Source organism: Chitinophaga sp. 10T418 (assembly GCF_056394125.1).
Genome location: NZ_JBFTHG010000001.1, coordinates 806,040 through 921,382 on the forward strand (window position 1 = coordinate 806,040; position 115,343 = coordinate 921,382).

Consider the following 115,343-nt stretch of genomic DNA (forward strand, 5'->3'; position numbering starts at 1 on the left):
ACCGGAGATTGAAACCTCATTAACATTTGAACAGGTTTTTAAAACACATTTTAAAGGCTTGCATTCCTATGCCTGTACCTTGTTAAAAGACGAAATAATGGGGGAGGAAATGGTGCAGAACGTCTTTTGTAAACTGTGGGAGAAATCCGGCGATATAAAAATAAAGCAATCCATTTCAGGATACCTTTACCGGGCAGTATACCATGAATGCATAAACTACCTGCGACATCAAAAAGTAAAAGCTACCCACCAGGCACATACTAAATACCAGATGAACAACGATCAAAGCGCCGGAAACGCTTCCGGTAAAGTAATGTTACGGGAGCTGGAAGAGAAGCTGGAACTGGCTTTACAGGCATTGCCAGAGAAGTGCCGTACTGTTTTTCAGTTGAGCCGGTTTGAAGAATTAAAATACCAGGAAATAGCAGATCGCCTGGATATCTCTATAAAAACTGTGGAAAACCAGATGGGCAAAGCTTTGCGCTTATTACGACTCAACCTGGTAGATTTTCTACCCTTGTTATTAATTTTGCTCCACCTGTAAAAGTGCATAAGTGAAAAAACAATCCGATCATATAAACGATGACCTCCTGGTAAAATATCTGCTGGATATTACCACTCCTATGGAGAAAGCAGCAGTGGCTGAATGGCTGACGGAAAAAGAGGAGCACCAACGTTATTTTGAACATTTCCGCCTCATATGGACGGAAAGTAAGAAACTTGCTGCCGTTAGTACGGTCAATGAAAATGATGCCTGGAGCCGCTTTCAGCAACGGGTAGGCACCAACGAAAATACTGCACGTATTGTACAACTGGATACCAGCGTAAACTGGAAACCGTTACTGCGTATTGCTGCCGTACTTATTGTACTTCTGGGCGCCGCAGGATTCTGGTACCTGTCTAAAACAAATGGGCAACCCATGATCGTGAGCTCTGGTCAACAAATAAAAAGTGAAACCTTGCCCGATGGTTCACAGGTAACACTTAACAAACAGTCTACCATTGAGTATGCCGCTTCCTTTAAAAAAGAACGGAGTGTAAAGCTGGAAGGAGAAGCATTTTTTAATGTGGCACAGGATCCCGGAAAACCATTCATATTAAAGGTAAACGATGTAACCGTAAGAGTATTGGGTACTTCTTTCAATGTAAAAAGTGTAAATGGTAAAACAGAAGTGATCGTAGAAACGGGCGCCGTGGAAGTAAGCAAAAACAGCAACAGCGTGCAGCTGAAACAACATGAGAAAGCAGTTGTAACCAGCGACCAGTCGGCCCCCAGCAAACAAAGTAATAACGATGAGCTGTATAGCTATTACCGCACACAAACCTTTGTATGTAATAATACACCGTTGTGGAAACTGGTAGAGATCCTGAATGAAGCATATGGTGTGAACATTGTTATTGCGGATAATAATAAACGTGATTTGCAGATTAATTCTACCTTTACGAACAGTTCGCTGGATAGTACTTTACAAGTAATCGGGCTTACTTATGAGATTGAAGTGGAGAAAAAAGGATCACAAATCATATTGAAATAATAGCCTTCGTACTGTATGTTACTATCTAAGCAATTGCTGACCTTATTTTTAGGATGTATTTTCTCCATGTCTGTTGCCGCACAAAATCTGTTGAACAAAACAGTGAGCATAGAAGCAAGGCAGCGGCCACTTTCAGAGGTGCTTACTTCGATCAGCAAACAAGGCGGTTTTTATTTCTCCTATTTAACTACGATGCTTCCGCAAGATAGTCTGGTAAGCATCTCGCAAAAGAATAAAAGTGTAAAACAGATACTGGATATGTTGCTCTCCGATTACCAGTATAAAGAATCGGGGAATTATATTATTCTGCTAAAAAAATCTTCAGGACAATCGCAGGTATATTATCTGATCAGCGGGGTCGTCACGGATAAAAAAACAGGGCAGCGGCTACCCAATGCCAGTGTCTATGAACGACAGCAACTCATTTCTACATTAACAAACAACGACGGTTATTTCAGGCTGCGGTTAAAGGATAAATATCCTACCGCAGCCATCAGCGTTAGTAAGGACCTGTATGCAGATACTTCTTTGTTCCTTACTACGGGCTATGATCAGGAAGTAGCGGTGAGTATTTCACCTACTACCTATCAGTTGAAAACGGTAGATATTACCGGGCATTCACGGGTAGAAAAAACATGGTTTGCTAAAATATTCTTATCCTCCCGTCAGAAATTAACCAGCTTGAATATTGGGGCCTTCCTGGCAGATAAGCCGTACCAGGTATCGCTTACACCTGGATTAGGTACGCATGGCCGTATGAGTGGACAGGTAGTGAATAAATTTTCCGTGAACGTGTTGGGTGGTTATACTGCCGGTGTGGATGGAGTGGAAATAGGTACCGCATTCAACATTGTGAAAAATGATATGAAGGATGTGCAGATAGCAGGTTTGGTGAATGTGGTAGGTGGAAAAACAAGAGGTGTACAATTAGCGGGTTTCCATAACAATGTGCTGGATTCCATGATTGGTTTGCAGGTATCCGGTTTCAGTAATATAACAGAAGGCAGTCTGCAGGGCGTGCAGATTACCGGTGCTGTTGGCCAGGTGTATGGTAACATGAATGGTGCGCAAATACAGGGCCTGGCAGGTGTTACACGTGGTAATACTATTGGCTGGCAGGTGTCTGGTGCATTAAATTATACGAAGGGTAATGTCGACGGACTGCAACTGAGTGGTATTGCCAATTACAGCCAAAAAGATGCGAACGGGGTGCAGTTGGCAGGCGCCGGCAATATTAGCCGGGGCACCATGAAAGGCGTGCAGATATCCGGCATTTTTAATTATGCGCGGCAGATGGATGGGGTGCAGATAGGCCTGGTGAATATTGCGGATAGCGTGAATGGTTATAGCATCGGCATCATTAACATTGTACGCCGGGGATATAAAAAAGTGGTATTGTTTACCACAGACGTGTTGCCTTACAATATCGCCTGGAAGGCTGGCCGTAGTGAGTTATACAGTATTTTGCTGGGAGGTTTTGGTACCGGTGAAAACAATAATGCCTGGTCTATCGGATATGGTATTGGAAAAAATATTCCTCTAAATAAAGTACTTTCTCTTGCAACGGAAGCCACTGCACAAAACACCTGGCAGGGTAGCTGGAATCATAATACCCAGATATACCGGCTGCAACCTTCACTGAATGTAAAGCTCAGCAAACGCATTTCTTTATTTGCGGGACCTGCACTGTCTATTGCTGTAGCCGACGACGAGAATAAAATAGATCCCACACGTCACTACATTAATTTCGGTGAACATTATCCTTCTTTTAATATGGGAGGTTCCGCCAAGGGCTGGCTGGGCTGGCAGGCAGGTATCAGTCTTTTTTAATTTTTCATTTATTGCATAGGGGTAGATGTTCCTCAACGTGTCGTTATACTATACGAAATAATTACACAACATGAGAACATTTAACTTCAGCAACCGGATCGTTATAATTGTAGCTTCAATTTTATCCCTCGCCAGCACTGCGTTTGCGCAGACACCACTTACAAGTCCCGCACATATAGGATTCGTTTATCCGTTGAGCAGTAATGGTAAAAATGCGGCGGCTTATACGAACCATTTTTCATTAAATATTATTGCAGGTTTATCCAAAGCAGAAACTGGTGCGGCGATTGCCGGTATCTCCAATATCATCAAAGACAGCGCTACCGGCGTGCAGATCGCAGGCTTCTCTAATCATATTGGCCGCACTTCCCGCAGTGTACAGCTGGCAGGATTTATGAACCAGGTAAAGCATGATGCCAATGGAGCGCAGGTAGCCGCATTCCTGAATCTGGATGGTAGCCTGAAAGGCTTTCAGGCAGCCGGTTTTGCGAATATTGTATCCAAAGATGTGGACGGCACACAGTTAGGCGGTTTCATGAATATGGCCCGCAATAACTCAGAGGCGCAGATCTCTGGTTTCACGAATATTACCAACAAAGGAAATATACAGGTAACTGGTTTTATGAATAAAGCAGATGATGTACATGTACAGGTAGCCGGGTTCCTGAACGTAGCTAAGAAAGTAAAAGGTGTGCAGGTGGGTTTCATCAATATTGCAGATAGCAACGAGTGTCCTATCGGGGCAATTAACATTATAAAAGGCGGAGAAAAACAGGTGAGTGTGAGCATAGATGAAACGACGACTATCATGGCGGCTTTTAAGTCTGGTGGCCGGATCTTGTATGGCATCCTGGGTGCCGGGTATAATGCTAAAAACAGTACTTCTTTATATGCTCTGCAGGCAGGTATTGGTGCACATCTGCCTTTGCTCTCACATTTCAGAATTAATACGGAAGCTACCGCTACGTTCATGACAGCTTTTAAAGGAGGTGAGTTTCATCGTCAAACATTAGGGATTTATCCAGCTTATCGTTTTGGCAGCAGAGTGGAAGTATTTGCGGGGCCTACGTTTAACTATGTTGAAAGTAAACACGGACTGGGAGTAGACCTGGTGAATCATTATATCTGGTCTGAAGATGTTAGGAATAACCGTTTTAACGGTGCTTACATCGGTGCAGCAGGTGGTGTACAGGTAAGGTTATAAGCGGATATTGTCTTTGGGCAGGATTAATATAATCCTGCCCAAAGACAAAAAAACCGTCCAACTATTTAGTGATTTTATATTTCAGAATATTTCCTTCCAACATCGCCGGTGTAATTACATCTCCCTTATTATCTACTATAAAGTCGGCCGGGCCGGCAATCAATACCTGGTTTGATGTGTTTACTTTTCCACTTGCCAGATCCAACTCCAGCAGCACTCCTTTCTTTTCAAATGCTACCCAATCGGATATGATCAGTTTCGTGTTATGCTGCGTGAGGGCAATGCCATCATAGTAACCCAGGCGGTTTGTCAATGGCACAAACACTTTCGTTGTTGCTGCCATATCAATATAACCGATTTGTCCGTCTGGTTTTCCCGCGTCACCAAATCCACATACGTATAACCGTTTCCGTTTGCTATCATATACAAGCCCGTTAGTGCCTCTTACCGGCGTTGTATAAAGCAGTTCTTCCGCACGGGGATGATTGTCCAGGTGTACGAGGAAAAGCTTGTTTACATCTGTTGCAGAAGCGATCAGCGTTGAATCATTGATCGCTACTATGTCATTTAAAAAGTTGGTAGCCGGCGCCACATCTATATTAAAACGTAGCGTACCATCTTTGAGGTCATAGCCTTTTATTTTGTCTATATCTGCTACAAAGAGTTGGTGGTGCAACAGGAAGGCTCCTTTGGGAGCATCCAGTCCCTTGGCAAAGATACTGCTGTGGCCTTGCTGATCCATTTTAAAGATACTGCCGTTTCCATCTTTTCTGGTAGGGTCGCCGCCTTCGCCAACATCCGCGATATAAAAGCTTTTGCCATCTGTAGCCACGCTTTCAGGAGCATGCATAAATGAGGTACTGTTGAGTTGTTGTTGTGCAAAGGTGTGGCCGCCTGTAAGTAAGGCGGCAGCTATCAGCCCTGCCATGGTGATACTTTTCATAGTTTGATTTTATTTTAGCAAAGGTATAGGCAGCAGGGGCAGGCGGGTAACAGGAATCGTTCAAAAAATAGCACTTTTGGTTCGTTGTGCATTTTTAGGGGTGGTACCGTATAGTAGCCTGTATTGTTTGATAAAGTAAGACACATTTTCAAAGCCGCACTCGTCCGCAATTTCATTGACATTTTTTCGGGTCTGCAACAACAGTTGCCGGGCATGTTTCAATCGTTCCTCATTTATCCACTTTTTGGGTGGTGCATTATACAACCTGGAGAACTCCCGTTTAAAGCCGGAGAGACTTAATCCGCACATTTTTGCATATTCTTCCAGGGTAAAGGGTTGCAACAGGTTGTGGCGAATGGTGAGGATAATGCTTTCTGCACTGCTGTCGAACATATGAAACAGGAAGGACAACACGCTCTGCTGATGTGCCCCTGATAGCAGTAATAATAATACTTCACGGATCTTCAGTTCCAGCAGTTTGTCGGTATTGTTATTGGGGTGCTGGAGGTAATCCAGTATGCTATTGCGTACCTGCAGTACTTCCGGGGAGCAGTGGATAACCATGGGGGCGGAGGGAATGCGGTGACGTACATGGTCGGCAGCATTGAATCCTGCATCTTCACTGATAAAGGAGCGCAGCAGTGCGTCATCCGTACAAAGCATGAGCGACTGGTAGTCGCTGTCATCTGTAGTGAAATCGGTCATGAAATAGGCGCCCCGTTTCAGGAGAATAAGGTCGCCCGAATGGGCCACGATATCTTCTTCGCCGAGGTGAATATGTTTCACTCCTTTGAGCAAAAATACCAGGGTGTTTTCTGTGAGGAAGCCTTCTTCTTTGTCGTGTTTGTCCATAAGCCTGAACCAGGCCACCACGGACCTGCCGGCGTGGTGTAACCTTACAGTGGGAATGCCTTCAAATGCCTTCGGGTAACGTTGTAACATACCGTGAAATTACGGATTACGGTTCAGTTTTCTTTTATGGCATTGTATTTGGTTATTTCTGAGAAAAGAGTCTCATATGAAAACATGGTTTTACCTTCCGCTGCTACTGTTGGTGTTCGTTTTTTCGGGGTGCACCAAAACAACAAATGAGGTAGTGATTCCGAATAAAACAATATTACAACCAGTAAATCCCAATGACTGGGGATTTGATGCTGTTAACCAGCTTTACTTTTATTCAGTGCCGGTTCCGGAGCTCAATAACGTAAATCAGTCAGATGGGGTAATCGTATCTATAGGCAGATATGCAGCCAACAGCAGTGCCGACCCGCAATCATTTGAGTTGTTACCACAGGTATACGGTGGTCAGTCTTACTTCGTGATTCACAATGGAAATGCTGTAGAAGTAGATATCAAGGGTGTTAACGGTGCTGCCAGTCAGAAACCAACTACCAAAGTATGGATTAAAATTGTATTGGTACCTTCAGAAATACAGCCATAGGCTTTACCATTTCTCAACATATATATACAAGGCCTCCGTGAAAACGGGGGCCTTTTTTTATTTATGTTTGCATCAAATGCTCATTTATGAGCAAAGAACCTGCGTACAACCAGGACTTTTTTTAAAAGGCTTTTTTCCGGCAGCCGTAACAATAACATAACTACCACTCCTCACAGTTAGTTGTGAGTAGCTGTAGATTTTTATTATTTTCCGCCTTTCACGTGAATCCCATTTATCAGTGTAGATGAAAAAATTAATCATTAATGGATAACAGAAGAGATTTTATTAAAAAGGCAGCGTTGCTATCCGGGGCTGCCGGAGTATTCAGTGCCCTGCCAGCTTCCATTCAGCGGGCTATGGCCATAGATCCCAAGCCTGGTACTACCTTCCTGGATGCGGAGCACATTGTGATCCTGATGCAGGAAAACCGTTCTTTTGACCACTGTTATGGCTCTTTGCGGGGCGTGCGTGGTTACAATGATCCACGTGCGATTCAACTGCCCAACAAAAACCTGGTCTGGCTGCAAAGCAACGCCAAAGGCGAAACGTATGCACCTTTCCGTTTGAATCTGAAAGATACCAAAGCCACCTGGATGAGCAGTTTGCCGCATTCCTGGGGCAACCAGGTAGATGCCCGTAACCATGGTAAATATGATAAATGGCTGCTGGTGAAACAATCCGGTAACAAGGATTGGTCGCCTATGCCACTCACGCTGGGGTATTACAACCGGGAAGATATTCCTTTCTATTATTCACTGGCAGATGCTTTCACCGTATGTGACCAGAATTTCTGTTCTTCCCTGACAGGTACCACGCCTAACCGGCTTTATCTGTGGACGGGTACCTTGCGGGACGAACAAAAGGCTTCCTCCAAAGCCAACGTATGGAATGAAGATGTGGACTACGGACGGGAAGCCCATTGGACCAGTTTCCCTGAGCGATTGGAAGATAACGGCGTTTCCTGGAAAATATACCAGAATGAAATCAGTGCAGCCGGATTAGAAGGCGAGAAAGATGGGATGCTGGCCAACTTCACCGATAACCCGATAGAATGGTTTGCAGCCTTTAACGTACGTTTTGCTGCAGGGCATATTGGCTACCTGCAAAGGAGAATCAAAGAACTCCCTGCGGAAATAACTGACCTGGAAGCAGTATTGGCAGCCACTTCCACCGCCAACGAAAAAACAAAGGTGCAAAAGAAGCTGGAGCAGCGTAAAGCAGAGCTGGAGAAAACCAAAAGTGATGCAGAAAAGTTCACGGCCGCTAATTTTGCGAAACTGCCACAGCGTGCGCAGAACCTCCACAAAAAAGCATTTACCACTAATATAAGCGACCCTGATTATCATGAGCTGGAAACGCTGACCTACAAAGACGGGGATACCGAAAGAACAGTGCAGGTGCCTAAAGGTGATATCCTGCATCAGTTCAGAACAGATGTAAATGAGGGCAAACTGCCTACTGTATCCTGGCTGGTGGCGCCGGGAGAGTTTTCAGACCACCCGGGTTCGCCGTGGTATGGCGCCTGGTATGTATCTGAAGTACTGGACATATTAACCCGTAAGGAAGAGGTATGGAAGAACACTATTTTCATTCTTTGTTATGATGAAAATGATGGTTACTTCGACCACGTGCCTCCGTTTACGGCACCACATAAACCAGGTACAGGAAAGGTTTCCGAAGGAATTGATACTGGTCTTGAATACGTAACGAAGGAAGAAGAACAGGCGAAGCCATACCTGGGTGCGGATGAAATCCGTGAAAGCCCGATAGGATTGGGATACCGGGTACCGCTGGTGATAGCATCTCCGTGGAGCAGAGGTGGGTATGTGAACTCACAGGTATGTGATCATACTTCCATTATACGGTTGATGGAAAATTTCCTGCGGCATAAAACGGGTAAGGATATTAAGGAAACGAATATCTCTGAGTGGCGTCGTACGGTATGCAGTGATTTAACCTCTGTATTCCGGCCGTTTAACGGAGAAAAAGTGACGGTACCTTTCCCGGAAAGGAACGAGTTTATAGAAATGGTGTACAACGCAAAATTCAAGAAGCTGCCGGATGGATTTAAGCTGCTGACAGCGGATGAAATTGCGAAGATCAATACAGATCCTGCCGGATCAGAATGGATGGCTCACCAGGAGAAAGGGGTGCGTATTTCGAATGCACTACCCTATGAGTTGTATGTAGGCGGTAAGCTGAGTGCAGATAAAAAATCCTTTGAGATCAGTTTTGAGGCAGGTAACAAAGTATTTGGTAAACAGGCGGCGGGTGCACCTTTTAACGTGTATGCTCCCGGTAAATATCTGCAGGAAGATACACAGGCGCTGGAACCGGTAAGAACCTGGTCCTATGCGGTGAAGCCGGCAGATAAGCTGAAAGATACCTGGCCTTTGGCTTCCTTTGAAGATGCGCATTATCACTTAAGGGTATATGGTCCTAACGGATTTTACCGTGAATTTGCCGGAGATGCCAATGATCCTCAGATAGAGGTACAGTGCAGCTATCAGGGTAGTTTGACCAATAGGAGGAAGCTCACCGGCAACGTGGAACTGAAGCTGATCAATCATGGTAGCGGGACGGCCAATATCGCTATCAATGATCTGGGTTACCATAAAGGGGAGTTGAAAAAAGCAGTGGCTGCCCGCACTACTGCCACACTGGTGATAGATTTATCTAAAAGCCATGGTTGGTACGACTTTTCAGTGAAGGTGGCAGGTAGCGGTTCTTTTGAACAGCGGTATGCCGGAAGAGTAGAAACAGGCAAAGAAAGTTTCAGTGACCCGGTAATGGGAAGAGTTTAATACCAGAAGAATTGAGAATAGAAAGCCGCTCTCCATTAGGGGGAGCGGCTTTTTTATGAATAGATGTTTGAACTAAATTATCGCTTTTTTGTTATTTGTTTTTTTGTATATTGACTATTGGGTTAATGATCCCGTTTGCCTCGTATTACCTCAACCAATTAATCATATTTAAATCATCCAAAATCGGTCCTTTATGAAACGTATTCACTGTCACCTGCCTTACCTTTTCTTATTAGCTGCTATTCTGGCTTTTGCCGCATGTTCTAAAGATGGTTCCGCCGGTCCTGCCGGACCTGCTGGCCCTGCTGGTCCCGCTGGTCCTGGTGGCCCTGCCGGAGGGAAAGGCGATCCCGGTACCGCCAATGTTATTTATTCCGATTGGCTGGATGTTGCTTTTGATACGCTGAAAGATAATTCCGGTGCGGTTGTTGGATTCGGAGGAGATATTGATGCGCCAAAGGTTACTGCAGATATTATATCAAAGGGACTCGTGTATGTGTATGTAAATCTTAGTACACTGGCAGATCCCACAGTAGTGTCTATCCCCTATGTGGACGGGCAGGTATACCTTAATTATGCGCTGCTGACCGGGGATATTTCTATCAATTCAAATCTCAAATTATCTACCAGGCTTAATGCTGCCAACGCAAAGGTTTTTCAATACCGTTATATCCTGATTCCAGGCGGAGTGGCTGCACGTAGCAGCAGTGTGGTAGACTGGAAGAACTATAAATCTGTACAAAAATACCTGGGTCTGAAAGATTAATACCATAATATCACAACGATGGAAAAGTCCTCCTGCCGGTGGCCGGGGGACTTTTTGTTGCAGTATATGCACAGTTTGTTCCCGGGCAGCCACGTACTACAGGCGCTACAACTGCCATCAGAGGGGCTATAGCAACCGGCTTTCCTTTTGATATATACATCATATGAAAAGGCTACTACTGGTTGCATTGTTTGCATACATTATCCTGAATGGTTGCGGCTCCCCCTCCGCTCCGGTCAACTCCAATAGCAAAAGCGATATAAGTCCCCGCAATACCGGGATTACGCGGGAGAATGCGTACAACGACCTGTTCCTTGATAGTGCTGCGGTAGAGAAATTTATTGCAGCGCAAAAGCTGGATGATACTATTGCTACGCGGTTGCGTAGTTTTTATAATGCCCGCAATTTTGAATTTGCCTGGCTCGACAGCCGGGGACCAGTAGAACAGGCGGCGGCTTTCCGTAGCTTATATAATTATAGTAAAGACAGTACCAGCAACAAAGCCCTGGACAGGCGCCTGGATGCCTTAATGGACGAGGATAGCCTGGAAGTCAGCGCTACCGATCCCCAGATGGTCAATACTGAATTGCAGCTTACCTGGCGACTGATTAATTACTTCCAGGAAAGGAAAGGCAGTATTGCGCAGCTGGAGCACATGGTGCCGGTACAACGTTATCCAGTAATGGTATTGGCTGATTCCATGCTGCAAACCAACGACAAAATGTTTCCAGCTGTAGCTGTTATGAAAGGGCCGCTCAAAGCCTATAGGGAGTATGTCAGCAAAGGCGGCTGGCAGCCAGTGCCCGCTGTGAAAAAGGGATTAAAGACAGGCCAGTCTTCTCCCGAAATAATACCCATAAAGAAACGACTTTTCATCACCGGAGAGCTTAAAAATAATGATAGCAGCGAGGTATTTACTCCCGAGCTGGAAGCTGCCGTAAACAGCTTTCGCAGCAGTAATGGCTATACGCAAAATGGTGTGTTGAATGATACTGTGACGAATGCACTGAACATACCGGCAGAAGAGCGTTTGCAGCAGTTGCTGGTAAATATGGAACGCATGAAATGGATGCCGGAAACACCTGCCGGAAAGTTAATACTGGTGAATATACCGGCTTTTGTACTGCATGCAACAGACGGCTCAAAGCACCTGTTTGATATGGATATTGTGGTAGGAAAAGAAGGGCATAGCACTACTATGTTTTCGGGCGTGCTGAACCAGGTGGTATTTAGTCCTTACTGGAATATTCCCCGCAGCATAGTGAGAAAGGAAATACTGCCTGCTATCGGGCGGAATAAGAGATACCTGGCTTCCAAACATATGGAGGTGACCGGAACGGCGAACGGGCTACCCGTAATACGGCAATTACCCGGGGCACATAATGCGCTTGGAAAGGTAAAATTCCTGTTCCCCAACAGTTATAACATTTACTTCCACGATACGCCCGAAAAGGGCCTTTTTAACCGGGATAACCGTGCTTACAGCCATGGCTGTATAAGATTGAAAGCTCCGGTGAAAATGGCGCAGTTTGTACTGGAGAACTCACCTCAATGGACCAACGAAAAAATTGATAGCGCCATGAATAGTGGTAAGGAGAAATTTGTGGCGGTAAAAGATCCGGTGCCCGTGATCATTACTTACTTTACCGCCTGGAGTGATAATGGGATGTTACATTTCGCATCCGATGTATATGGACACGATATTATTTTCAGAAAGAAATTGTTTCAATAAATCAGGAGGCGGTACTGTCTCTGCCCAGGATTTTTGTGTGGGCGGAATAGTATTTATCCGGACTGTATAAAAACAGGCAGGTGCCGTTTCTGATGCGTTCAATTACTTTACGGTGAACGTTTTCCGGAATGGCGGGGCATCCCAGGCTGCGGCCTATGTAGCCCTGGATTTTTCCGAGGCTTTCATTTACATAGTTCGCACTGTGCATAACAATACCTCTGCTGAGCGCGTTGTCGTTGATGCCGGCTTCTTCTCCTTCCAAACGGAGGGAGTAACCATGTTCGCCGGTATAGGTATCGCCGGTGATATAAAAGCCCAGACTGCTTTTGAAGCTGTTCATCTGGTTAGAAAAAGTACTGGCAATGTCTTTACCGGAATTTCTGCCATGAGATACCAGGGTGTTGAAAAGTAATAGCTTGTTTTTGAGATCTATTACGAATAAACGCTTTTTGGTACTGGGCAGGGAAAAGTCGATAATGGAAATCACGTCCGGATTTTTTATCCGTCCGGTTTCTTCCAGGTGCTGATACCCTCTTAATGCCTTTTCAAAAGCCTCCCTTGACAGACCTGCAGAATCCAGTCTCATATTATCGTATAGACTTTCCTGTTTGGAAGAATCTGTCTTGATAACAGCAACAGCCGGTTCATGAGCTGCGGTGGTATTTTCTGCTGTAGTAAGGGTAGTAATCAGAAATGCAAATAGGCCAATGGTAAGAGTAAAAATTAACGGTTTAACTAATCGCTTCAATTTCATGTTCACGCCGTAGTATTTTAGTTGGTTATAAAAATGGCATAGGCAGCGAAGATAACGATTATTGCAGTGAAAAAGGGTGCTGAATGCCCGTCAGAGGCCGCTGTAGGAGTATTTTTAACAGGTTGTTCACATACATGGAAAATGTATATAAGTGGCAAACATCTGTTAATGAATGGACAATTTCGGCATAACACGCTACGCTGGGGGATTTATCTTTGAAGTATTGTTTCGTAAGAAGAGAAAACTGCCATAAAAAAAGGGGTCGGTTTCCGTTACCGGCCCTTTATTATTTGCCCCAATATCTTTAATTTTTCATAAAAATTAAGTCATGCCTGAATTACCCGACTTGCAGGCTTTTCGCCATAACCTGGAAAAAGCGTTGCTGCATAAAAAATTAAAGTCACTGACGGTTAAGAATGCAAAGAAATTGCACACCACACCGGAAGCACTGCAATCGGCCCTGGAAGGTCAAACGCTGGAGCATATACTCAGGGTGGGAAAAGAATTACATTTTGTATTTAAGAATGGTCATGTATTAGGTATGCATTTAATGCTCCATGGCAAATTATATCTCTTCCAGAAGAAAAATGAAGAGAAATACACCATTGTAGAATTATTATTTGGAGATGGCACAGGCCTGGCCCTGACGGATTTCCAGGGCGCCGCCAACGTTTTCCTTGATCCGGAAGCGAAGACCGCGCCGGATGCGTTAGCCAAAGAGTTTAACGAAAGCTACCTGGAAACACAGTTAGGGAAGAAAAAAATCACCATAAAGAAATACCTGCTGGATCAGCACAATGTATTGGGTATAGGTAATGCTTATGCGGATGATATTTTGTGGGACGCAAAGATTTCTCCTTTTTCTGTTTGCAATAAAATTCCTGCTGCACAGATAAAGGTATTGCTGAAATCTATTAAGAAAATTCTGCAGGAAGCGKAAAAGAAAATATTGAAGAGTAAGCCTGATATCATTAACGGAGAAGTGAGGGATTTTATGCTGGTGCATAATTCCAAACTAACTGAGAGCCCCGGTGGTGCAGAGATTAAGAAGGATATTGGTGGTGGCCGGAAAACGTATTATACGGATGAACAGGTGTTGTTTGAATAAACCTGTAAGTAAGCATAGGAAACCCGGCATCGTTCGAGACGATGCCGGGTTTTTCTTAAAGACAGGCGATGTGGTTTTATGTTGTCAACACTACTTCAGTAGTGTTTTTTTCTTTAGGTTCGTATATACCTGCTGCGATTTTTTCCACAAATGCTTTCGGGAAAAATTTAGGCAGCCAGGCATTCAGTTTGTTGGTGAAGCCGGGGATGATTTCTGCTTTTCCTTTAAAAAGCCCATCTACCGCAATTTTAGCTACGCTCTCCGGCGTCATGTTAAACCTGTTGGCTACGTTGCGGGTATAGTCGCCCATACGGGCTCTGTTCACAAAATCGGTATCAGTACTGCCAGGGCTCAGGGCGCTGACAGAGATAGGGGAATGCCTTAATTCATGCCTTAATCCACGTGTAAACGAGAGCGCAAAAGCTTTCGTGGCCGCATAGATATTCAGGTAAGGCACCGTTTGATAAGCAGTGGTACTGACAAGATTCAGCAGGTATGCTTTCGGAAATTTCCGCAGTACCGGTATATAGGCGTACGATAAACCCACCTGCGCTTTGATGTTTACATCAATAATATTGAATTGTTCTGCCAGGGACAGTTCTTCAAATGCTCCATTGATGCCATAACCGGCGTTGTTCACTACTACAGAAAGTACATCATGATAGGTACTGCTCCAGGTGGTCACCTTCAGTAATGCATCGGGTTGTGATAAATCCTGATGCAACGTATGTGCGTGTACGTGATACTGAGCAGATAATTCTTCTGCAGTGGTGGCCAGTGTTTCAGCGTCTATATCTACCAGCAGCAAATGATAATTTCTTTCTGCGAGTTGTGCAGCAATGGCTTTTCCTATTCCTTTGGCTGCGCCGGTTATTAATGCGTATGACATACTTGTTATTTTTTTAGAGAGATGGTGAGTTTACTTCAGCGAGACTTTCTGTTCTGGCTTTTACATTCACCCACTGCGGTCTGCCACCGTAGAGGTGTTGTTTGAGATGTGCCAGCTTATGATAGAAAGGAGTAGGGCTATTGGCCGTTTTAGGCTGATAGGCGCCGGTAATGATCGGAATATACATCACTCTTCTGCGGCTCTTTTCGCCGGTGTAGGGTGATTGTTGTACGCGGTGCCAGAGGCGGCCATCATGTACGGTCAGATCTCCTGCTTCAATGTCAAAGCCTACTTCTTTTTCATCAGGATTGTTGTCTATGAAATATTTTTTTCTGAATAATAGTTTCAGTAATCCCTGCTCATGTGTGCCGGGGAGTACGCGCAGACCGCCGTTGTTGAGCGGGCAATCATCGAGGTGAATGCCCACATTCAGCATCGGGAGAATGCGTGATCCGAGGAACAGATCCCGTGGACTGTCTGTATGCCAGCCCAGTTGCTTAAACTGGCTCTCTGCGGCATTTACATAATGGTTGATGACCAAACCATCTTTTTCATTTTCACCAATCCTGCCGGCATAGGAGCCCAGTAAAGTGGTGAGTGATTGCAGCCTTTTGTCTTTTAATAATTCGCGTAAAGCGTTGCTGTAGTGCGATGCAAAGGCAATACGTTGTATAAGGGGGCTGCCATCCACATCAGTACCGAATTTCAAAGGTATACCATTGACTTTCTGGATGTTGTTGCGGATCAGTAATTCCTGTACCTGTTGGACTTCCGTATGGATATGCGTTAAGGCAGATTTGTCCAGGAAGTTTTTAAACTGGATGATGCCATATTTTTGGAAGTATGCGAGATGCGCATCTGTTACCCCCTCGTCGAGGCGGAATAATGGTTGGTTGTTCGTTTTCATGACGAAGTACTTTTTGCTGACAGTGATAAAACAGTTGTTGAAATAGAAAATGCTATAGCGGCAATTGGTGGGGTGACCGCAGGCAGGAGTGGGGAATTAACAACAACAATAGGAAGCTGCTACATTTTGATGTTTGGCTGTTGCACGTATCTGGTGCGGATGTCGATATTGATGATCTGTGTTCATGGTGAATATGAGTTTTTATTAGTCTACCATTCTTGTAGACAAATATAGGGATATCATTTTATTTACAAAAAATATTTTTTCCTGTCCGGTAGCATACGGATGTTAATAGTTTGATAACCTGCTGACAAACAGGTGGGAAAGTCTCTTTGAGATGGAGAATGGATACGGGATTTCCGGTAATTTATATTTTGGTCAGTAGTTGTTCATAATCGCCATTGGTGTCAATGTCCACTGCACCTTGTGGAAAATCGATGGCAGCCACTTGTTCGGGATGTTGCAGTAATATTTTTTTGGCGCCTTCCTGTCCGTTCAATGCGAGGAGCTGGGGGAAAAGTGATTTATCGAACAGGGCAGGGGTGCCAATGGTATTACCGTAAGAGCAGGCTACTATAGCTTTGCCGGAAGTAGTTTTCAGTGCATACATTTCTTCCAGGAGTGGCGTGGTAATGAATGGCTGATCGCAGAGCAGTAATAAAGCGCTGTTCACATCTGGTGAAAGGTGGAGCAGATGCTGCAGGCCTGTTTTGATGGAGCCGCCCATACCGGTGGGCCAGCCTGGGTTTACCACTGTGTTTACTTTTTCATCGATCAGTTGTTGTTTGATCTGTGTGGCGAAAGCGCCGAGTACTACTACCACGGGCATATTGCCTGATTGTCTGGCAGTGTGTACTACATTTTGTAACAGGCTTTTATTCTGAAAGGGCAATTGTTGTTTGGGAGTACCCAGTCTTTTTGAGGCGCCTGCGGCCAGGATGATGATACCGGTTGTTTCCATTATAGTTGTTGTTGAAGGATGATTTGTTGTTCACGTGGGTGGATGGTGGTTGTTTTTTCCCGCAGTGAGGTGGCTGCTGCTGCGGACAATACGGATTTTATTTCGCTGATAACAGATAATGCTATTTCTTCGGCTGTTTCTGCGCCGAGGTCAAGTCCTGCAGGTCCGTGTATGCGTGCACGTTGTTGCCTGGAAATAGGAATACCATTTTCAGACAGTTCCTCCAGCATGCGTTGTAATTTCTTAGCGGGCCCTAATACGCCGATATATGGTAATGGCAATGGCAGTAGTTGTGCCAGCAGTGCCAGATCGTAATTGTAGTTATGCGTCATAAGTACTACGGCGGTATGCTGGTCGGTAGCTACCTGTGCAAGAGCCTGTGCCGGTTTGGCCGTAAGTAGTTGTGTAGCCTCCGGGAAGCGGGTGGCAGTGGCGTATCCCGGGCGTCCGTCCACAACAATGGTATGCCATCCCAGCAGGCTGGCCATTTTCACGAGTGGGATTACATCATTGCCGGCGCCGGCTATCAGTAATTGAGGTGCCGGTGGCAGGTAGGCGGTATGTGCCGTATAGTCGTTGCCGGTAGAGAGGTATGTTTTTGTGAAAGTGGTTTGTGTCTGGAGTGCCAGGTGTGCATCGGCGGTGATGGCATTTTGCAGGTGGCAGTCCGGGATGTGGTGCTGCATTTGTCCGCTGGCCGTGAGTACCAGGCAGGTACCGGGTTGTGGCGCTTTGCGGTTATGCAGGGTAAAAATGGTGACAAGTACTGCGGGTGTACGATGACTGGTTACTTCCTGTAACAGCGCTACCGGGTTACGTGGATCGTTGGTGTTCACGGGTTCCAGGAGTATATGTATGATGCCATTGCATCCCAGCCCTACGCCCAGCTTAGCATCGTCTTCATCATTGGTATCGTAGGTCACCAGCATGGGTTGTTGCTGTAGCATGACCAGTTGTGCCTTACGCAGGGCATCTCCTTCCAGGCATCCACCGCTGATGGCGCCGGTGAGGAGACCGTTTTCCGTTACCAGCATGCGTGCGCCGGGTTGCCGGTAGGCAGAGCCTTCCACATGCACTACCGTGGCCAGTGCTGTTTTGAGTCCCTGCCGACAGGCAGTATGGTACGCTTTCACAATATCTTCCAGTTCTTTCATGTAGTCAATTTAATGCACTAAACAGATGCTGCTGTATTCAATACCTTATCAGGTGTAATGGGCAAATCGCGTACGCGTTTACCGGTAGCATTGAATACAGCATTGGAAACGGCGGCGGCAAAGCCTATCAGCGCTATTTCGCCCATGCCTTTGGAGCCCATGGGATTAATGTAAGGATCTTTTTTATTGATGAAATATACATCTGTGGGTGGCGTGTCTGCATTGACGGCTACGTGGTAATCTGCAAAGTTATTGTTTACAAATCTTCCGAAGCGGTGATCGAGTATAGCCTCTTCCGTTAGTGCCATTCCTATGCCGCCAACAACGCCGCCAATCATCTGGCTGCGTGCGGTTTTGGCATTAACGATGGTGCCTGCATCGGCTACGCTTACAATGTGTTGAATACGTACTACGCCGGTATCCGGATGTACATGTACTTTGGCGAAGTGTACAGAAAAAGAATACATGGAGTATTTTTTTCTTTCCGGACCTCCCTGTGAGGTCGTCATTACTTTTACTTCGGGTAGCTGCTGTTGTTGTAAGAGTGCTCCGTAACTGATTTTTGTTTCCTGGTTGGGAGTCATCAGTTGTCCATCTTCATAAATAACCGTTTCCGGTGTAGCTGTTTTAAAAGCGGGTATATTACTGATGGCGATGGTAGCCAGTTGCTGCTGTAACGCTTTACAGGCATCTGATACCGCACTGCCTACAGTAGATACGGTAGAAGAACCTCCTTGTTCAGGTGCAAAAGGATAGATCGACTCTCCCAGCATGAACTTTATTTTTTCCGGTGCAATACCGGTAACATCTGCGGCAATTTGTACCATGGCAGTGGCGGTGCCAGGGCCAATATCGCTGGCGGCGCTTTGCAATATCAGGGAGCCATCTGCTTTCAGTGTAGCCGACACCGTGGCCTTACCACGGTAGGCACCGAAGGTGCCGCTGCTCATGCCATAGCCTACCAGCATCCCATTTTCTTCCATGCTGCGGGGCTGTGGGTTCCTGGCGGACCATCCTATTTTTTCTGCACCCAGTGCATATGCTTCTTTCAAATACTTACTGGAAAACGGAAGATTTCTTTCCGGATCGGTATCTGCGTGGTTGAGGATTCTCAGTTGCAGTGGATCCATTTTCAGTTTATATGCCAGTTCATCGATACCCGATTCCAGGGCAAAGGCGCCTGTAGCTTCACCGGGGCCGCGCATCCATACCGGCGTGCTCATATTGAGTGCTACCAGCTGGTATTTCGTATTCACGTTCGGACAGGCGTACATGAATTTGCTCATGGATACAATGCCTTCTGTGAAGTCTTCGTAGGGAGAGGTGATGGCTACTGCTTCGTGTGTGATGCCGGTCAGTTTACCTTCGGCGGTAGCGCCCAGACTTAATTTCTGGGTAGCATTAGGGCGGTAGCCTACCAGCGTAAACATCTGGTCGCGGGTGATCACCAGTTTTACCGGCTTACGTATTTTTTTAGCGGCGAGTATGGTAGCTACTTCCAGTGGCCATATGCGGAGGGCCATTCCAAAACCGCCGCCTACAAATTGCGAATGCACTGTGATGTTTTGTTCCGGTATCTGGAACAGGTCTTTGATGGTTTCCTGAACACTTTTTACGCCCTGTGTTTTGGCGTAGAGTGTCAGCGTGTCTGGTGTTGTCCAGTGAGCAATGATGCCTGCCAGCTCCATTGGATTATGTACTTCCAGTGGAATGGTATATTCAGCGCTGTGTGTGACTGCTGCTTTTTCCCAGGCATTGGCTTCTCCGCGGAGATAGTCTTTCATATGACTGTTCTGAAAGGCTTTGCCGATGCTGGCATTCATGTCGGTATAATGTGTTTCCTGGTTGTATTGTACGTCTACCAGTGTGGCTGCATATACGGCACGTTCCAGGGTATTGGCCACTATAATGGCTACAGGTTGTCCATTGGAGTAGATACGATCGTCTTTGAATATCTGCAGCCCATTTTTTTCGCCGGGTTTGGATTGCTGATAGCCTGCTACTCTGGGAGCATTGAGGTGAGATACAACATCCGCCACACCGGGAGCGCGCAGGGCTTTGGTGGTGTTAATACTTCTGATGGTACCGTGACTGATAGGGCTGCATACCAGTGCAGCGTACAGCAAATCATCGACGTGATAGTCTGCGAAATATTTTGCACCGCCGGTTACTTTCAGGCGGCCATCTACACGGTCCATGGACTGTCCTGTTTGTTGTTTTTTCATACGGTGGCTGCTTTTTGTAATGCGGTTTGAATGCTGTTGAGTGCCAGTGCTGGTTTAAACATATTATGTTTATACGCTTTGGCGGATTGCATAGCGATGTTGGCGGCTATACGAAAATTTTCTGCGGTAGGTGCTTTGCCGGTGAGTGCTTTTTCTGCATCGGGCAAGCGCCAGGGTTTATGTGCCACACCACCCATTGCGAGACGGGCGCCCTGAATAACACCATCGCGGATATCCAGTGCAGCAGCTACAGATACCAGTGCAAATGCGTAGGAAGCGCGGTCGCGTACTTTCAGGTAGTATATATTTTTAGTGAATGCATTAGGTGGAATTTCTATGGCGGTAATCAGTTCTCCTTTATCGAGATTATTATCCAGTTGTGGCGTATTGCCGGGCAGCCGGTGGAAGTCGGCGAACGGAATGCGGCGGTTGCCTTTAGGGCCGGTTACCAGCACCGTTGCATCCAGTGCGGCCAGGGCCACACACATATCGCTGGGGTGTACAGCGATACAACTGTCGCTTGCGCCAAAGATGGCGTGCATGCGGTTGATGCCGCCAATAGCGCCGCAGCCGCTGTTAGGACTACGTTTGTTGCAGGGCATGGTGGTATCGTAGAAATAGGAACAGCGGGTACGCTGCATCATATTACCACCCACGGTAGCCATATTGCGGAGCTGCTGTGAGGCACCTGCCAGCAGGGCCTGGGATAGCAGCGGATGGTGCATTTTTACGAGTTCATGCGCGGCCAGATCGCTGTTGAGCACCAGGGAGCCTATATGCAGGGTACCTTCATTTAGTTGAATATCTTTTAGTGGCAGGCGGTTAATGTCTACCAGTTTATCCGGTATGACTACACCGCTTTTCATCAGGTCCAGCAGGTTGGTACCGCCGGCAATGAAGCGGGCGTTGTCTTTGGCAACAGCGTCAATAGCGGCTTTCAGGTTGGCGGGCCTTACATAGGAGAATTGGTTCATACTGTTTTCCCTCCTTTTTTTACATCGGTGATGGCATTTACAATATTGTCGTATGCGCCACAGCGGCAGATATTGCCACTCATGAATTCACGTATTTCTTCCGGGGAGCCTGCATGCCCTTCACGTATACAGGCTACTGCCGACATGATCTGACCGGGTGTACAATAACCGCATTGGAAGCCGTCGTGTTTAATGAAAGCTTCCTGTACGGGATGCAGCTGATCGCCATTGGCCAGTCCTTCGATAGTGGTGATTTGTTTTCCTTCCTGCATTACTGCAAGGGTAAGGCAGGCGTTAATGCGGTGGCCGTTTACATGTACCGTACAGGCGCCACATTGTCCGTGATCACAGCCTTTTTTGGTACCGGTCATCCCCAGTTGTTCCCGCAGAAGGTCCAGCAAGGTGGTGCGGGGTTCCACAGACAGCTGCATTTTTTTTCCATTTATTTCCATACTCACGGGCATCTTTTCAAAGATACCTGCAATGGTTTCATCGTGTTGAGCCGCTTTCATCACCAATGGTGGAGTGAGCGCCAATGCCATCATTGCGGAGGACTGCTTCAGAAAGTCACGGCGTGCTTCCTGTTTATCCTTTTTGTGAGAGGAGGGTTGTTGGTCGTTTTCAGCAGACATTTTGCATCAGTATTTTTCACTAATAAGGTAGGGAAAAATATTGGTATTTTGATATAGCGGGATTGTTTTAATTAATCCTGTTTTATCCCGGATGAGCACCATTACCGGCAGCAGTGGTTGCTTATTTTTGTAAACAGCAACTAACTATTTATGCGAACTATCTTATTACTGGCGGTACTCTGGATGAGCAGTCCGGCATGCGCCCAAAAAAAAGAAGTTACCATGGCCGAAAATAATATTTTAAAAGCAGCGGCAGACAATGATACTGCTGCTATTCAACGGGCATTATCCAACCCGGCATTACTGGAAACGAGAGATGCAGAAGGACGCACACCGTTGATGGTGGCGACTTATCAGCATCATGCGGCGGCTGCACAGGTAATGATTACAGCAGGAGCAAATGTAAATGCGCAGGATAAAATGCTGAATTCTCCTTTCCTGTATGCTGGTGCAGAAGGATATGCGGATATTTTGAAAATGTATATGTCTGCCGGCGCGGATTACAAAGTGTATAATCGTTACGGCGGTTCTGCATTGATACCCGCATGTGAGCGTGGCCATATTGAGGTGATTGCACTTTTACTGGCAGATAAAAATTTCCCGGTGAATCATATTAACCGCCTGGGCTGGACTGCATTGCTGGAAGCGGTGATATTAGGTTCCGGAGGAGCAACACATCAGCAGGTGGTGAAGATGCTGATAGCTGCCGGCGCAGATCTGAACGTTGGAGATAAGGACGGTGTTACGGCACTACAGCATGCAAAGAGCAGGGGGTATAAAGCCATTGTGGATATGTTGGTGCAGGCTGGTGCGAAGTAAGGTGCGATTTATTTATACCCGGTACTTTTTGCCGGCATGCTGTATTTCAAAATCTTTTATCTGTTGTTGTAAAACACGTTTTTGTGTAAGATATGTTTTGAGATCCATTCCGGTTACTTTCGCTTTTTCCAGTTGCGTGAGGGCGCGATGCATCTCCTGGTAAGCTGTTCTCAACTGATAGGTTTCAGACGCACGGAATGCCAGCACATCCGGTGCTTCGCGGATAACTTCCAATGGGTATCCTTTTTGTGACCAGGTAGAAAAGCTGTTGCCTATAACTTTCATACTACCGGTATCCAGTGCTCCGTAGCCGGTGAGGTATACTTTTTCATCGCTGTCATTGCAGTGCAGGAGAATGGCTTGTCCGCCACTGTCATCGCCAATACTGATATATGCAGGGAGGTAATGTTGTACCTGGTAGGTAATGTTACGTTCTAACAGGCTGTCGGTGCCGTAAAGTGCCAGGAGGTCATTTATAAGGAGATCTCCCGGCAGCTGTTCCTGTAACAGGAAATTACGATAAGCACCCGGTAATATTATGCCGAGTGCTTCTTCTATATCTCTGATATTATTGTTCATTACCTTTCAGATGAGCGAGCCATTGCTGTGCAAATTCGTTGCCCGGATCCAGCTGGAGCAGTTTTTCGAAGGACGCGATGGATGCAGGGACTTGTTCCATATGATAAAAGAGTACTGCACGGTTCAAATGTACATACGGATTTTCAGGTGCAATAGCGAGCGCCTGATCATACGTCGCGAGGGCCAGGTCGTATTGTTCGAGCAACATCAGGATAGAGCCTTTATTCATCAGCAGACCCGGCTCGCCAGGCGACTGTTCCAGTCCTTTGTCAGCGTATTGTAGTCCAAGTTGGAGGCGGTTGAAAATGTGTTGTCGGGTAGCTTCATCCGCGCCTTGTTCTTCTATCTGACTGATGGCTTCATTGGCTTCCTGCAGAATTTGTACAACCTGTTGTTCATACCAGGCAGCGCTTTTTTCTACATTTTCTGTAAATGGAATGGCTTCGAGATCGATGGCTTCTTCCGGTTCAGCGGTTGCTTTCATTTTGTCGGCCGCCGGCGCATACCACCACTGGCAGAATTTACCCAATTCACCGCCTACAGGCAGTTCATCGGCTGGAGGCAGGCCTTCTTCTTTGATGGCATCATTGGCGATGATTAAATCCTGGATGGCTTCCAATGCTTTGTAGTGAATGGTTTCGCCTTCCTGTTCCGCCTGCATTACCATGTATGGAATGAGCTGATACCAGAGGGCGAGCAGGTCTTTGTCTTTTTGCTCGCCGGCAATTTCCGCAATTTCATGCGCCATAGAAAAGGTATCCATGGCAACAGGAGCTTCCGCATCTTCGCCGGTAATGGTGCCATTGGCTACCAGGTTGGCCCAGAGTGCAGATCCTGCATCACAATATAAAATATACGTTTTGGAGGGGAAGTCATAATTGGCGTAGCCGGTAACCGGGTTGCTTTCTTCGTCCCATACTTCCGTTGGCTGCTGGTAGATAAAGCTGAATTTCTGGCTGGCGGCCAGTGCATCAAACCATGCCTGATGGGCCGTATATGCCGGATGGGCGCTAACAGGAAAGGTGTATACGAAATGATGTTTGATTAACAGATCCATTACCCTGAAATGGGTAAAGCCAGTGTCAAACTGGTTTTGTAATTTATACAGATTGTAAAAGAGGCTCCTGCGATCCAGTCCTTCTTCCTGACTTTTGTCCAGACAATAAACGGATAGCTCCACCAGTGATTCTACTTCATGCATCGCCATATGTAACTMGCTTTTTTGCGAAATTACGAATTAGGAATTACGAATTACGGATTTGTGGGTAGATCAGGGTGTTTACTATATCCCCACAAATCCGTAATCCGTAATTCTTTACTTCAGCAATACATTTTTCACATACTTATAACTGGTCGTTACACTCTGGAATGGATCGATGGTAATTTTATCCTGTTCTACAAACAGGTGTTTCACGCCGGCGAGTTTCGCCTGGGCAAATATTTTGCGGAAGTCGATGCTGCCGGTACCTACTTCAGCAAAGGTGACACCGGAGAGTAGTTCCATGGAAGTTTTGTTTTCTGTGCCGGTGGCAGTAAGACTGGCAGTATTGTTTTTATCCATGTCTTTTACGTGCCATGCTACAAATCTGCCGGGTGCTTCTTTAAAAAGTGTGATAGGATCGCGGCCTGATTTCACGGCCCAGAAAAGGTCGAGTTCAAAGGAAACGAGGGCCGGATCAGTTTCTTTCAACATAATATCGTAGCCGGTGCTGTCTGTATCTGCCAGTTTTTTAAACTCCCAGTAGTGGTTGTGATAACCGATATGCAGGTTTGATTTTTTACATATTTCACCGGCTTTATTCAGTTGTGCTGCCATGAATTTGTAATCATCTGCCACCAGTTTTTTATCCCAGAGGGAGAGGGGCAATACCGGTACGATGAAGTATTGCTGACCGAGTGCTGCTGCCAGTTCTATTTGCGGCTGCAGTGCGTCCGCGTTGCCATTGCCGCGGGTCAGGTAATCGTTTAGCTGATAGTGTCCGCTGGGCGTATTGAGGTGGTATTGTTTTAAGAGGGCACTGAGTGCTTTGGGTTTTAATCCCCAGAATTCGCCTTTGTCGCCCGCGCCCTGGTAACCATAAAAAGTTTCTACTTCATTGTAGCCGATGCCGGCTACTTTGGCGAGCGTGCCTTTGACGTCTTTGCCCAGCTCCTCACGGAGGGTATATAGTTGTAAGCCTATTTTTTTGGGAAGGGCTTTATTGCCTGTCATGGCAAAGATGCTGCCGGGTAACATCATGCCAGCTGCCATGAGACCTGTTTGCTGAATGAATGAACGTCTTGAAGTATGCATGCGGGTGTTGTTTTTTAACGTGGATAAAATGTATAACTACTGAAGTAGTTATGCACAGCAATTTAATAAAACGATTTTAACTTGTTGACATTTTTTAAAAAGAGAATGCCGTGCTACTACTTTTTTGCAAAAAACGGCTGGAATAGCATCATCTTTCTAACGTAACCGCGTATACGTGTATAACCATTATTTTATCTGTATGCTTTATCAGTGGCGGTTTTTGTAACATATGTACTGCGTCATGACAGCAGCCTTTTTCGTTTATATAAATTTTGAAAAGATGTGGGTTTAATTAATTAAATTGTTAGTAGTTACTTATCCAAAACCGCGTCCAAATGAGTTTTTTTTTCAGCAATGTAAGTCAGGCAGAAGAAGGCGCCAGGAAGAAATCTAAAGTAAGGGAATGGATAGAGGCAGCTCTTTTTGCGGTGGTTGCTGCTACTCTCATCCGCACTTTCATTTTCGAAGCTTTTGTGATCCCCAGTGCTTCGATGGAGAAAACCCTGCTGGTGAATGACTTTATTTTTGTCAGCAAAATCAGTTATGGTCCAAGAATCCCTAATACGCCGCTGGCATGGCCATTTACGCACCATACGCTTCCGTTTACGAAAAATATACAACCTTTTACCACAGCTATAGAATGGCCATACAAAAGACTGCCTGGTTTCAGCAGTGTAAAGCGGAATGATGTGATTGTATTCAATTACCCCTGCGGTGATAGTGTGCTGAAGAACCTGGCGGGGGAAGATGAGGATTACTATTCCATGTACCGGTCGCTCGGAGATGAATATATCCGCAAAAATTATCCGCCGATAATTACCCGGCCTGTGGATAAACGAGAGAACTGGATTAAACGATGTGTGGCTATCAGTGGCGATAGCTTGCAGATCATTGATGGCATCGTATATATMAATGGTCAGCCGGGTAAAGTACCTCTTCATTTTGAGGCCCGGTATTTTGTAACAATGCCTGATCATAAGCCTATAGACAGTCAACTGTTGGATCAGCTGGAATCAGATCATATTTCCAGGCCTACGGTAGATTCTACCATGTTTATTTATAATCTTAGTAGTGCTAATGTAGATACACTTCGTGCCAGGGGGGCTATTGTGAAACGTAAAACGTACGATGCATTCGGTGACTCCAGGGTATTTCCTTTTGATGTGAAACATTATGAATGGAACGAAGATTGTTTTGGCCCGCTATACATTCCCCAAAAAGGAGCAACAGTAAAACTGGATACCCTTACACTACCTTTCTATCAGCGTATTATTGATACCTATGAGCATAATACCCTGAGAAGAGATGGGGACAAAATTTATATCAATGGGCAGGAAACCACTACCTATACTTTTAAGATGAATTATTACTGGATGATGGGAGATAACAGGAATGAATCTACGGATTCCCGCTTCTGGGGCTTTGTTCCGGAAGATCATATAGTAGGAAAAGCATGGATTATCTGGTTAAGCTATCATAAGAACCGTATCAGGTGGGGGCGGTTGTTTTCTTCGATAAAGTAAAGCGGCATTTTTCTTACTCTCTGCTCCGGGGAATAAGAAAAATGCCGCAGTGTATTATTTAGTGTTTGCTGTCTTTTCTCTTACTTCCTGCAGTAGCTGATCCAGTGCCGCTCTGTCCAGCAGTTTACCTTTTACTACAAGTGCATTAATTTTCTGTGTGTTGTGGATATCCGCTACCGGGTTGGCATCCAGCAACAGGATATCTGCTTTTTTACCAGCGGCAATAGCGCCGTAATTGGTTTTGTGCAGGTAAGCCGGTGAATTGATGACAGATGCCTGTAATGCCTGCAATGGTGTAAGACCAAATTTTACCATCAGCGCTAATTCCTGGTGTAAGCCGATGCCCGGGAAATCAAATGAATTGAGGTATCCGGCATCTGTTCCCGCCATTATTTTCACACCTGCTTTTTGTAACAGGGGAAGAATAGAAGAAGATGTTTCGTAGATCATTTTGCGGCGTACAATAGCAGCGCTATCGTCTGATGTGGCTCTTTTTACACGCCATTGGTAGGTACGTTGCAATCCTTTACCGATGTATTGCAGATATGGATCGCTTGCGTGGTTGTCCTGATCAAAATAAGCCATTACATTTCCCAGGGTGAGTGTGGGAGTAAGGTACATACCCTTTTCCGCCATATAGCGATACGTTTTCATCGCAGCAGCGGTGTCGAAATGCTGCAGGATGTACTTATTGATATCTGCGCCTTTTATTTCGCCGCTGGCGATGCCGCGGGATAAAGCTGCGTCGTCTTTTACACCAGATTTCCATGCATAAGTGAGGTGTTCTACAGAGCTGAGGCCGGCGTCAGCTACCTGTTTCATGGTGAGTACATACGGAACATGACCGGAGATCGCCATGCCTCTTTTTCTGGCTTCGCGTAATGCTTCCAGGTAGATCTCCGGTTTAATCGTGTTCTCTGTAATTTTTATGAAATCTACTTTCAGTTTTTGGAGGGAATCGAGGGCCTGTTGTAGCTCTGTGGAAGTGCCTATTTCCAGGTCGCCCAGCCATATGGACTTATAGCCTTCCAGTTTTGGGCCGGAAGTAAAGATGGTAGGACCTTGTAGCTGTCCTTTGTTTATCTGATCGCGCCATTGTAATACATCCGGGCTGATGTCTGCAGCACAGTCGCGGATGGTAGTAATGCCGTTAGCGAGATACAAAGGCAGGAAGTTTTTATTTTCTTCGCTCAGGGTGTCGCCGCCGCCGAAGTGCATGTGCATATCCCATAATCCGGGCATGGCGTATTTTCCGCTGCCGTCCACTGTTTGGGTGGCTTTGTATTGTTTCGCCAGTTGGTTATCCATCACTTGTATGATGCTGTCGTTGCGCACTGCGATGGCCTGGTTGGCAGTGATTTTGCCAGTTTTTATATCAATGATGCGAACGGACTTAATCAGCAGGTCCGCCTTTTTTTGCTGGCTGAATGTAGTGATACCACAGAGAATCGCCAGAGAAGAGAGCCAGATTTTTTTCATCTCCTAAAGGTACCCCGTCCTCCTGGCGGGAAATGGTACTGATTATAAGAAAGCGGGTACTTTTTATAACTGACGGCGAAAATCCAATGGCGTGAGTGTGGTATATTTTTTAAAGAAGCGGGAGAAGTAAGAGGTGTCATTAAAGCCCAGGGCGTAGGCCGCTTCCTTTACATCCATATCAGTGAGTGTGAGCATCCGTTTGGCTTCCAGCAGCAGGCGTTCACGAATATATTCCCCGGCGGTTTTGCCGGATTCTTTTTTGCATACCTGGTTCAGGTAGCTGGCAGTGACGTGCAGCTGGGCGGCATAGTAGCTTACTTCATGATATTGTGCATAATGTTTTTCCAGCAGGAGGAGAAAGCGGTTGATGAGATGATTGGAGGCAGCCGCTACTTCTTCCGGGTGTGTGGCAGCATACCAGCGTTGCAGCAACAGTAACACAATCTGCAGCCGGTGCTGTATGATATTGGCCGCGGTTTCTTTTTCCATGAGTTGTAACTCATGGATCAGCTGTTCGTATTGTCCGGTATCCAGTTTGAGTACCGGCACGGCAGCAGGGGTAAAGAATGGCCACAGCGGACCTTTTTGTAACATGAATGCGGCAGAAAACATCACCTGGTAGCCGGCCGTGTTTTTGGACATATGCCATTGGTGTGCCTGGCCGGGGGCGAGAAAGAAAACAGTCCGGTTGCTGACCTTATAATCTTCAAAATCAATCGTATGTGTGCCGCTGCCCTGGCTGATCATCATCAACATAAAAAAATCATGTTTATGTGCCTCGGGTATGACAGGCATATTTAAAGGCGCATGATGTACGATTTTGAAGTCTTCCTTTTTGTAGGGAAGATTAAAGATTTTTTCAATACCGAAGGTGGGCAGCGACATGTGGCGAAATTACGAATTAAGGGATATGAATTCGTAATTTTGCGCCATGCCGGTGTTACACAACTCAGATTATAAAGCGCCTTTTTTATTACAGAATCGTCATATGCTGACGATTTATCCTTCGTTGTTTCGTAGTGTTAAACCCGCTGCTTATCGCCGGGAGCGGATTGTTACGCCTGATAATGACTTCCTGGATCTGGATTTCAGTGAGCGGGGAAATAAAAGCATTGTGGTGATTTTGCATGGCCTCGAAGGGAATTCCACCCGCAAGTATGTGTTTGGGATGGTACATATTTTCAATAACGCCGGATTTGATACCGTGTCCATGAATTTCCGGGGCTGCAGCGGAGAGCCTAACAGGAATCTTCGTTTTTATCATAGTGGAGAAACGGATGATCTCCATGCTGTGATCACCTACCTGGTATCGCTGAAAAAATATACGGCCATACACCTGGTAGGTTTTTCACTTGGAGGGAATGTTACGTTGAAGTACCTGGGAGAGCAGGGAGAGGATGCGGTGGGGGTGATTAAGTCGGCGGTAGCTATATCGGTGCCCTGTGATCTGAAGAGTGGGTCTGCTGAGCTGGAGAAAAAGCATAACATCATATATATGCAACGGTTTATCCGGGACCTGGGTCATAAGTTGCGGTTAAAAGAGCAGCAATTCCCGGGCAGCATCAGCCTTGACCGCTATGGGGAGGTGAAGTCCTTCCGGCAGTTTGATGATCGCTATACGGCGCCTATGCATGGCTTTAAAGATGCGTTGACCTATTGGGAGCAATGCAGCTCCCGTTCTTACCTGCATAACATTCGTATTCCTGCCCTGGTCATCAATGCGCAGGATGACCCATTTCTGGGCAAAGAATGCTATCCATACGAGATAGCTGCTGATAGTCAGTATGTTTACCTGGAAACGCCACATCAGGGTGGACATGTAGGTTTTGTAAGATTCGGGGAGGACTTTTACTGGTCTGAGAAAAGAGCGTTGGCGTTTATGCAGGAAGCGTAGCAGGGACCTTTAATCTCCTGCTATAGTGTTATTGGTATTATTCCTGCTTTTTTATAATTTACATCCGAACGGTGTGCATCATTTAAAAATTGTTATACTCAATGGAGCGAATGCCATCAGAAGAGGAAGTGTTGTTGAGGATGATAGGAGGCGATGAATTGGCTTTTTCCAGTATTTACCGGCACTACCATTCTTCACTCTATATCTACCTGTTACGCTTTTGCAAAGTGCCTTCCCTGGCGGAGGACCTTGTTCATGATGTATTTCTGAAGGTTTGGGAAATCAGGGCACGTATTAACCCACAGCTCTCTTTCAGTGGTTATCTTTACCGGATTGCCCGCAACCATGTTTTCAAAACCATTGCCAAATTATCAACTGATGAGCAGATGCGGGAGCAATTGTTTCTGCAGCTGGTGCATCAGGATGCTGGATTAACAGACCTGGCTGTGAGAGCGCGGGAATACGACCGTCTTTTCCAGGAAGCATTGAGTCAGATGACCAGTCAGCGTTTGAATGTATTCCGTCTTTGCCGGCAGGAAGGTAAAACATATGATGAAGCCGCTGCCATATTGGGTATCTCCCGTGATACTGTCAAAAAACATATGGTGCTCAGTATGCGGTTTATACAGGATTATATTTTCCGTCATGGGGATATCCTGGTGGCGGTATTGCTGATCACTACCGTTATTTAAAAAAATATTTTTCCCCAGGGGTACCCTCTTTCTTTATTTCCGGATATTATATACAGGACTTGTGTTTAAATGGTCCTGCATCATTATAATGAATCAACCGGAAGACTACCAGGAAGCATTACTGAAAAAATATCTTGACGGGCAATGCAGCCCGGAGGAGATGGCCACTTTGTATAGCTGGCTGCTTTCTTCGGATACGCATAAGCCGCTGCTGGCAGTGATGCAACAGGATTTCGAACGTATCATGAAAGCGCAGCCTGCAGTGCCGGAGGAATTAAGTAACCGCATTGAAGCCAGGTTACTGGAATCTATCGGTCGGGAAAAGGTAGTTCAGATGAAAGTTTCCCAGCGGTGGAAATGGGGTGTTGCTGCTGCTGTTGCGGTATTACTCGTAACGGGAGTTACTGTGTTTTATAATTTACCCAAGGCTGTAAAGGCGCCGGTATTGGCCTTAAAAGTAGCCGATGTGCAACCGGGTACCAACAAGGCGGTGCTTACATTGGCAGATGGATCAGTAGTAACATTAGACAGTGCAGGTAACCAGGTAATACAACAGGGAGGAACCAAGGTGGAACAGAAGAATGGAGAGCTGCAATATGCAACAGCCGGCAATAATGCTTCCATTGGCTATAACATGCTGAAAGTGCCACGTGGTGGTCAGTTTACCATTGTGTTGCCAGATGGTACACAGGTATGGCTGAATTCAGCTTCGAGCTTACGCTATCCCACTGCTTTTACCGGTAATAACCGTACAGTGGAAATGCAGGGGCAGGGTTATTTTGAAGTGAAGAAAAATGCCAAACAGCCTTTTGTCGTAAAAGTGAATAGCATGGAAGTGCAGGTATTAGGTACGGGCTTCGATATTATGGCGTATGATGATGAAGAGGAATTGAGAACAACGCTGGTGAGTGGCGCGGTAAAAGTGAAACAGGGGGCAGTGGAAAAATACCTGAAGCCCGGACAGCAAGCGGCTATTGATAACAGCACCGGTGTAATGTCTGTCCGTAATGCAGATGTACAGGAAGTGGTGGCATGGAAAACCGGATTTTTTGAATTCGATAATGCCAATATAAATGTCATTTTGCGGCAGTTAGCCCGTTGGTATGATATAGACGTAGATACTAAAATAGTGGATAAACGATTGTTTGGAGGTAGGATCAACAGGAATCTGCCATTGTCAGAAATGCTGTCATTGCTGGAGAGCAGTGGCGCCAGGTTTAATCTGGAAGGAAGAAAATTAACCGTTATAAGATAATTGCTTGAAAATTGCTGCTTCCACGTTGCGGCAACCACGTATAAAAAGTAGAAACTGATAAATTTTTAAACAAGATGGCAACAACCGAGACAAGCTAGTCAGGGAACGTATGCCCAAAAAAAACCGGAAGTGCTCGCAACACTGCCGGTATGAGTCTGGGCATCCCTTGAAAATCAATCCCTTAATCGAAGAACTATTTTACAAGAATTCCCAAACACTACAAAAGTATGCAATTAAACTTATGTGGTATAATTTCCTGTACCCGGAAATTACTATCAACCAAAATGTTCTGCGTTATGAAAATGACCGCCTTTTTGCTACTCACAGCTTGCCTGCATATCAGCGCAAAAGGATTGTCGCAGCAGATCACCCTCTCGGAAAAGAATGCACCACTAAAGAAAGTGCTGAAAGAAGTAGCCCGACAGGCGGGTGTTTCCGTGGTGTATGATGAGGCTTTACTGTCTTCTTTCGCTAATGTCAATGTAGACGTTACCAATGTATCCGTAAAGGAGGCGTTGGAYATCTGTTTGAGGAATAAGCCATTGGCTTATGTGGTGGAAGGAAACCGTATTACCCTGGTGAATGTATTCCCGGAGAAGGGCGCGGCAGATTCCAGCATCACGGTTACCGGAAGAATCGTAAACGAAGCAGGTGATCCCATTCCGGGAGCAACCATACGGATACAAAATTCCGGTAGTGGTACCGCGGCAGATGGGGAAGGAAAATTTAGTCTGAGAGTACCTAACAGCAGGGTGTTCCTGCTGATATCCTTTATTGGCTACGACAGTAAAACGGTGGCTGTTGCTACCGGTCCAATGCGGATACAATTAAAACCGGCTAACACGGCGCTTACAGAAACCGTAGTAGTAGGTTATGGTATCCAGAAAAAGAGTGTGGTGACCGGCGCTATTTCCAGTGTGCGCGCTGCGGACATCGAGTCGCAGCCAGTTACCCGTATTGAGCAGGTATTACAGGGCCGTACATCCGGTTTAACGGTAGCTGCCAGCTCCGGACAACCAGGATCTGCTTCTTCTGTACGTGTGAGGGGGATTACCTCTTTCAATAATAACAATCCATTGTGGGTAATAGATGGAGTAGTGGTAGACAATGGTGGCATCAGTTACCTGAACCAATATGACATAGAATCTGTAGAAGTATTGAAAGATGCCGCTTCCCAGGCTATTTATGGTGCACGTGCTGCCGCGGGTGTCATCCTGGTGACTACCAAAAAAGGGAAGGCAGGTAAAATATCTGTTAGCTATAACGGTTATTTAGGTACTTCCGCTCCTGCACGCAAACTGAAACTACTGGATGCTACCCAATATGCTACTTTAAGAAATGAAACAGCAGCCAATGATGGTAAACCTTTACCATTTGCCAACCCTTCTTCTTATGGAAAGGGCACCGACTGGCAGGCGGAAATCTTCAACAACAATGCGATCCGTCAGAACCACGAACTGAGCATCAGCGGAGGCAGTGATAAATCCACTTTTTATACCTCTTTCGGATACCTGAAACAGAATGGTGTGATTGCCTCCGAGATCTCCAAATACGAACGCGTTAACTTCCGTTTGAATTCTATACATAAAATTACACCATGGCTTACCTGGGGTGAAAACGTAGGTTATTCTTACGAGAAAAATATCGGCATTGGTAACACCAATAATGAGTTTGGCGGTCCGCTGAGTTCTGCTATCAACCTGGATCCGATCACCAAGGCGGTGATTACTGATCCCGCGGAATCATCCACTGGTGAATACCTGCAGAAGGGCGCCCGCAAAAATGCGGCAGGCCAGTTTTATGGTATTTCCAGCTCTGTAACACAGGAGATTGCAAATCCACTGGCATATATCAGTACACACCTGGGCAATTATAACTGGTCACATAACGTGGTAGGTAATACTTTCCTGGAAATGGAACCTGTTAAAGGACTAAAATTCCGTTCCACACTTGGGGCCAAAATTTCTTTCTGGGGTGATGAAACGTTTACGCCGATTTACTATTACAACAGCGTCTCTAAAGGCACACGTACTTCCTTTAACCGTGGTCAGCACCAAAGCTATGCATGGAACCTGGAAAATACAGTATCCTATACACGTAGTTTCAATAAGCATAATATTACTTTACTGGCTGGTCAGGGTGCTTATATGGATAATCGTTTGAAAGAAACCAACGTATTATTCTATGATATTCCTGCGGAAACTTTTGAGCAGGCATCGCTTAATTTCAAATCAGCTGCCGCCAATCGTATCTCTGATGGTAAGGAAAATGTGGATCACAAAGTATCTTCCCTTTTCGGACGTATCAACTATAACTATGGAGAAAAATACCTGGTAGAAGGTATTCTGCGCCGGGATGGTTCTACCCGTTTTGGACCGAATCATAAATATGGTATTTTCCCTTCCTATTCATTGGGATGGGTAGCTTCAAAAGAAAGCTTCTGGCCTGAAAATAAAGTAGTGGAATTCCTGAAATTCCGCGGTGGCCATGGTACCGTAGGGAGTGATGATATTGATGATGGAGCTTATGAATCCACTATCGGTAGCGGCAGAAACTATAATTTCGGATTAAACAATTTCAATGTAGGGTACAGTCCTAATGCACCCGCCAACCCTAACCTGAAATGGGAATCTACCACTCAGACGAACGTTGGTTTTGAAGCAACCTTGTTACGCAATTTTACTATCGCCTTCGACTGGTACAGCAAGAAAACAAAAGACATCCTGATGAAGCCCCGTCTTCCTTTATTTACCGGTGCTATTGCCAACTCTGCTGCCAATGTGGGAAGTATGACTAATAATGGTGTTGAGCTGGAACTGGGTTATCATGCCAAAATTGGTGAGGTAGAGTTTTCTGCCAATGGTAATGCATCTTATATGAAAAATAAGGTGACTTTCCTGGGTGACGGTGTAGAAAAGTTAGATGGTAAAGATGTGAATTTCCAGAACATGCCTGGTATTGTAAGAACGCAGGTAGGACAAGCCTTTAACTCATTCTATGGTTTTGAGTCACTGGGTATTTTCCAGGATCAGAAATCAATAGATGAGTACACTAACAAGGCTGGTCAGAAAATACAGCCAAATGCGAAACCCGGAGATTTTCAGTGGGCTGATCGTGATGGAGATGGATTGATCAGTGACAATGACCGCACTTTTATTGGTAATCCAACGCCAAGCTGGACGTATGGTTTGACCATCAGCGCTGCCTACAAGGGCTTTGATATAGTAGCATTCGGTCAGGGCGCTTCTGGTAATAAAATCTTCCAGGGATTACGCCGCCTGGACATTCCAAATGCCAACTGGTCTACCAAAGCGCTGGAGCGCTGGACACCAGAGAATCACTCTACTACTTATCCAAGGCTGACACAAACAGATGCTAACAACAACTACAACAGGTTATCTTCTTTCTACCTGGAAGATGGTGGTTACTTCAGACTTAAAACGATACAGATAGGATATTCTCTGCCATCTACCGTAGTTAAAAGAATTGGTTTACAGAAAATACGTGTATACATAATGAGTGAAAACCTGTTGACGATCACCAAGTATACCGGTTACGATCCTGAAATTGGTGGCACCGATGCGTTGAGTGTTGACCGTGGTGTATACCCACAGGCACGTTCCTTTATGGGTGGTTTGAATGTTACTTTCTGATAACTTTAAAGCTGATTAAAAATGAAAAGAAAAAACTTAAAATATATAGTAGCTATTACAGCAGGTTTGCAGTTGATGGGTGGCTGTAGTGATAAATTTGTAACCGTTGCTCCGAAAGGTAATTTCCTGGAGAGCAGCTACTATCAGAACCAGCAGGAAGCCTTTAATGGACTGGTAGCCATCTACGATATGGTAGGATACCAGGCCGGCAACTATACCAATAAAACAGGCGCCATGGATGCCGCTTCTGATGATCACTGGACAGGTGGTGGCGGTCCGGCCGATATCAATGTATTCCAGGTAATGACCCGCTTAAGCATGTTAACACCTCTTACAGGACCGCAGGAAGAGCTGTGGAAAAAAGGCTTTTCCGGCGTTAACCGTGCAAATGTGTTATTAGCCAAGTTGCCTAATGTGCCGATGGATGATAACCTGAAGAAGAGATATGCAGCGGAAGCGAAAGTATTGCGGGCACATTTCTATTTCGACCTGGTTCGTTTATTCAAGAGTGTACCGCTGATGACGAAACCGCTTACACCGGAAGAAGTAAAAACCGTTACCCAGGCAACTCCTGAAGATGTGTATAAACAAATTGAACAGGATTTGAAAGATGGTATTGCTGAAACCAACCTGCCGGATGTTCCCCCACGCGTTTCAGAAGGTGGGCGCATGGGTAAAGGTATTGCACATGCTTTGCTGGGTAAGGTGTATTTATATGAAAAGAAATGGACAGAAGCGGCTGCTGAATTTAAAGAAGTGAATGGAGAAACACCCGGACAGCCCAGCGGTAAATATGGCTATAACCTGGTAGCGAATTTTGCCGACCTCTGGAAGTCAGACGATGCCTTCAAATTTAACACGGAATCTATCTTCGAAGTATCTTATACTTCTACTTCCGGTGGTAACTGGACAGACGGCGTGGCGAAGACCGATGGTAACATGCTGAATATTCTTTGTGGTCCACGTAGTCTTACACCTACACCCGCCACTAATGAAGTATCCCAGTATGTAGCTGGTTGGGGCTTTTTGATCGTCTCCAAAGAACTGGAGGCAGTGATGAAAGGTGATCCGCGCTATGCCGCTACTATCTTAAATATGAAAGAGCTGGTGGATGCAAAAAAAGCTACGTATTCTCCCAGCTTTGATGACACCGGTTTCTTCCTGAATAAATTTGTTGGCCGTACTGCCAATATTTCAAAAGGTGGTGGTAACATGGAGTTGAACTTTCCTCAGAATCTGTATGAGATCCGTTTGGCGGATACTTACCTGATGGAAGCAGAAGCCCGCGTGAAAGCTGGAGAAGGCAGCGGTGCCGGTACACGTGCTTACCAGTTGCTGAATGCCGTGCGTGCCCGTGTAGGTCTGACTGCTATAGATGCCACTTATGATAATATTTTTAAAGAAAGACGCCTGGAACTGGCAGGAGAAGGACACCGTTTCTTTGACCTCGTGAGAAGCGGTCAGGCAGCAGCAGTGCTGAATGCTATTCCTAACAGAACCTTTAAGGCAGGAAAAAATGAAATATTGCCTATTCCTTACCTGGAACTGGAAAATACAAAACTGAAGCAAACTCCTGAGTGGGGCGGACAATAACCCCGCCGGTATTCCCGGATTTTGAGAATTCCTGTTGTAGTTATTTTATTTCTTGCCAGACAAAATAACAACAACAGGAATTTTCGGAATTCGGGATTACTTTTGTCCATTAACAATTCCTTTTTGCTATGAAGAGAACCAGTCAGCTTTTGTGTTGCCTCGCCCTGGCGGCAGGCATTTCCACCACTGTTAAAAGCCAGCAGAAAAAATCAAATGAGATCAGTTACTGGTTAACTTCTCCCGAAAAATCAATAGCCCTGCAGCAACAACCCAATACGCTGCCCTTTACCGCTACAGACAAAGGTATTGCTACCATTGTAGTAGAAGAAGCAAAAAAATTTCAGCAGATAGATGGTTTTGGTTTTACCCTCACCGGCGGCAGCGCTACCCTGATTAACCAACTGCCGGCAGCACAGCAAAAAGCATTGTTGCAGGAACTCTTCCTGACAAAAGGTAATGGCATTGGTATCAGCTATCTCCGCCTCAGCATCGGCGCCTCCGACCTGAGTGCTTCTGTATTTACCTATGATGATATGCCTGACGGGGAAACAGATCCGGAACTACAGCATTTCAATCTCAACGAAGAAAAAAAAGACCTGATCCCGGTGTTACAAAAAATTGTGGCATTGAATCCGGCTATTAAAATATTAGGTTCTCCCTGGACGCCTCCGGCCTGGATGAAAACCAATAACTCCTTTATCGGCGGTAGTTTGAAGCCGGAGTGTTATGCTGCCTATGCGCAGTATTTTGTGAAGTATGTAAGGGAGATGAAAGCTGCTGGTATCACCATTGATGCCATCACCATTCAGAATGAACCGCTGCATCCAAAAAATAATCCCAGCATGCTGATGCTGGCGCCAGAGCAGGCCGTATTTATTAAAGACCATCTGGGACCCGCTTTTAAAAAGGGAGGTATAAAAACAAAGATCATACTGTATGATCATAACTGCGATAAACCGGAGTACCCTATCAGTATATTAAAAGATCCTGCTGCTTATCCTTTTATAGATGGCGCAGCCTTTCATTTGTATGGTGGCACCATTGACGCACTGAGCACGGTGCATGAGCAATTTCCTGCAAAGAACCTGTACTTCACGGAGCAATGGTCGGACGGCAAAGGCAGCTATGCCAATGAACTGAAAAATAATACGGGTAAACTCATTATCGGTGCTACCCGCAACTGGAGTCGTAATGTACTGCAGTGGAATCTGGCAGCGGATGCCCAGTGGAATCCTCATACAGATAAAGGTGGTTGTTCCCAGTGCCTGGGAGGTATCACCATTGATGGCAATGCGGTGTCGCGTAATTCCTCCTACTATGTAATAGGCCATGCGTCTAAGTTTGTGCCGGCAGGTGCAGTAAGGATTGCTTCCAATATTCCCGGTAAACTGGATAATGTGGCGTTTAGAACGCCTGCAGGTAAGAAAGTACTGATTGTTGTCAACAACGAAACAACGCCACAAACTTTCCAGATTAAAGTAAATAATAAACTGGCCACCGCTTCTCTGAATAGTGGAGAGGTAGCGACTTATGTTTGGTAAAAGACAGTAAAATAATTTATGAAGAAGATATTTTTAACAGGCGCCTGCCTGCTTGCCATAGCCGGCAGCGGATACAGTCAGCAGAAAAAAGTAACGGTGATTACCACCGCAGAAAATACTGACCTTCGGCTAACGCAAACGGCTACACTTGAATTTACCAACATGCCGCAGCCGCTGGAAACAGAGCCCTGCGTGTTTGTAGATGCCAGGAAAAGCTTTCAGACTTTTATCGGTATTGGCGGCGCCCTCACGGATGCTTCGGCGGAAACATATGCCAAGCTGTCTAAAGCAAAACAGCAGGAGTTGCTGAAAGCATATTATGATATTCACAACGGTATCGGATATACGTTTTCAAGAACAAATATACAGAGTTGTGATTTTTCCAGCAGTACCTATAGCTATACTGCAGAAAACGATTCGGCATTGAAAACCTTCAATGTAGACCACGACAAACAATACCGCATTCCTTTTATCAAGGCAGCCATCGCCGCCGCCGGCGGGAAGCTCCCGTTATTTGTAAGCCCCTGGAGTCCTCCTGCATGGATGAAAGACAATAACAATGTATTGCAGGGAGGCCATTTGTTAAAATCATTTTACCAGGCATGGGCCAATCACTATGTGAAGTTTATCAAAGCATACGAAGCATTGGGTATCCCGGTATGGGGACTTTCTGTACAGAATGAACCAATGGCCAAACAGAAATGGGAGTCCTGTATTTATACCGCAGAAGAAGAGCGTGATTTCATCAAAGGTTACCTGGGACCCACCTTAAAAAAGGCGGGTATGGGCAACAAAAAGCTCATCGCCTGGGATCATAATCGCGACCTGATGTATCAACGTGCCAGTACACTGTTGCATGATCCTGCAGCTGCCAAATATATCTGGGGCATCGGTTACCATTGGTATGAAACCTGGACGGGGAGTGAAATGCAATTCCAGAATGAGCGCCTGGTACACGAAGCTTTTCCTGACAAACCCCTGGTGTTTACAGAGGGCTGTATAGAAAAATTTGACATGGCCAAAGTGCATGATTGGTTTATAGGAGAGAAATATGGCGCTTCGCTGATAGGAGATTTTAACGCCGGCACCGTAGCCTGGACAGACTGGAACATCCTCCTGGATGAACATGGGGGCCCTAATCACGTGGGTAATTTCTGCTTTGCACCCGTGCATGCCGACACCCAAAAAGGAGAATTGATTTATACCAACGCATATTATTACCTCGGACATTTTTCTAAATTCATTCGTCCGGGTGCTAAGCGGGTGGCGAGTTCTTCCAGCCGTTCCATGCTGCAAACCACCGCTTTTGTGAATACAGATGGCAAACTGGCGGTAGTGGTGATGAATACTACCGATAAAGAAATTCCTTTCCATTTGTGGATAGCAGGGAAGGCGGCAGCTACCAAGAGCTTACCGCATTCCATCAGCACATTGATCGTACAATAAATCATATTTTTAGCGGAAGACGGCGGCATCCTGGTGGAGGATGTCGCCTTTTTTTTATGCGGTAATGATTTTTTCACATATCATGACACTGGTTTAACATGCAGGTACAACGTTCCTAAAGGTTGTATATATTGCCTTACACGCTCGTTATGATCAGCACCTGGCAGGAGAATATGGCATTGAACAATGATAGTAATGCTTCCGAGGCATTATGCCTGCATTTGATGCCCGGCTTGTCTAAATTCGCCTACTCCTTTTTAAAAGATTCCCTGCCCCGGATAAAAATAAAAATCTCACACAAACGGTTTCATGGAAATAAACGATTTCATTTATGGGTATTGAAAGGAGAAAGTTTTTAAGAAATATTGGATTAACCATGGCTGGTGCACTGGCCGTGCGTCTGCCGGTAGTAGGCAACGCCATATGGGCTAATCCTCATTACCTGCTCACTACCCGTCAGCCAGATGCAGCGTGGATCGCTTCTTTGTATGAACGCGGCACCGTTACCACTTATCTCAAAAGCAAAAATGAACTGCAATATATTGGGATGCCTGTAGGCGGTATTATGTGCGGTACCCTGTACCTGGGTGGTGACGGGCGTTTGTGGCTATGGGATATTTTCAATAAAAACCAGGAAGGCATAGAACCTAAGGTGGTAGACTATGGCGTGAATGTATTGGATGGTGGAAAAAAAGTTCGTTCCCGTGATGGCGCCTGTTATATTGCGCCTTCAAAAAATATCCGTCCGCTGGATCAGGGATTTGCGTTGCAGCTGACGGACGATCATAAAACCATTATCCGGAAATTTGACGAGGAGAGCTGGCCGGAGATCAGCTTTGAAGCTACCTACCCGATGGCCACTATCCGGTATACAGATCCTGCGCTTCCTGTGGAAATAGTGTTGGAAGCCTTTTCTCCTTTTATTCCGCTGAATGAAGATGATTCCGGTTTACCGGTCACCATCTTATCTTACAAAATTATCAACAAGGGTACTACGCCGGTAACTGCTACCATACTTGGTTGGCTGGAAAATAAAGCGGCCATTTACAGCGCGGGTGATGCACATGAGCGGGTAAATACTGTCGTAAATCAGCCGGGCTGGCAGGGGGTGCATGCCACGGTGCGGGTGAAAACGGGGAGCAATGAGGAGTTCAGCAAAAAGTATGATTATGGTAATCTTTGCCTGGCCGCTTTTGGTACACAGGTAATGGTGAATCCCATGATACAGGCCGGTGAATTATCAGCTGCTGATTTTAGGCTCATGTCTGCCAAACAGGCGATAAAACCAGTATCAGACAAGCTAACCGGCGGTATTGCTGTTCAGAATAAAATACTACCTGGTAAGACTATACGAAATGATTTTGCCATTAGCTGGTATACACCTAACCTGTATTTTAATGGTATACAGGGAGAAGGCCGATATTATACCAACCAGTTTACCGATGCCGTAGCAGTGATGAACTATGTGCAGAAAAATTATGCGCGCTTAAGCCGTGAAAGCCGCTTGTGGAAAGATACCTGGTATGATGCCACCTTACCGTGGTGGTTTATGGAGCGTACTTTTCTGAACATCTCCACGTTGGCCACTACCACCGCTCATCGTTTCCGCTCCGGCCGTTTTTATGCCTGGGAAGGAGTAGGGACCTGTGAAGGTACCTGCACACACGTATGGCAGTATGCGCAGGCAGTAGGCCGTATTTTCCCGGCGTTGGAAAGAGATACCCGGCACCGTGTAGATCTGGGCATCGGGCAAATGCCGGATGGAGGCATTCTTTTCAGAGGAGAAGCAGAGAAGCGCCCGGCTATTGATGGACAGGCAGGTGCGGTGTTACGGATTTACCGGGAGCATCAGATGAGTAAAGACAATAGCTTCCTGCAACATAACTGGACCAATATTAAAAAGGCGACGCTGTTCATTATTCACCAGGACCGCAATGGTGATGGTATGGAGGATACGCCGATGGAAAATACACTGGATGCCGTTTGGGATGGAGAAATTGCCTGGATAGTAGGATTGTGTATTGCTGCTGTAAAAGCCGCTGCACTGATGGCTGCCGAAGTAAATGATACTGCCTTTGCAACTATCTGTAACGACTATACGGAAAAGGGGCGAAGGAATATGGAAACGCAGTTGTTCAACGGCGAATACTTTATCCATCAGCCGGATAAGGTGAAGGGGCGTTCTGTGATTGGATCTTACAATACCTGTCACATAGACCAGGTATATGGCCAGAGCTGGGCATTCCAGGTAGGCATGGACCGGGTGATAGATAAAGAGAAAACATTGTCGGCTTTAAAGGCTTTGTATAAATATAATTACAAGCAGGATGTAGGGCCATATATCGTAGCACATCCGGGCGGCAGGCCTTATGCATTGGCCGGAGAAGGAGGCATGATCCTGAATACCAATCCCCGTAATGAACAATATCCTTTCGGTGTGAAAGATGCGTGGCAGCTCGGATATTTCAATGAATGTATGACAGGATTTGAACACCAGGTAGCTTCGCATATGATGGCAGAAGGTATGACCGACGAAGCACTCACGCTGACGCGTGCGGTGCACGACCGTTATCATGCGTTTAAGCGGAATCCATTTAATGAAATAGAGTGCAGTGATCACTATGCACGTGCTATGGCCAGCTACGGTACCTTCATTACGGCTACTGGTTTTCAATACCACGGTCCCAGGGGATATATTGCTTTTGCACCTGCATTAAACAAAGACGATTTCAAATCGCCGTTTGTGACTGCAGAAGGTTGGGGCACATATACGCAAAAGGGTGGGCACCATATGTTGCAGTTGAAGTACGGCAGCCTGTCCCTGCAAACGCTGCGCTTTGTACATAGTGGTGTAAAACTGGTGACTATTGCCGGTCAGAAAGCCCCGGCGGTCTTCACCGAAGCCAACGGTTTTGTTACCCTGCAACTACCTGCACCGCTGCGTATAAAAGCAGGACAATCTCTTAAAATTACAATTGTATAACAGATGAAATCATATTTTCAGATAGCCGTTGCCGTAATATACCTGTTTTCCTGTAAACCGGAGAATAAGCCATTAGCTGCCAGCGGAGCACAAGCCTGGCAATCGCAGCTGGATAGCCTGCTGCCGCTGCTGGGACACCGCAACTGGGTTATTATTGCTGACAAGGCATTTCCCCTGCAGTCTGCTCCCGGCATGGTGTATATCAATACCGATGCTACGGTGCCCGAAGTGGCCAGCTATACCATCCAACAACTGAATAAAGGAACGCATGTAAGCCCGATACTTTATCTGGATAAGGAGTTGTCATTTGTGCCGGGCACCGGAGGTTACCGGGATACGTTGCAGGGAATTTTTAAGGGACAGTCGGTACAGACGTTGTTACATGATTCCGTTTTTGCAAAGATGGATAAAACAGCCGGCTTGTTTAAAGTGGTGGTGTTGAAAACAAATACAACGGTTGCCTACTCTTCTGTGTTTATTAACCTCGATTGTAAATACTGGAGCGCCGCAAAAGAGCAACAGCTCCGGGAGGTGATGAAAGAAAAGTAAAATTATCCTAACTTCCGCGTATAAATTAATACAAATGGCGGAGTTAAAATTGTTCATGTTGCTGCTGGGATGTACGCCGGAAGGGCGACATACAGAGCAACATGATGTATTCTTTGGGATTGGCAATCAATTGAGAGATCTTATTCCTGATATGCTGGCCTTCTGGCCGGAAGCAAAAGGTAAACTACATATTGACGGCTGGAGAGAAGTGAATGTGGTAGATGGACATCAGATCCGGGTGGTAGAAAAGCCTGCTGAGGTTAATCAGGACATGCAATTGTTTTTTTTGAACCTGGGTGGTTACAAACCAAATGAAATGGAAGAGTTTCATTATAAAATCCTCAGCGTACAAAAAGACATTGGCGCTGCTATCAGGGCTTCCAAAGAAACCACCTTTTTTAAGCATACTACTTTTGGAACAGCTACTTCCCATGTAGATGATAAATATGGGGTAGATGTGGACGATGTGCACACAGTGAAAGATATTTTCCCGGCACATCTGAAAGAAAAGTATACGTTGGAGATAAGCTCTGCTGCAGCTGTTGCTGCGGATGAACTTCACCTGGGATATTTTCAGTTGAGTAAGATATGAATGAATCATTACGCATAGCCTGGGAACAATATCAGCATCTCTATGAAGAGATCAGCGTACCCGCCCGCACCATTCTGCTGGAAGAAGGGAAGGTGGCGCGTTATGCTTATTACATTGTAGAAGGTGGTGTACGTGTTTGGTTCAATAATAAAGGCAAGGATACTTCTTTCCAGTTCTTTTTTGAAGGGGAAGGAGTATCCTCCATTGAAAGCTTTCGTTCCGGTCAGCCCAGTATGTTTACAATAGAAACACTGTCCCCGTCAAAGTTGCTCAAAATAGCAAAGGACGATTTTACCACGATTGTAAACAGTATTCCCGGGTTTAAAGCGGAGCTGGAAGAAGTTATTTTCCAGCGCCTGTTGCATTATAGCAAGTTGTTTGTTTCCCAGATCAGGGACACGCCTCAGGAAAGATATGAGGCCCTTCTTAAAGAGCAGCCCGGTATTATACAGCGGGTGCCATTGCAGTATATCGCCTCCTTCCTGGGTATCACGCCGGTTTCTCTCAGCCGTATCCGGAATAAGCTCCAGAAATAATTTCTTAACAATTGTAAAGTGATCCTGTTTTTTGGAGGCTGACCTTTGGCTTATCAAAAAACAGATATCACTATGAACGGAGCAATAGTAGCCAAAGCAGGACAGGTTCCTCAATATACATTCTTCCCCGATCCGGTACCGGGTAACCATGAACAGATAGTAAAGGTGAAAGCGGCAGCTATACATCCCATTGTAAAAGCGATTGCGGCGGGGCAACATTATTCAGCGGGAGGCGATCAGCCTTTTGTGGCAGGTGTGGATGGCACCGGGGTGCTGGAAGATGGTACCCGTGTGTATTTCGGCGGTTTGCGCAAGCCTTATGGCACCATGGCGGAATATGGTGTAGCGGATAAAAACTGGTGTGTGTCTTTACCTGATGGCATCAGCGACAGTATGGCTGCGGCCATTTTTAATCCGGCGATGTCTTCCTGGCTGGCATTAAGTCACCGTGGGCAATTACAACCCGGTGAAACAGTGCTTATCCTGGGCGCTACTGGCGCAGCAGGTAAGCTGGCCGTGCAAATCGCCAAAGAACTGGGCGCAGGTAAAGTCATTGCCGCAGGCCGTAATAAGGCCGTTTTAGCGCAGTTGCCGGCGTTAGGAGCAGATGAGTGTATTGCATTGGATCAATCGCCGGAAGACCTTATAAAAGCTTTTGCCGCCCAGTCATATGATGTGGTGATTGATTACCTCTGGGGTGCGCCTGTGAGCGCACTGATCACTGCCATCACAGGTAAGGAGTTGATGAAAGAAGCGCCGCGTACCCGCCTGATACAGGTAGGTGCTATGGCTGGCAGTCATATTTCTCTTCCGGCAGCAGCATTGCGGAGTTCCAGGCTGGAAATACTGGGTAGTGGTGGTGGTAGTGTAGCGCCGGAGGCTATCTTTAAAGCGTTCCCGGAAGTCATGAAGCGTGCTGCTGCCGGTAAGCTGGAAATAGATCTGATAGAAATGCCCCTGCGCGAAGTGGCAGCTGCCTGGAACCTGGAAACAACCAATGGCAGCAGGATCGTGTTGCTGCCGTGAGAAAACCGGTAAACATCTTACCATGACCGCCTGTCATTAAGCATTTGAAGGGTTGGTAGCGTTTTTATACTTTCGGACAAAACCAACCAATCATTAAACGAATGAAAAGAATCCTCCTCATCTGCCTGGGAACAGTGGCTGTTTCCGGCGCATTTGCACAAAAGAAGGCGACCATCACAGGTAAGGTACCTGCTGCCTTTGATAATGAATACATCTTTCTCTTTAAAGCTGCAGGCAACGGGTATAAGCCATTAGATTCCGCCCTGGTGGAAAAAGGCGCCTTTAAGCTGACTTACGAAGTAGCAGATACCGCCGAAGCTATGCTGAGCATCCGTCTGAAAGATGATAAAACAAAGAGCGGTAACCGCGCATTGTTTATCACGCCAACGGACAACATGAAGTTCACGCTGAAAAATGCAGGGACACAGAATCTGCTGGATGGCGCTGAAATTAAAGGCTCAGCTTTTACCAAACAACAGGATGAGCTGAATGCTACCACCGTCACCCAAACCAAAAGCATGGACTCCCTGCGTGCTATTGCGCAGCATATGATGATGACGGAACCAAGAGATACCACGGGTTACTACAACATGAGCATGGCTTTCAGAAAGCTGATGGAAGAACAGGAGTCTCTGCAGGAAAAATTTATGCTGGCGCATCCTGATTATTATGTGAGTCTTGTTACCCTGCGTAAAAAAATGGGTGGTCGTGTAATGGATGTAGAAGGTACCCAAAAGGTATTTGATAAATTTCCGCTGGTACTGCGTCAATCCACTTTAGGATTGAAAGCGGAAGCATTGCTGAAAGCATCGGCTACACTGGCTGTGAACCAGGTAGCTCCTGATTTTTCTGCTGCCACACCGGATGGCAAAACGATGAAGCTTTCTGACCTGCGTGGTAAATATGTGTTGCTCGATTTCTGGGCGAGCTGGTGTGGTCCTTGCCGCGCTGAAAATCCAAACGTGGTAAAAGCGTATAACCGCTTCAAGGATAAAAACTTTGACATCCTGGGAGTGTCGCTCGATAGAACCGGCGATCAGGCGAAATGGACGGCTGCTATTGAAAAGGATGGTCTTGCCTGGCATCATGTAAGCGATCTGAAATGGTGGGACAGTGCAGTGGCTAAACTTTATATGATCAATTCTATTCCACAGAATTTCCTGCTCGATCCGCAAGGTCGCATTGTTGCGATGAACCTGCGTGGAGAAGCATTGGAAGAAGCACTGGAAAAAGTAATACATTAAGTAATAATCTATCATATTTATCCATTTCCGGCATGGTATATGCGTTGTGTCAAGTCGAAATTTTTATTCGGTGAAATGGATGACAATGGACCACCCGTTCCGGTTTCCCGGGACGGGTTTTTTTATATGATTTATTTTGTTACTTTTAATACGTGTTATATTGACATTTAATTAATTCCACGTATGAAGTATATTCACTGGTTATTATTAATGGCGTCTGTAATTCTGGGCGCCTGCCACTCCAACCATCAAACAGCGACCACCGTACCACTAACGGAAGCGCAGCTACGCTTACCTGAAAATGCCGTCCGTGGCCTTAAAACCAGGGATGGACTGGAAACGACCCTGTTCGCCAGCGAGCCGGCCATCATGAATCCTACAAATATGGACATTGATGAAAAAGGAAGGGTGTGGATAACAGAGGCCTATAACTACCGTAATGAACTAAACCCCGGACATCCTTACAAAAAGGAAGGCGACCGCATCATGATACTGGAAGACCTGGACGGCGACGGCAAGGCCGACACCGCCAAAGTTTTTTACCAGGATACCTGCATTAATGCTGCACTGGGAATCTGTGTACTTGGTAATCGGGTGATTGTATCCTGCAGCCCGAACGTTTTCATTTTCACAGATACAGATGGTGATGATAAAGCCGATAAGAAAGAACTGCTGTTTCGCGGTATCGGTGGAATACAGCACGACCATGCCATCCATGCGTTTACGTTTGGACCGGACGGAAAGCTGTATTTCAATTTTGGAAATGCCGGTGATAGCATACTTGATAAGAATGGGGCAGTGATAAAAGATGTGGATGGGAACCTGATTGCCAACAAAGGCAAACCATACCGGCAGGGTATGATCTTTCGCTGCAACATAGATGGCAGCGAGCTGGAAGTAATGGCGCATAACTTCCGCAACAACTATGAAGTAGCAGTAGATGCTTTTGGTAATATGTGGCAGAGTGATAATGATGATGATGGCAACCGGGGCGTTCGTATTAATTATATTCTCGAACATGGCAACTATGGATATACGGATGAGATGACCGGCGCAGGCTGGTCATCCCGCCGTATGAATATGGAAGATTCTATTCCTTACCGGCACTGGCATCTCAACGATCCGGGTGTAGTTCCTAATTTATTGCAAACGGGTTCCGGATCACCTACCGGTATGGTGGTGTATGAAGGAGAACTGCTGCCGGCCCTGTTCCGTAACCAGATGATCCATGGAGAGCCGGGGCATAATGTGGTGAGATCTTACCCTGTTAAAAAGAACGGTGCCGGCTATACGGCTACTATAGAGAATATACTGGAAAGCGGGGCAGATCAATGGTTTCGTCCTTCTGATGTTTGCGTAGCACCGGATGGTTCCCTCTTTGTGGCCGACTGGTACGATCCGGGAGTAGGTGGGCACCAGGTGGCCGACCTGGACCGTGGCCGTGTATTTCGTATAGCCCCGGCCGGTAGCCCGTATAAAATAAAGCCACCGGTGATCAATAGTGCTGCCAGCGCTGTCGAGGCATTGAAGAATCCTAACGGTAGTACCCGATACCTGGCCTGGACAAAACTTCGCAGTATGGGTGCTGCTGCAGAAAAGGAATTGCAGTCGCTGTATAGTAGCAATAATCCCCGCTACCGGGCACGTGCGCTTTGGTTACTAAGCAAGTTGCCTAACGGTGCCGGATATATTAAAACGGCGTTGAAGGATAAAGACGAAGATATCCGTATCGCTGCGATACGGGCCGCAAAGGAGAGTGGTGTCAGCTATGGCAATATGCTGGTAACAGATACCTCTGCAGCTGTGCGCCGGCAGGCATTGCTGGCCATGTACCATAGCCATGAGGCAGATATGCCGGATAACTGGGCCTTGCTGGCTGCACAGTATAATGGAAAAGACCGCTGGTACCTGGAAGCCCTGGGCATTGGCGCAGATGGCAACTGGGAAGCCTGTTTCAACGCATGGAGGAAGCTGCCAGCTAATACCAGGCATCCGTATGCCGACCATGACATCATTTGGCGGGCAAGAACACCCGCCGCATTACCTTTGTTAGCCGCACTGATCCAGGAACCAGGTAACGATGCCCGGCTGGATAAACGTTATTTCCGTGCGTTCGATTTTTATCCCGCAGCAGAAAGTACCCCGGTGTTATTAAGTCTGCTTAAAGACGATCCGAAGCACTACTGGATAAACGCACTTGCCCTGATGCAACTGGATGCGGCGGCGCTTCCAAAAACGCCGGCGATGACAGCTTTGCTGCACAACAGTCTGACTGTATTCAAAGGCGAGATGGAATACGTGGACCTGGTGCTTAAGTATCACCTCCGTGATCAGAACGAAACGTTACTGCAAATGGTACTCGATACGCACAGGGATGATCTGCAGGGCTATAGTATGAAAACACTACTGCAAAGCGGCGGTCAACCATTGGTGATCAAAACCCTTCAGCAGTCCGATTCCGCCACCGCATTTACATTGGTAGCTGCGCTTGGCAAAGCGCAGGACCGAAGTAACCGGGAACTGTTGTCGGTGCTGATGCGAAACAAAGTATATACTTTACCGTTAAGACAACTGGCTACGCGCAACCTGGGCCGCGGTTGGGATGGATACGCCGATTTGTGGAACATGGTAGCCAATAAATCTTTGCCGGCCGACCTGGATACCGTGGCAAAGGCAGTACTCACACACGCATGGCGACAGGATATCAAAGCCAAGGCCGTAGCTTATTATGAGCCTGCGGCCACGCACCACGACCTGCCAACCGTAGATAAATTGGTCACCAGGAAGGGGGATATCTCCGGAGGAAAAAAAGTATTTGCCAGCTATTGCGCTACCTGCCACATAGCAGGTAATACCGGTGTAAACTTTGGCCCGGCGCTTTCTGAAATAGGCAGTAAGCTCACCAAAAGTGCTATCTACGATGCCATTATCCAACCGGATGCTGGTATTAGCTTTGGGTTTGAAGGATATTTTTTTAAGTTGAAAGATGGATCACAGGTATTGGGTTATGTGGCCAGTGAAACCAAAGAAGAAGTAGATGTGCGAACAGCAGGAGGGCAGGGAGTGAAACTAAAGAAGAATGACATCGTGTCCAGGAAGGCATATGAACATTCCCTGATGCCTACAGGCTTAGCTACGGCTATGTCGCAGCAGGAGCTGGTAGACCTGGTGGAATACCTGGCCGCGCTGAAAAAGTAGTCCATCACTTTTTTAGTAAGTTTGTGTTGTTATTTTAAATAGGGCATCATGGCATTGTCAGCAACACATCCGTTAATTTCTGAAGGCTTTTTTATCGCAGCGATCACTGCCAGCGGCAGGGCGGATATTGCCAAAGACAATGAAATGCTCTGGATCTATGAGGGAAGTGGATCGGTGCAGATTGCCGGTACCACTTTCCCGGTAACACCCGGTAGTTTATTGCTGATAGGGAAAGGGCAACCCTGGCATACCGCTAAACAGCCTGCGCTGAAAGCTATTCACCTGGTTTTCGGGGATTGCTTCTGGGACAAAACACCAGTGAGCGCACGCAATTGTAAAGCTACGCTGTATGGAAATATTGAAGCGCATCAACACTTTACGCCGGCCGGCGAGGAGGGAGAGAATATTTATCACCTGCTCCGGGATATGCTGCTGGAATATCAAACGCCGGACTATTCCAATAAAGCAGATGTACTGGCTGCTTACCTGAAAATACTGATCATTAAAATCGCCAATATTGATGCTGCATTATCTGCGGACACCAACAATCATCACTACAAAATATACCAGCAGTTTATAGCACTGTTACAGGATGATGCTCATCATACCCATCATGTAAATATATTTGCACAGCAACTGCATATTTCGCCCCGTAAGCTGATGGATATATGCCAGTTATATAGCAATAAAACGCCCAAGATGCTGATCAGTGAACAGTTAACAGCTACGGCTAAACGTTTACTGCAGTTTTCCACAACGCCGGTAAAAGAAATTGCTTTTCAGCTTAATTTTTCCACACCATACCAATTTAGTAATTTCTTCAAAAAACAAACTACGATGGCTCCCCAGGAGTTCAGAAGCCGGTTTGTACAAATTGGTATGTGATTCACCGCTTTTGGTATTCCCTACGGATAGCCATGCGCCTACATTTGCAGTATAAAAGCAAATGATATGTGTAAAACAACCTTAACAACAATAGCGGGTGTAAGAATTCCGGACAGTAAGCTGGCTGTGCAGGCAACAGAATTATTATGCGAGCATGGCAATGAATTCCTGTATAATCACTCGCTCCGTGTTTTTATTTTTTCCGTATTAAACGGGCAGCGTGCCGGGTTAAAATTTGATCCGGAGTTACTGTATATCAGTGCTGCTTTCCATGACCTGGGACTCACACCACATTACAGCAGCCCGGATAGAAGATTTGAAGTAGATGGCGCCAATGCTGCCCGTGATTTTCTGCAGAGTAATGATGTACCGCCTGCTGCCGTGCAACTGGTATGGGATACCATAGCATTGCATACGACTATTGGTATTGCGGAATACAAAGAGCCGGAAGTAGCATTGATGTATAGTGGTGTTGGTTTGGATGTAATGGGAGAAGGATATGAACACTTGTCTGATGAGCATAGAACTGCTATCCTGGCGGCTTTCCCGCGTACTGATTTTAAGAAGAAAATTATCCCGGCTTTTTTCAGTGGTTTCGAACACAAAACAGATACTACTTTTGGTAATATCAAAGCAGATGTTTGTGCATATATGATCCCTGGATTTAAAAGTAAAAATTTCTGCGACTGCATACTGCATTCGCGTTGGAGTGAATAGCGATCTTGCCGCGTCAGCACTGCTGCCGCGGTTTTTTTAACGTTCCAGTATGGCTACTACGCCCATACCACCAGCGGTACAGATAGATACGAGTGCGCGTCCGCTGCCGCGTTCCTGCAGTATTTTAGCCGTTTGTGCCAGTATCCGGGTACCGGTGGCCGCAAAGGGATGCCCGATGGCAACGCTGCCTCCTTTGGTATTGAGCTTACTGCGATCTATGCTGCCCAGGGGCGTATCCCAGCCCAGCTTTTTGCAGTAGGCGGCATCTTCCCAGGCTTTGAGGGTGCAAAGCACTTGTCCGCAGAAGGCTTCATGGATTTCATATACATCAAAGTCCTGTAGCTTTAAGTGATTGCGTTTCAGCATGCGGGCTACGGCGTAAGTGGGTGCCATCAGCAGTCCTTCTCCATTTACATAATCTACGGCAGCAGTTTCGGCATCTACCAGGTGCGCCAGTACCGGCCAGTTTTGTTGCTGGGCATGTTCCTCTGAGGCCAGCAGTAAAGCAGAAGCACCATCGGTATAGAGGGTACTGTTGCCTGCAGTGAGGGTGCCGTTGCCGCTGAAGTCAAATGCAGGTTTCAGGGCGGCCAGCTTTTCAGGAGTCGTATCTGCGCGTATAATCGTATCTTTTTTTACGCCTTTGTATTCAATCACGAGGTCATTGAAAAAGCCATCTGCATAAGCTTTGGCGGCATTCATATGACTCTGGTAGGCGAGTGCATCCTGTGCTTCCCGGGTAATGCCCCATTCCTTCACCATTTTTTCGGTGTGTTGTCCCATAGACATGCCTGTTCTGGGTTCTACGATAGATGGATATACCGGAGTCAGGTCTTTGAACCGGATGGAGGCCAATACTTTCAGGCGCTCACCCAGTGTTTTGGCGCTGCGCAGGGCTACCAGTTTCCAGGCCAGCTGCTGCTGGAATTGCAGTGGGATGTCGCTGTTGGTATCGCTGCCTCCACTGATGCCGGTGTCTATTTGTCCGCAGGCAATGCGGAGACCCAGTTGTATGGTGGCATCCAGGCTGGTGCCGCAGGCCCTTTGTAAATTATAAGCGGGGGTATGAGGATCCAGTTTAGTGCCTAATACGCATTCTCTCGCAAAGTTCCATTCTGTGGAGCGGTTCAGCAAAGCGCCGAGGGCTACCTCCCCCAGTCGTTTTCCTGACAGCTGAAAGCGGTCTGTCAGCGCGTTTAAACAGGTAGTCAACATTTCCTGGTTGCTGATATGATTGTATTCTTTAAAGGACTTAACGAAAGGGATGCGTAGTCCGCCGATGATAGCGACCTTTTTCATAGTGAAGCGCTTTAGCTAAAGTTAATGAATCTGTAGTAAGCCAACAATCACTCCCGGTATTTGTTTATGGGATGAAAATTAATCCGATGAAACTCTTTCCTGCCCCTGGCCGGAAAACGGTCCTGGCAGTAATTACCAGGGTGGGGCTTATAGTGAGTAAATGTGATTAACGGGATTTGGTACTGGTTTGCCTTCAAAAGCAGCGATCACATTTTGGGCTGCTATCCGCGACATCGCGTTCCTTGTTTCAAGTGTAGCGGAGCCTATATGTGGCAACACCGCTACGGTTGGCATGTTCAGCAAAGGATTATCTGCTTTCATGGGTTCAGGATTGGTTACATCCAGTCCTGCGCCCCATATCTGTCCTTGCTGTAATGCCGCCAGCAGATCTGTTTCATTATGAATACCACCCCGTGCTGCGTTGATAAAAATAGCGCTGGGTTTCATTTTACTGAAGGCATCCTTATTGAATTTTTCTTTTGTTTCCTCCGTAAGTGAGGTATGTACACTGATCACATCACTTTGTTGCAGCAGTTCATCGAATGAAACAAAAGTAGCATCCAGTTCTTTTTCTGCAGCCTCATTACGGTGACGGTTGCAGTAAATTATTTTCATGTCAAATGCAGCACGGCAGCGTTTAGCCATGACCGTTCCGATGTTACCCAGTCCCCATATTCCCAGTGTTTTCCCTTCTATGTCAATACCCAGGTTAGCCGTAGGACTGGAGAATCCCCATTCTCCTTTTATAATTCTCTTATGTTGATAGAAGGCTTTACGTGCTACCGACAGCATTAATAAAAAGGCGGTGTCGGCAGTGGCATTACTCAACACACCGGGTGTGTTGGTAATCTGTAATCCCAGCTCGGTAGCGGCTTTTACGTCTACATTATCATAACCCACGGATAACAGACTGATAACTTTTAAATGCCGGCATTGTTCCATAAAAGGACGGTCTATTTTTCTGCCACCGGCAAAAAATAACGCATCATTTTCATTACATTTTACGATCATTTCTTCCAGGGTAAGCTCTCTCTGTTCTGTCCACTGTGTAACGGTGATGCCTGCACGCTGCATGAGTAGCAGTCCTTCTTCCGGAATAACCCTTGTTGTAAATACCTTCATATAATATTTTCTTTTTGAGATCTCTGATTAATTATTGCCGGCGCGCACTGTTGCCGGCACTTTAATGTGTTGTTTCGGGAAATGTATATTTCGTTTCCATAATTTCCATATTTCAAACCATAGTACGGAAGCGGCTCCAATACCGGCACATACCAGTAATTGAGGTAGTTGCAATGCCGTTATGCTGAAGAAATTTGCCACTGGCGAAATATATAGCATGGCTGCCAGCAACAACAGTGTAATAGCAATAACGCCTACCATTAATTTATTATGGTTACGCATGCTGTGTATAAAGGAATAATAGAAAGAACGGTTAACCAGGGTAAGAAAAATATTGGCAAGTACCAGCGTAGTGAATACCATACTGCGGGTGGCTGTTTCGCTATACCCCTGTGAAATACTCCACTGATAAGCGCCCAGCACCCCTGCTGTAATCAGCAGGCCCTGTAGGATGCTGATATTCATTTCACGGAAAGTGAGAAAGGTTTGGGTAATAGGACGGGGTGGTTGCAGCATCGCATTTTCTTCCATGGGTTCATTTTCATATACAATAGAACAGGTAGGTCCCATAATAACTTCCAGGAAAATAACATGTACCGGTGTGAATATATTTGGATATATCCAGCCCAGGAATAATGGGAGCGACACGGTGAGTATAATCGGAATATGAATGGAGATGATGTATTGGACGGCCTTTTTGATATTAGTGTATATTCTCCGGCCAATACCAATGGCATCTACCATGCCGCTGAGGTCATCATTAACGAGGATCAATGCCGCGGCTTGTTTGGCAATCTCTGTGCCTTTTTTACCCATGGCAATACCAATATGTGCTGCTTTCAGTGCGGGGCCATCGTTTACGCCATCACCTGTCATGGCCACTACCTCATTATCTGCTTTGAGTGCATTGATAGCGGCCAGTTTGGCTTCGGGAAACATGCGGGTAAAAATGTTGACAGATTGCAAAGTTTGCTGCATCTGTGTATTATCCATCTGCATCAGCGTATCGCCGTTGATGGCTTTGTCGGCATGCGCCATACCAGCCTGTTGTGCGATGGCGCAGGTAGTTACAGCGTTATCGCCGGTGATGATTTTTACCGCAATGCCCGCCTGGTAAAATTTGCTGAATACCTCTCCGATATTGGCTTTGGGAGGATCATAAAAAGCCAGCAAGCCTACAAAGGTAAACGGCAATTCCTGTTGTGCAAGGGGATAATTGTTGCCGGAAAAATCGGCCGTAGCCACACCTAATACGCGGTAGCCTTTTTGCGCCAGTGCATCTGCCTGTTCGCTGACCTGTTTTTTTGTTATTTCCGGGAGATGTGAAACTGCTATGATAGCTTCCGGGGCTCCTTTTGCGGCAACGATACGCTGGCCGGCTTCGTTCTCATAAATATGCGTCATCATAGGCGGTTTGCCTTCTAACGGATATTCATGTACGATTTTGTAGTGCGTGCGCTCGTCTGCTGTTGTCATCTTTTCGTATAGTCCATGCAGTGTTTTCTCCATCGGATCAAAAGGGACTGGTTCACTGGCCCACATGGCCATGGTAACCACATCTGCCGGTAGATTCTCTGCTTCATACAACGTATGATCTGCCCCACGATAGATGGCGGGCAGGCTCATTTTGTTTTCCGTGATAGTGCCTGTTTTATCTGTGCAGATGATGGTGGCACTCCCTAATGCCTCTACGGTACGAATCTTTTTTACAATAATGCCGATTTGCATGAGTCGTCTGGAACCCAGTGCCATAAAGGTGGTAAAGGCCACCGGTATTTCTTCCGGTAAAATAGACATGGCCAGTGTTAATCCCTTCAGAAGACTGTCGGTTAAGCTGTCGCTGCGGATATAGTTAAATAGCCATACAGCCAGGAAAACGACCACACCGGCGATGGCCATCCATTTCACAAATTGCTGGATCTGTAATTGCAGGAGTGTAGGTTCTTCTTTAATATGGAGGATCGCTTCTCCCAACTGACCGATTTTTGTTTGGGAGCCAACCTGCTTTACTTCGCAGATAGCGAGACCAGAAACAACAACAGTGCCGCTGTATACACGATTATCCTCCGCGTCTGACTGTTTGAAAACTGCATATGCCTCGCCAGTCAGCGCTGACTCATTAACTGAGAAGTCGTTGCTGTGTACAATCACTCCATCGGCATTGACGGTATTGCCTTCGGATACCAGCATCATGTCGCCGGTGACTATTTCACTGGTAGGAATACTTTTTAATATGCCGTTACGGATTACCTTACTCAGAGGCTCATTCATTTTTTCCAACGCATCCAGTGCTTTGCGGCTGCGACTGTCCTGGTAAAAAGAGATGCCGGATACCAGTGCTATGGCAGCCAGCATAAAATAGGCCTCCCCAAGTTCGCCCATAATAAAATAAATAGCAGTGACGGCAATGAGGAGCATGAGCATAGGTTCTGCCAGGATTTCCTTTAACAGGAGCAGGAGCGGATTGCTGTCAGGAGAAGGAGGAGTGTTGCTGCCGTACTTTTGTCTGGAGGCAGCCACCTCCATGTCGTCCAAACCTTTAATGTGCTCCGGTAGATTAGTCTGTCCTGCCATGTGAGTAGTTTTGGTGAATAGTGCCTCACTAAATTTACGAATTATGTAATTGATCATTACATTTACCTTCTTTATAATACTAACAGTGAAACAAATGAAAAGTACAAAATTGCTGGCAGGGCTACTCCTATGCCTGTCTTCGACTGTGTTTGCACAGGACTTTCCTGCTGTACAGCAGCTGGCGCAACGCCGGGTTCCGTGGCTGGCAAAATCGCTGGTGTTAAAAAGTATAGCAGCAGAGCATAACAAGGATATATTTGAAATTACCACCCCGGGCAAAGAAGTGCGCATTGCAGCCTCCAGTGCGAGTGCTGCTGCCGCCGGACTGAACTGGTACCTGAAGTATTACTGTCACCGTTCTATGTCGCATATGGGAGATAATCTTGCTCCCGTATCTCCGCTGCCTGCTGTAAAAGCACCCGTACATATCAATACTGCCTATGATTACCGTTATGCTCTGAACTATTGCACGATCAGCTATACGATGAGTTATTACAGCTGGAAGGACTGGGAGCATGAGCTGGACTGGATGGCACTCAATGGAGTGAACGTGATGCTGGCTACCATGGGTACCGAAGCAGTATGGCAGCATACCCTGGAGCGCCTGGGCTACAGCGCTGAGGAAGCCCGCCGTTTTGTAGCAGGGCCGGGCTTTACCGCCTGGTGGCTCATGGGCAACCTCGAAGGATGGGGTGGTCCGGTTACACAGCAGATGATAGATCAGCAGACCGCGCTGGAAAAGCAAATACTGGCACGTATGAAAGGATTGGGCATTGCCCCGGTGCTCCAGGGCTTTTACGGGATGGTACCAGTGAATCTGAAAGAGAAAATGTCTGTTAAAGTAGTAGAGCAGGGTAAGTGGGCTGGTGGCTTCCAGCGCCCGGATTTCCTGATCCCGGGCGACAGTAACTTCACGAACATTGCCGGCATCTACTATGAAGAGCTTAAAAAATTATATGGTAGTGACATCCGCTTTTTTGCAGGAGATCCTTTTCATGAAGGAGGCATCAGCAAAGGGGTAGATGTAACAGCAGCAGCCGGCATTATTCAGCGAACCATGCAACAACATTTTCCGGGTAGTACCTGGGTGTTGCAGGGCTGGCAGGCCAATCCTTCCGGAACCTTATTAGCTGGTCTTGATAAGTCTAAAGTGCTGGTACAGGAACTTTTTGGTGAAAATACTGCCAACTGGGAAACACGTAAAGGATATGAAGGCACCCCCTTTATCTGGTGCAGTGTGAATAACTTCGGCGAAAAGGCGGGACTGTATGGTAAGCTGCAGCGCTTTGCTGATGAAACATGGCGTGCTGCACATAGTCCCTATGGACCCTTGTTTAAAGGTGTAGGCATTATGCCGGAAGGGATCCACAATAACCCGGTTATCTACGACCTGATACTGGAACTCGCCTGGCATCCGGAGAAAGTGGAAGTAACAGACTGGATAAAATCATATGTACGTTACCGTTATGGTACCGATAATGCGCAGATCCAGGCAGCCTGGCAGGGATTAGTGGCTACTGCTTACAGCAGCTTTCCACAATACCAGGAAGGACCCAACGAATCTGTTTTCTGTGCACGTCCTACTTTGAAAGATGTGCCGGTATCTTCCTGGGGCACGCGTAAACGTAATTATGATACTAAAGTCTTTGCAGCCGCAGTAGCCACTTTTATGAAGGCGGCTCCCGCCATGAAGAATAACACTACCTATGAAATTGATGCGATCGATTTTCAACGGCAGGTGAATGCAAATCGTGGTGAAGAGATTTATGCCAACATGGTGGCAGCTTTCGGGAAAAAAGATCTTGCTGCTTTTAAGCAAACTTCCGGCAGCTTTTTGTCGCTCATGCAGCAGCAGGATTTATTACTCAGCGGCAACAAACATTTCCGCCTGGATACCTGGGTGAATGCCGCACAAAGCCTGGGGCAAACACCGGCGGAGAAAGCGCTGCTAATAAAGAATGCTAAAATCCAGATCACTTACTGGGGACCGGATAATCCGGCCACAGAATTGCATGAATATGCCAATAAGGAATGGGGTGGCTTAATGCGCAGCTTTTACCTGCCACGCTGGAAGATGTATATCGCTGCCCTTACAGATCAGTTGCAGGGTAAAGATATCCCGGCGCCTGACTTCTTCCCCTGGGAGCAAAAATGGACAGCGCAATAAATGGTGCCGGCGCCCTTGTTCGTTTATGAACAATAGCTATACTGAAAATGGACAGGGCGCCTCCTCTTTCGATATGTAAATAATTGATTATCAAAGGTGCCGGATTCCGGCACCTTTTTTATTTATGGTAGGCAAATCCTTATGCAATGTTCAGGAGCTATTGTAAAATCGCGTTCAGAAGTCTGATAAAGAATAGATTTACCTCATTCGTTAACATCGGTGGTTTGGCGATCAGCCTGACCAGCTTCCTGATCATTTTACTTTACCTGAATTATGAACTGAGTTACGATCAGTGGGATCCGTCGCTGCAACAGGTGTACCGGGTATCCCAACAGTCGTCCGGCAATTTCGCAAACAATCCGGCGCCAGCGCCACTGGCTCCTTTATTGCAGCAGCATATGCCGGAAATAACGGCGTATACACGTATTCAACCTTCCGGTGGTTATGAGCTGCTGATTAGTTATGGAACTAAAAAATTATATCAGAAAGATGTGGTGATGGCCGATAGCGGCTTTCTGCAGGTATTTCCCTATCAGCTGCTGGCAGGCAATGCCGCTACTGCATTCCGGGAGCCGGCATCCGCCCTTATTTCTAGGGAGGTAAGTCATAAGTTGTTTGGTGATGCAGATCCGATCGGTAAGGTGATACAGATCTTCAATAAGATGCCTTTCACTGTTACAGGCGTAATAGCCATACCTGAAGGCCCATCCCATCTGCATGCGGCGATGATTCTCCGCAACGCAATGACAGCGGACGTGGAAAGCTCCTGGGCCAATATTTCCTATATTTCGTATGTGCGTTTGGGTAAGCCCATGGCAACCGCGGCACTGGAAGATAAAGTGAATCGTACTTTTTATGATCACCATGAAAAAACGGGCAATCTGAGTTATGCCGCTTTTTTGCAAGCCGGACATACTCCTACACTGCTGACAGATGCGGTGAAGGATATTCATAATTTTCCGCGTTTTGGCAAAAGCCCCTTTAAAACTACCATGATCCTCTTCCTGCTGGCAGGTTTGCTGCTCCTGAGCGGTGCGTTGAACTCCAGTAACCTGTCGCTCGTGAAAACATTGCAGCGCTCACGGGAAGTGGGCGTACGAAAGGTACTGGGTTCCAGCCGTAAACAAATGCTGGGACAATTCCTGCTGGAGGTATCTTTGCAATGCGGTATCAGCTTGCTATTGGCAACTGGCTTATGTCTTATCATGTTGCCTGTATTTAACCAAACGTTCGACCTGTCGTTATCTTTCTTCCGGCAAATACAATCCTACACAATGTTATGGCAATGCGCTGCTGCTTTGGTAGCGATTGTACTGATATCCGGTTTATATCCAGCTGTGGTATTTGCCCGTCAGGGTGCGGTGAATGTACTCAAGGGCAATTTTAGTATGGGGGCGGGCAACAAGCGGTTTAGTCATTCATTGATTGTTGTACAGTTTGCCGTATCAGTGTTTTTTATCATCGCCGTGCTGGTAATGGCACATCAGATGGATTTTATGAAACACCGGGATATTGGTTTTAATCCTGAGCAAGTAGTGCAGATAGAAGCGAATCAACAAACCCGTGAAAATGATTTCGGACAAACCCGCGCGAAGCTGTTACGGATTCCGGGAGTGGAAACCGTTTCCAAAACAACCGCTCTTCCCGGCAATCAAAATGTTGATACCTCTTCTACAGAGTTCCGGTATGGTGGTGAGCATAAATCCCTGACTTCTGTGCGCGTGAGCAGTGACTTTTTTCTTACCCTGGGCATACAGGTGTTAATGGGAAGGACATTTAGTGACGATCATCCGGAAGACCAGGACAATACCGCCATTATCAATGAGTCGGCCGCCAGAACGCTGGGCGTGAAGTTGCCGGTGGGTTCCCGGATCAGCTTTGCCGCCTGCGATAGTGTGCCTTATGAAATAGTAGGCGTAGTAAAAGATTTCCAGGTGCAGGGATTCGACAGTTATATCCGTCCTACTTTGTATAGCATCTCCAATGCACACTGTACTTATCAGTCGGGAGGTGCATTACTGGTGAAAGTAAACACCGCTAACCTGGATAAGACCCTGGGGGCTATCAATAAACTATGGGAAACAGTAGAACCGGGGTTCCCCTTGCGCTACTCTTTCCTGGATGATAATTTCCAGCAGTTATACAGTAGCTATAACAGGGTGCGTTATATCATTTACGTGTTTACAGTGATTTCTATTTTTATTTCTGTGATGGGCTTACTGGCGTTAACGGTGTATATCACAGAGCAGCGCACCAGGGAAATCGGTATCCGCAAAGTATTGGGGGCGAGTGTGGGCAGTATTGTGACTTTGCTGTCAAAAGATTTCCTCATACTGGTGATCCTGTCTGCGATCATTGCCACGCCGGTGGCCTGGTACTTACTGGAGCGCTGGCTGCAGGATTTCGCTTACCATGTACAAATCAGTTGGATATTGTTTGCGGTGGCAACTGCCGGCGCACTGTTGATCGCCTTTGTTACCGTGGGTTTACAGGCGCTGAAGGCCGCCAGCGCTAATCCGGTTCACAGTTTAAGAGCGGATTGATTTTTCCGGGAATGCTAAACAGAAAATGTGCGGGTGTGTTAATTATAGTTAAACAACAGGTGCCTGCTTGTCAAGCGGCACAGAGATTGTGAGATTGTTTTTTATCACATCATCTGTCACAAATCTAACTGTCAGCATTTCATATGGAGGAATCAGCGAGTGGGAACCGTTTTATTGCCTATATCACCGCAAATAGGTGGATGGCCATCGCCATCGCTTTCATCCTCTTATTAAGATTTTCTTTTATTGGCGTAATGGGCGCTATGCCTCAGGATGCCTATTACTATTTTTACGGACAGCATTTCGCACTTTCGTATTTTGATCATCCTCCGGCTATCGCCTGGATTTTAAGGGCATTTACAGACCTGTTTGGCCGGCATGTGTTTGTGATCAAGCTGGCCGACACCCTGGTAACCATTGGTACATTGCTGGCCTTTTACCGGCTATCGCGCTGCTTCCTGTCCCTGCCAAGGGCCTGGAATGGCTTGTTGCTGTTATCTGCCACACTGATGGTGACTATCTTGTCACTGGTATCAACGCCGGATGTACCATTGTTGTTTTTCTGGTCTCTTTCCCTGATCGCTATTTACCGGGCAGTATTTGAAGAACGCAAGGGCTATTGGATATGGGCTGGTATTGCGATGGGAATGGCCTTCGATAGTAAGTATACAGCTATTTTTCTGCCAGCCGGTGCCGTGTTGTACTTATTGTTGTCCGGGCAGCATCGCCGGTATTTATGGTCCCCCTGGTTTTTTGCCAGCATCCTGTTTTTCTGCATCACTATTTTACCGGTAGTCATCTGGAATGTGGATAACAACTTTGCCTCTTTCCGCTTCCAGTCGTCCGAAAGGGTGGGAGGAGTGGAGTTTCATCCACTGGACTTTTTCGGTGTGATTGGGCACCAGGCGGCTATCCTGCTGCCGGTATTACTTGTTGCCCTGTTTTACTATTGCTATAAGTTGGTGCGTAAATACAAGTGGCATATTACCCGTATTCCGGCGCGGCAACTGTTTCTCTTATGTTTCTTTTTGCCCGTTTTTGCCATTTTCCTGGTGATATCTCCTATATACTGGGTAAAGATCAACTGGATGATGCCGGCTTATATCACTGGTATTATCTGGATCAGCACCTGGATTACCTTTAAATATGTGCGTTGGCAATGGATCTGCTCATTGGTTGTTCACGGGGTGTTGGCGGCAGAAATCATTTTTTATCCGGTACCCATTCACTCTGATGATACCATGATAGGTTGGGGAGGGCTGGGCACTGGCGTAAAAAGCCTGGCAGCGGAGTATCCGGATGATTTTATTTTTTCTGCCGATGATTACAAAACCAGTGCAATGCTGAATTTATACCTGGGGCACATGGTGTATTCCAGGAATATTATCGGAGAAAATGCCTTGCAGTTTGATTTTATAGGAACAGATATGAATGCCCTTAAAGGAAGAAATGCCCTTTTTATTAACTCACTCACCGACGTGAACGATGCTGTAGATGAGCTCGCATTTATAAAAAAACTATCTCCCTTCTTCAGCTCTGTTAAGCAGCTGTCTCCTATTGTAGTAAAGCAACATGGCCGTGTAGTAAGGAAGTTCCTGGTATTCCGGTGTATGGATTATCATCCGCCGTTATCGAAAGACTGATCATGGTCATCTCAAAAAATGATCACCGTCAACAGCTATGCTAATGCCCGTCATTGTTCAGTAATGTAAACAGCAATAGTTTTACAGCAGCAATTGGACATCCACCTGGATTCCTTAGCGTAAACAAATAATGAATGACGGAGATGTGTTGTTGAAAGGTATCACCGTTTCACTGGCGGTGATACTCTTTATCTGCACTAAAAAAAATGCAAATCATGTTCAGCGGATTAACGCCTACTTCCCGGCAACGCAAATTTTGCGAAGGTTTTCTATTTTTCCCTATCAAGCATTTACGCAAGTACGGGAATTTTATTTTCAGACAATACGACCGGCATTCGGGTGTAAAAACGTTGCTGGACATGAAATTAAGGGCATTGGACTTTAACACGGGGCATGCGGAAGATATCGATGACTATATTACGCATCGTGCTATACCGCAGGCAGCACAGGTACTGGCCAGAATGGAGGATTTTTATACGAAGATGCAGGAGGCGGCCGCTATTACTGCGGGAACGTTACAGGATTTTAACGACCTGTTTATTCATTATTACCGCGAAGTAACGGTATACCACAGTGTGGTATTACGTAACCTGAAAGAAGAGCTGAAACCGGTGCTGAAGCCTAAGAAAGGAGATGTGTTTACAGAGATGGGCTATGATCATATCAGCAAAGTATATAAGCTGGTAAAGGAGTTTGTTTTACAGAGCAAAACAATTGTGCATTTGCTGGAAGATGTGGTGGAGAAAGAATATAGTTTTCCACAAGGCCCGCAGGGACAACTGATAGCGCTGCAGGCAGATATCAGGCAGATGTATTTTATTCAGAAAAACCTTTGTCAGCTACTGAAAAGATGGGAGACCGACAAGAATTTGCACGGACTTCAAACCTATTACAACTAGCATTTAAACCATGTCGCACGAACTGCAGCATGATCCACCCTGTCTTGAGTACCAGGAGGTTTGCAAGACATGGATCAGGATCCTGAAAACCTTAAGAGAAGATAATGCTTCGCTGATAAACCGGTTAGCCGCAGCGTTAAAGGAAACTGCGCGCCGTTCATTTGTAGAGGAAGCAGAGGAGTTTCAGTTGGCCATGCTGGCCCGCGAAGAGTCGATGGTGTTATTGCGGCATGAAATAGGAGAACAACTGGCCTGGCTGGAAAAGCAGCCTGCCAATGTAGCCGCACCGCATTTCTTTTCTGTGTTGAAAAATGATGTGCATGGAATGATGCAGGAACATGAAAAAGTGAAAGTGGCTTTCCTGATATTTATAGCTGCAGAAAAAGTATAAAGTCAATTAATCATTTCCATCAGTTTTTTGATAGACAGTGCCGCTATCTGTCCTTCTTTCAAAGCAATCAATCTTTCGTCCCTGAAATCGCCCAACGTGCGTATGAGGGATTCTTTGGCTACTCCGGCTACTGCCGCCAGGTTTTCACGGCTGATATCTATCGTAAAATTTTTACTCCCCGCTGTATTGTATTTCCTATCCAGCATAATTAATGCTTCCGCTACTTTTTTACGCAGAGAATTATAAGCAAGACCAATCAGTTGTTGTTCCTTTTCTGCCATTTCCCTGGACAATAACCGGATGAATTTCCCCAGTACTTCCGGATTGCTGCTGATCAGCTGTTGGAAATCCTGATGGGGGATAACCGCCAGCAGGGTATCTTCCATGGCTTCTGCATTTTCCTGGTAGTTGCCCCCTTCCAGTAACGTATTGTAACCCAGGAAATCGCCTTCGTTGTATAAGCCTATAATGAGTTCTTTGCCATCATCGTTCCGTTTGTATGTTTTCACTTTGCCGTGCAGCAGGTAGTATAAATATTCCGGGCGGTTGCCGGCGGCATAAATGCTTTGTTTCTTTTTATAATGATTGGTGTTACGGTCTTCTTTCAACAGTGACAGATGATCAGCGCCTTTGCTGGCAGAGAGCAGTATGTTCAGTCCCTGCAGCCCGGTGGCAGAGTTATGTTTTATTTCTGCACATCTTTTCAGCCGGCTTTCAATAGCACTTAACAGTTCTGTGCCTTCAAAGGGCTTAGTGATATAATCATCTGCGCCCATTTCCATTCCTTTTCGTATATCTGTTCTTTCTGCTTTGGCGGTCAGGAAGATAAAGGGAGTAGTTTGCAATGCTTTGTTTTTATGGAGCATATGTAATACGCCATATCCATCCAGCACCGGCATCATAATATCACATACAATCAGGTCGGGGAGGTGCTCCAGGGCCATGGATACGCCTTCTTTTCCATTGGTCGCAGTGAGTACCTTGTAATTAGCCAATTCCAGAATTTCCGCCACATTTTCACAGATAGCAGGATTATCTTCTATCAGCAGTATTTTTTCCATGGTCATTGGTTTTGGGGAAAAGGAAGGGAGACGAGAAACTCTGTACCTTTTTCAGGCGCGCTGTTACAAGACACGGTACCGTTCATGAGTTCTGCGTATTTGGCTACGATATGCAAGCCGAGCCCTGTACCCTGGATGTTGGCCACATGCTGGCTGCGGAAGAATCGCTCAAACAGGTGTTGGCGGTCTTCAGTGGAAATGCCTATGCCCTTATCTTTTACAGACAGCTGGAACATGGCATCGCTGCATTGGGTACGGATTGAAATGATCGCTCCTTCCGGGGAAAACTTGATGGCATTGGATACGAGATTCATAACAATATGTTTAAGTAGCGTAGGATCCAGGAAGGCTTGTGGTGCGCCGTGGTGGGCATAGTAAATATTCTGCTGGGGCTTTTTGAGGCCGTCCATTTCGCCTAGAATGTTGCCGATATGTTTGGCCGTATCAAAGGTGCTGTGCCTGACTTGTATTTTTCCTTCTTCTATTTTGCCTACAGACAGGAAGTCGTTGAGGATATCTGTCAGCATATTTACGGAAGAAATGATCCGCTGAATATGCTTGCTGCGCTTCGTTACATCATCCGGGCCTTCGTATTTGGATACGAGGTATATGGAAGAAAGGATGGCACTAAGTGGTGTCCGGAATTCATGAGAGGCGAGCGACACAAATCTTGATTTCAGTTCGTTGAGTTCTCTTTCTTTTTCCAGTGAAATACGGAGTTCTGATTCTGCCTCTTTTATACGGGAAAGATCAATGGCGATGCCTATATAGCCGGTAATATCGTTGGCATCGCGGATGGCAGATACGGTGAGTGAAACGGGCAGGGAGCTGCCATCTTTCCGGATGTAGAGCCATTCATATTCGTTGAGTAAATTTAGCCTGGCTTTGATGGTGAGTGTTTCCATACCGGGTTCTACCGGTTGCTGCAGTTGCCTGGAAAATTCTTCTGCCCGGAGGGCAACTTCATCCTGGTCATGCAGCATGAGCGGGGTGCATACATCTATGACTTCACTGGCTTTGTAACCGAGTATTCTTTCTGCGGCAGGATTGAACCATTTAATAAAGCCATCGGTGTTAATGACGATGATCATGGCGCCGGCGTTGGTCCACAAGCTGTTAAGGAAGCTGTTCATCCTTTGCAGGGTGCCATCTTTGATGGCGGCTTCTTTTTTTTGCTGGTCGAGTTGTTGCCGGGTTTGTTCGGATATTTTCCGGTCGGAGATATCCATGATGTAAATGATAGTTAGTATTCCTTCCGGTGTGGTATGTTCGCCGTGGCTGGTCTCTACGGGGAATCTGCTGCCATCTTTTCGCAGCGCGATATGTTCTTTTTCATCACAGGGCATCAGGAGGTTCACCTGTTGTCCGGTAATTTCTTCTTTCGTGTAGCCGAACTGGTTAAGAAGGAAGGGGTTAGCCATCAGTATGGTGCTGTTGCTATCGGCTACCAGGATGCCAACGGTGGCATGATTAAAGAGAACTTCGAAACCTATGTAATTATTTTGAGTCGTGTTAATCATACCCGTATTGACCCTTTACTTCGGTGCAATATAAATTTAATGATTCCCGGTGGAATAAATTACGGGTGATTGAAAATAGAATGTTATTATTTTATAGAATTAATAATATATCCGTATTTAATATGTATAGCGGCGCCTGTCACTTCTGATTAATAGGTGTTTCTATGATGAGGAACTCGGATTTTTCTGCACACTGCAGTGATACTTCACCTGTTTCCCATAACCCGATCGCATCTCGTTCCTGCAGTACCTGGTCCTGTACTCTTAGCCCGCCGGCAATGGAAAAAATGAACAGGCATTTATTCAGCGGGTTGAAGGTATAAGTAAGCTGGTGAGGTTGCTCATAATAGCCGAGTGATAATTTCGCATTCTGATTGATCCAGCAATGCTGCATTCCTTCTTCACCGGATACGATGGTGACCAGTTTGTTCTTCCTGTTTTCTTTAGGGAAGCTGCGTTGCTGATAGCGGGGCGCAATATTTTGTTGTTTGGGCGCAATCCAGATCTGTAAAAAGTTAACTTCTTCCATACCAATATTATATTCTTCATGTCGTAGTCCGCTGCCGGCGCTCATGATCTGTACTGCAGGCCCTTCTATTTCAGTAATGTATCCCATGGTATCTTTATGGTTCATTTTTCCTTTCAGCAGTACCGAAATAATTTCCATATTCACATGTGGATGTATACCGAAGCCTTTACCTGCCTGTACAAAGTCATCGTTAAAAGCGATCAGCGATCCGAATGCGCTGCGCATAGGGTGGTAGTAATCGCTGAAGCTGAAGAAGAAGTTGCTTTTCAGCCAGCCAATGTCTTTAATACCTCTTTCGCTTGCGGGGAAGTGTTGCAGTTTCATATAATAAGGAACAGTAGGAAGTTTAAAATTGTTTGAAATCAGGATGAACTAAGTTAATATCAAATTTCCGCATCTCGTAAATATGTTTCCCGAACTCGTAAAGAATAATTTTCATAAGCCCTTACTTTTGCCCGACAATTCAGATAAGCTTCGTGATGATGGTGCTGGAAGAGAAAGCATTCCGTAAGGAACTGACGGGAGAGGCTCTGGAGAAAGAGATAGCAGTGACTTTGCAGCAGTTTGCAACAAAAACGGAGTTGAGTTTACAACGATAAACGAGTGGATAAGAAAAGCACCGCAGCCATTCCTGGCTGCGGCTTTTTTATGCCTTTATTTCGTGAAGCTGTTATATCTTCCGATCATAGTATCGAGTGAGTTATTCAGGCTTTCCAGCTGGCTTTCTGTCATCGTGCCTTTTTCTTTGGCATCGCGCATCATCCTTTTGGCCATCAGCAGGAATTCATGGTAGCTATCGCAGAACGATTTATAGGAAGAACCTTTGCTTTCTTTTTCTGCATTTGCCAGATTGAGGGCTGCATGCGCTGCCTGATCCTTTTCCAGGCCATCATAGGCTGTTTGTGCAGCTGCACTTATTTTGCTGTAATCCTCCCCGCCTTCTTCCAGCAGATTAATATAATTACGAACTGCCTGCATATCTGCTTTCATGGCGATGATGTAATCTTTCAGCGGGCTATCTTTCAGGATAATCACCTCACTGGCATCAGCTACTTCATTTACTCTTTTCATCAGTACTACTTTCTGATCAAAGAATACCTGCGCATCGTTGCGGATAGAATCTGCCAGGGCAAGTCCTTTTGCGCCTTTGTCATCTTTAAAGTCCTGTGCTTTCAGGTAATCATCCAGTTTGGCATAGGTCGCTTTTATTTTGTCGAAGGAGCTGATGAAGCCGGCTACTTTTTCTTTAAAGAAAGCCTGGTCTGCTTTGTTTAAAGCATCTACGGGTTTGTCTACCGTGATTTTGCTGTGGTTAAAAGCAGGTATCATGATAGGTTTAATGACACTGCCCAGGAAAACCGGATTGCTCTTTCCTTTTAATATTTCTTCCACACGGTCTGCATTTTTCACAAGGCGGACTACATAGTCAGAATTTTTGTTAGAGAGGTCAACGATCAGGTTAGTGTATTCAATGACCTGGTTTGCAGCGGCAGCTGGTTTTTCATCATAGGCTGTGTTGCTACCTGATTTCCCGGTGTTATCACATGACATAGCAGTGGCCATCAGCATGAAGCCAAGGGGAATGTACAGAATGGATTTTTTCATGATACTAAGGTGTTTAAATTCGGATTAGGCAATTGCACAATTGGGTGCAGGGGTAATTTCCGGGGCAAAGATATTTTTTCAGGTAAACAAAACAAAAGAAATGTAAGGTGCACAAACTACTTAAATGAGTTATATGCCATCACTGTAATAACCGGTAATTTTAATGCGGCAAATCAACTGCATGTTTTCAGAACCAGGTATTATTTACGGAATGCTGTGCTGCTGGCTGTTTTTATCTTTTTCTGTTAAGGTAGAAGCGCAACATATACCATTCAGCAACCCTTCCCTCGAAGGTCGTCCTGGTAAGGGGATATTGCCTGTTTCCTGGCATGTTGTTTTTGGTACGCCGGATACGCAGCCCGGTGTTTTTGAGATAAAGCTGGCGCCGGCAGCTGGCAATAGCTATGTGGGGATGCATAGCGGTAAAGGGTTCCTGGAAGGTATCGGACAGGAACTGCCGCAAGCATTGCAGGCAAATGTGGATTATGTGTTGAGCCTTGACCTGGCCTACACCCCTTATTATCTTTATCCGGCCTGCTATGGTAACCTGGCGATTTATGGTGGTAATACTCCGGGAGATACCGCAGCGCTGTTATGGTCATCGGGTAATTTTACGCATGAAACCTGGCAACGCTACGATGCCGTATTTCATGCTGCTGCCTCATATCGTTATATTTCCCTGGTAGCGTATCCCACTGCACCATGTAACAAAAGTCAGTATGGGATTGCTTTACTACTGGATAATTTGTCCGCAATAGATCGTTTGGTGTTACCTGTGTTGCAGGCATCTGTGAAACCCTGTAGCTGCGGAGCCGTCAATGATGGAAGTATTACGCTGCATGTAAGCGGTGGGGTACCTCCTTTTCAGTATAGGTTGGATAATGGGAGATGGCAACCGGATAGTGTATTTCCCGGATTGGCAGCCGGGCCGCATACTGCTGAAATACAGGATAGTCATCATTTTACAGCAGCAGTAGCCGCCGCAGTAGCATCGCCCTGGAAAAACTGCCTGGTGGTCATGCCTACAGCATTTACACCTAATCATGACGGACAGAATGATGTTTTCCGCCCCAAAGTATATGATGCGATACACGACTACCGGTTACGGGTATATGATAGGTGGGGAAAACTGATATTTATGAGTCAGTCTCCTGAGGTGGGATGGGATGGTAGTTTTAAAGGAATACCAGCGGATGTGCAGGCTTACGTATACGTATGTACGTATACAGATAGTTCGCAACAGTCGCACATGTTAAAAGGAAGTGTAATGTTGTTGCGTTGATATTTATAATGGAAAAGTGACTGTAAAAACGGAACCATTTAACCCGCTGCTGACAGTGATCTCCCCGTTGTTAGCCGTTACAAATGATTTTACGATGGCCAGTCCGAGCCCGGTGCCTTCTCTGCCACCTACATTTCCCGCGCGGAAAAACGGGGTGAACAAAAATCGTATATCCTTTTCCGGTATACCAATACCGCAGTCTTTTACTTTGATACGTAATTGATCTTTTCTATAATGAAGACTGAGTAATGGACCGGGGCCGGAAGAATATTTGAAGGCATTGCTGATAAGGTTGGTGAGGATGCCGGCAAGATGGCTCCTGTCTATACGAAGAGGTCGCGGACTACCAGAGACTTTTATCCGTAACTGACGCTTATCACTGCGTTTGTGAAAGTATTGTTGCTTTATCATTTTAGCGAAGCTGCATACATCTGTTTCTTCTGGTTGGGTGACAGGATTGCCTGCCACCATACTACCAGTGGTGAGTATGTCATCCACCATGTTGCGGAGTACAATGATTTCTTCTTTGATACGGGAAATATTCCGTTCATAAAAAGGTAACATTAATTCATCCAGTTGCATTTTTGTTTCGAGTAATTCAATAGAAGAAGAAATGGCGATGATCGGTGTTTTAAATTCATGTGTTGCCATGGAAATATATTCCGATCTCATTTCCAGTAAAGATTTTTCTCTGACTGCATGCCTGCTAGCGTTGTTTAGCATACGTTGGTTTTTGGTTGAATAGAAAATAAGGTTTCGTATTTCGATAGTATCGGCGGGCGGGATAAATATGGTTATATATGCAATATACGAAAGTTTTTAAAGAATACATTATATTATTAATAATGTATTTATAAATTAACCTATAAGCMTTTGTGGTATGTGGTTTGGCTAAATACTTTTTGGTTTTTTATAAAAATGTTATTCTGAATAAAGTGATACTATCACAAAAAAATATAAATATATAAATAATTATAAAGTGTTTTATACTTTAGAATGTTTGTATTAATAATGTATAAATAATTAATAAATAGATAGATATATTTTTGTGCTATCTGCCTATTCTTTTTCCTGTTATATTTACTATAAGATTATTTTATTGTACCATATCAACCAAGAACCTAACCCCCCTTTAGTGTATGATTAACATAGGAATCATTGAAGACAATCATTTTCTATTAAACAACTATCGTGAGTTTCTGGAAGATTTCCAKGAGTGCAAAGTTGTATTCGCCTGCAAGTCTATAGAGGAGTTTATTTCCCTGCCGGTGATTTATCCGGATGTAAAAGTAATCCTGTTGGATATTACTTTACCTGGTATGTCAGGCATTGATGGCATATCAGAGGTAAAGCGACTTTATCCGGAAACGAAAGTGATTGTGTTGTCCGGACATGATGGCAAGCAGTATATTATTGAAGCCATTAAAAAAGGCGCCAGCGGTTATATTATCAAGACAAGCCGGTTAAGTGATATTTACCAGTCTATCATGGATACAATACAAAGTGGCGCTACCTTATCACCCAAAGCAGCGCATCTGCTGATCACTCATCTGAATAAAGATCCGCTGGAAAGCATTAAGGATAAGCTTACCCGCAGGGAGTATGAATTGGTGGAGTTACTGAAAGAAGGTTACTCATATAAGGAAATGGCGCAGCAGTTGTTTGTTACCGTGTTCACTGTGAACCAACACCTGAAAAAAGTGTATCAGAAGCTGAATGTATCCACCAAATCGGAATTGATTTCAAAAATCTGGTCAAATAATTTATTCTCTCTCGTCCTTTTTAGCACAATCAATAATTTTTCTTCAGATTTTAATTTATCAGATATGTTCACTGCTTTTACGGACTGCTTACTTTAATGAGTAGTAAGATACCGTGTAATAAAGCAATTTATACTGTAGTAAGTAATTGAATCCAAGTGCGAACCAGCGTAATATTGTAGGGAGATATAAAGAGTGTGTAAGTGATGATGTAAAATGCCATATATGATATTGAAAACCTGCTTAACCTGGATGGGATTGGGATTGCTATGCTTAAATTGTTTGTTTACTTCCTGCGTGTCAACAAAAAATGCTGTTTATTTCAGTGATGTAAAAGACACCATATTATCACCAGTTGATGGCAATTTTGAGCCCCGGATACAAAAGAATGATATACTGCAAATCAATGTAAGCAGTCTTAATCCGGAGGATGTAATCATCTACAATGTGTCCAACATGACCTCCGCTGCTGGTGCAGGAGGAGCCAACGCCGGTGCAGGCGCAATGTTGGGAGGCTTCCTGGTAGATGAACAGGGATATATTCAGTATCCGGTATTAGGGCCTATAAAAGTAGCCGGCCTTTCAAAAAAGGCGCTCACTGTAAATCTCCACGATCAATTGATAGAACGTAAACTGCTGGTAGATCCGGTCGTCAATATACGGTTCCTTAATTACCGGGTAACGATTCTCGGAGAGGTCAGTAAACCAACGGTTGTAAATGTTACCAACGAAAAAATATCAGTACTGGAAGCGTTGGGAATGGCAGGTGATATAACGGTGTTTGGTAAACGGAATAATATATTGTTAATCCGGGAAGTAGATGGGGAGCGGATTATACGGCGCCTGGACCTGAATGATAAACGTATCCTGAATTCTCCTTACTACTTTCTGCAATCAAATGATATTCTTTATGTGGAACCCAGTAAATCAAAAATAGCAACTGCAGACAGGTCCCGGCAAATACTGCCCATTGTTCTTAGTAGTCTGTCATTGCTCGTTATTATCCTGGACCGTTTAGTCATTAATAAGTAGTGTATGCAAAAAGTAAACGGACATAAAACGCAACAAAGTGAAACGCCATTGAGCATACTTACGCTCATCCGTTCCCGCTATCTGCCTTACTGGCCGCTGTTTGCAGCTGCTGTTGTTGCTGCACTGGGAGGTGCTTTCCTTTATCTCCGCTATGCTACACCGTTATATAAAATTTCTGGTGTGCTGTTGGTACAGGAATCATCTAACGGTCTTGGCGCCAGCGATATGCTACAATCACTCGATTTGCTGGGCGGTGCTAAAACCGTCATGGAAAATGAAATTGAAATACTGAAATCACGCACACTAACGAAAGCGGTTATACGAAACCTTAACCTCTATGGTGAAGTGATTGAGAAAGGGAAAATAAGAGATGTAGTACTATATAAAGACAGCCCGCTTAAATTCGTTTTCCTGGAACCCGATGCCATACAAATGGCCGCAACAGGTATGTGGCCATTTACTTACCATGCAACAGAAAAAAGTGTAGTTATAGACGGTAAGCGTTATCCGGTGGGAGATACGGTACAAACAAGATGGGGCAAATTAGTTATACAGTCGCAGGGCCGGCATACAGATACTGCGGCGAGTTACACCTTGCACCTCATGACGGAAAAACAATGGATGCAGCTCCTGCTGGGCACCATGAAAATTATGCCTGCTGCCAAAGCCGGCAGCGTAGTGGATCTGGAATATACAGATGCTGCCCCTGAACGCGGAGAAGCGATTGTAAATGAATTGATCAGCGTATATAACAAGGCGGCAGTAGAAGATAAAAACAGAACCTCCGCCAACACCATGAGTTTTGTGGAAGAACGCCTGCGCATTGTGAGTACGGAACTGGGACAAGCAGAAACACAGGTGGAACATTTTAAAACTAAGGAAGGTATTGTGGACATCAGCGAGCAGAGTAAACTGTTCCTCGCCAGTGTACAGGAAAATGATCGTAAAATCAGCGAAGCTAATATGCAGTTGTCTGTACTGGATGCGATTGAAAAATATGTGAACAGTCAAAACCCTGGAGGTAATATAGTGCCCGGTACCATTGGTCTCTCTGACCCGGTATTGCTGGAGCTGGTAACGAAGTTATCAGAAACAGAATTGCAGCTGGACCGGCTTCGTAAAACTACCGGTGAAAACAGCCCGCTACTGGCCAGTTTAAATCGTCAGTGCGACCGGTTAAAGCCGGCTATTATGGAGAATATTGGTAGTCTGCGTGCTAACCTGCAGGCAGGTATGGTGAGACTACAGGCAGAGAATAGCCGTAACATGGGCATTATCCGCAGTGTACCAGGTAAGGAGAAAGCCTTGCTGGAAGTAAGCCGGCAACAGGTGATTAAAAATAACATCTACACTTTTCTGTTGGAGAAGCGGGAAGAAACAGCCCTGGCTTATGCCGCGGCCGTATCAGATAGCCGGGTAGTGGATGCTGCTGAATCAGCGGCCTATCCTTTCAGTCCGCAGAAACCGATGGTACTAGCCATTTCTGTGCTGGGTGCGATGGCCCTCGTAGCAGGATTTGTTTCAGTGAAAGATATGATGAACCGGGAGGTAATGTTCAGGGCAGATATTGAAAAAGTAACTACGGCGCCCATCGCTGCTGAAATTATGCACCACGATGGAAAGGATCCGGTGGTGATGAGTAATAACAGCAGAACCGCAGTGGCAGAACAGTTCAGGGCCTTGAGAACTTCTTTGTCCTATATAGGTTTGAATGGAGATCGTAAAACTTTGTTGATTACTTCCTCTATTTCCGGTGAAGGAAAAAGTTTTGTATCCCTGAACCTGGCCATGAGCCTTTCTCTTGCTAAAAAGAAAGTAGCACTGCTGGAGTTTGATTTGCGGAAACCCATGATCAGCAAAATGCTGGGCATGCGCGTAGACCCGGGCATTAGCAACTACCTGGTAGGAAAAGCATCTCTGCAGGAGATACTGCAAAAGGTAGGAGACAATGAGTTTTTGTATCTCCTGTCTGCCGGTATTATGCCACCTAATCCCAGCGAACTTATTCTGAATGGTCAGCTGGAACACCTGCTCCAGCAACTGAAAGAACGTTTTGATTATATCATCATTGACTCTGCTCCCGTGGGTTTGGTGACAGACGCCAGGTTAATTGCACCCTTCTGTGATGCCACCCTGTATGTGGTGCGGCATCAGCGAACCCCCAAGCACTACCTGAAACTGGTAGAAGAGTTGTATCAGAACAGGGAACTGGGGAAACTGAATATTGTATTTAATGGAATAAAACGACAAGGTGTAGCGGGCTACGGGTATGGATCCGGATACGGTGATATTAACGGATACGGCTACACGGAAGTAGTAAAGAAACCAGGCTTGTTCAGGCGCACTACAAAGTAACGGCGACTGTAAATTATATATCGATACCACCATATCTTATAAATATAACGGGCGTAGCTATGCCCGGTCCTGCCCTTATAAATTCTACAAAACTATCCGATAACCTAAAAACCGGCTCCTATGTTTAATGAACAACCATTGGCCTGGTATGCGGTGTATACCCGGGCCAAATGCGAAAAGAAAGTAGCGGACCTGTTCGCGCGTAAAAAAGTGGAACACTACCATCCTGTTAAAGAGTTGGTACGTGCGCGTAAAATCGTGCAGGAATCATTGTTCCCCTCTTATGTATTTGTACATATTCCTGAAAGCAGAAGTTGGGTGGTCCGTGAAACAGATAATGTGGTCAACTTTGTATACTGGCTGGGCCAACCAGCGGTAATACCTGACCATGAAATTTCATTGATCCGGCACTTTCTGAGGGACTATGAAGATGTATCTGTGGCGCAGGTACCGATACTTGGCGAAGGAGAGCAACGCGCATCTTCCGGCGGTAAAATTATAGCCATCAGCAGAAACCGGGTGAAAGTAGAATTGACCAGTTTGGGGTGCATACTGGAGGCCACCGTTCCTTCCAGAGAGATCACCGTCATTGCTGGCAGTAAAATCGTGAACGGACATCATTACTGATAAAATAACCAACCTTATTTATGATGCAGCATATTATTCTTTGCGGCGGCTCCGGCACGCGGTTATGGCCTTTGTCTAACCAGCAAACGCCCAAACAGTTATTAACCCTGTTCGATGGCTATAGTCTCCTGCAACTGGCCTTCCAGCGTAATCGTTTTGCCTGCAGCAAAGTAGTGGCTATCGTAAATGAGCAGCAGGCAGCTATTGTTACCGAACAACTGGAACAGGCAGGAGCAGCGGCGCCGGTATGCATCGCGGAACCAGTAGGCCGCAATACAGCCGCAGCCATCGCATTGGCTGCTTTTACCGCTGATCCCGACACCATTTTGCTGATCACTCCCGCTGACCACCTCATCGGTACGCCGGACAGATACGCCATGGCTATTGAAACGGCAGGCATCCTGGCAGCGGGCAATCATATTGTGACTATCGGCCTGGTACCAACTTATCCGGAAACGGGATTTGGTTATATCAGCTATTCCGGTCATGATGTACTGCACTTTGTAGAAAAGCCGGATCGTCCCGTTGCAGAGGCCATGCTGGCTGCCGGTGGCTTTCTGTGGAACAGTGGCATCTTTTGCTGCAAGGCCCGCATTATGCTGCAGGAATTACAACAACATGCGCCTGCTATTTATGAAGCTGCTGCCATCGCCGCAGCAGAATGGAAAAGTACTGGCGCATTGTCAAGAGAAACCATGGAAGCCATTCCATCAGACAGCATCGACTACGCCGTACTGGAAAAAAGCAGCATCGTAAAAGTGGTGCCCACTAAAATGGACTGGAGTGATGTGGGTAGCTATGAAGCCCTGGCAGATGCACTCTCTCATCATTATCAATACCGTAATCACCAGGCAGTATTTATTGAAAGTGATCCGAAAAAAAATATGGTCATCGGAAAAGATAAACTGGTAGCACTGGTAGGAGTAGAGAATATGGTGGTGGTCAATACTGCCAGCGCGTTGCTGATCATGCAACGGGGCCGTGGACAGGATATCAAGCAATTGCATAAATGGGTGAAAGAAAACCGCCCGGAATTACTATAAACACCAACACAAATAATGAATAAATATGGAAGCAAATGATCCGATATATATAGCCGGACACCGTGGTATGGTGGGCGGCGCCATCAAAAGGAGACTGGAAACACTGGGCTATCATAACATCATTACCCGTAATTCCGGAAGTCTCGATTTACGCAAACAGGCGGAAGTAGATGATTTTTTTGCGGCAGAAAAGCCGGCATATGTATTCCTCGCAGCGGCCAAAGTAGGCGGTATTCATGCAAATAATATTTACCGGGCGGAGTTCCTATATGATAACCTGATGATCGCCTCCAATGTGATACATGCTGCCTGGAAATACGGAGTAACTAAACTACAGTTCCTGGGTAGTTCGTGTATCTATCCCCGTATGGCGCCGCAACCTATCAAAGAAAGTTTTTTACTGACAGGCCTGCTGGAACAAACCAATGAACCTTATGCTATCGCTAAAATTGCCGGMATCAAATTATGTGAGGCTTACCGCGATCAGTATGGTTGCAACTTCATCAGTGTGATGCCTACAAACCTCTTTGGCATTGGTGATAACTATCATCCCGAAAATGCACATGTGTTGCCTGCGCTGATCCGCCGGTTTCATGAAGCAAAAGTAAATAACAAACCATCAGTAACGGTGTGGGGAACGGGTACGCCTAAACGGGAATTTCTTTTCGCGGATGATCTGGCGGATGCCTGCGTGTACCTTATGCAACACTATAATGAAAAGGAGCCGGTGAATATTGGTAAAGGAGAAGACCTGACGATAAAGCAACTGGCAGAATATATCAAAGAAGTGGTATGCTATGAAGGAGAGCTCCTTTTTGATGCTTCCAAACCGGATGGTACGCCCCGTAAACTAATGGATGTATCCCGGCTGCATCGGTTGGGATGGAAACATAGTATCAGTCTGAAAGAAGGTCTGGTGATGGCTTACAGAGATTTCCTGCAGCAGGATCAGTTCAAATTACAATCTTAAATACGATAGGTATGAAAGTAGTGATCGTAGGTACAGGATATGTTGGTTTGGTAACCGGCGCCTGTCTGGCAGAAGTAGGAACAGAAGTGATTTGTGTAGATGTGGATGCTGCTAAAATTGCCCGTTTACAAAACGGTGTGCTGCCTATTTATGAGCCCGGATTACAGGAGATCGTGATGCGCAATCAGCAAAGCGGTCGATTGTCTTTTACCACCAGCCTGGCTACTGCATTGCCGGGGGCAGCAGTGGTATTTATTGCGGTAGGCACGCCGCCGGGAGAAGATGGCAGTGCTGATTTGCAGTATGTACTGCAGGTGGCCCATCAGGTAGGCGCATTGATGCAGGATTACCTGGTGGTAGTCACAAAAAGTACGGTGCCGGTAGGTACTGCTGCCAGGGTGAATCGTGCGGTAAAGGAAAGTCTCTCTGCCCGGCAGCTGATCCTGGATTATGATGTAGCATCTAATCCGGAATTTTTGAAAGAAGGAGCAGCTGTAAATGATTTCCTGAAACCTGATCGTATAGTCATTGGCGTTAATACCACCCAGGCCCGTCAAACGCTGGAGCAATTGTACCGCCCTTTCCTGTTGAATGGTCATCCTATTTTATTTATGGACATCGCCTCTGCGGAGATGACCAAATACGCTGCCAATGCTATGCTGGCTACGCGGATTTCCTATATGAATGATATCGCCAATTTATGCGGACTGGTAGGCGCTGATATCAACCAGGTGCGCAAGGGTATTGGCAGCGATCCACGCATCGGTAAACACTTTCTTTATCCGGGCATGGGATACGGTGGTTCCTGTTTCCCGAAAGATGTAAAAGCCCTGATGCAAACGGGCCGGGAATATGGTTATCAGCTGCGTATCCTGGATGCGGTAGAGGCGGTGAATGAAGACCAGAAAAAAGTCATCTTCCATAAAGTGCTGCGTCACTTTGACGGCGACATCAAAGATAAAAAGTTCGCCCTATGGGGTTTGTCGTTCAAGCCTAATACTGATGATATGAGGGAAGCACCTTCTCTGGTGCTGATCCGCCATCTGCTGGATGCGGGCGCTGTTGTGAGTGTGTATGATCCCGTAGCGATGGAAGAAGCATTGCCTTACCTTGGCAACAGTGTCACCTTTGCGGATGATATGTATGCCGCTGCAGAAAATGCGGCAGCTATCCTGCTCGTAACAGAATGGAATGCTTTCCGGATGCCCGACTGGAAACGCCTGCATGGTCTGATGGCAACGCCGTTGCTTTTTGACGGCAGAAATATTTATGACGATGTACAATTAGTCAAACAGGGATTCACCTATTACGGTATTGGCAATGCCGCAGCTTCGGCAGTCAATGCATTGATGCAATAACAAATTATTTCTTTTACCACTAAAATATCGATCGTATGAAAGTAGCCCTGATAACAGGTATTACCGGCCAGGATGGCGCTTATCTGGCAGAATTACTGCTGGAAAAGGGATATATGGTACATGGAGTTAAACGTCGTGCCTCTTTAATCAATACAGAACGGATTGACCACTTGTACCAGGACACCCACAGTGAAAATGTGCGCTTCCGGTTACACTATGGCGATATGACAGACAGTACTAACCTGATACGCATTATACAGGAAACACAGCCAGACGAAATCTACAACCTGGCGGCCATGAGCCATGTGCGTGTGAGCTTTGATACACCTGAGTATACCGCCAATGCAGATGGTATCGGCACGTTGCGGTTACTGGAAGCCCTGCGCATCCTGAAGCTGGAAAAGAAAACCCGCATCTATCAGGCCAGCACCTCTGAATTATATGGACTGGTGCAGGAAGTACCGCAGCGGGAAACAACGCCTTTCTATCCCCGCAGTCCTTATGCGGTAGCCAAATTATACGCCTACTGGATTACGGTCAACTACCGGGAAGCCTACGGCATGTTTGCCTGCAATGGTATCCTGTTTAACCACGAAAGTCCGTTACGCGGAGAAACCTTTGTGACCCGTAAAATCACCAGGGGCGCCGCTGCTATCGCTTTGGGTCTCCAGGAGAAATTATACCTCGGCAACCTGGATGCACAGCGCGACTGGGGACATGCCAAAGATTATGTGGAAGCAATGTGGCGTATCCTGCAACAGGAACAACCAGATGATTATGTAATTGCTACCGGCATCACCACTACCGTGCGTGAGTTTGTACGCATGGCGTTTGCGGAACTGGGCATCACGGTTACGTTCCAGGGAAATGGCGTAGAAGAAATTGGCGTAATTACTGCCTGCTCCAACGAAGTGTATGCGTTGCCGATAGGAAAGGAAGTAGTGGCAATAGATCCGAGATATTTCCGTCCTACGGAAGTAGAATTGCTCATAGGAGATCCTACCAAATCAAAGACGGTATTAGGATGGGAGCCTGCTTATGATTTACCGGCACTGGTAAAAGAAATGATGGCCAGTGATGTGGAATTATTTGCCAAAAAAGAAGTAACACAACTGGAACACTTAATCGGATAATATACTAAAGATGCAGGTAGCAAACAGGGTGATATTGAATACAGGCGCGCTCTACGGACGGATGCTTATTACCGTTTTTATTTCGTTATACGCCACCCGGCTGGTATTAAACCTGCTGGGAGCGGCGGATTATGGCTTGTTTAACCTGATCAGCGGGGTGATTGCCATGTTATCATTTCTGAACATTGCCATGACCATCAGCACACAACGGTATATGTCTTTTCACCTGGGCACAAAAGATCATCACAAGCTAAAGCTGGTATTCAATTCCAGTGTGTTGCTGCATTTTATACTGGGGCTGGCACTGGTGTTGTTGTTTGAAGTAGCCGGCAGCTACCTGTTTGATCATGTGTTGAACTTTCCTGCATCGCGTACTACTGCTGCTAAACTCATTTTTCAGTTCATGGTAGTCAGTGCTTTCTTTACCATTATTTCTGTGCCCTTTGATGCTACATTGATTGCGCAGGAAAACATGGTGATGGTAGCCATCCTTGGAATTGTGGAAGCGCTGGGTAAACTACTGATTGCCGTGATGCTGCAATATACCGCCTACGACAAGCTGATTGTATACGGTGGATTGACAGCGCTGCTAACCGTACTACTGCTGCTTTTTAAGCAGGTATACTGCGCCATGAAGTATGAAGAAAGCCGGATCAGGGTCCGTAGTTATTTCGACCGGCATTTATTGAAAGAAATGTTTGCCTATGCCGGCTGGAATATGTTTGGTGCGGGCAGCGTAGTAGCCCGTAACCAGGGGCTTGCTTTATTACTCAACGTATTTTTTGGAACCATCGTGAATGCCGCCTATGGTATTGCCAACCAGGTAAATGCACAACTGAGTTATTTTTCTGTGACCATGCTGAGGGCATTGAATCCGCAGATCATTAAAAGTGAAGGCAGTGGCGACAGGGCGCGGATGCTACGCCTCGCCATGATTGCCAGTAAATTTTCCTTTTACCTGCTAAGCTTTTTTGCCATCCCCATGATGATAGAAATGCCTTTTGTGCTGCAATGCTGGCTCAAGCAAGTACCTGCCTACACAGTCATGATGTGTCGCTTAATTATTATCGCCACACTCATCAACCAATTATCTGCCGGCATACAGGTCGCTGTGCAATCTGTCGGGAAAATTAAAAAGTACCAGGTAGTAGTAAGTACCATGGTGCTGCTCAATTTACCTATTGCCTGGTTATTACTGAAAGTGGGTTATCCGGTGTCGGCTGTGTTAATCAGCGCCATCGGCATAGAGGTGGTGAGTGGCATTTACCGCATGATCGCTGCTAAAAATATTACGGGCTTGTCACCGGCCATATTTACCAAACAGGTGATCGTAAAGGCAATCATCCCGGTGGTTTTATCGATAGCACTGGCCGGTGTGCCACAGTTGCTGATGCCGGAGGGCTTTATACGGTTAGGCATTACAACTCTGACCGGTATGCTATCTATGGGCTTATGGATTCGATTGATAGGACTAACACCCGATGAAACAGCTAAGATGGAACAGCTATTCAACCGGATTTTTTCAAAACTACAGGCGAGACTGGTAGTACTAAAAGCGAACTAACGTATATGTATATACTCTTCTTCACAGATATATCACCTTTTCCGCAGAACGGAGGAGAAAGAATCAGAAGTTATTACCTGATCAAGGCCTTGTCACAACTGGGCTATGAGGTAATTGCCGTAGTGCGGAATGTGGAAAAAGTGGATCTGGAGCAATATCATCTCCCTAATGTTACTTTTTATACCTATGAGGCAAAGCCTTTTGATCTGCTGACCCGGATTACCGGTAAGCAATACTTCCAGCGTTCGGGAGATGTACTGGAGATGTTTGAGGAAATATGCAGGGAATATCCTGTGGCCGCTGCTATACTGGATTACGGCTTTGTGGGTCATTACATTTCTTTTTTCAGTAGCAGGAAGATACCGGTGATACTGGGTACGCATAATGCACAGCCCATGATCACCTGGCAATTACCTTCCAAAAACCTGTTGGATAAGTTGAGGAAGCTGCAACTGTTCAGCATGGAAAAATTACATGAGCGACTGTATTTTAAAAAGGCGGCGGCGGTGTTGGTAGTGAGTGAGGATGATCATGTTTATCATACCCGGTTCCTGGCAAAACAAAAAGTGTTCACTGTACCTAATTTCCTGGACCAGAAAGATTATCACCTGTTTGGTAAAAAGCAGCAACGGGTGCTGGTGATGACGGCTAACTTCGGCGTATATATGAATTTTGCGGGGCTGAAATGGTTCATTGAAAATGTATGGGATCAGGAGCTGGCCGGAAAGTATGACCTGTGGCTGGTGGGCAGAGGATCGAAGGAAGCGTTGAAACGTATTACCGGCAAAGAAGAATATCAGAACATAGTCGCCTTTGGAAAGGTAGATGATGTAAAGTGGTATATATCGGTGGCCAGCGCGGTGATTATTCCGTTGGTGCATGGCAGTGGTACCCGGTTGAAATGCCTGGAAGCAATGGCCCTGAGAACGCCCATTATCAGCACCGCTAAAGGAGTGGAAGGGGTGAAGAGCAAACATTTTATTGTGGCTGATGAACCCGCCGCATTTAAGCAGTCGCTGCTCGACTTTGATAATGAAACAGATAAAGGTGAAAGGCTGCGGGAAGACTTCTTGCAGGAATACAGCCTGGAAGTAAATCAGCAACGACTGCAACAGATTGTTAACTACGCCGTACGCGGTAAAACACCTGCCTATGTTCAACCGGCTTAAAATTGCCATGTACACTTTGTTGAGCGGTGTTAACGTAGCACTGGTGGGGCAATTGAAGCTCAATGAAATCATGGTGCTGTTATCTGCACCTTTTGTATTTGATACCCGTGATTTCAAAGCTTATCCACTATTCCGGAAAATTATTGTTGCCCTGGTAGCACTCTTTGTGTTCCAGGCGATCACAGATTTGTTTGTTGTAAAAAGCTCCTCCGAAAACTTTATGCGGGGCTGGGCGGCGATTATCATGTCTATCCTGTCTTTCCTTTTTTTATTTAAGACATTGAAAGATGATGAAGCTATTTTTTTCTTTCTCTGCATGACCCTGATCAAAAATATTATCTGGACAGATGAGAACGCCGACACTGATATGTCGTATTTCAAATTCAAGATGGTACCTATCCTGTCGTACGGCGTATATATCCTGTCTTTTTTATTGTATCGCAAGGGACAGTGGAAAGCCGTACTGGCGTTACTGTTAGGTTACAGCTTGCTGTGCTTTGCGCGTGACTCCCGTTCCACCGGAATGGTATTTTTCATCGGGGCTATTATTATTTATTGCTTCAACAGTGGCATGTACCTCACCCGTGACCGGCTGCTGGTATTCGGTTTGGCCGGCGCTATCTTATTTCAGTTTGCATATGTGAGTTACGTGAATGGGGTAATGAACCATGAGATCGGTGGAGAGCATGCTTCGGAGCAAATAGACCGGCTGGACAATCCTTATAATCCCCTGGAGTTACTGATGACCGGCAGAGGTGAAACATTTGCTGCGCTCGCAGCGATTGGTGATGCGCCTTTGTTTGGCCATGGCTCCTGGGCCAAAGATGATAACCTGAAATATTACCGCATCCTGTTGTTGTACCAGAATGAGGAGATGAATGAACAACTGGCTACCTCAACGGATCACCTGATTCCCAGCCATTCCATATTGCTGGGGGCCTGGGTAAATGCTGGAGTAGGTGGATTTGTGGCCGTATTGCTGGTATTTATATTCCTGCTGAGAATGGGTTTTTATCTCATCCGGCATGCCGCTGACACGGCGTTGTATCCGGTGCTGGTGTTGATGACTATCGGGGTGATCTGGACTTTCCTTTTTTCACCTATACAGCAGTTGCGATTTAATATTCCGGCGATCGGTGCTATCCTGTTGCGCGCGTACTATGAATTTGCAGAGGAGGAAAACGAAGTAAGGGATACGGAACATATAAATGACTCCATTGCTTTCATTTCTCCCGGAGGGAAAATATAAATGGTAAAAATAGAACAGCTATGAAAATATGCTTCATCACACTCGGCGATATTAAATTCATTGCCACCATGAAAAGAGCCATCGGTATGGCGGATCCACTGTTGTCAATGGGTTGGGAAGTGGCGATCATTGCGCAGGACAGTGAAGAGAACCGAAAACGGATTGCCATGGAATGCAGTGATGCCGTAAAAGTATACTACTATCCCGAAAGTACGGCAGGGGAAGAAGTACGTGCTAAAACAGCGTTGGTGAATGAGATCGCACCTGATTATATTTTGTTTTGTTCTTTCAGCTTTCGCAACCGCATCTTAAAAAATAAGTTAAAGCTAAAATCCACAATACTCATTGAACACTCAGAATTGCCATCTGGTATTCCCGATAATAAGGGCCTGCGTAAGTATGCTATGCTGGCCCTGGAATACTGGTCTGTGTTATATGCTGATGGGTTGTTGTGTGCCAGTAAGTATCTCTGTAAGACATATACTAAAAGGGCCGGACAATTATTCCGCAAGCAATTACCAGTGCTTTACTCCCCGTACGCATTTAATAATGAGGTGGTAGAATCACCCCGGATCCGCTTCGAAGAATTAGCGGATACCTACAGCGGTAAAACCATGCTTATTTATATGGGCACTATGACACGCAATTATGGTTTGTTTACCATGCTGCAGGCCATGGAAATGATCAGTAAAGAACGCAAGGATGTTCACCTGCTGTTGCTGGGACAAGGGCGGCACCTGGCAGAAGCAAAGGCATTTGTGAAAGAGAAAGAGCTGGACATGCAGGTACAGTTCCTCGGGTATACAGCGGAAGAAGAGCTGAGCTCCTACTTCGCTGCCGCAGATGCTTTTATTTCTCCGTTGAATGACACGGTGCAGGACTGGGCCCGTTGTCCGAGTAAGATCTACATGTACATTCCTTTTAATAAACCGGTATTCACCTGCAGAATAGGGGAGCCATTGGAAATATTTGGAGAGCAGGGATATTATTTTAACAACAATGCACCGGCCTCACTTGCAACGCTGATCAGTCAGCTGGCTGCCGGTAAACTGGCGCCTGTAAAGGTGAATAAGGCAGCACATAGCTGGGAGAAACGCGCCGTTGATTTTACGGAATGGATCAATAGCCATTATGCTGCCAAAGTATTACGTATTGCTAACCTGTAAATGATTGCACTGTGAACTATGTTTATTATAAGGATCCGAAAGGTAATTTCGGCGATGACCTGAACGGATGGCTATGGCCGAAGTTATTTGGTGCAGGCAATATAACGGACCCGGAAGTATTCCTGGGTATAGGTTCTATACTTTACGACAGCTCACCGTTGTTCCGTGATCTGACGGATAAACGAAAGATTGTATTTGGTACAGGTGTAAGACCTGCTCATAAAACATTTCATCTGGATAATAGCTGGGATATCCGCTTCCTGCGGGGGCCTTTATCTGCCTATGCTTTCAATAACCAGTTTCCTTACGTAGCTGATGCTGCTTATGCTATTCGTCAGCTGCCGGAGTTTGACAAATATCTGCACGTGGAGAAAAAGTATAAGGTGAGCGTGATCCCCTATTTCAAGTCAGTACCTTATTTCGATTGGGAGAGTTTGTGTTACCGGTTGGGGTTCAATTATATTTCACCAAGGTCTGAAAACGGCGTGGAACATACATTACAGGAGATCGCGTCTTCACAGTTTGTGATTGCAGAGGCAATGCACGGCGCTATTCTGGCGGATGCACTACGGGTGCCCTGGCATCGGTTTGTGCTATCTACGCCACATACAGAAGGTAGCGGCGTATCAGAATTTAAGTGGATGGACTGGCAGGCGGCCATTCAGCTATATAATATTAATGCTACCGTGGTGAAGTTGTACCGCAAATCATTTCTGCATCAGAAAATAAAATCATTCTCCAGAAACCGCATCAGTGCAGAGTTCCTGGCGCCGGATATCGTGAAGGCGGATCTGTTGAAAACATTACAGGGTATATCAGAATTTTATTTATCTGAAGAAGATGTGATACGACGGATTGATAATAAGATTCATGATCATACTTTTTTACTACGTAAAGAAAAAAGCCTGGACACCTCATCGTTCATTACAACACATTAACTATGCAACAGGAATTTATATTATCAGCAGGAGAAGGGGATTTCTTTTTTGGTTTTCATGACCTGGTGGCATGGAACTATGCCGGCGATAAACTCCTGGCCTTGCAATCACCGGATATTACAGTGCCGCCGGATCCCCGCGTTGCTTGTGGCATCGGCTATTTTGATGCTGCGCAACAATTTCATCAACTGGGAAAAACATATGCTTATAATTATCCGCAGGGCGCCCGGCAGCAATGGATTGGGGATACGGATACTTTTATTGTGAACGATCGCGTGGGAGATAAGTGGGGCGCCAGGATTTATGATGCGAGTGTGGATAGATGCGTGTCAACACTGCCTCTTCCCGCACATGTTATAACGGACGAGGGCATCGCTTTCAGCATTGATTATGCGCGACTCTTCCGTGTAGGTGGATATGGTTATACCGGACTTCCAGACAAGCAGGCGCATCTCCATGCGCCTGTGGACTCCGGCATTATAAAACATAATGTATATACCGGTGAGCAGTCCTTGTTGCTGTCTATCGGCACAGTGGCTAATTACAGGATGAATCCTTCGCTGGGGCAGCATCATTACATCACGCATTTATTGCTGAACCCTTCGCAGAACAGACTGGCATTTTTACACCGGTATAAGTTGAAAGACGGTGGCGAAACTACGCGGCTGATGAGCATCAGTACAGATGGCAATGACCTGCGATGCCTGGCCACCGGATTTCTCAGTCACTTCGACTGGAAAGATGATACGCATATTGCTATCTGGGGCAGAACCGGCAGTGGTATTGAAAAACTGCGCGGCTCCCTCCTCTACAAAATGATGCCTGCCGGTTTGATCGCCAACGGCAAAAAGGTGTTGAAGAAATTATTATACAATGGTCAGAAGGGCGCAAAGGCAGTAGCACCTTTTAACTGGCTGTTGCTGGAAGATGTGAACGATGCAGCCCCCGCTATGCTGGCAAAGGACATTATTACGGAAGATGGTCATCCTATGTTTTGCCCGGCCAATCGCGACTGGATGATTTGTGATACCTATCCTAATCAGCAGGGCATCCGGACACTGTTTCTTTTTCAATACAGCACGCAAGAGAAAACTACGTTGGGTACTTACCGTATGATTGATACCAAACCGGATTTGAAACTGGCAGATTCCCTGCTGGAAGGAGTGGATGAAGGGGTGTTGAAAGCTTTCTCACTGGAGCAGATGGCTTTTACGCGCAGTGGACTGCATTGTGATCTGCATCCGCGCTGGAAGCGGGATGGTAGCCTGGTAGCTTTTGACTCTATTCATGAAGGTAACCGGCTCATCTATGGTTATGATGTGAGCAGTATTATTCATGCAAATAAAAATGTGTTGGTATGATAGCGATTCTGCAGCCTTTGGTGCCACATTACAGGGAACACTTTTTTAATCGTCTGCAGGAGCAGGCGCCATTTGACCTGTACTGTTATGATGGGGCAGATGCCCTGCAGAAAAGAAACCTGGCGGCCGGCAGTACTACTATCAAACAGTTGCCAGCATGGAGCGTAGGGCCGTTTGTGTTATATAACCCTTTACGTTTTTTTAACCGCGACTATAAGGTGCTGGTGCTGATGCTGAACTTTGCGCATTTGTCTACCTGGATGATCCTTTTATTGAAACCTTTCCTGAAGCAGAAAGTTATTCTCTGGGGCCATGGTATTTCTGTAAAAAGATATGTGCAGGAAGAACAGCAGCCCAGCCGGTTATTGAAGTGGATGATGCAGCTGGCGGATGCTACCTGGTTTTATACTCCTAAAGAAATGGCGCTGTGGCAGCAGGTGATGCCGAAAATGAAGGCAGTGGCGTTGAACAATACTATTTCGGAAGTGGAGAAAATTATGCAGCAGCCGTTGCCCGACAAGGCAGCCTTGCGGGAGAAATATCAGATTCACTCAAGGCGGGTATTGATTTACTGTGCACGCTTTAACGAAACCGGGCGGCGTATAGATCTGCTGTTAAAGCTCATCGCAGAAACCGATCCCACCGAGTTTAGCTTTATCATTATCGGCGCGGGGAAATACAAACCTGACTTCAGTGGCTATATGCATGTGCATGATTTCGGTGCCGTGTATGATCCGGCTATTAAGCAGGAGCTATTTGGCCTGGCAGACCTTTATTTTCAGCCGGGATGGGTGGGCTTGTCGGCGGTGGAGGCGATGGCTTATGGCAAACCGGTATGCACCTTTAAACGCACTGCGGAAGTATTGCAATGTGTGGAGTATAGCTATATCCGTGATGGTTACAACGGGTTGATATTTGAAAATATGGAAGAGTGCCTGTATATGTTGGATAAGCTGTCGGATGACGAGATCTGTACAATGGGGCAACAGGCCAGGTGGTTTGTGCAGGAACACCTGACAATGACGGCGATGGTGGATAATGCCCTGCATTCGCTGCATACAATGAATCATTAATATCGGAATATGAATATACTTTTTATTGTTCCTTCTTATAAGCCCGCTTATGTATACGGTGGCCCCATTGTGGTGATAGCGCGGTTAGCGGAGCAACTGGTGCAGATGGGACATGCGGTGGCAGTATATACCACCACTGCCAATGGTGGGCAGGAGTTGGATATCGCCGCTAATACGACTGCGATGATTGATGGCGTAAAGGTGACCTATTTTAAACGCATCACCGGCGACCATACACATGCGTCGCCTGCCTTATGGAAGGCGGTTTGGAGGAATGCCAAACAGTTTGATAAAGTACATATTCACTCATGGTGGAATTTCCTGGTGCTGGGGGCTTCTTTTATCTGTAAATGGAAAAAGCTGAAACCGCTGTTGTCGCCACATGGTATGTTCTGCGATTATGTGCTTACTGCGAGGAATAACCGTATTAAACAACTGTTGCATACGGTCATGGGTAAACGATTATTGCGCAGTACCTATCTGCACGTTTCTTCTGAACTGGAATGGAAAGAGTGCCAGGAGATTAATAAGGGCTGGGAAGGCGGACAGGTGTTTAACCTGGTTGATCTGCCTGCAGGCGGTTATACCCGTACCGACAATGATGTTTTTACGATTAGCTTTCTCTCCCGGGTAGACCCGAAAAAGGGGCTGGACCTGTTGATCCGTGCGCTTTCCAGGGTATCGTTTAAATATAGGTTGCTGATTGCGGGTACAGGTGATGCGGCTTATGTGCAGTCTTTAAAAGAATTAATTGCTTCGCTGGATATGGATGATAGCGTCGAATGGGCAGGTTGGAAAGGCAGTGAGGATAAATTTCATTTCCTCGCTGCCACCGACCTTTTTGCGCTCACCTCACGCAATGAAAATTTTGCCATTGTGGTGATAGAATCATTGTTTGTAGGTACGCCGGTACTGATCAGCGACCAGGTAGGGCTGGCGGGCTATGTCAGTGAACATGGTCTGGGATGGATTACGGGCATAGAAAGCGTGGATGGGATCAGCGATCAGCTCACAGCGGCGTATAAAGATAAAGCCCGGCGACAACAGATCACCCGGGAAGCGCCCGCGCAGATCCGGGATGATTTTAATGATGCCAGGCTGGCATCTTCTTATGTGGAACTATATGAAAAATGTAATTAGATGAAACTGGCTGTAGTTATACTGACTTTCAACGAATCGATACATCTGTCGCGCTGCCTGGAAAATCTCCGGCAGATCACAGATGAGATATATGTGATAGATGCATTTTCTGCTGATGATACAGTGGCTATTGCCGAAAGCTATGGGGCAAAGGTTTTTCAACGCAAATGGGTCAATTATGCGGATCAGTTCCAATGGGCGCTGGAGCATTGTGGTATTACCACGCCCTGGGTAATGCGTATGGATGCAGATGAGTACCTGGAGCCGGGATTGCTGCAGGAAATAAACACCCGGATGGACAGTGTTGCTGATGGAATAACGGGGATCTATATACGTAGAAAGGTGTTGTTTAAAGGCAAATGGATCCGGTACGGTGGTTTTTATCCGCATACCCTGCTGAGGATCTGGCGCAATGGACTCGGCAGCATTGAACAGCGTTGGATGGATGAACATATTGTGTTGTCGGAAGGGACCACGATGTTGTTTAAAGAACATATCGTGGATGATAACCTGAACTCCATTCACTGGTGGGTGAATAAGCATAATAACTATGCGATCCGGGAAATGGTGGATTTGCTGAATATCCGGTATGGCTTCTGGCAAACAGATCAGCGGTTATTGAAGGCGGAGGGCTCACAGGCAAAGCGGAAGCGGTTCCTGAAAGAAAAAGTATATGCGGCCTTGTCGCCCGGCGCGCGCGCCTCGCTGTATTTTCTTTTCCGGTATGTATTGCGCTATGGTTTCCTGGATGGATATAAGGGATTTCTTTTTCACTTTATGCAGGGGTATTGGTATCGTTTACTCGTAGACGTTAATGTACAGGAGTTTCAGCAGAAGTTGCAGGGTAATGAAAGCCGGGAAGATATCATGGCATTGCTAAAACAGGATTATAACATTCATATCTGATATTATATGAAAACCAATCTCGCCGCTTTTAATACGGGTAGCTATTACGCCGGACCTAAATGGAAGGTGCTGGCCTGGTACTTTTGTAATTACTATATTCTGAACAGCGCATTTCCATGGCCATTTGCGTTGAAACGTGGACTACTGCGCTTATTTGGTGCACGCATAGGCAAAGGTTTGGTTATTAAAACAAGGGTGCGGATAAAGTGCCCGTGGCGCTTATCAATAGGGGATCACTGCTGGCTGGGAGAAGATGTATGGATAGATAACCTGGCAGATGTTACCATTGATGACCATGTATGTATTTCGCAGGGTGCGCTGTTACTGACAGGTAATCACGATTATAAACAGCCGGATTTTCCTTACCGGCTGGGAGAAATCCACGTGGAATCAGGTGTATGGATTGGGGCTATGGCAGTGGTTTGTGCTGGCGTTACCTGTGGGGCGCATGCGGTACTTACCGTAAATGCCGTGGCATCGAAAGACCTGGAGCCGTGGTTGATTTATTCCGGTAATCCTGCGGTAGCGGTGCGCAAACGGGAGATGGTATCTCCTTCCGTGAAGGTTTTAAATGTGACGGCCATATGAAAAGGATCTGTTTCATGCTGCTGTTAGGATGCATATGTGTGCCCGCCGCAGCACAGCATTGGTTGACTGATTCACTGGAAGTGCATGCAGGCGCCGTTGGCACAGCTGCTGCTAAAGATTATCAGCCGTTATGGCTGTTGTCCAATCACTATGGTACTATCAGTGATAGGAAAGGAGATGTCTCTATCCATGCAGGCTTCAGCAAGCAGCAGGTATGGCAGGATAAATTTTATGTAAAGTATGGGTTGGATGTGTATAACAACAATCATTTCAACAGTACTTTCCTGGAACAGGGATATGTGAAGGCGGGGTATAAACATTGGGAGATTCGCGGTGGCAGGTACGAAGAAATTATAGGAGAAGTAGATAAAGATTTGAGCAGCGGCTCTATGGGGATCAGTGGTAATGCGCTGCCCATTCCTAAAATCGGGATAGCGGTAACGGAGTACACCCCGGTACCATTCACCAATGGCTGGCTGCAGTTTAAAGGCTTGCTGAGCCACGGCTGGATGGGGAAAGACCAGTTTATTAAAAATGCTTATCTGCATGAAAAGAATTTCTATCTCCGGATAGGAAAAAACAAACTCAAATTATATGGTGGTATACAACACTATGCGGTGTGGGGTGGCAGCCGGAAGGACTTACCTGCTATTACGAATAACTGGCAAGGATTTATGGATGTGCTGCTGGTAAAAACGAAAGATGATGGTACAGTGGGCAATACAGATATACAACCCAACAGACCCGGCGATCACCGGGGTATTATAGAAGGTGGTATTGACTGGGAAAATGATCAGCTGGCATTGCACCTGTATAATCAAACCCCATTTGAATCAGGGCAGGGTATTGATATCCGCAACATTGACCGCCTATTGGGCATTGCGTATACCAATAAACAAGCCGGCAGCTGGCTGGAGAAAATCACCGCGGAATTTATTTATACCAAACAATCCAATGATTTCTTTTTGCTGCGTTTGCGTGAAAGCTATTATAACAACGGGGTATACCTGACAGGATGGGATTATCATGAACGTATTGTAGGCACGCCTTTGTTTATTGACCGCAACAGGGGACAGCAGTATTTTCCGGAGATGAAGCCACTGAACTGGGATGCGCCAAAAGACTCACTCCGGGGGCGGGGAGGAAACATTATCAATAACCGCGTAGTGGGCGGACATATCGGTTTGCTTTATCATCTCACAAAGAAAATAACAGGCAAAACATTGATCACCTACACGCAAAATTATGGGACGTATACCAACCCAGCGCTTTTTACGCCTATGAAACGGCAATGGTATACACTGGAAGAACTGCATTACCGGTTGCCGGAAAAGGGTATTACGCTCACTTTCTCGGTGGCATTAGATCATGGGGATCTGACTAATAACACAGGGTGTATGCTGGGTTTGCTATGGAGCTGGAAGAAGTAATACTTAAAATAACGTATATGGGTAAACGAATATTACTGATAGGCGGCAACTTTTCACCGGAGCCAACGGGAATAGGAAAGTATAATGGTGAAATGATCAGCTGGCTGGCAGATAACGGATACGACTGCACGGTAGTTACTACCTATCCTTATTACCCGCAATGGCAGGTGCAGCCACCTTATGACCGTGTCAGGAACTGGTTTAAAAAAGAAGTGACAGGAAAGATAACAATATACAGATGTCCGCAGTATGTGCCGGCTACGCCATCCGGGAAGAAGAGAATGTTGCAGGATGCATCTTTTGCCGCTGCTGCTTTTGTAAAAGTAATGCAGTTGGTGTGGCAGAAGAAGTTTGATGTAGTGATTACTGTAGCGCCGCCATTTCACCTGGGCCTGCTGGCGGTGCTGTACAAAAAACTGCGGGGGGCTACATTTGTGTATCATGTGCAGGACCTGCAAATTGAGGCTGCACGGGATTTACAGATGATCAAGTCAAAACGGCTGATTGGGTGGCTGTTGAAACTGGAGAGGACGATTCTGCGCAGCGCTGATCATGTAAGCAGCATAGCGGACGGGATGATCCGGAAGATAAGTGATAAGACGGGAGGAGAGGTATTGCTTTTTCCTAACTGGGTAGATGTAGCTAAGTTCCATCCACTAACAGATAAGGGCGCGTTGAAAGAAGCTTTTGGTTTTTCTGCTGCAGATAAAATTGTGTTGTATTCCGGTGCTATCGGCGAAAAGCAGGGACTGGAAGCATTGTTGCATGCAGCGGCCGCCTGGCAGCATCAGCCGGAGATGCGTTTTCTGATCTGTGGCTCCGGGCCTTATAAGGTACGGCTGGAGCAATTAGCGGAACAGTTACAACTAAAGAATACTGTATTCCTGCCGCTTCAACCGGCGGCGGAGTTTAATAATTTTCTGAACATGGCAGATGTGCACCTGGTCATACAAAAGGCGCATGCCAGCGACCTGGTGATGCCTTCCAAACTAACCACTATACTGGCGGTAGGTGGTATTGCCCTGATTACCGCTAACAGTGGCACGGGTTTGCATGAGCTGGTGAGCCGTCATAATATGGGCATACTGGTAGATGCGGAAAACCAGGAAGCCCTGCAATCGGGTATTGGCAGGGCGGTGTGGGATAACACTGCCGACATTGCCACAAATGCACGCGCCTATGCAGCAGCGCATCTTTCTGTTTCAGGAGTGATGACGCGCTTTAAAGAACAGGTGGCGTAGCGATTTTATAGAACAACCATATTCTTTTTTATGCTGAACCGGTATCTTAAAATTTGCAGTATCCAGTTAATTGCGCTGGACTTTATTTGTTTGAATGTGTTGTTTTTCCTCAGCAGCTCCTGGTTGCAGCGATATGATCGCATGCAGGATATTAATGTGGATATTTTCCTGGTAGTGTCTAATCTATCCTGGATGGTGGCACTGTATACAACTGGCATTTATTTTCTCAGCCAGCAACTGGCATTTGACCGTATTGCGCGGAAAACGGTGCAAAGCATTCTGCTGTATCTGTTGTTATTATTATTGTTTTTATTTCTATCCAAGCAATTGTACTCCCGCCTGTTTATTCTTATTTACTGTACCGGTTTTATTACGATGGTATTATTAGGACGCTGGCTTTTTTACCGGGTAACCAGTCATATTCTGCATCGTACAGGTGTGGAAAAAAAAGTAGTGATACTGGGCTATAACGAGCTGTCCAAACAATTGGCGGGTCAACTACTCGAAGATAACAGCAACCTGAAATTTGAGGGTTATTTTGAAGAATACAGCAATGTGCATGAGTTGTCGTATTACCCGGTGATCGGCAACCTGGAAGCATGTGTACCTTATGCACAATCGAACAATATCCGCGAGATCTATTCTACGTTGTCGCCGGAAAAATTTCCTTACCTGTATACATTAGCCAGGGAGGCAGAAATGAACCTGATCCATTTCCGGTTTGTACCGGACTTCAAACTGTTTGTGAACCGGCAGATCTTTGTGGATTACTTCAACAATATTCCTATTATTTCTTTGCGTGCAGAGCCGCTGGATGATATTGCCAACCGGATCCGTAAGCGGGTATTTGATATTGTATTCAGCAGCCTGGTGATCCTGTTTATATTAACCTGGCTGATCCCTTTGCTGGCATTGCTGATTAAACTGGAATCCAGGGGGCCGGTGTTTTTTATACAGTATCGTACAGGTCGTAATAATATGAATTTTCCCTGTCTGAAACTGCGGAGTATGTATGTAAACAATGACGCCAACTCCAAACAGGCTACCCGTCATGATAGCCGCTTTACCAGGATTGGTCGTATTCTGCGTAAAACCAATCTCGATGAAATGCCACAGTTCCTGAACGTGTGGATGGGAGATATGTCGATTGTAGGTCCACGGCCTCATATGTTGCGCCACACGGAAGAGTTTTCCCGGGTAATTCAGCAGTATATGATCCGTCATTTTCTGAAACCCGGTATCACTGGCTGGGCGCAGGTTAGCGGGTTGCGCGGGGAAATCACAGAAGAATCACACCTGCGTAGAAGAATAGAACACGATATCTGGTATATGGAAAACTGGTCGGTATACCTGGATCTGCGCATTATATTTTTAACGATCCGGAATACCGTGAAAGGAGATGATAATGCCTTCTGATCATGGATGACGGCCATGGTATGGTTTGTGTGATTTGATGGAGGTTACCTCATCACTAAATCACGCGAACCATGGCAAAGAAAAAAAGTATTACTACCACCGGAAAACTCAGTAAGAAAATAGAAAACCTTGCTCCTCATACAGAAGAGGGTGTTGACCAGTTTCTGACTACTAACCAGGGGCTTCGTATTAATGATAACCAGAACTCGCTCAAAGCGGGAGAACGGGGCGCTACCTTACTGGAAGATTTTATTTTAAGGGAGAAAATTACCCACTTTGACCATGAACGTATACCGGAAAGAATTGTGCATGCCCGTGGAGAGGGTGCACATGGTTATTTCCAGGTATATGAATCCATGGCGAAATATACCAAAGCAGGTTTTCTGCAGGACCCCGGCAAACAAACGCCTGTGTTTGTTCGCTTTTCTACCGTAGCTGGTTCCCGTGGATCCAGTGACCTGGCGCGTGATGTGCGTGGCTTTGCAGTAAAGTTTTATACAGACGAAGGGAATTATGATTTAGTAGGTAATAATGTGCCGGTGTTTTTTATACAGGATGCTATGAAGTTTCCTGATTTTGTGCATGCCGTAAAGCCGGAGCCACACAATGAAATACCACAGGCAGCTTCTGCACATGATACCTTCTGGGATTTTGTGTCTATTGCACCGGAAAGCATGCATATGATTATGTGGGTAATGAGCGACCGCGCTATTCCCCGTAGTCTGCGGATGATGGAAGGTTTTGGTGTACATACTTTTCGTTTTATCAATGCGGCCGGTAAATCCAGTTTCGTGAAATTTCATTGGAAACCTATACTAGGTGTACATTCCGTTGCCTGGGAAGAAGCACAGCAGATATCAGGAAAAGATCCTGATTTTCACCGCCGTGATTTGTGGAACGCTATTGAAGCGGGTGCTTATCCGGAGTGGGAGCTGGGTATACAGATTGTGGCAGAAAAAGATGAGCATAAATTTCCATTCGATTTACTGGATCCAACTAAATTAATTCCGGAGGAAGTGGTGCCGGTAATACGCATTGGTAAAATGGTGCTGAACCGCAACCCGGATAACTTCTTCGCAGAAACCGAGCAGGTAGCTTTTCACCCGGGACACCTGGTGCCGGGTATTGATTTTACCAACGATCCGTTGTTACAGGGCCGGTTATTTTCTTATACAGATACACAGTTGTCGCGTTTAGGTAGTCCTAATTTTCATGAGATTCCCATTAACAGGCCTGTTTCACCGGTACATAATAATCAACGGGACGGGCATATGCGACAGACTATCAATCGCGGAGAAACGGCCTACGAGCCCAACACCATCAGCAATGGTTGCCCTTTCCAGGCAAAGGCAAAGGAGGGTGGTTTTACTGCTTATGAAGAAAGAATAGATGCAAAGAAGATTAGAGGCCGCAGTGATAGTTTCTTTGACCACTTCAGCCAGGCTACCTTGTTTTACAATAGTCAGTCTGAGGTAGAAAAAAATCATATCATCAATGCGCTGCGTTTTGAACTGGGCAAGGTAACGCGGCCGGATATACGCGTTCGGATGATAGGATTATTAACACAGGTGGATACTTCACTCGCTGCCCGTGTAGCGGAAGGACTGGGCATAAAAGTACCTGCCAAACCGGAGCTGCCTATGAACCAGGTGCGGCCCGCGGATGCAGATGTAAAGAAATATGAACCCCGTACTGTAAAGCAGCAGATCGCTGCTTCGCCTGCGCTGAGTATGGCCAATACGGTAAAGAATACAATTGTGTCGAGGCAGGTGGCTTTCCTGGTGGCCGATGGTGCCTCCGGGGCAGATGTGAATAAAATGAAAGCTGACCTGCTGGCAGCAGGCGCCCAGGTACAACTGATAGCGCCCCGGTTGGGAAAAATAAAGGGGATAGACGGAGAGGCAGATCAGTCTTTCCTGGGGGCAGCTTCCGTATTATTCGATGCCGTGTATATTCCTGGTGGAGCCGCCAGTGCAGCCACCCTGAAAAATGATGCCACTGCCCTGCATTTCGTCAACGAAGCATTTAAACATTGTAAGGCAATTGCAGTAAGTGGGGAAGGCATAGATGTGCTTAGAGAGACTTATCTGCCTGATGGTAAAAAAGAACCTGGACTGCTGATAAATGCAAGCAGCAAGGATTTTATCAAAGCCATTGCGCAACATCGTTTCTGGGAAAGGGAAACCGGCCCGGGTATTCCTGCATAAATGCCCCATTATTTTATTTATCAACAAATGGCCAAACTCAAAGCTGGCAGCTAATTGCTAACAGCTGTAACAAAAAATTCCTATGGACATAAAAGCCATTATTACAGGTAGTACCGGAATGGTGGGAGAAGGTGTATTGCATGAGTGTTTACAGCATCCGGAAGTAAAGGAAGTGTTGGTGATTAACCGGAAACCTTGTGGGGTGAAGCATCCTAAGCTGAAGGAAATTATTCATAACAACTTCTTTGATATGCTGCCGGTGGCCGCGAAGTTGCATGGGTATAACGCGTGTTATTTCTGCCTGGGAGTGTCTTCAGTAGGAATGAAAGCTGATGCATACGAACATGCTACCTATGATCTGACCATGGAAGTGGCGAATACATTGGCCACCATGAATTCGGATATGGTTTTTTGTTATGTGTCTGGAGCAGGAACTGACGGTAAAAGTACGTGGGCAAAGATCAAGAAACGAACGGAGAACGATTTACAGCGCCTGCCTTTTAAGGCCGCTTATATGTTCCGCCCTGGCTATATGCAGCCTACAAAAGGACTACAGTATACGCAGTCCTATTATAAATATATGAGTTGGTTATACCCGGTATTAAGACGGGTTTTTCCGCAGGGTGTATCTACCCTGGCGGAGCTGGGGCTGGCCATGATAAACGTTACCAGGTACGGCTTTCCAAAGAAGGTGCTGGAAGTAAAAGATATCGTGACTTTGGCCCATCAGCCATGAAATATTGGTAACCTTAGGGATAGCGGTCTACTTTATATGCGTTTCGACATGTATCTTTGCGACTTGTTACTTTAACAGTGTAACAGTTGTAGGTTATGAGATGACTGGAATAATCCTATCCCGGGTCCAAATAAAAAAGGCGGTGCGCAAGCACCGCCTTTTTGTTTTTCTGCTACCACTGCTCCTTCGTTTTATATTAGTAATGGATCAGGTTGAAAACGGGGGGAATATCGTTTTTCAATATGCTCTAAATGCCCATACACTCGCGTTTGCCATTGTTAAACCCCTCCCGAACTATCCTCATATTTCTAAATGTGCTCCTGCCACATTTCATGTTACCGGTTGCAATATTTTTTAGGCTATCTCCTGAAAAATTAGTTACTTCACGTTAAATTGACGCAAACAAACCATGAAGGCCTTTCACGAGTATAAAAACCCCTCCCTGGCGGTGGACCTGGTGGTATTTGGGTACCACGACAATACCCTGTCTGTATTGCTGTTAAACCGTAAGGAGGAACCATTTAAAGATTGCTGGACTTTACCCGGCGGCTTTCTGCAAATGGAAGAAACCTTCCTCAGCACCTGCTCACGTATTCTGCAAACAAAGCTGGGCATGGATGAAGTATTCCTGGAGCAGCTGTATTCTTTTGATGCACCCGACAGAGATCCAAGAGGACGTGTGATTGCAGTGGGATATTATGCACTTATTAACCCGGCTAAATTCCAGGTAGTAGCCGGCAGCATGGCCAATGATGTAAAATGGTTTAACGTAAGAAAGCTGCCCACACTGGGCTTTGATCATAAACAGATTTTTCGTCAGGCCCTGCAACGCCTGAAATCAAAGATACTCTACTACCCGGTTGGCTTTGAATTGTTGGATGACCTGTTCACCATCACTGAGCTGCATGAACTATATGAATGTATCCTGCAAACCACGATCGACCGGCGCAATTTCCGCAGAAAAATTTTAGATGCAGAATATATCATCAACACCGGCATGAAACGGGAAGGCCTGAAGAACAGGCATCCCGAACTGTATAAGTTCAACAAGCAATTAAAGAAGAATAATTTCCAAATTAATGTTCCCACAGAATCATAATTTTTATGGAAAAGCAAGTATATACTCCCGGCATCTTCACTGTGAAGAATTTTCTTTCCCTGGCAGAATGCACTGCCCTCATAGAAAAAAGTGAAGCCATAGGATACGAGGAAGCCACTGTAGACGTGGGTAATGGCGTGCAACGCATGATAAAAGGTGTACGAAATAATGAGCGGGTATTGTATAAGGACGATGCTTATGCTACCTTTATCTGGGAACGGCTGAAGGATTTTGCCCCGGAAGGGACAGATAACCGAAGCGCGGTTGGTTTGAACGAATTGTTCCGGTTTTATAAATACAGCCCGGGACAACGCTTTAAAATGCACAAGGACGGCAGCTTTGAGCGGAATCCTTTTGAAGCCAGCCAGTATACTTTTATGATCTATCTGAACGAAGCCTATACCGGCGGGGAAACCATTTTTGCTTCCGGAGAAATTATTCGCCCGGAAACAGGTACCGCCCTGATTTTTCATCACCCGCTGCGGCATGAAGGTGCATTGCTGACCGCCGGTGTGAAATATGTGCTGAGGACGGATATTATGTACAAATAAATTAGAACATGCCCGCAACCTACGTTATAGGTGACATACACGGTGCGCTGAAAGCCCTGAAACAGCTGATAGCGCGGATCGCACCAACAGAAGAGGATACATTGATTTTTTTAGGAGATTATGTGGATGGCTGGTCTGAGTCTGCTGAAGTACTCAGCTATCTGATGGAACTGGAGCAAAAGTACCGCTGCATTTTTATTAAAGGAAATCATGACGCCTGGTGCGAATCCTGGCTGCATGGTATCATGCCGGATGCCTCCTGGCTGAGGAATGGAGGACAAGCTACCGTAGAAAGCTTCAACAAATTATCGGAGGCTGGTTTACGTTGTCATACCGCCTTCCTGGAACGGATGCTGCTGTATTATACAGATGATAAAAACCGTTTATTTATTCATGCAGGATTTACGTCTACCCACGGGCCCGCGCATGAAAGATTTGAGCCATCGCTTTACTGGGACAGAAGTTTCTGGGAACTGGCACTCGCCGTAGACCCGCGTATTCCCAAAGACTCGCTGCGATATCCCAAAAGATTAGCCCTTTTCAACGAGGTTTATATCGGTCATACTCCCAGTGTAAATTACGGAGAAGATATGCCCATGATTGCCGCCAACGTACATAATGTAGATACCGGCGCAGCCTTTATGGGAAAAATATCTGCCATGAACATTGATACAAAGGAAGTGTGGCAGAGTGATATGGTGTATACCCTGTATCCAAATGAAAAAGGCCGGAACCTCTGAGATTGAAGTAACCATTTAAGATGAAAGACTTTACTTACAAATGCGCCTGTTGCGGACAGGAATATGATGAAATGCCTTTTTGCTTTGGCGGCGAATTTCCGGATTACTATTTTTCTATTCCTCCCGAAGAACGGGAAAATAGAATAAAGATGACGGAAAGTCTTTGTGCAATAGACGATACCCATTTTTTTCACCGTGGCCGTATCACCATCCCCATCAATGATTACAAAGAAGATCTGCTTTTCGATGTATGGACCAGCATCAGCGAAGCAAACTTCTACAAAAGAGATGAAATGTGGGAAGACCCGCAGCGAATCCTTAACGACCCCTACTTTGGATGGCTGCAAACCATCGTTCCCGGATATGACCGTACGCTTAACATTAAGACAATGGCCTATGAAAGCGAAATGGGCATGATACCTGTTATTAAAGTAATAGAAGGGCATCACCCGTTGACACTGGATCAGGAAAATGGAATCAGTTTTGAAGAGGCGAAGAAAAGAGTAGACGATATTTTAAAACAATTTCACCAGTAATATCGTTGTTTTCTATCCGGTAAACCTACTAAAAAKATGTCTGCAACCTACGTTATTGGTGATATCCATGGGGGATTGAGAGCCCTGCAGCAGGTGATGGCACAACTGGCATTGCAGGAAAATGACCAATTGATTTTTTTAGGAGATTATGTGAATGGCTGGTCTGACTCCGCCGCCGTGATCACTTACCTGATGGCGTTGGAACTGGAACATGCCTGTATTTTCATTAAAGGAAATCACGATGAGTGGTGTGAATCCTGGCTCAAAGGAACCATACCCGATTATAAAAGCTTAAAAAACGGGCATCTGGCCACCATCGCCAGCTATCATTCCTTATCTGCTACAGAAAAAGCACAGCACATCACCTTCTTTTCTAACATGAGAGATTTCCATGTGGATGATAAGAACCGGTTATTTATCCATTCCGGATTTTCGGTTACACCTGGTACAGTTCCTTTTAGTTCCGCCATGTATAAAGACAGATCGCTGTGGGAAATGGCCCTTACCATGGATGAGCGGGTGATATTGCATCCTGAATTATATCCGAAGAAGCTACTCCAGTTTCATGAAATTTATATCGGACATACACCTACACTGATTTATGAAGAAAGTATGCCTATGAAAGCCTGTAATGTGTATAATGTGGACACCGGGGCTGCCTATATGGGGAAGCTTTCTGCCATGAATATAGATACGAAGCAGGTGTGGCAGAGCGATTGGGTACAGGCGTTATATCCGGATGAAAAAGGCCGGAACGCTTAGGTGTACCCCCTTCGCATTCCGGCGCTTTAAACTTGAAGACAACTTCTTATTGAATCACTTCCTGCATTCCCTGCATGCCTGCGCCCATATTCTTTCTCTTAAACAAACTGGCGTCTATTTTACCAAATCTGTAAGCAAAGTTCAGGCGGATCATCTGGGGATCTTTTAAGCGACTGTAATATTGTGTGAAATAAGCACTTTCAGAATACTGATCGGACCAGCGGGTTCTGAAAATGTCATTGATACTTAAAGTAATGGATGCTGCATTGTTTTTCAGGAAGCTCTTTTTAATGGCAGCGTCTACACCATAGAAAGAAGCAATATAACCCTGTGAAGCATTCTGTGACTGCTGCATAGGAGGACCCGCCTGTACGTTTTTATTATCATTTACCGGCAGATTGGTTTTAGACTGGTAAGTACCGGTCAGCTGTATTTCAAAATTTGCCGGCAGCTTAAAGCTGTTATTGATCTTTCCAAACCAGCTCCAGAGCGCATCCTGCGACTGGGTAACATTATCGGTGTTGATCTTCGAATTGTAAATATTCACGTTGGTCGTCATGGTCCACCATTTAGCGATGGTATTCATGGACGTAACTTCCGCACCGGCAGAGTAGCTGGAATTAGCATTGATATACGTGTTTACCAGCAACTCCTGTCCGCTTACCGGATCGGTTTCTTTCGTCAGGTAGCGGGTAATCAGGTTGTTGGTATGTCTGTAGTAGAGAGATCCCAGTAAAGTATTGTTGCCCTTGAACGTTTTCAGGTACGACATTTCCAATGAAGTGGTGAACTCCGGTACCAGGCCTGGATTACCTTTGGTGATATTCAGCTTATCAGTAGAATCCGTGAATGGTATCAGCTGGAAGAAGTTGGGACGGTTAATCCGGCGTGTATAGCTCAACTGCAGTTCCTGGTCGTGTTTCAGCTTCTGGCTTAAAAATACGGATGGGAATAAGCTGATCGGGTAGTTATTACTGAAATGCTGACCGTTGTTCAGCAGATCGCCGGTGTAGTTGGAGCTTTCCGCACGCAGACCTACCTTATAACCAAAATTACGGATACTGTTGGATACGCTGGCATATGCCGCATACACGTTATCGCTGTTTTTGTAATTATTGGATGCCGCGGGAATCAGTACGTATTTACCGGTTGCCGGGTCGAACATGGAGTTGTCGAATTTACTCTTCGTAGTACGGATAGAGGCTCTCAAGCCTGTTTCCAGTTTCAGTTTGCCGGAAAATGGTTTTACATAATCTGTTTGCAGTGTCATGAAGCTCACAGACCCTCCGCCCAGGATTTGCTGGATATCGCTGCTGGTAATTTTGTTATTGCTATAGCGATCCGTTCTGTAGTCGGAGTTGTTATTACTTTTACCACCAAAATAGTTGAAGTCGGCCGTCAGTTCTTCTCCTTCTTTAGGGAACAGGTGTTTCATGCCCAGTACCAGCCCGTTTGCGTTGAACTTGTTGTGGGAAGAAGAGTTACGCTGACTGAAGCCTGGGATGGAACCGGTTTTACCGAGGGTATCGCTGTTGATATCAATTCTTTCGGTAGGGTTCATCTCACCGTGTACTTTGATACCGGCAATAGAGAGGGTGGTGCGGTTGGTCACGAACCAGTCCATGCCCAGCTTACCAAAAAGGAAGCCTCCATTGGTTTTGTTGCTGTTATACTGGTTTATCATGGTAGGAGGTACATCGGCGAAGTTATTACGCTCAGTAGTACCCGTAGTGCGTCCTTTCATCTGGTTACCCATTACGCTGGCGGTAATATTTACCTTGTCCTGGCGCAGGTTAAAGTCGCCGCCACCATTCAGGGCGCCGCGTTTATCCACACCGGCGCGGAGGTTACCGTTGTATCCGGTTTTACGGTTCTTTTTCAGTACAATATTCAGGATACCGGCGCTACCACCGGAGGCATCGTATTTGGCGGAAGGGTTGGTAATTACTTCCACATTTTCGATGGCGTCTGCCGGAATCTGTTCCAGGGTCAGGGTGGTAGGGCGGCCATCGATATAAAGTTGTGGTGCGCTGTTACGCAGGGTCACATTACCATCGATATCCACATTTACAGACGGTACATTTTTCATGACATCGAGGGCAGTACCGCCTGCGCTCACGATGTTTTTTTCCACATTAAATACCTTTTTATCGATATCCATCTGCATCAGTGGTTTAGTACCGGCTACGGTTACGCCTTGTAGCTGGGTGGTACTAACGGCCAGTTTAATGTTGCCGAGGTCTTTTTCAAAGGGAGGAAAGCTAACTGCCTGCTCTACCGTTTTGTAGCCCGTAGCGGTGATTCTCAGCTTCAGGGGGCCTCTGGCAGGTAGGTCTTCCAGGCTGAATTCACCATTACCTTTGGTGAGGGCGCCTTTCAGCAGTTTTTCCTTCATTTTTTTGGTCGCGGTGTCCATACGGTTTTGCAGCACGATAACGGAGGCATAGTTAACAGGTTTTCCATCGGGGTCGATAACTTTTCCATAAACATGCCCACTCATGCCCATCGGCATTCTGCCAGCAGCTCCGCCCGGAGCTTGCGCCCAGGCACTCATTGAAAGCAAAAACAGGGTGATAAACAAATAAATCTTTTGCATTTTATTATAAATTCAGATGGTGCAAAAGTATATCGCCATAATGGATTATATAAATGAAATGAGATGAGCGGGGGAAATATAGCTACGAAATGGAGGGGATACCGGCTAAATTTTGCCGGCAATGGCATATACAGCATCCCTGTAAGTGTCTCCCACGGGGAGTTCCAGTTCATCCAGGAAAATACTGTTTTTCCGGATGGAAGAAATGGCCGCCACCGACACAATATAGGATTTATGGATACGGATGAATTTTGTGGCATGGAGCTGCTCTTCCATACCTTTTATACTCATGCGGGTAATAACGGGTTTATGGGTGCTTTTGAGATGTATTTTGATATAATCTTTCAGTCCTTCAATCCATATAATGTCTGCAAATACCACTTTGAGCAAACTGTAGTCTACGTTAACGAAAAAGAAGTCGGCCTGTTCTTTGGCACTTTTACCACCGGTTTTGAGCTGGAAAAGCTCCTGTGCTTTATTACAGGCTTTGATAAAACGCTCCAGGGAAACGGGTTTCACCAGGTAGTCGGTAACTGACAGGTTAAAGCCTTCCAGAGCATATTTCTCATAGGCTGTAATCAGTATCACAATGGGTTTATTAGGAAGCGATTCCAGGAACTGTAAGCCGGTCAGCCCGGGCATCTGGATGTCCAGGAAAATCAGGTCTACCTGCTGATGCCGCAGTATTTCCATGGCTTCAAAGGCGTTATTGCATTTGCCGGTGAGCTGCAGGTAAGGAACTTTGCTGATATTGTCTTCCAGCAGGTCCAGCGCGAGCGGTTCATCATCTATGGCAATACACTTCATCATCAGTGGAGATTTAACTGCAAGGATACTATAAACCAGTCATCTTTTTTCTCAATGTGCAAAACATAATTATCTCCATATAATAAATTCAAACGCCTTTTTACATTGGCCAGGCCAATACCGCTGGTTTTATCTTTTATTTCTGAAGATGCTTCGTTGAATTTGTTGCGTACGGAAAAAAACAACATACCGGGACGCGTATATAAACTGATATCTATGCTGGCATTGGAAATCAGGCCGGTACCATGTTTAAATGCATTTTCCACAAAGGGGATGAGCAACATGGGTTCTATCTCATAGGTGCTGTCGGCCGCCTCCAGCGATACCTGGATAGCTACATTTTTGCCAAACCGCTGCTGTTGCAGGTCTATATAGCTTTGGAGGTATTCCGTTTCCTTTTGCAAGGGGACCTTATCCTCATCTGCTTCATAGAGCATGTAGCGCATCAGCGAGGACAGCTTGATCAGGGAAGGCTCCAATACATCCGATTTTTTGCGGGCCAGGGATACCATGTTATTCAACACGTTAAACATGAAATGGGGACTCACCTGGGAACGTAGCAGGGATAACTCCGTTTTCAGGTTTTCATTTTCCCTGGCGCTGCTTTTCCTTTCCTGTTGCATTTTATCCACCATCATCTGAAAGGCCGTACTGGCGCATAACACAAAGAAAACGGTGAAAACGGTGAAGAGGATGACAGGTTTTATATCCAGAGTATGCGATGTCAGGAAGAAGTTCTCAAACAGGTACCTGACAACAAACATAAAAACGAAGACACCCAGGATATACAGCGTGTATTCAAAAAAGCGTTTTTTATATACCATCTTCGGAATAAATACCCAGGCATTCAGGTAAAAGAAAATGATGAGATTCAGGTAAGTAAAGTATTGATAGTAGGTCCATGCCTGCTTGTCGTTCAGGTGTGCCCGTTCCCAGTTATCATTGGTAGGATGCAGCAGGTAGGGTAATGAGAAAAATATCAGCCATGCAAGTACATGCCTGGCTATTATCGCCCATTTTTGATGGTACCATTCTTCTTTCATGCCGGCAAATTAGGGATTTATACAATTGTGCTGCAAAAGGTTGCGACCAACCTTTATAATTATACGACCAACAGATAATGGTATTCAATAATGATTTAATTTTGTATCCGAATTCCTGATTACCTCATTTTCCCTAAATTCTGGTATATGGCTACCGCTGATATTACCCGTCAAATTGCCTGGAAAGACTTAACCCGCCTGTCTGTCCGGGAAATGCTCATCGAAAACAATATTTCTATTCCCTGGGCACTAGGCTCCTGGGTATTAGCGTATTATGGGCATTATTTGCTGGCGTTGCCGTTTTCGGCCATCTTTTTCTTAACTGCATTGCGACAGGTACATAATGGGTTTCACCAGTCGCTTGGCACCAATAAGCAACTGACCTGGTTTACCTTATTTTCCAACAGTATTTTAATGATGGCCTCTATTCATGCGGTGAAGTTTAATCACATCCGCCATCATAAATATTGTTTGTCGGAAGAAGATTACGAAGGTAAGTCGGCCGGTATGAGCGCGCTGGGTGCCATTTTTTACGGACCTAAGCATATGTGGCTGATACACCGGGTTACGTGGCAACTGGGTAATAAGAACTATCGCCGGAATATGTTACTGGAATTGGGCGCCATTGCTGTATTTATGGGGCTGGTGTTTTACTTCCAGGTGTATTTCCTGATGTACCATATTGCGATGATGATTATCGGGGAGCTGATGATGGCATTTTTTGCGGTATGGAGTGTGCACCATGATTGTGATCATGATACGATTGCCAGAACGCAACGTACCGGATGGAAGAACACGATTACTTTCAGCATGTTTTATCACCTGGAGCATCACCTGTTTCCTGCGGTGCCCACGATAAAATTACCGGAATTGTGTAAGCGTATAGATGCGGCGTTGCCGGAGCTGGAAAAGAAGAAAACATTTTGAGAAAGCATAAAGCGTAAAGCATAAAGCAAAAAGCTATTGAAGCGAATGATCAGATCGGAAGGATTAATATCCGCATTGATCATTCGCTTCAATAGCTTTTTGCTTTATGCTTTACGCTTTATCCTTTCATCAGGTCGTGTATTCTACCCTGACCAGTGATCACATTCGCTTTCAGGTCGCTGAGAATAGAGTATAATCCGAAATAAGTGCGGTTAATATAAAGACTATGCCGGGAGCCGCGGGCCACTTTAGAATCGCGGATTTCCTTCATGTTGTACAACTCATCCATGTAGGCATATATTTCGTTGAAATAGGCCTCATTACCAAAGTCAAAGTTTTCCAGTGTAAATGGTAATGTCAGCAGATCAATCATATGCTGGAAAAGGCCGGAGAAGAATTCCACCTCTTTAGGTGTATCTGTCGGATGGATCATTTCCAGGTTGGTATAGATCTCATGCCGGCGTTTCTCATCTTTCAATACTTCTTTATCCACTAACAGGAAGTAGTTTTCATAGAAATCTTCCGGTATTTCTTTTACACAACCAAAATCGAAAATGCCTACCGTGCCATCGGGGCGCATGAGAAAATTGCCGGGATGCGGATCTGCATGTACCTGCTTCAGACTATGTACCTGGAACTGGTAGAAATCCCATAATGCCTGCCCTATTTTATCACGTACTTCCTGGGTAGGGTTGGTGAGTAAAAATTCCTTCAGATGCTGACCATCCAGCCAATCCATGGTAATGATACGATCGGATGACATGTCCGGGTAATAGCCGGGGAACTTCAGGTTGGGAATATGCGCGCATGCCTGGGAAAGGTCCATGGAGCGGCGGAGTTCCAGCTTATAATCGGTTTCTTCCAGCAGCTTACTTTCTATTTCATCAAAGTATTTATCCATATCCACTTCGTTCATACCTACTATGCGGATGGCGAAGGGCTTCACGATACGGAGATCTGATTTCACGCTGTTGGCTACTCCGGGATACTGAATTTTTACCGCCAGTGTTTTCCCTTCCCTGGTGGCTTTATGTACCTGGCCTATGGATGCGGCATTGGATGCCTGCATTTCAAAGGTATCGTATAGCTGTGAAGGCGATTTTCCCAGTGTTTTTACAAAAGTATTTACTACCAGCGGACCGCTGAGCGGGGGAGCGCTGTACTGCGACATTGCGAACTTTTCGGTATACGCTTTTGGGAGCATTCCTTTGTCCATACTCAGCATCTGTGCTACTTTCAGCGCGCTGCCTTTCAGGTTGCTCAGGGTATCATAAATATCAGCGGCGTTATCTTGATGCAGCTCTTCTTTGGTGGTAGAAGGGTCCATCAGTTTGCGCGTGTAGTGTTTGATATAATTGGTACCTACTTTAAGTCCGGTCGTAACGAATTTGCCTGCCCTTTCCACCTTGGAGGTGGGTATATTGGATTGCTCTTTCATGGTGCTTATTTCCGCGTAAAAATAAATTTCCCGAAGTCCAGCAAACTATCCAGTGTATTGGATTTGATGAGCTGGAAACTGAGGTTCACTGCTTTTTCAATGGCAGCATCTGTCATTTCAAACTGGTTGCTGGTGTCATCCAGCCAGTATTTGAGCACAAACAGTGCCTGCAGCCAGAAGCCATGAACATATTGGTCTGAAATATATTTTCTTTCCTTGATTTCGCTGGACTGGTAACCTTCTTTCACCAGGTCGCTTACGTAGTTGTTGAAAGCGTGGCGGAATGTTTCCAGTTTATTACGGTAAAAGTCAGGTAAACGGAAGTGTTTGCGTTGCAGGAGCAGGTAGCTGCGGTCCTCTTTCAGTTTCTGCACCCAGAGAAAATAAAATGCCAGCAACTTTTCCTGTGCATTGTATTGCTGGTAAATGTCATCTGCCTGCAGTTGTTCCTGCGTTTGTTGGAAAATAGCTAACCAGATGTCTTTTTCTACCGCCTCCAGCGAACTATATTGTTCGTAAAAGGCTGCTTCTGTGATGTCTACAATTTTGCAGAGCGCATAAACAGATACAGGTGCTTTGCCGTTTTCCAGCCAGTACACTTTGTAAGCGTTGCGGATGAGCTGTTTGTCCATGAGAAAAAGTTTTACTATTGTTGAAATAGCCCGCCCGGAGCGGGTTGCCGAGGTTAATAATTACGGGTATACAAATTTACGTCATGCAGGGTTATAAACCCTTTTTTATCCTGCCAGAAAATGTTAAAATCTGCGCTTGAAAAAGAGGAGGAAATGAGAGTGGTAAAAAATGAGTGTTGGGTATTTCAGAAATAAATATATCTTTGCACCCGAATTCCTTATTCTTCATTTTTTAAATCACAAGGAATCATGACAGAACGTACTCACATATCGCCCCTTTCGCTCCTTGCCTGATCAGGCAAACGCAGTGTTTTTTCTTTTGCATAAGCCGGAGTTATAAAGACATGGATGTATACAGCATTGTATAATCCCCGGTCTTCTATACACAGATATTATTACCAAACAATGGTGATAACCACACGGTATATATCGTGATCCTATCTGCCGGATATTATCGTATATGCATCTAAGTTATACCTACCGTTTGCTTGTCTGTCGCCTCAGCGGGAGGTAATTCCCTTCAGGAAAAAATTTACATCTTTTTTAATTTATCTATACGCAAACAACATTGTTTGTGCAGGTGTTTCGCGCACTGAAAAGTCGCAATACACATCATATATCTCCATTTTATGGGCAGCATAAAAACAAAAGAACTTAGTAAAATAGGTTATACCAATGACAGGGCCAGAAGCCTCGTCATCAATATCATGTCCCGGCATTTTAAGCATCACAGCAAGCCGGATATCATACAATTATTAACGGCTATTAAAGAAGATCCTGCCAGATACAGGGCAGATGATATTCTCGGTAAAATTGCCGATACTTTTATGGACGAACCGGTGGAATGTAATTTCCAGTCGTATGAACTGCTGGAAAAAACAGGACAGCTGAAAGTATACGGCGCCAAAGAAATAGAGCGTTCCGCCAAACAACAAATGGAACTGGCGATGTCTTTACCGGTCACCGTTCAGGGAGCTTTAATGCCGGATGCACATACCGGTTACGGACTGCCAATTGGCGGTGTGCTGGCCACACAAAATGCGGTGCTGCCATTTGCAGTAGGTGTAGATATTGGTTGTCGCATGGCACTCACTATCCTGGATGAAGGAGAGAGCTTTTTAAAACGCTTCTCTCACCAGGTAAAAGTTGCGATGAAAGAATATACGCACTTTGGTATGGAAGGTGGGCTGGAGTTTTCACAGGAGCATGCCGTATTGGATAGCCCGGTGTTTCAGTCTACCGAACTGCTGAAAAAATTACAGGCCAAAGCTGCGCGGCAGTTGGGGTCCTCCGGTAGCGGTAACCACTTCGTGGAGTTTGGATTAATAGAACTTCAGGAAGATAATGCCTTGCAGTTGCCGGCAAAGAAATACCTGGCGCTGCTGTCGCATTCCGGTAGTCGTGGACTGGGGGCCAACATTGCACAGCACTATACCCGCATTGCCATGGACACCTGCAAATTGCCGCGCTCTGCGCAGCAACTGGCATGGCTGGATATGAACAGTGAAGCCGGACAGGAATACTGGGTGTCGATGAACCTGGCGGGCGATTATGCCAAAGCCTGTCACGACCGCATCCATGCCAACCTGACGAAAGCATTAGGCTTGCAGGCCCTCGCCAAAGTAGAAAACCACCACAACTTTGCCTGGGAAGATACCCTGGCAGATGGGCGGTCGGTGATCATTCATCGTAAAGGTGCTACACCGGCACATGCAGGCGAAATGGGCATCATCCCCGGCAGCATGTGTACAGCGGCTTACCTGGTAATGGGTAAAGGTGTTGACAACGCTTTGTACTCCGCCTCCCACGGCGCCGGCAGAGCCATGAGCCGTAAAAGAGCCAAAGAAAATATGACCGTATCCGGTTTAAAGAAAATGCTGGCCAGTGCAGGCGTAACACTGATTGGTGGCAGCGTGGAAGAAAATCCGCTGGCGTATAAAGACATCGAACAGGTGATTGGCGCACAGCAGGAATTAGTAGACATACAAGGCCGCTTTATGCCGGCTATTGTAAGAATGAATAAAGATTAAGTATATGGAACAAATGATTATACAGATCACCTCCGGCCGCGGCCCTGCAGAATGTTGCAGGGTGGTTGCCAGGGTGCAGGAACTCATCATCAAACAGGCCAGGGCAACAGATATCAGCATACAGGTATTGGAAAATATAAAAGGGGATATCAACGGTACCCTGCTTTCTGCCACCTTGCTGGCAAAAGGTAGTCAGCTTACCACCTTCCTGAAAGAATGGGAAGGCACCGTGCAATGGATCGCCCAAAGCCCCTACCGCAAATTTCATAAACGCAAAAACTGGTTTGTGGGCGTATCGGTATTTGATGTAAAAAAACAATTGCAGTGGAATCCTAAGGATGTAACGCTGGAAACCTGTCGTGCGGCAGGTCCCGGCGGACAACATGTGAATAAAGTGGAAACCGCCGTTCGTGGTATACACCGCCCCAGTGGATTGCAGGTGCTGGCCATGGATAGTCGCTCACAATTGCAGAATAAACAGTTATGCCTGGAACGACTGGAAGCGAAATTTCTCGCCTGGCAAACCGGCTTGCTGGTGAGTCAGCAACAGGATCAATGGCAGGAGCACAATGAACTGGAAAGAGGACAGGCAGTGAAAGTGATCAGGGAAAGATTGTAGATGATGGAATGCCTCAGTGAATTTGCATTGGGGCATTTTTTTTAATCTTCAGATTGAATAGATCTGATTTTTCTGGCGACCGTAGTGATTTTTTCTAACTGTATTTCTTTCCTTTCCATTTGATGTTGTCAAAATAGTAGGATTATATCCTGCCTAACAATACATCCATGGTTTGAAGCAGTTTTTTTGTATCGTTTTGTTTATGCAGTTCCAATTCAATGGTTACTCCGGATTTACTCTCAATTCTTAATTTCTGTTTTGGGGATTTTCTGCTTCTAAACGATATGGTTTCTTTGATGGCTGGTAATAAGGGTAAAATGGATGTTATTACAGCTACTATCAAAATGATTGTATTAATAATTGCAGGAAACATTGTTGTAAATTGTATTCATGCAAAATAATTTTTTATAAATTTTTTAGTTTGCATACCTGATTTTTTTCTCATAAAAATGATCAATTAAATTTTTATGCTGCATTTCAAGCAATACACCATCATCTGTTTATGCTAAGCGATAAACGACAGGCCCTTTTTTTCGGCGACCAATGTTTTGCATTTAAATATCACGACTTCTCACAGAGAGCATCAAAAAATAGTTATACACGGATGATAGGGTTCGGGGTGGCAGGAGGCAAACATTCCCTGGAGAGCGGATGTATATGCGTTATAAATTATGGTGCTTTTTCACTATTTTTATAGCTAACGCCGCATATCAACCAATTACAACACGTGGAGGAACTGAGTGACATAGCGCTACTACAAAGACTACAGCAGGCTGATGAAGCGGCTTATACCGAAATATTTCATCGATACTGGGAAAAATTATATGCCATCGCATATAACCGTTTACGTATACGTACGGCCGCGGAAGATGTAGTACAGGAAGTGCTGGCCAGTTTGTGGGTACGTAAAAATGCGCTGGAAATACGTCATCTCTCCGGTTACCTGGCTACCGCCACCCGTTACGCCGTATTCCGGCAAATCAGCCGCTTATTGCCCGATCAGCCACTTGATAATCCCGAGGTAGTGCAGCAACTGGTGGAAGACCCGGATATGAACCACCTGGACTACTGCCGTTTACAGGAAAGACTCGGTATGGAAATAGCCCGACTCCCGGAAAAATGCCGGCTGGTATTTTTATACAGCAGGAGGGAGCAATACAGTAATAAGGAAATTGCCGCCGCTATGCAACTGTCGGAGAAAACGGTAGAAGCTCATCTCACCAAGGCTTTGAAACACCTGCGCATCCGTCTGAAGGATGTATACCCCTATCTTTCTTTCTTCTTCTGAAAATTATTTTAATCCGGACTAAGGGTAGATCAGGTATTTCTGTACTCTACTTATTATGCAGCATTTAAAAGACCTGATTCAACGTTATCTCAAAGGCAACACTACGCCCGAAGAAGCCGGTGCACTCCACGAGTGGTACGACAGCTTTGACGATAGTGAAGTACCCCTGCCAATGGAGCCGGGAGAAGACCGTCAATTGCTGGAACAACGTTTACTTAACAGGTTGCGGCCGGTGATGCAGTCGGAGGAACGGGTGAAACCAATCCGTTACCGCCGTTACCTCGTGGCGGCTTCGGTCATCATATTGATAGGGGTGGCAGGAATCGCCGTGCTACAGCTCAGGGATTCATCTCACAAAAAAAATATAATAGCAGCTAAGCTACCCGCCAAAGAAGTGCAGCCCGCCAATAAAAAGGCGCTGCTTACCCTGGCAGATGGCAGCACCATTGCCTTGGATGATGCCGCCAACGGCGCGCTTGGAAGACAAGGTGGCGCCAGCATAATTAAAAATACAAAAGGGCAGCTCTCTTACCAGGCCGATGAAGCCGGTGGAGCAGTGGTGTATAATACCCTCACCGTGCCACGTGGAGGGCAATTCCAGTTGATACTGCCCGATGGTACCAAAGTATGGCTGAACTCCGCCTCCTCTCTCCGTTATCCTACTGCTTTCAGAGGTGGCGACAGAAAAGTGATCCTGCAGGGGCAGGCCTATTTCGAAATAGCAGGTAAAGCCAATCAGCCCTTTAAAGTACAGGCCAATGAAATGGAAGTAGTAGTGCTGGGTACCCGTTTTGATATGATGGCCTATGCCGATGAACCCAC

95 protein-coding genes (2 of these 95 cut by a window edge) are annotated in these 115,343 nt (G+C 45.8%); 67 read left to right on the forward strand and 28 right to left on the reverse strand.

Features of this window, described 5'->3' with window-relative positions:
• From AC1DCV_RS03425 to AC1DCV_RS03440, 4 genes are all read left to right on the forward strand, one after another.
• Window positions 1-544: the 3' portion of an RNA polymerase sigma-70 factor gene (locus AC1DCV_RS03425; protein WP_477021833.1), read on the forward strand. 29 nt of this gene lie to the left of the window's left edge; the window shows 544 of its 573 coding nt (coding positions 30-573); its start codon lies beyond the left edge, outside the window; it ends in the stop codon at window positions 542-544.
• 10 nt (window positions 545-554) lie between these two features.
• Entirely contained in the window at window positions 555-1,535 is a 981-nt protein-coding gene (locus AC1DCV_RS03430; protein WP_477021834.1) for a FecR family protein, read from the forward strand.
• Between the two features lie 15 nt (window positions 1,536-1,550).
• Window positions 1,551-3,365, forward strand: a complete 1,815-nt coding sequence (locus AC1DCV_RS03435) for a carboxypeptidase-like regulatory domain-containing protein (protein ID WP_477021835.1) — start codon at window positions 1,551-1,553, stop codon at window positions 3,363-3,365.
• A gap of 70 nt (window positions 3,366-3,435) precedes the next feature.
• Window positions 3,436-4,569, forward strand: a complete 1,134-nt coding sequence (locus AC1DCV_RS03440) for a hypothetical protein (RefSeq protein WP_477021836.1) — start codon at window positions 3,436-3,438, stop codon at window positions 4,567-4,569.
• Between the two features lie 61 nt (window positions 4,570-4,630).
• On the opposite strand, the gene AC1DCV_RS03445 is transcribed toward AC1DCV_RS03440, so the two are convergent.
• Both AC1DCV_RS03445 and AC1DCV_RS03450 read right to left on the reverse strand, forming a co-directional pair.
• Window positions 4,631-5,512 carry an SMP-30/gluconolactonase/LRE family protein gene (locus AC1DCV_RS03445; RefSeq protein WP_477021837.1) on the reverse strand — a complete coding sequence of 294 codons (882 nt, stop codon included), beginning with the start codon at window positions 5,510-5,512 and terminating at the stop codon, window positions 4,631-4,633.
• A gap of 60 nt (window positions 5,513-5,572) precedes the next feature.
• On the reverse strand, window positions 5,573-6,454 hold the full coding sequence (locus tag AC1DCV_RS03450) for a helix-turn-helix domain-containing protein (protein ID WP_477021838.1): 882 nt from the start codon (window positions 6,452-6,454) through the stop codon (window positions 5,573-5,575).
• Between the two features lie 76 nt (window positions 6,455-6,530).
• Here AC1DCV_RS03450 and AC1DCV_RS03455 point away from each other — a divergent pair, with 76 nt between their 5' ends.
• The 4 genes from AC1DCV_RS03455 to AC1DCV_RS03470 all read left to right on the forward strand — a co-directional run bounded on the left by AC1DCV_RS03455 (window position 6,531) and on the right by AC1DCV_RS03470 (window position 12,255).
• The gene (locus tag AC1DCV_RS03455; protein WP_477021839.1) at window positions 6,531-6,953 is read left to right on the forward strand and encodes a hypothetical protein; all 423 of its coding nucleotides are present in this window, start codon (window positions 6,531-6,533) and stop codon (window positions 6,951-6,953) included.
• Window positions 6,954-7,216: 263 nt separating this feature from the next.
• Complete coding sequence (locus AC1DCV_RS03460) at window positions 7,217-9,757, forward strand: phosphocholine-specific phospholipase C (RefSeq protein WP_477021840.1); 2,541 nt, start codon at window positions 7,217-7,219, stop codon at window positions 9,755-9,757.
• 193 nt (window positions 9,758-9,950) lie between these two features.
• Entirely contained in the window at window positions 9,951-10,523 is a 573-nt protein-coding gene (locus tag AC1DCV_RS03465) for a hypothetical protein (protein WP_477021841.1), read from the forward strand.
• Window positions 10,524-10,686: 163 nt separating this feature from the next.
• A complete protein-coding gene (locus AC1DCV_RS03470) occupies window positions 10,687-12,255 on the forward strand; it encodes a L,D-transpeptidase family protein (protein WP_477021842.1) in 1,569 nt (522 codons plus the stop codon).
• A gap of 1 nt (window position 12,256) precedes the next feature.
• Here the strand turns inward: AC1DCV_RS03470 and AC1DCV_RS03475 are convergent, their stop codons facing one another.
• The gene (locus AC1DCV_RS03475) at window positions 12,257-13,009 is read right to left on the reverse strand and encodes a murein L,D-transpeptidase catalytic domain family protein (RefSeq protein ID WP_477021843.1); all 753 of its coding nucleotides are present in this window, start codon (window positions 13,007-13,009) and stop codon (window positions 12,257-12,259) included.
• Between the two features lie 328 nt (window positions 13,010-13,337).
• Between AC1DCV_RS03475 and AC1DCV_RS03480 the strand changes: the two genes are divergently transcribed.
• Window positions 13,338-14,117 carry a DNA-formamidopyrimidine glycosylase family protein gene (locus AC1DCV_RS03480; protein WP_477021844.1) on the forward strand — a complete coding sequence of 260 codons (780 nt, stop codon included), beginning with the start codon at window positions 13,338-13,340 and terminating at the stop codon, window positions 14,115-14,117.
• A 76-nt stretch (window positions 14,118-14,193) separates the two neighbouring features.
• Here the strand turns inward: AC1DCV_RS03480 and AC1DCV_RS03485 are convergent, their stop codons facing one another.
• The 7 genes from AC1DCV_RS03485 to AC1DCV_RS03515 form a co-directional block, all read right to left on the reverse strand.
• Window positions 14,194-15,006, reverse strand: a complete 813-nt coding sequence (locus AC1DCV_RS03485) for an SDR family NAD(P)-dependent oxidoreductase (RefSeq protein WP_477021845.1) — start codon at window positions 15,004-15,006, stop codon at window positions 14,194-14,196.
• Between the two features lie 13 nt (window positions 15,007-15,019).
• A complete protein-coding gene (locus AC1DCV_RS03490) occupies window positions 15,020-15,913 on the reverse strand; it encodes a phytanoyl-CoA dioxygenase family protein (protein WP_477021846.1) in 894 nt (297 codons plus the stop codon).
• Window positions 15,914-16,280: 367 nt separating this feature from the next.
• Complete coding sequence (locus AC1DCV_RS03495) at window positions 16,281-16,874, reverse strand: nucleotidyltransferase family protein (protein ID WP_477021847.1); 594 nt, start codon at window positions 16,872-16,874, stop codon at window positions 16,281-16,283.
• Window positions 16,874-18,028, reverse strand: coding sequence for an XdhC family protein (locus AC1DCV_RS03500; RefSeq protein WP_477021848.1), 1,155 nt, complete (start codon window positions 18,026-18,028; stop codon window positions 16,874-16,876). The genes AC1DCV_RS03495 and AC1DCV_RS03500 overlap by 1 nt, the downstream gene beginning before the upstream one ends.
• 17 nt (window positions 18,029-18,045) lie before the next feature.
• Complete coding sequence (locus tag AC1DCV_RS03505) at window positions 18,046-20,253, reverse strand: xanthine dehydrogenase family protein molybdopterin-binding subunit (protein ID WP_477021849.1); 2,208 nt, start codon at window positions 20,251-20,253, stop codon at window positions 18,046-18,048.
• The gene (locus AC1DCV_RS03510; RefSeq protein ID WP_477021850.1) at window positions 20,250-21,227 is read right to left on the reverse strand and encodes an FAD binding domain-containing protein; all 978 of its coding nucleotides are present in this window, start codon (window positions 21,225-21,227) and stop codon (window positions 20,250-20,252) included. Before AC1DCV_RS03510 ends, AC1DCV_RS03505 begins: the two co-directional genes overlap by 4 nt.
• A complete protein-coding gene (locus tag AC1DCV_RS03515; protein WP_477021851.1) occupies window positions 21,224-21,859 on the reverse strand; it encodes a (2Fe-2S)-binding protein in 636 nt (211 codons plus the stop codon). The genes AC1DCV_RS03510 and AC1DCV_RS03515 overlap by 4 nt, the downstream gene beginning before the upstream one ends.
• Window positions 21,860-22,009: 150 nt before the next feature.
• Here AC1DCV_RS03515 and AC1DCV_RS03520 point away from each other — a divergent pair, with 150 nt between their 5' ends.
• Window positions 22,010-22,678 carry an ankyrin repeat domain-containing protein gene (locus AC1DCV_RS03520; RefSeq protein ID WP_477021852.1) on the forward strand — a complete coding sequence of 223 codons (669 nt, stop codon included), beginning with the start codon at window positions 22,010-22,012 and terminating at the stop codon, window positions 22,676-22,678.
• A gap of 12 nt (window positions 22,679-22,690) precedes the next feature.
• On the opposite strand, the gene AC1DCV_RS03525 is transcribed toward AC1DCV_RS03520, so the two are convergent.
• The 3 genes from AC1DCV_RS03525 to AC1DCV_RS03535 form a co-directional block, all read right to left on the reverse strand.
• A complete protein-coding gene (locus AC1DCV_RS03525) occupies window positions 22,691-23,257 on the reverse strand; it encodes an SMI1/KNR4 family protein (protein WP_477021853.1) in 567 nt (188 codons plus the stop codon).
• Window positions 23,247-24,464 (reverse strand): tetratricopeptide repeat protein, encoded by a 1,218-nt coding sequence (locus AC1DCV_RS03530; RefSeq protein ID WP_477021854.1) that lies wholly within the window; start codon window positions 24,462-24,464, stop codon window positions 23,247-23,249. Before AC1DCV_RS03530 ends, AC1DCV_RS03525 begins: the two co-directional genes overlap by 11 nt.
• A 108-nt stretch (window positions 24,465-24,572) precedes the next feature.
• Window positions 24,573-25,550 (reverse strand): sugar phosphate isomerase/epimerase family protein, encoded by a 978-nt coding sequence (locus AC1DCV_RS03535; RefSeq protein ID WP_477021855.1) that lies wholly within the window; start codon window positions 25,548-25,550, stop codon window positions 24,573-24,575.
• A gap of 335 nt (window positions 25,551-25,885) precedes the next feature.
• Here AC1DCV_RS03535 and lepB point away from each other — a divergent pair, with 335 nt between their 5' ends.
• The gene (gene lepB, locus AC1DCV_RS03540; protein ID WP_477021856.1) at window positions 25,886-27,073 is read left to right on the forward strand and encodes a signal peptidase I; all 1,188 of its coding nucleotides are present in this window, start codon (window positions 25,886-25,888) and stop codon (window positions 27,071-27,073) included.
• A 54-nt stretch (window positions 27,074-27,127) separates the two neighbouring features.
• Here the strand turns inward: lepB and AC1DCV_RS03545 are convergent, their stop codons facing one another.
• Window positions 27,128-28,552: an amidohydrolase family protein gene (locus AC1DCV_RS03545; protein WP_477021857.1), complete on the reverse strand. Its 1,425-nt coding sequence runs from the start codon at window positions 28,550-28,552 to the stop codon at window positions 27,128-27,130.
• 63 nt (window positions 28,553-28,615) lie between these two features.
• A complete protein-coding gene (locus AC1DCV_RS03550) occupies window positions 28,616-29,437 on the reverse strand; it encodes a helix-turn-helix domain-containing protein (protein WP_477021858.1) in 822 nt (273 codons plus the stop codon).
• A gap of 46 nt (window positions 29,438-29,483) precedes the next feature.
• On the opposite strand from AC1DCV_RS03550, the gene AC1DCV_RS03555 reads away from it, so the two are divergent.
• The 16 genes from AC1DCV_RS03555 (at window position 29,484) to AC1DCV_RS03630 (ending at window position 52,356) form a co-directional block, all read left to right on the forward strand.
• Window positions 29,484-30,446 carry a YheT family hydrolase gene (locus tag AC1DCV_RS03555; protein WP_477021859.1) on the forward strand — a complete coding sequence of 321 codons (963 nt, stop codon included), beginning with the start codon at window positions 29,484-29,486 and terminating at the stop codon, window positions 30,444-30,446.
• A gap of 101 nt (window positions 30,447-30,547) precedes the next feature.
• Window positions 30,548-31,138 carry an RNA polymerase sigma factor gene (locus AC1DCV_RS03560; RefSeq protein ID WP_477021860.1) on the forward strand — a complete coding sequence of 197 codons (591 nt, stop codon included), beginning with the start codon at window positions 30,548-30,550 and terminating at the stop codon, window positions 31,136-31,138.
• 88 nt (window positions 31,139-31,226) lie between these two features.
• Window positions 31,227-32,393, forward strand: coding sequence for a FecR domain-containing protein (locus AC1DCV_RS03565; protein WP_477021861.1), 1,167 nt, complete (start codon window positions 31,227-31,229; stop codon window positions 32,391-32,393).
• Between the two features lie 296 nt (window positions 32,394-32,689).
• Complete coding sequence (locus tag AC1DCV_RS03570) at window positions 32,690-36,046, forward strand: TonB-dependent receptor (RefSeq protein WP_477021862.1); 3,357 nt, start codon at window positions 32,690-32,692, stop codon at window positions 36,044-36,046.
• Window positions 36,047-36,067: 21 nt separating this feature from the next.
• Window positions 36,068-37,639: a RagB/SusD family nutrient uptake outer membrane protein gene (locus AC1DCV_RS03575; protein ID WP_477021863.1), complete on the forward strand. Its 1,572-nt coding sequence runs from the start codon at window positions 36,068-36,070 to the stop codon at window positions 37,637-37,639.
• 128 nt (window positions 37,640-37,767) lie between these two features.
• On the forward strand, window positions 37,768-39,180 hold the full coding sequence (locus AC1DCV_RS03580; protein WP_477021864.1) for a glycoside hydrolase family 30 protein: 1,413 nt from the start codon (window positions 37,768-37,770) through the stop codon (window positions 39,178-39,180).
• A gap of 18 nt (window positions 39,181-39,198) precedes the next feature.
• Window positions 39,199-40,626 (forward strand): glycoside hydrolase family 30 protein, encoded by a 1,428-nt coding sequence (locus AC1DCV_RS03585; RefSeq protein WP_477021865.1) that lies wholly within the window; start codon window positions 39,199-39,201, stop codon window positions 40,624-40,626.
• Window positions 40,627-40,957: 331 nt separating this feature from the next.
• A complete protein-coding gene (locus AC1DCV_RS03590; RefSeq protein WP_477021866.1) occupies window positions 40,958-43,609 on the forward strand; it encodes a GH116 family glycosyl-hydrolase in 2,652 nt (883 codons plus the stop codon).
• A 3-nt stretch (window positions 43,610-43,612) separates the two neighbouring features.
• Complete coding sequence (locus tag AC1DCV_RS03595) at window positions 43,613-44,158, forward strand: hypothetical protein (RefSeq protein ID WP_477021867.1); 546 nt, start codon at window positions 43,613-43,615, stop codon at window positions 44,156-44,158.
• Between the two features lie 34 nt (window positions 44,159-44,192).
• Window positions 44,193-44,750, forward strand: a complete 558-nt coding sequence (locus tag AC1DCV_RS03600) for a DUF1543 domain-containing protein (protein ID WP_477021868.1) — start codon at window positions 44,193-44,195, stop codon at window positions 44,748-44,750.
• Window positions 44,747-45,286, forward strand: coding sequence for a Crp/Fnr family transcriptional regulator (locus AC1DCV_RS03605; protein ID WP_477021869.1), 540 nt, complete (start codon window positions 44,747-44,749; stop codon window positions 45,284-45,286). Before AC1DCV_RS03600 ends, AC1DCV_RS03605 begins: the two co-directional genes overlap by 4 nt.
• A gap of 72 nt (window positions 45,287-45,358) precedes the next feature.
• Window positions 45,359-46,312 carry a quinone oxidoreductase family protein gene (locus AC1DCV_RS03610; RefSeq protein ID WP_477021870.1) on the forward strand — a complete coding sequence of 318 codons (954 nt, stop codon included), beginning with the start codon at window positions 45,359-45,361 and terminating at the stop codon, window positions 46,310-46,312.
• A 101-nt stretch (window positions 46,313-46,413) separates the two neighbouring features.
• Window positions 46,414-47,556: a redoxin domain-containing protein gene (locus AC1DCV_RS03615; RefSeq protein ID WP_477021871.1), complete on the forward strand. Its 1,143-nt coding sequence runs from the start codon at window positions 46,414-46,416 to the stop codon at window positions 47,554-47,556.
• Window positions 47,557-47,739: 183 nt separating this feature from the next.
• A complete protein-coding gene (locus AC1DCV_RS03620; protein ID WP_477021872.1) occupies window positions 47,740-50,754 on the forward strand; it encodes a PVC-type heme-binding CxxCH protein in 3,015 nt (1,004 codons plus the stop codon).
• A gap of 48 nt (window positions 50,755-50,802) precedes the next feature.
• Window positions 50,803-51,639, forward strand: a complete 837-nt coding sequence (locus tag AC1DCV_RS03625) for a helix-turn-helix domain-containing protein (RefSeq protein ID WP_477021873.1) — start codon at window positions 50,803-50,805, stop codon at window positions 51,637-51,639.
• Between the two features lie 66 nt (window positions 51,640-51,705).
• On the forward strand, window positions 51,706-52,356 hold the full coding sequence (locus AC1DCV_RS03630) for an HD domain-containing protein (RefSeq protein WP_477021874.1): 651 nt from the start codon (window positions 51,706-51,708) through the stop codon (window positions 52,354-52,356).
• 36 nt (window positions 52,357-52,392) lie between these two features.
• Here AC1DCV_RS03630 and AC1DCV_RS03635 read toward each other — a convergent pair whose 3' ends face one another.
• The 3 genes from AC1DCV_RS03635 to AC1DCV_RS03645 form a co-directional block, all read right to left on the reverse strand.
• Window positions 52,393-53,655, reverse strand: coding sequence for an acetyl-CoA C-acetyltransferase (locus AC1DCV_RS03635; RefSeq protein ID WP_477021875.1), 1,263 nt, complete (start codon window positions 53,653-53,655; stop codon window positions 52,393-52,395).
• 147 nt (window positions 53,656-53,802) lie between these two features.
• The gene (locus tag AC1DCV_RS03640; protein ID WP_477021876.1) at window positions 53,803-54,777 is read right to left on the reverse strand and encodes a 2-hydroxyacid dehydrogenase; all 975 of its coding nucleotides are present in this window, start codon (window positions 54,775-54,777) and stop codon (window positions 53,803-53,805) included.
• A 27-nt stretch (window positions 54,778-54,804) separates the two neighbouring features.
• Window positions 54,805-57,351: a cation-translocating P-type ATPase gene (locus AC1DCV_RS03645; protein ID WP_477021877.1), complete on the reverse strand. Its 2,547-nt coding sequence runs from the start codon at window positions 57,349-57,351 to the stop codon at window positions 54,805-54,807.
• A 94-nt stretch (window positions 57,352-57,445) separates the two neighbouring features.
• On the opposite strand from AC1DCV_RS03645, the gene AC1DCV_RS03650 reads away from it, so the two are divergent.
• The 5 genes from AC1DCV_RS03650 (at window position 57,446) to AC1DCV_RS03670 (ending at window position 64,994) form a co-directional block, all read left to right on the forward strand.
• A complete protein-coding gene (locus AC1DCV_RS03650; RefSeq protein ID WP_477021878.1) occupies window positions 57,446-59,518 on the forward strand; it encodes an alpha-N-acetylglucosaminidase in 2,073 nt (690 codons plus the stop codon).
• 146 nt (window positions 59,519-59,664) lie between these two features.
• Window positions 59,665-62,061 carry an ABC transporter permease gene (locus tag AC1DCV_RS03655; protein WP_477021879.1) on the forward strand — a complete coding sequence of 799 codons (2,397 nt, stop codon included), beginning with the start codon at window positions 59,665-59,667 and terminating at the stop codon, window positions 62,059-62,061.
• A gap of 143 nt (window positions 62,062-62,204) precedes the next feature.
• The gene (locus tag AC1DCV_RS03660; RefSeq protein ID WP_477021880.1) at window positions 62,205-63,704 is read left to right on the forward strand and encodes an ArnT family glycosyltransferase; all 1,500 of its coding nucleotides are present in this window, start codon (window positions 62,205-62,207) and stop codon (window positions 63,702-63,704) included.
• 215 nt (window positions 63,705-63,919) lie between these two features.
• Window positions 63,920-64,603, forward strand: coding sequence for a hypothetical protein (locus AC1DCV_RS03665; RefSeq protein WP_477021881.1), 684 nt, complete (start codon window positions 63,920-63,922; stop codon window positions 64,601-64,603).
• A gap of 10 nt (window positions 64,604-64,613) precedes the next feature.
• The gene (locus AC1DCV_RS03670) at window positions 64,614-64,994 is read left to right on the forward strand and encodes a hypothetical protein (RefSeq protein ID WP_477021882.1); all 381 of its coding nucleotides are present in this window, start codon (window positions 64,614-64,616) and stop codon (window positions 64,992-64,994) included.
• 2 nt (window positions 64,995-64,996) lie between these two features.
• On the opposite strand, the gene AC1DCV_RS03675 is transcribed toward AC1DCV_RS03670, so the two are convergent.
• From AC1DCV_RS03675 to AC1DCV_RS03685, 3 genes are all read right to left on the reverse strand, one after another.
• On the reverse strand, window positions 64,997-66,055 hold the full coding sequence (locus AC1DCV_RS03675) for a response regulator (protein ID WP_477021883.1): 1,059 nt from the start codon (window positions 66,053-66,055) through the stop codon (window positions 64,997-64,999).
• Between the two features lie 2 nt (window positions 66,056-66,057).
• The gene (locus tag AC1DCV_RS03680; protein ID WP_477021884.1) at window positions 66,058-67,575 is read right to left on the reverse strand and encodes a sensor histidine kinase; all 1,518 of its coding nucleotides are present in this window, start codon (window positions 67,573-67,575) and stop codon (window positions 66,058-66,060) included.
• Between the two features lie 139 nt (window positions 67,576-67,714).
• The gene (locus AC1DCV_RS03685) at window positions 67,715-68,428 is read right to left on the reverse strand and encodes a pirin family protein (protein ID WP_477021885.1); all 714 of its coding nucleotides are present in this window, start codon (window positions 68,426-68,428) and stop codon (window positions 67,715-67,717) included.
• A 152-nt stretch (window positions 68,429-68,580) separates the two neighbouring features.
• Between AC1DCV_RS03685 and AC1DCV_RS03690 the strand changes: the two genes are divergently transcribed.
• Window positions 68,581-68,703, forward strand: a complete 123-nt coding sequence (locus AC1DCV_RS03690) for a hypothetical protein (protein ID WP_477021886.1) — start codon at window positions 68,581-68,583, stop codon at window positions 68,701-68,703.
• 55 nt (window positions 68,704-68,758) lie between these two features.
• Here the strand turns inward: AC1DCV_RS03690 and AC1DCV_RS03695 are convergent, their stop codons facing one another.
• Window positions 68,759-69,709, reverse strand: coding sequence for a YiiG family protein (locus AC1DCV_RS03695; RefSeq protein WP_477021887.1), 951 nt, complete (start codon window positions 69,707-69,709; stop codon window positions 68,759-68,761).
• Between the two features lie 181 nt (window positions 69,710-69,890).
• Between AC1DCV_RS03695 and AC1DCV_RS03700 the strand changes: the two genes are divergently transcribed.
• Window positions 69,891-70,991, forward strand: a complete 1,101-nt coding sequence (locus AC1DCV_RS03700) for a T9SS type B sorting domain-containing protein (protein WP_477021888.1) — start codon at window positions 69,891-69,893, stop codon at window positions 70,989-70,991.
• Between the two features lie 3 nt (window positions 70,992-70,994).
• Here AC1DCV_RS03700 and AC1DCV_RS03705 read toward each other — a convergent pair whose 3' ends face one another.
• Window positions 70,995-71,714, reverse strand: coding sequence for a sensor histidine kinase (locus tag AC1DCV_RS03705; RefSeq protein ID WP_477021889.1), 720 nt, complete (start codon window positions 71,712-71,714; stop codon window positions 70,995-70,997).
• 416 nt (window positions 71,715-72,130) lie between these two features.
• Between AC1DCV_RS03705 and AC1DCV_RS03710 the strand changes: the two genes are divergently transcribed.
• The 28 genes from AC1DCV_RS03710 (at window position 72,131) to AC1DCV_RS03845 (ending at window position 103,141) form a co-directional block, all read left to right on the forward strand.
• Entirely contained in the window at window positions 72,131-72,850 is a 720-nt protein-coding gene (locus tag AC1DCV_RS03710; protein WP_477021890.1) for a response regulator, read from the forward strand.
• A 126-nt stretch (window positions 72,851-72,976) separates the two neighbouring features.
• Complete coding sequence (locus tag AC1DCV_RS03715; RefSeq protein WP_441572155.1) at window positions 72,977-73,783, forward strand: polysaccharide biosynthesis/export family protein; 807 nt, start codon at window positions 72,977-72,979, stop codon at window positions 73,781-73,783.
• 3 nt (window positions 73,784-73,786) lie between these two features.
• On the forward strand, window positions 73,787-76,138 hold the full coding sequence (locus tag AC1DCV_RS03720) for a GumC family protein (RefSeq protein ID WP_477021891.1): 2,352 nt from the start codon (window positions 73,787-73,789) through the stop codon (window positions 76,136-76,138).
• 120 nt (window positions 76,139-76,258) lie between these two features.
• Window positions 76,259-76,765, forward strand: coding sequence for a transcription termination/antitermination NusG family protein (locus tag AC1DCV_RS03725; RefSeq protein WP_477021892.1), 507 nt, complete (start codon window positions 76,259-76,261; stop codon window positions 76,763-76,765).
• Window positions 76,766-76,785: 20 nt separating this feature from the next.
• Window positions 76,786-77,808 (forward strand): mannose-1-phosphate guanylyltransferase, encoded by a 1,023-nt coding sequence (locus AC1DCV_RS03730; protein WP_477021893.1) that lies wholly within the window; start codon window positions 76,786-76,788, stop codon window positions 77,806-77,808.
• Between the two features lie 25 nt (window positions 77,809-77,833).
• Window positions 77,834-78,778 (forward strand): GDP-L-fucose synthase, encoded by a 945-nt coding sequence (gene fcl / locus AC1DCV_RS03735; RefSeq protein ID WP_477021894.1) that lies wholly within the window; start codon window positions 77,834-77,836, stop codon window positions 78,776-78,778.
• An 11-nt stretch (window positions 78,779-78,789) separates the two neighbouring features.
• Entirely contained in the window at window positions 78,790-80,136 is a 1,347-nt protein-coding gene (locus AC1DCV_RS03740) for a UDP-glucose dehydrogenase family protein (RefSeq protein ID WP_477021895.1), read from the forward strand.
• 35 nt (window positions 80,137-80,171) lie between these two features.
• Window positions 80,172-81,269, forward strand: coding sequence for a GDP-mannose 4,6-dehydratase (gene gmd, locus AC1DCV_RS03745; RefSeq protein ID WP_477021896.1), 1,098 nt, complete (start codon window positions 80,172-80,174; stop codon window positions 81,267-81,269).
• A 10-nt stretch (window positions 81,270-81,279) separates the two neighbouring features.
• Window positions 81,280-82,833: a lipopolysaccharide biosynthesis protein gene (locus tag AC1DCV_RS03750; RefSeq protein ID WP_477021897.1), complete on the forward strand. Its 1,554-nt coding sequence runs from the start codon at window positions 81,280-81,282 to the stop codon at window positions 82,831-82,833.
• 5 nt (window positions 82,834-82,838) lie between these two features.
• Window positions 82,839-84,002, forward strand: a complete 1,164-nt coding sequence (locus AC1DCV_RS03755) for a glycosyltransferase family 4 protein (protein ID WP_477021898.1) — start codon at window positions 82,839-82,841, stop codon at window positions 84,000-84,002.
• Window positions 83,986-85,251: a hypothetical protein gene (locus AC1DCV_RS03760; RefSeq protein WP_477021899.1), complete on the forward strand. Its 1,266-nt coding sequence runs from the start codon at window positions 83,986-83,988 to the stop codon at window positions 85,249-85,251. Before AC1DCV_RS03755 ends, AC1DCV_RS03760 begins: the two co-directional genes overlap by 17 nt.
• A gap of 20 nt (window positions 85,252-85,271) precedes the next feature.
• Window positions 85,272-86,417, forward strand: coding sequence for a glycosyltransferase family 4 protein (locus tag AC1DCV_RS03765; protein ID WP_477021900.1), 1,146 nt, complete (start codon window positions 85,272-85,274; stop codon window positions 86,415-86,417).
• A gap of 11 nt (window positions 86,418-86,428) precedes the next feature.
• On the forward strand, window positions 86,429-87,355 hold the full coding sequence (locus AC1DCV_RS03770; RefSeq protein WP_477021901.1) for a polysaccharide pyruvyl transferase family protein: 927 nt from the start codon (window positions 86,429-86,431) through the stop codon (window positions 87,353-87,355).
• Window positions 87,356-87,357: 2 nt separating this feature from the next.
• Window positions 87,358-88,716: a hypothetical protein gene (locus AC1DCV_RS03775; protein ID WP_477021902.1), complete on the forward strand. Its 1,359-nt coding sequence runs from the start codon at window positions 87,358-87,360 to the stop codon at window positions 88,714-88,716.
• Window positions 88,713-89,789: a glycosyltransferase gene (locus tag AC1DCV_RS03780; protein WP_477021903.1), complete on the forward strand. Its 1,077-nt coding sequence runs from the start codon at window positions 88,713-88,715 to the stop codon at window positions 89,787-89,789. Before AC1DCV_RS03775 ends, AC1DCV_RS03780 begins: the two co-directional genes overlap by 4 nt.
• A gap of 9 nt (window positions 89,790-89,798) precedes the next feature.
• Complete coding sequence (locus tag AC1DCV_RS03785; protein WP_477021904.1) at window positions 89,799-90,929, forward strand: XrtY-associated glycosyltransferase XYAG1; 1,131 nt, start codon at window positions 89,799-89,801, stop codon at window positions 90,927-90,929.
• A complete protein-coding gene (locus AC1DCV_RS03790) occupies window positions 90,930-91,835 on the forward strand; it encodes a glycosyltransferase family 2 protein (RefSeq protein WP_477021905.1) in 906 nt (301 codons plus the stop codon).
• Between the two features lie 6 nt (window positions 91,836-91,841).
• On the forward strand, window positions 91,842-92,423 hold the full coding sequence (locus AC1DCV_RS03795; RefSeq protein ID WP_477021906.1) for a WcaF family extracellular polysaccharide biosynthesis acetyltransferase: 582 nt from the start codon (window positions 91,842-91,844) through the stop codon (window positions 92,421-92,423).
• Entirely contained in the window at window positions 92,420-93,853 is a 1,434-nt protein-coding gene (locus AC1DCV_RS03800; RefSeq protein ID WP_477021907.1) for a capsule assembly Wzi family protein, read from the forward strand. Before AC1DCV_RS03795 ends, AC1DCV_RS03800 begins: the two co-directional genes overlap by 4 nt.
• A 17-nt stretch (window positions 93,854-93,870) precedes the next feature.
• Entirely contained in the window at window positions 93,871-95,094 is a 1,224-nt protein-coding gene (locus AC1DCV_RS03805; protein ID WP_477021908.1) for a WcaI family glycosyltransferase, read from the forward strand.
• A 30-nt stretch (window positions 95,095-95,124) separates the two neighbouring features.
• The gene (locus tag AC1DCV_RS03810; RefSeq protein ID WP_477021909.1) at window positions 95,125-96,510 is read left to right on the forward strand and encodes an undecaprenyl-phosphate glucose phosphotransferase; all 1,386 of its coding nucleotides are present in this window, start codon (window positions 95,125-95,127) and stop codon (window positions 96,508-96,510) included.
• Between the two features lie 71 nt (window positions 96,511-96,581).
• On the forward strand, window positions 96,582-98,717 hold the full coding sequence (locus tag AC1DCV_RS03815) for a catalase (RefSeq protein ID WP_477021910.1): 2,136 nt from the start codon (window positions 96,582-96,584) through the stop codon (window positions 98,715-98,717).
• Between the two features lie 82 nt (window positions 98,718-98,799).
• Window positions 98,800-99,453: an NAD-dependent epimerase/dehydratase family protein gene (locus AC1DCV_RS03820; protein WP_477021911.1), complete on the forward strand. Its 654-nt coding sequence runs from the start codon at window positions 98,800-98,802 to the stop codon at window positions 99,451-99,453.
• Between the two features lie 409 nt (window positions 99,454-99,862).
• Window positions 99,863-100,552 (forward strand): NUDIX hydrolase, encoded by a 690-nt coding sequence (locus AC1DCV_RS03825; protein WP_477021912.1) that lies wholly within the window; start codon window positions 99,863-99,865, stop codon window positions 100,550-100,552.
• 5 nt (window positions 100,553-100,557) lie between these two features.
• Window positions 100,558-101,103, forward strand: a complete 546-nt coding sequence (locus AC1DCV_RS03830) for a 2OG-Fe(II) oxygenase (protein WP_477021913.1) — start codon at window positions 100,558-100,560, stop codon at window positions 101,101-101,103.
• A gap of 8 nt (window positions 101,104-101,111) precedes the next feature.
• Entirely contained in the window at window positions 101,112-101,843 is a 732-nt protein-coding gene (locus AC1DCV_RS03835) for a metallophosphoesterase family protein (protein ID WP_477021914.1), read from the forward strand.
• A 20-nt stretch (window positions 101,844-101,863) separates the two neighbouring features.
• Window positions 101,864-102,379 carry a DUF2199 domain-containing protein gene (locus AC1DCV_RS03840; protein ID WP_477021915.1) on the forward strand — a complete coding sequence of 172 codons (516 nt, stop codon included), beginning with the start codon at window positions 101,864-101,866 and terminating at the stop codon, window positions 102,377-102,379.
• Window positions 102,380-102,415: 36 nt separating this feature from the next.
• Entirely contained in the window at window positions 102,416-103,141 is a 726-nt protein-coding gene (locus AC1DCV_RS03845) for a metallophosphoesterase family protein (protein ID WP_477021916.1), read from the forward strand.
• A gap of 46 nt (window positions 103,142-103,187) precedes the next feature.
• Here AC1DCV_RS03845 and AC1DCV_RS03850 read toward each other — a convergent pair whose 3' ends face one another.
• The 3 genes from AC1DCV_RS03850 to AC1DCV_RS03860 all read right to left on the reverse strand — a co-directional run bounded on the left by AC1DCV_RS03850 (window position 103,188) and on the right by AC1DCV_RS03860 (window position 107,587).
• Window positions 103,188-105,737 carry a TonB-dependent receptor gene (locus AC1DCV_RS03850; protein WP_477021917.1) on the reverse strand — a complete coding sequence of 850 codons (2,550 nt, stop codon included), beginning with the start codon at window positions 105,735-105,737 and terminating at the stop codon, window positions 103,188-103,190.
• Window positions 105,738-105,842: 105 nt separating this feature from the next.
• A complete protein-coding gene (locus tag AC1DCV_RS03855; RefSeq protein ID WP_477021918.1) occupies window positions 105,843-106,547 on the reverse strand; it encodes a LytR/AlgR family response regulator transcription factor in 705 nt (234 codons plus the stop codon).
• On the reverse strand, window positions 106,547-107,587 hold the full coding sequence (locus AC1DCV_RS03860) for a sensor histidine kinase (protein ID WP_477021919.1): 1,041 nt from the start codon (window positions 107,585-107,587) through the stop codon (window positions 106,547-106,549). Before AC1DCV_RS03860 ends, AC1DCV_RS03855 begins: the two co-directional genes overlap by 1 nt.
• 147 nt (window positions 107,588-107,734) lie before the next feature.
• Here AC1DCV_RS03860 and AC1DCV_RS03865 point away from each other — a divergent pair, with 147 nt between their 5' ends.
• A complete protein-coding gene (locus AC1DCV_RS03865; RefSeq protein WP_477021920.1) occupies window positions 107,735-108,514 on the forward strand; it encodes a fatty acid desaturase in 780 nt (259 codons plus the stop codon).
• Between the two features lie 118 nt (window positions 108,515-108,632).
• Here AC1DCV_RS03865 and AC1DCV_RS03870 read toward each other — a convergent pair whose 3' ends face one another.
• Complete coding sequence (locus AC1DCV_RS03870) at window positions 108,633-109,952, reverse strand: ABC1 kinase family protein (RefSeq protein ID WP_477021921.1); 1,320 nt, start codon at window positions 109,950-109,952, stop codon at window positions 108,633-108,635.
• A 5-nt stretch (window positions 109,953-109,957) separates the two neighbouring features.
• On the reverse strand, window positions 109,958-110,584 hold the full coding sequence (locus AC1DCV_RS03875; protein ID WP_477021922.1) for a TetR/AcrR family transcriptional regulator: 627 nt from the start codon (window positions 110,582-110,584) through the stop codon (window positions 109,958-109,960).
• A 629-nt stretch (window positions 110,585-111,213) separates the two neighbouring features.
• Between AC1DCV_RS03875 and AC1DCV_RS03880 the strand changes: the two genes are divergently transcribed.
• The 4 genes from AC1DCV_RS03880 to AC1DCV_RS03895 all read left to right on the forward strand — a co-directional run.
• Window positions 111,214-112,614 carry an RtcB family protein gene (locus AC1DCV_RS03880; RefSeq protein ID WP_477021923.1) on the forward strand — a complete coding sequence of 467 codons (1,401 nt, stop codon included), beginning with the start codon at window positions 111,214-111,216 and terminating at the stop codon, window positions 112,612-112,614.
• A gap of 4 nt (window positions 112,615-112,618) precedes the next feature.
• Window positions 112,619-113,233, forward strand: coding sequence for a peptide chain release factor H (gene prfH / locus AC1DCV_RS03885; protein WP_441572119.1), 615 nt, complete (start codon window positions 112,619-112,621; stop codon window positions 113,231-113,233).
• 727 nt (window positions 113,234-113,960) lie between these two features.
• Entirely contained in the window at window positions 113,961-114,521 is a 561-nt protein-coding gene (locus tag AC1DCV_RS03890; RefSeq protein WP_477021924.1) for a sigma-70 family RNA polymerase sigma factor, read from the forward strand.
• A 55-nt stretch (window positions 114,522-114,576) separates the two neighbouring features.
• A protein-coding gene (locus AC1DCV_RS03895; protein ID WP_477021925.1) for a FecR family protein crosses the window boundary here: on the forward strand, window positions 114,577-115,343 show its 5' portion. Its footprint extends 361 nt past the window's final position; only the first 767 of its 1,128 coding nucleotides appear in the window; its start codon is at window positions 114,577-114,579; its stop codon lies beyond the right edge, outside the window.

What these genes read in the sequence shown, in the direction of transcription:
- AC1DCV_RS03435 (WP_477021835.1), top strand. Translation starts at nt 1,551, where the DNA reads ATGTTACTATCTAAGCAATTGCTGACCTTATTTTTAGGATGTATTTTC.
- AC1DCV_RS03440 (WP_477021836.1), top strand. Translation starts at nt 3,436, where the DNA reads ATGAGAACATTTAACTTCAGCAACCGGATCGTTATAATTGTAGCTTCA.
- AC1DCV_RS03445 (WP_477021837.1), bottom strand. Translation starts at nt 5,512, where the DNA reads ATGAAAAGTATCACCATGGCAGGGCTGATAGCTGCCGCCTTACTTACA.
- AC1DCV_RS03450 (WP_477021838.1), bottom strand. Translation starts at nt 6,454, where the DNA reads ATGTTACAACGTTACCCGAAGGCATTTGAAGGCATTCCCACTGTAAGG.
- AC1DCV_RS03455 (WP_477021839.1), top strand. Translation starts at nt 6,531, where the DNA reads ATGAAAACATGGTTTTACCTTCCGCTGCTACTGTTGGTGTTCGTTTTT.
- AC1DCV_RS03460 (WP_477021840.1), top strand. Translation starts at nt 7,217, where the DNA reads ATGGATAACAGAAGAGATTTTATTAAAAAGGCAGCGTTGCTATCCGGG.
- AC1DCV_RS03465 (WP_477021841.1), top strand. Translation starts at nt 9,951, where the DNA reads ATGAAACGTATTCACTGTCACCTGCCTTACCTTTTCTTATTAGCTGCT.
- AC1DCV_RS03470 (WP_477021842.1), top strand. Translation starts at nt 10,687, where the DNA reads ATGAAAAGGCTACTACTGGTTGCATTGTTTGCATACATTATCCTGAAT.
- AC1DCV_RS03475 (WP_477021843.1), bottom strand. Translation starts at nt 13,009, where the DNA reads ATGAAATTGAAGCGATTAGTTAAACCGTTAATTTTTACTCTTACCATT.
- AC1DCV_RS03485 (WP_477021845.1), bottom strand. Translation starts at nt 15,006, where the DNA reads ATGTCATACGCATTAATAACCGGCGCAGCCAAAGGAATAGGAAAAGCC.
- AC1DCV_RS03490 (WP_477021846.1), bottom strand. Translation starts at nt 15,913, where the DNA reads ATGAAAACGAACAACCAACCATTATTCCGCCTCGACGAGGGGGTAACA.
- AC1DCV_RS03495 (WP_477021847.1), bottom strand. Translation starts at nt 16,874, where the DNA reads ATGGAAACAACCGGTATCATCATCCTGGCCGCAGGCGCCTCAAAAAGA.
- AC1DCV_RS03500 (WP_477021848.1), bottom strand. Translation starts at nt 18,028, where the DNA reads ATGAAAGAACTGGAAGATATTGTGAAAGCGTACCATACTGCCTGTCGG.
- AC1DCV_RS03505 (WP_477021849.1), bottom strand. Translation starts at nt 20,253, where the DNA reads ATGAAAAAACAACAAACAGGACAGTCCATGGACCGTGTAGATGGCCGC.
- AC1DCV_RS03510 (WP_477021850.1), bottom strand. Translation starts at nt 21,227, where the DNA reads ATGAACCAATTCTCCTATGTAAGGCCCGCCAACCTGAAAGCCGCTATT.
- AC1DCV_RS03515 (WP_477021851.1), bottom strand. Translation starts at nt 21,859, where the DNA reads ATGTCTGCTGAAAACGACCAACAACCCTCCTCTCACAAAAAGGATAAA.
- AC1DCV_RS03520 (WP_477021852.1), top strand. Translation starts at nt 22,010, where the DNA reads ATGCGAACTATCTTATTACTGGCGGTACTCTGGATGAGCAGTCCGGCA.
- AC1DCV_RS03525 (WP_477021853.1), bottom strand. Translation starts at nt 23,257, where the DNA reads ATGAACAATAATATCAGAGATATAGAAGAAGCACTCGGCATAATATTA.
- AC1DCV_RS03530 (WP_477021854.1), bottom strand. Translation starts at nt 24,464, where the DNA reads ATGGCGATGCATGAAGTAGAATCACTGGTGGAGCTATCCGTTTATTGT.
- AC1DCV_RS03535 (WP_477021855.1), bottom strand. Translation starts at nt 25,550, where the DNA reads ATGCATACTTCAAGACGTTCATTCATTCAGCAAACAGGTCTCATGGCA.
- AC1DCV_RS03545 (WP_477021857.1), bottom strand. Translation starts at nt 28,552, where the DNA reads ATGAAAAAAATCTGGCTCTCTTCTCTGGCGATTCTCTGTGGTATCACT.
- AC1DCV_RS03550 (WP_477021858.1), bottom strand. Translation starts at nt 29,437, where the DNA reads ATGTCGCTGCCCACCTTCGGTATTGAAAAAATCTTTAATCTTCCCTAC.
- AC1DCV_RS03555 (WP_477021859.1), top strand. Translation starts at nt 29,484, where the DNA reads ATGCCGGTGTTACACAACTCAGATTATAAAGCGCCTTTTTTATTACAG.
- AC1DCV_RS03560 (WP_477021860.1), top strand. Translation starts at nt 30,548, where the DNA reads ATGGAGCGAATGCCATCAGAAGAGGAAGTGTTGTTGAGGATGATAGGA.
- AC1DCV_RS03565 (WP_477021861.1), top strand. Translation starts at nt 31,227, where the DNA reads ATGAATCAACCGGAAGACTACCAGGAAGCATTACTGAAAAAATATCTT.
- AC1DCV_RS03575 (WP_477021863.1), top strand. Translation starts at nt 36,068, where the DNA reads ATGAAAAGAAAAAACTTAAAATATATAGTAGCTATTACAGCAGGTTTG.
- AC1DCV_RS03580 (WP_477021864.1), top strand. Translation starts at nt 37,768, where the DNA reads ATGAAGAGAACCAGTCAGCTTTTGTGTTGCCTCGCCCTGGCGGCAGGC.
- AC1DCV_RS03585 (WP_477021865.1), top strand. Translation starts at nt 39,199, where the DNA reads ATGAAGAAGATATTTTTAACAGGCGCCTGCCTGCTTGCCATAGCCGGC.
- AC1DCV_RS03590 (WP_477021866.1), top strand. Translation starts at nt 40,958, where the DNA reads ATGGGTATTGAAAGGAGAAAGTTTTTAAGAAATATTGGATTAACCATG.
- AC1DCV_RS03595 (WP_477021867.1), top strand. Translation starts at nt 43,613, where the DNA reads ATGAAATCATATTTTCAGATAGCCGTTGCCGTAATATACCTGTTTTCC.
- AC1DCV_RS03600 (WP_477021868.1), top strand. Translation starts at nt 44,193, where the DNA reads ATGGCGGAGTTAAAATTGTTCATGTTGCTGCTGGGATGTACGCCGGAA.
- AC1DCV_RS03605 (WP_477021869.1), top strand. Translation starts at nt 44,747, where the DNA reads ATGAATGAATCATTACGCATAGCCTGGGAACAATATCAGCATCTCTAT.
- AC1DCV_RS03610 (WP_477021870.1), top strand. Translation starts at nt 45,359, where the DNA reads ATGAACGGAGCAATAGTAGCCAAAGCAGGACAGGTTCCTCAATATACA.
- AC1DCV_RS03615 (WP_477021871.1), top strand. Translation starts at nt 46,414, where the DNA reads ATGAAAAGAATCCTCCTCATCTGCCTGGGAACAGTGGCTGTTTCCGGC.
- AC1DCV_RS03620 (WP_477021872.1), top strand. Translation starts at nt 47,740, where the DNA reads ATGAAGTATATTCACTGGTTATTATTAATGGCGTCTGTAATTCTGGGC.
- AC1DCV_RS03625 (WP_477021873.1), top strand. Translation starts at nt 50,803, where the DNA reads ATGGCATTGTCAGCAACACATCCGTTAATTTCTGAAGGCTTTTTTATC.
- AC1DCV_RS03630 (WP_477021874.1), top strand. Translation starts at nt 51,706, where the DNA reads ATGTGTAAAACAACCTTAACAACAATAGCGGGTGTAAGAATTCCGGAC.
- AC1DCV_RS03635 (WP_477021875.1), bottom strand. Translation starts at nt 53,655, where the DNA reads ATGAAAAAGGTCGCTATCATCGGCGGACTACGCATCCCTTTCGTTAAG.
- AC1DCV_RS03640 (WP_477021876.1), bottom strand. Translation starts at nt 54,777, where the DNA reads ATGAAGGTATTTACAACAAGGGTTATTCCGGAAGAAGGACTGCTACTC.
- AC1DCV_RS03645 (WP_477021877.1), bottom strand. Translation starts at nt 57,351, where the DNA reads ATGGCAGGACAGACTAATCTACCGGAGCACATTAAAGGTTTGGACGAC.
- AC1DCV_RS03650 (WP_477021878.1), top strand. Translation starts at nt 57,446, where the DNA reads ATGAAAAGTACAAAATTGCTGGCAGGGCTACTCCTATGCCTGTCTTCG.
- AC1DCV_RS03655 (WP_477021879.1), top strand. Translation starts at nt 59,665, where the DNA reads ATGTTCAGGAGCTATTGTAAAATCGCGTTCAGAAGTCTGATAAAGAAT.
- AC1DCV_RS03660 (WP_477021880.1), top strand. Translation starts at nt 62,205, where the DNA reads ATGGAGGAATCAGCGAGTGGGAACCGTTTTATTGCCTATATCACCGCA.
- AC1DCV_RS03665 (WP_477021881.1), top strand. Translation starts at nt 63,920, where the DNA reads ATGTTCAGCGGATTAACGCCTACTTCCCGGCAACGCAAATTTTGCGAA.
- AC1DCV_RS03670 (WP_477021882.1), top strand. Translation starts at nt 64,614, where the DNA reads ATGTCGCACGAACTGCAGCATGATCCACCCTGTCTTGAGTACCAGGAG.
- AC1DCV_RS03675 (WP_477021883.1), bottom strand. Translation starts at nt 66,055, where the DNA reads ATGGAAAAAATACTGCTGATAGAAGATAATCCTGCTATCTGTGAAAAT.
- AC1DCV_RS03680 (WP_477021884.1), bottom strand. Translation starts at nt 67,575, where the DNA reads ATGATTAACACGACTCAAAATAATTACATAGGTTTCGAAGTTCTCTTT.
- AC1DCV_RS03685 (WP_477021885.1), bottom strand. Translation starts at nt 68,428, where the DNA reads ATGAAACTGCAACACTTCCCCGCAAGCGAAAGAGGTATTAAAGACATT.
- AC1DCV_RS03695 (WP_477021887.1), bottom strand. Translation starts at nt 69,709, where the DNA reads ATGAAAAAATCCATTCTGTACATTCCCCTTGGCTTCATGCTGATGGCC.
- AC1DCV_RS03700 (WP_477021888.1), top strand. Translation starts at nt 69,891, where the DNA reads ATGTTTTCAGAACCAGGTATTATTTACGGAATGCTGTGCTGCTGGCTG.
- AC1DCV_RS03705 (WP_477021889.1), bottom strand. Translation starts at nt 71,714, where the DNA reads ATGCTAAACAACGCTAGCAGGCATGCAGTCAGAGAAAAATCTTTACTG.
- AC1DCV_RS03715 (WP_441572155.1), top strand. Translation starts at nt 72,977, where the DNA reads ATGATATTGAAAACCTGCTTAACCTGGATGGGATTGGGATTGCTATGC.
- AC1DCV_RS03720 (WP_477021891.1), top strand. Translation starts at nt 73,787, where the DNA reads ATGCAAAAAGTAAACGGACATAAAACGCAACAAAGTGAAACGCCATTG.
- AC1DCV_RS03725 (WP_477021892.1), top strand. Translation starts at nt 76,259, where the DNA reads ATGTTTAATGAACAACCATTGGCCTGGTATGCGGTGTATACCCGGGCC.
- AC1DCV_RS03730 (WP_477021893.1), top strand. Translation starts at nt 76,786, where the DNA reads ATGATGCAGCATATTATTCTTTGCGGCGGCTCCGGCACGCGGTTATGG.
- AC1DCV_RS03740 (WP_477021895.1), top strand. Translation starts at nt 78,790, where the DNA reads ATGAAAGTAGTGATCGTAGGTACAGGATATGTTGGTTTGGTAACCGGC.
- gmd (WP_477021896.1), top strand. Translation starts at nt 80,172, where the DNA reads ATGAAAGTAGCCCTGATAACAGGTATTACCGGCCAGGATGGCGCTTAT.
- AC1DCV_RS03750 (WP_477021897.1), top strand. Translation starts at nt 81,280, where the DNA reads ATGCAGGTAGCAAACAGGGTGATATTGAATACAGGCGCGCTCTACGGA.
- AC1DCV_RS03755 (WP_477021898.1), top strand. Translation starts at nt 82,839, where the DNA reads ATGTATATACTCTTCTTCACAGATATATCACCTTTTCCGCAGAACGGA.
- AC1DCV_RS03760 (WP_477021899.1), top strand. Translation starts at nt 83,986, where the DNA reads ATGTTCAACCGGCTTAAAATTGCCATGTACACTTTGTTGAGCGGTGTT.
- AC1DCV_RS03765 (WP_477021900.1), top strand. Translation starts at nt 85,272, where the DNA reads ATGAAAATATGCTTCATCACACTCGGCGATATTAAATTCATTGCCACC.
- AC1DCV_RS03775 (WP_477021902.1), top strand. Translation starts at nt 87,358, where the DNA reads ATGCAACAGGAATTTATATTATCAGCAGGAGAAGGGGATTTCTTTTTT.
- AC1DCV_RS03780 (WP_477021903.1), top strand. Translation starts at nt 88,713, where the DNA reads ATGATAGCGATTCTGCAGCCTTTGGTGCCACATTACAGGGAACACTTT.
- AC1DCV_RS03785 (WP_477021904.1), top strand. Translation starts at nt 89,799, where the DNA reads ATGAATATACTTTTTATTGTTCCTTCTTATAAGCCCGCTTATGTATAC.
- AC1DCV_RS03790 (WP_477021905.1), top strand. Translation starts at nt 90,930, where the DNA reads ATGAAACTGGCTGTAGTTATACTGACTTTCAACGAATCGATACATCTG.
- AC1DCV_RS03795 (WP_477021906.1), top strand. Translation starts at nt 91,842, where the DNA reads ATGAAAACCAATCTCGCCGCTTTTAATACGGGTAGCTATTACGCCGGA.
- AC1DCV_RS03800 (WP_477021907.1), top strand. Translation starts at nt 92,420, where the DNA reads ATGAAAAGGATCTGTTTCATGCTGCTGTTAGGATGCATATGTGTGCCC.
- AC1DCV_RS03805 (WP_477021908.1), top strand. Translation starts at nt 93,871, where the DNA reads ATGGGTAAACGAATATTACTGATAGGCGGCAACTTTTCACCGGAGCCA.
- AC1DCV_RS03810 (WP_477021909.1), top strand. Translation starts at nt 95,125, where the DNA reads ATGCTGAACCGGTATCTTAAAATTTGCAGTATCCAGTTAATTGCGCTG.
- AC1DCV_RS03815 (WP_477021910.1), top strand. Translation starts at nt 96,582, where the DNA reads ATGGCAAAGAAAAAAAGTATTACTACCACCGGAAAACTCAGTAAGAAA.
- AC1DCV_RS03820 (WP_477021911.1), top strand. Translation starts at nt 98,800, where the DNA reads ATGGACATAAAAGCCATTATTACAGGTAGTACCGGAATGGTGGGAGAA.
- AC1DCV_RS03825 (WP_477021912.1), top strand. Translation starts at nt 99,863, where the DNA reads ATGAAGGCCTTTCACGAGTATAAAAACCCCTCCCTGGCGGTGGACCTG.
- AC1DCV_RS03830 (WP_477021913.1), top strand. Translation starts at nt 100,558, where the DNA reads ATGGAAAAGCAAGTATATACTCCCGGCATCTTCACTGTGAAGAATTTT.
- AC1DCV_RS03835 (WP_477021914.1), top strand. Translation starts at nt 101,112, where the DNA reads ATGCCCGCAACCTACGTTATAGGTGACATACACGGTGCGCTGAAAGCC.
- AC1DCV_RS03840 (WP_477021915.1), top strand. Translation starts at nt 101,864, where the DNA reads ATGAAAGACTTTACTTACAAATGCGCCTGTTGCGGACAGGAATATGAT.
- AC1DCV_RS03845 (WP_477021916.1), top strand. Translation starts at nt 102,416, where the DNA reads ATGTCTGCAACCTACGTTATTGGTGATATCCATGGGGGATTGAGAGCC.
- AC1DCV_RS03850 (WP_477021917.1), bottom strand. Translation starts at nt 105,737, where the DNA reads ATGCAAAAGATTTATTTGTTTATCACCCTGTTTTTGCTTTCAATGAGT.
- AC1DCV_RS03855 (WP_477021918.1), bottom strand. Translation starts at nt 106,547, where the DNA reads ATGATGAAGTGTATTGCCATAGATGATGAACCGCTCGCGCTGGACCTG.
- AC1DCV_RS03860 (WP_477021919.1), bottom strand. Translation starts at nt 107,587, where the DNA reads ATGAAAGAAGAATGGTACCATCAAAAATGGGCGATAATAGCCAGGCAT.
- AC1DCV_RS03865 (WP_477021920.1), top strand. Translation starts at nt 107,735, where the DNA reads ATGGCTACCGCTGATATTACCCGTCAAATTGCCTGGAAAGACTTAACC.
- AC1DCV_RS03870 (WP_477021921.1), bottom strand. Translation starts at nt 109,952, where the DNA reads ATGAAAGAGCAATCCAATATACCCACCTCCAAGGTGGAAAGGGCAGGC.
- AC1DCV_RS03875 (WP_477021922.1), bottom strand. Translation starts at nt 110,584, where the DNA reads ATGGACAAACAGCTCATCCGCAACGCTTACAAAGTGTACTGGCTGGAA.
- AC1DCV_RS03880 (WP_477021923.1), top strand. Translation starts at nt 111,214, where the DNA reads ATGGGCAGCATAAAAACAAAAGAACTTAGTAAAATAGGTTATACCAAT.
- prfH (WP_441572119.1), top strand. Translation starts at nt 112,619, where the DNA reads ATGGAACAAATGATTATACAGATCACCTCCGGCCGCGGCCCTGCAGAA.